This is a genomic window from Variovorax sp. GW821-FHT09A10 (assembly GCF_059418385.1).
Genome location: NZ_JBWKPT010000005.1, coordinates 1 through 109527, shown reverse-complemented (window position 1 = coordinate 109527; position 109527 = coordinate 1). Strand labels below are relative to the sequence as shown.

General features: G+C 68.6%; 107 protein-coding genes and 2 riboswitches (1 of these 109 only partly in view). Of the genes, 41 read left to right on the top strand and 66 right to left on the bottom strand.

What is annotated here, in order from left to right:
• A protein-coding gene (dmeF, locus tag AC07Q9_RS20160) for a CDF family Co(II)/Ni(II) efflux transporter DmeF (RefSeq protein WP_495311560.1) crosses the window boundary here: on the bottom strand, positions 1 to 67 show its start. The gene continues 893 nt to the left of window position 1, outside the view; only the first 67 of its 960 coding nucleotides appear in the window; the start codon lies at positions 65 to 67; its stop codon lies beyond the left edge, outside the window.
• A gap of 10 nt (positions 68 to 77) precedes the next feature.
• Positions 78 to 1142: a Holliday junction branch migration DNA helicase RuvB gene (ruvB, locus tag AC07Q9_RS20155; RefSeq protein ID WP_062482092.1), complete on the bottom strand. Its 1065-nt coding sequence runs from the start codon at positions 1140 to 1142 to the stop codon at positions 78 to 80.
• A gap of 86 nt (positions 1143 to 1228) precedes the next feature.
• Here ruvB and AC07Q9_RS20150 point away from each other — a divergent pair, with 86 nt between their 5' ends.
• The 7 genes from AC07Q9_RS20150 (at position 1229) to AC07Q9_RS20120 (ending at position 7713) form a co-directional block, all read left to right on the top strand.
• Positions 1229 to 1843 carry a CDP-alcohol phosphatidyltransferase family protein gene (locus AC07Q9_RS20150; RefSeq protein ID WP_495311559.1) on the top strand — a complete coding sequence of 205 codons (615 nt, stop codon included), beginning with the start codon at positions 1229 to 1231 and terminating at the stop codon, positions 1841 to 1843.
• A gap of 38 nt (positions 1844 to 1881) precedes the next feature.
• Positions 1882 to 3648 carry a bifunctional alpha/beta hydrolase/class I SAM-dependent methyltransferase gene (locus tag AC07Q9_RS20145; protein WP_495311557.1) on the top strand — a complete coding sequence of 589 codons (1767 nt, stop codon included), beginning with the start codon at positions 1882 to 1884 and terminating at the stop codon, positions 3646 to 3648.
• On the top strand, positions 3645 to 4985 hold the full coding sequence (locus tag AC07Q9_RS20140; protein WP_495311556.1) for a phosphatase PAP2/dual specificity phosphatase family protein: 1341 nt from the start codon (positions 3645 to 3647) through the stop codon (positions 4983 to 4985). Before AC07Q9_RS20145 ends, AC07Q9_RS20140 begins: the two co-directional genes overlap by 4 nt.
• Complete coding sequence (locus AC07Q9_RS20135) at positions 4978 to 5418, top strand: hypothetical protein (protein ID WP_070062860.1); 441 nt, start codon at positions 4978 to 4980, stop codon at positions 5416 to 5418. The genes AC07Q9_RS20140 and AC07Q9_RS20135 overlap by 8 nt, the downstream gene beginning before the upstream one ends.
• A gap of 65 nt (positions 5419 to 5483) precedes the next feature.
• Positions 5484 to 6149, top strand: a complete 666-nt coding sequence (locus AC07Q9_RS20130; protein ID WP_495311748.1) for a lysophospholipid acyltransferase family protein — start codon at positions 5484 to 5486, stop codon at positions 6147 to 6149.
• Between the two features lie 5 nt (positions 6150 to 6154).
• A complete protein-coding gene (locus AC07Q9_RS20125; RefSeq protein WP_495311747.1) occupies positions 6155 to 7102 on the top strand; it encodes a phosphatidate cytidylyltransferase in 948 nt (315 codons plus the stop codon).
• Positions 7090 to 7713 (top strand): YdeI/OmpD-associated family protein, encoded by a 624-nt coding sequence (locus tag AC07Q9_RS20120; RefSeq protein ID WP_495311555.1) that lies wholly within the window; start codon positions 7090 to 7092, stop codon positions 7711 to 7713. The genes AC07Q9_RS20125 and AC07Q9_RS20120 overlap by 13 nt, the downstream gene beginning before the upstream one ends.
• Positions 7714 to 7738: 25 nt before the next feature.
• Here the strand turns inward: AC07Q9_RS20120 and AC07Q9_RS20115 are convergent, their stop codons facing one another.
• Positions 7739 to 8362: a Crp/Fnr family transcriptional regulator gene (locus tag AC07Q9_RS20115; protein ID WP_223301435.1), complete on the bottom strand. Its 624-nt coding sequence runs from the start codon at positions 8360 to 8362 to the stop codon at positions 7739 to 7741.
• A gap of 262 nt (positions 8363 to 8624) precedes the next feature.
• On the opposite strand from AC07Q9_RS20115, the gene AC07Q9_RS20110 reads away from it, so the two are divergent.
• The 10 genes from AC07Q9_RS20110 to AC07Q9_RS20065 all read left to right on the top strand — a co-directional run bounded on the left by AC07Q9_RS20110 (position 8625) and on the right by AC07Q9_RS20065 (position 22530).
• Complete coding sequence (locus AC07Q9_RS20110) at positions 8625 to 9686, top strand: porin (protein WP_495311554.1); 1062 nt, start codon at positions 8625 to 8627, stop codon at positions 9684 to 9686.
• Positions 9687 to 9709: 23 nt separating this feature from the next.
• Positions 9710 to 11821, top strand: coding sequence for an acetate--CoA ligase family protein (locus tag AC07Q9_RS20105; protein ID WP_495311746.1), 2112 nt, complete (start codon positions 9710 to 9712; stop codon positions 11819 to 11821).
• A 26-nt stretch (positions 11822 to 11847) separates the two neighbouring features.
• A complete protein-coding gene (locus AC07Q9_RS20100; RefSeq protein ID WP_495311552.1) occupies positions 11848 to 12843 on the top strand; it encodes a Bug family tripartite tricarboxylate transporter substrate binding protein in 996 nt (331 codons plus the stop codon).
• Between the two features lie 47 nt (positions 12844 to 12890).
• Complete coding sequence (locus AC07Q9_RS20095) at positions 12891 to 14282, top strand: DUF1254 domain-containing protein (protein WP_495311550.1); 1392 nt, start codon at positions 12891 to 12893, stop codon at positions 14280 to 14282.
• 5 nt (positions 14283 to 14287) lie between these two features.
• Complete coding sequence (locus tag AC07Q9_RS20090; protein WP_495311548.1) at positions 14288 to 15622, top strand: DUF1254 domain-containing protein; 1335 nt, start codon at positions 14288 to 14290, stop codon at positions 15620 to 15622.
• A complete protein-coding gene (locus tag AC07Q9_RS20085; RefSeq protein ID WP_495311547.1) occupies positions 15619 to 16893 on the top strand; it encodes an alkyl sulfatase dimerization domain-containing protein in 1275 nt (424 codons plus the stop codon). Before AC07Q9_RS20090 ends, AC07Q9_RS20085 begins: the two co-directional genes overlap by 4 nt.
• A gap of 25 nt (positions 16894 to 16918) precedes the next feature.
• The gene (locus AC07Q9_RS20080) at positions 16919 to 17914 is read left to right on the top strand and encodes a Bug family tripartite tricarboxylate transporter substrate binding protein (RefSeq protein ID WP_492679928.1); all 996 of its coding nucleotides are present in this window, start codon (positions 16919 to 16921) and stop codon (positions 17912 to 17914) included.
• Between the two features lie 126 nt (positions 17915 to 18040).
• Entirely contained in the window at positions 18041 to 19003 is a 963-nt protein-coding gene (locus AC07Q9_RS20075) for a helix-turn-helix domain-containing protein (protein ID WP_495311545.1), read from the top strand.
• Between the two features lie 69 nt (positions 19004 to 19072).
• Positions 19073 to 21382, top strand: a complete 2310-nt coding sequence (gene tynA, locus AC07Q9_RS20070; RefSeq protein WP_495311543.1) for a primary-amine oxidase — start codon at positions 19073 to 19075, stop codon at positions 21380 to 21382.
• Entirely contained in the window at positions 21379 to 22530 is a 1152-nt protein-coding gene (locus AC07Q9_RS20065) for a serine hydrolase domain-containing protein (RefSeq protein ID WP_495311541.1), read from the top strand. The genes tynA and AC07Q9_RS20065 overlap by 4 nt, the downstream gene beginning before the upstream one ends.
• Positions 22531 to 22564: 34 nt before the next feature.
• Here the strand turns inward: AC07Q9_RS20065 and AC07Q9_RS20060 are convergent, their stop codons facing one another.
• From AC07Q9_RS20060 to ruvA, 4 genes are all read right to left on the bottom strand, one after another.
• Positions 22565 to 23971 (bottom strand): aldehyde dehydrogenase family protein, encoded by a 1407-nt coding sequence (locus AC07Q9_RS20060; protein WP_495311539.1) that lies wholly within the window; start codon positions 23969 to 23971, stop codon positions 22565 to 22567.
• Positions 23972 to 24095: 124 nt separating this feature from the next.
• Entirely contained in the window at positions 24096 to 25091 is a 996-nt protein-coding gene (locus AC07Q9_RS20055; protein ID WP_495311537.1) for a helix-turn-helix domain-containing protein, read from the bottom strand.
• On the bottom strand, positions 25088 to 25708 hold the full coding sequence (locus AC07Q9_RS20050) for a hypothetical protein (protein ID WP_495311534.1): 621 nt from the start codon (positions 25706 to 25708) through the stop codon (positions 25088 to 25090). The genes AC07Q9_RS20055 and AC07Q9_RS20050 overlap by 4 nt, the downstream gene beginning before the upstream one ends.
• Positions 25709 to 25735: 27 nt before the next feature.
• Positions 25736 to 26308 carry a Holliday junction branch migration protein RuvA gene (gene ruvA / locus AC07Q9_RS20045; protein ID WP_056577514.1) on the bottom strand — a complete coding sequence of 191 codons (573 nt, stop codon included), beginning with the start codon at positions 26306 to 26308 and terminating at the stop codon, positions 25736 to 25738.
• Between the two features lie 168 nt (positions 26309 to 26476).
• On the opposite strand from ruvA, the gene AC07Q9_RS20040 reads away from it, so the two are divergent.
• From AC07Q9_RS20040 to AC07Q9_RS20030, 3 genes are read left to right on the top strand one after another with little or no spacing between them, the layout of a single operon-like run.
• Positions 26477 to 27418 (top strand): PhoH family protein, encoded by a 942-nt coding sequence (locus AC07Q9_RS20040; RefSeq protein ID WP_062479248.1) that lies wholly within the window; start codon positions 26477 to 26479, stop codon positions 27416 to 27418.
• 1 nt (position 27419) lies between these two features.
• Entirely contained in the window at positions 27420 to 27887 is a 468-nt protein-coding gene (gene ybeY / locus AC07Q9_RS20035) for an rRNA maturation RNase YbeY (RefSeq protein WP_495311530.1), read from the top strand.
• A gap of 12 nt (positions 27888 to 27899) precedes the next feature.
• Positions 27900 to 28526, top strand: coding sequence for a class I SAM-dependent methyltransferase (locus AC07Q9_RS20030; RefSeq protein WP_495311529.1), 627 nt, complete (start codon positions 27900 to 27902; stop codon positions 28524 to 28526).
• Here the strand turns inward: AC07Q9_RS20030 and dtd are convergent.
• The gene (dtd, locus tag AC07Q9_RS20025) at positions 28498 to 28941 is read right to left on the bottom strand and encodes a D-aminoacyl-tRNA deacylase (protein WP_495311526.1); all 444 of its coding nucleotides are present in this window, start codon (positions 28939 to 28941) and stop codon (positions 28498 to 28500) included. The genes AC07Q9_RS20030 and dtd overlap by 29 nt on opposite strands.
• Positions 28938 to 29852, bottom strand: a complete 915-nt coding sequence (locus AC07Q9_RS20020; RefSeq protein WP_492679914.1) for a cation diffusion facilitator family transporter — start codon at positions 29850 to 29852, stop codon at positions 28938 to 28940. The genes dtd and AC07Q9_RS20020 overlap by 4 nt, the downstream gene beginning before the upstream one ends.
• Before the next feature lie 148 nt (positions 29853 to 30000).
• Between AC07Q9_RS20020 and AC07Q9_RS20015 the strand changes: the two genes are divergently transcribed.
• Positions 30001 to 30486 (top strand): FecR family protein, encoded by a 486-nt coding sequence (locus AC07Q9_RS20015; protein ID WP_370870093.1) that lies wholly within the window; start codon positions 30001 to 30003, stop codon positions 30484 to 30486.
• Positions 30487 to 30490: 4 nt separating this feature from the next.
• Positions 30491 to 31105, top strand: coding sequence for an OmpA family protein (locus AC07Q9_RS20010; RefSeq protein ID WP_489062538.1), 615 nt, complete (start codon positions 30491 to 30493; stop codon positions 31103 to 31105).
• A gap of 52 nt (positions 31106 to 31157) precedes the next feature.
• Here the strand turns inward: AC07Q9_RS20010 and tyrS are convergent, their stop codons facing one another.
• Complete coding sequence (gene tyrS / locus AC07Q9_RS20005; protein WP_495311522.1) at positions 31158 to 32390, bottom strand: tyrosine--tRNA ligase; 1233 nt, start codon at positions 32388 to 32390, stop codon at positions 31158 to 31160.
• Between the two features lie 160 nt (positions 32391 to 32550).
• On the opposite strand from tyrS, the gene AC07Q9_RS20000 reads away from it, so the two are divergent.
• Positions 32551 to 33897 (top strand): M23 family metallopeptidase, encoded by a 1347-nt coding sequence (locus tag AC07Q9_RS20000; RefSeq protein WP_495302402.1) that lies wholly within the window; start codon positions 32551 to 32553, stop codon positions 33895 to 33897.
• A gap of 17 nt (positions 33898 to 33914) precedes the next feature.
• Entirely contained in the window at positions 33915 to 35063 is a 1149-nt protein-coding gene (locus AC07Q9_RS19995) for an anhydro-N-acetylmuramic acid kinase (RefSeq protein ID WP_495311521.1), read from the top strand.
• A gap of 6 nt (positions 35064 to 35069) precedes the next feature.
• Here the strand turns inward: AC07Q9_RS19995 and mdtD are convergent, their stop codons facing one another.
• The 6 genes from mdtD to AC07Q9_RS19965 all read right to left on the bottom strand — a co-directional run bounded on the left by mdtD (position 35070) and on the right by AC07Q9_RS19965 (position 40061).
• Positions 35070 to 36503, bottom strand: coding sequence for a multidrug transporter subunit MdtD (gene mdtD / locus AC07Q9_RS19990; protein ID WP_495311519.1), 1434 nt, complete (start codon positions 36501 to 36503; stop codon positions 35070 to 35072).
• Between the two features lie 94 nt (positions 36504 to 36597).
• Positions 36598 to 36963, bottom strand: a complete 366-nt coding sequence (gene erpA / locus AC07Q9_RS19985) for an iron-sulfur cluster insertion protein ErpA (protein ID WP_056577477.1) — start codon at positions 36961 to 36963, stop codon at positions 36598 to 36600.
• A 196-nt stretch (positions 36964 to 37159) separates the two neighbouring features.
• On the bottom strand, positions 37160 to 37552 hold the full coding sequence (gene rpsI, locus AC07Q9_RS19980) for a 30S ribosomal protein S9 (protein WP_062479216.1): 393 nt from the start codon (positions 37550 to 37552) through the stop codon (positions 37160 to 37162).
• A 12-nt stretch (positions 37553 to 37564) separates the two neighbouring features.
• Positions 37565 to 37996, bottom strand: a complete 432-nt coding sequence (rplM, locus tag AC07Q9_RS19975; protein ID WP_056577471.1) for a 50S ribosomal protein L13 — start codon at positions 37994 to 37996, stop codon at positions 37565 to 37567.
• Between the two features lie 206 nt (positions 37997 to 38202).
• Entirely contained in the window at positions 38203 to 39480 is a 1278-nt protein-coding gene (locus tag AC07Q9_RS19970; RefSeq protein ID WP_495311517.1) for a S1C family serine protease, read from the bottom strand.
• Positions 39477 to 40061 (bottom strand): hypothetical protein, encoded by a 585-nt coding sequence (locus AC07Q9_RS19965; protein ID WP_495311515.1) that lies wholly within the window; start codon positions 40059 to 40061, stop codon positions 39477 to 39479. The genes AC07Q9_RS19970 and AC07Q9_RS19965 overlap by 4 nt, the downstream gene beginning before the upstream one ends.
• 186 nt (positions 40062 to 40247) lie before the next feature.
• Between AC07Q9_RS19965 and AC07Q9_RS19960 the strand changes: the two genes are divergently transcribed.
• Entirely contained in the window at positions 40248 to 41207 is a 960-nt protein-coding gene (locus AC07Q9_RS19960; RefSeq protein WP_489062528.1) for a 23S rRNA (adenine(2030)-N(6))-methyltransferase RlmJ, read from the top strand.
• Positions 41208 to 41213: 6 nt separating this feature from the next.
• On the opposite strand, the gene AC07Q9_RS19955 is transcribed toward AC07Q9_RS19960, so the two are convergent.
• The 4 genes from AC07Q9_RS19955 to ahcY are packed head-to-tail and all read right to left on the bottom strand — an operon-like array spanning position 41214 to position 45010.
• Positions 41214 to 41846 (bottom strand): septal ring lytic transglycosylase RlpA family protein, encoded by a 633-nt coding sequence (locus AC07Q9_RS19955; RefSeq protein WP_495311513.1) that lies wholly within the window; start codon positions 41844 to 41846, stop codon positions 41214 to 41216.
• Positions 41847 to 41899: 53 nt separating this feature from the next.
• Positions 41900 to 42724, bottom strand: coding sequence for a methylenetetrahydrofolate reductase [NAD(P)H] (gene metF, locus AC07Q9_RS19950; protein ID WP_495311511.1), 825 nt, complete (start codon positions 42722 to 42724; stop codon positions 41900 to 41902).
• A gap of 10 nt (positions 42725 to 42734) precedes the next feature.
• Complete coding sequence (locus AC07Q9_RS19945) at positions 42735 to 43565, bottom strand: TlyA family RNA methyltransferase (RefSeq protein ID WP_495311509.1); 831 nt, start codon at positions 43563 to 43565, stop codon at positions 42735 to 42737.
• A gap of 5 nt (positions 43566 to 43570) precedes the next feature.
• Positions 43571 to 45010 carry an adenosylhomocysteinase gene (gene ahcY, locus AC07Q9_RS19940; protein ID WP_095746892.1) on the bottom strand — a complete coding sequence of 480 codons (1440 nt, stop codon included), beginning with the start codon at positions 45008 to 45010 and terminating at the stop codon, positions 43571 to 43573.
• Between the two features lie 65 nt (positions 45011 to 45075).
• Positions 45076 to 45144: riboswitch (S-adenosyl-L-homocysteine riboswitch) on the bottom strand.
• 251 nt (positions 45145 to 45395) lie between these two features.
• On the opposite strand from ahcY, the gene phaP reads away from it, so the two are divergent.
• The 6 genes from phaP to AC07Q9_RS19910 all read left to right on the top strand — a co-directional run bounded on the left by phaP (position 45396) and on the right by AC07Q9_RS19910 (position 50729).
• Positions 45396 to 45893, top strand: a complete 498-nt coding sequence (gene phaP, locus AC07Q9_RS19935) for a TIGR01841 family phasin (RefSeq protein WP_139706033.1) — start codon at positions 45396 to 45398, stop codon at positions 45891 to 45893.
• Positions 45894 to 45915: 22 nt separating this feature from the next.
• Positions 45916 to 46845 (top strand): alpha/beta fold hydrolase, encoded by a 930-nt coding sequence (locus AC07Q9_RS19930; RefSeq protein ID WP_095947938.1) that lies wholly within the window; start codon positions 45916 to 45918, stop codon positions 46843 to 46845.
• Between the two features lie 42 nt (positions 46846 to 46887).
• Entirely contained in the window at positions 46888 to 47334 is a 447-nt protein-coding gene (locus AC07Q9_RS19925; protein ID WP_495311505.1) for a hypothetical protein, read from the top strand.
• Entirely contained in the window at positions 47331 to 48404 is a 1074-nt protein-coding gene (locus tag AC07Q9_RS19920) for an alpha/beta fold hydrolase (protein WP_307584315.1), read from the top strand. The genes AC07Q9_RS19925 and AC07Q9_RS19920 overlap by 4 nt, the downstream gene beginning before the upstream one ends.
• A gap of 26 nt (positions 48405 to 48430) precedes the next feature.
• Entirely contained in the window at positions 48431 to 49024 is a 594-nt protein-coding gene (locus AC07Q9_RS19915) for a GNAT family N-acetyltransferase (protein ID WP_495311503.1), read from the top strand.
• Positions 49025 to 49100: 76 nt separating this feature from the next.
• Entirely contained in the window at positions 49101 to 50729 is a 1629-nt protein-coding gene (locus AC07Q9_RS19910; RefSeq protein WP_495311502.1) for a peptide chain release factor 3, read from the top strand.
• Here the strand turns inward: AC07Q9_RS19910 and AC07Q9_RS19905 are convergent, their stop codons facing one another.
• Genes AC07Q9_RS19905 through AC07Q9_RS19895 form a run of 3 tightly spaced genes read right to left on the bottom strand, consistent with a single transcriptional unit; the run spans position 50730 to position 53387 of the window.
• A complete protein-coding gene (locus tag AC07Q9_RS19905) occupies positions 50730 to 51533 on the bottom strand; it encodes an ABC transporter permease (RefSeq protein WP_495311501.1) in 804 nt (267 codons plus the stop codon).
• Positions 51534 to 51540: 7 nt separating this feature from the next.
• Positions 51541 to 52383 (bottom strand): ABC transporter permease, encoded by an 843-nt coding sequence (locus AC07Q9_RS19900; protein WP_495311499.1) that lies wholly within the window; start codon positions 52381 to 52383, stop codon positions 51541 to 51543.
• An 8-nt stretch (positions 52384 to 52391) separates the two neighbouring features.
• A complete protein-coding gene (locus AC07Q9_RS19895; protein WP_159272795.1) occupies positions 52392 to 53387 on the bottom strand; it encodes an ABC transporter ATP-binding protein in 996 nt (331 codons plus the stop codon).
• Positions 53388 to 53483: 96 nt separating this feature from the next.
• Here AC07Q9_RS19895 and AC07Q9_RS19890 point away from each other — a divergent pair, with 96 nt between their 5' ends.
• Complete coding sequence (locus tag AC07Q9_RS19890; RefSeq protein ID WP_495311497.1) at positions 53484 to 54308, top strand: HAD-IIB family hydrolase; 825 nt, start codon at positions 53484 to 53486, stop codon at positions 54306 to 54308.
• Positions 54309 to 54438: 130 nt separating this feature from the next.
• On the opposite strand, the gene AC07Q9_RS19885 is transcribed toward AC07Q9_RS19890, so the two are convergent.
• The 5 genes from AC07Q9_RS19885 to uvrA form a co-directional block, all read right to left on the bottom strand.
• Entirely contained in the window at positions 54439 to 55635 is a 1197-nt protein-coding gene (locus tag AC07Q9_RS19885) for a porin (RefSeq protein ID WP_492679886.1), read from the bottom strand.
• A gap of 225 nt (positions 55636 to 55860) precedes the next feature.
• Positions 55861 to 56829 (bottom strand): Bug family tripartite tricarboxylate transporter substrate binding protein, encoded by a 969-nt coding sequence (locus AC07Q9_RS19880; RefSeq protein ID WP_495311496.1) that lies wholly within the window; start codon positions 56827 to 56829, stop codon positions 55861 to 55863.
• Positions 56830 to 56934: 105 nt separating this feature from the next.
• Complete coding sequence (locus AC07Q9_RS19875) at positions 56935 to 57981, bottom strand: histone deacetylase family protein (protein WP_495311494.1); 1047 nt, start codon at positions 57979 to 57981, stop codon at positions 56935 to 56937.
• 34 nt (positions 57982 to 58015) lie between these two features.
• Positions 58016 to 59065: an ornithine cyclodeaminase gene (gene ocd / locus AC07Q9_RS19870; protein ID WP_062477364.1), complete on the bottom strand. Its 1050-nt coding sequence runs from the start codon at positions 59063 to 59065 to the stop codon at positions 58016 to 58018.
• 117 nt (positions 59066 to 59182) lie between these two features.
• On the bottom strand, positions 59183 to 64933 hold the full coding sequence (gene uvrA / locus AC07Q9_RS19865) for an excinuclease ABC subunit UvrA (RefSeq protein ID WP_495311493.1): 5751 nt from the start codon (positions 64931 to 64933) through the stop codon (positions 59183 to 59185).
• Positions 64934 to 65118: 185 nt separating this feature from the next.
• Here uvrA and AC07Q9_RS19860 point away from each other — a divergent pair, with 185 nt between their 5' ends.
• Positions 65119 to 66249, top strand: a complete 1131-nt coding sequence (locus tag AC07Q9_RS19860) for an ABC transporter substrate-binding protein (RefSeq protein WP_489062512.1) — start codon at positions 65119 to 65121, stop codon at positions 66247 to 66249.
• A gap of 16 nt (positions 66250 to 66265) precedes the next feature.
• Here AC07Q9_RS19860 and AC07Q9_RS19855 read toward each other — a convergent pair whose 3' ends face one another.
• The 14 genes from AC07Q9_RS19855 to AC07Q9_RS19790 all read right to left on the bottom strand — a co-directional run bounded on the left by AC07Q9_RS19855 (position 66266) and on the right by AC07Q9_RS19790 (position 77557).
• On the bottom strand, positions 66266 to 66454 hold the full coding sequence (locus AC07Q9_RS19855; RefSeq protein ID WP_056577413.1) for a hypothetical protein: 189 nt from the start codon (positions 66452 to 66454) through the stop codon (positions 66266 to 66268).
• Positions 66455 to 66585: 131 nt separating this feature from the next.
• A complete protein-coding gene (locus tag AC07Q9_RS19850) occupies positions 66586 to 68280 on the bottom strand; it encodes an MFS transporter (RefSeq protein WP_495311492.1) in 1695 nt (564 codons plus the stop codon).
• A gap of 213 nt (positions 68281 to 68493) precedes the next feature.
• Entirely contained in the window at positions 68494 to 69138 is a 645-nt protein-coding gene (locus tag AC07Q9_RS19845; RefSeq protein WP_495311491.1) for a 2-hydroxychromene-2-carboxylate isomerase, read from the bottom strand.
• The gene (locus tag AC07Q9_RS19840) at positions 69135 to 69404 is read right to left on the bottom strand and encodes a DUF1289 domain-containing protein (protein ID WP_492679872.1); all 270 of its coding nucleotides are present in this window, start codon (positions 69402 to 69404) and stop codon (positions 69135 to 69137) included. The genes AC07Q9_RS19845 and AC07Q9_RS19840 overlap by 4 nt, the downstream gene beginning before the upstream one ends.
• A complete protein-coding gene (locus AC07Q9_RS19835) occupies positions 69401 to 69889 on the bottom strand; it encodes a YbaK/EbsC family protein (protein ID WP_489062508.1) in 489 nt (162 codons plus the stop codon). Before AC07Q9_RS19835 ends, AC07Q9_RS19840 begins: the two co-directional genes overlap by 4 nt.
• A gap of 36 nt (positions 69890 to 69925) precedes the next feature.
• A complete protein-coding gene (locus AC07Q9_RS19830; protein WP_495311489.1) occupies positions 69926 to 70564 on the bottom strand; it encodes a LysE family transporter in 639 nt (212 codons plus the stop codon).
• Between the two features lie 25 nt (positions 70565 to 70589).
• Positions 70590 to 71510: a hydroxymethylglutaryl-CoA lyase gene (locus AC07Q9_RS19825; RefSeq protein ID WP_495311487.1), complete on the bottom strand. Its 921-nt coding sequence runs from the start codon at positions 71508 to 71510 to the stop codon at positions 70590 to 70592.
• Positions 71511 to 71671: 161 nt separating this feature from the next.
• Positions 71672 to 71968 carry an acylphosphatase gene (locus AC07Q9_RS19820; RefSeq protein ID WP_495311485.1) on the bottom strand — a complete coding sequence of 99 codons (297 nt, stop codon included), beginning with the start codon at positions 71966 to 71968 and terminating at the stop codon, positions 71672 to 71674.
• Between the two features lie 9 nt (positions 71969 to 71977).
• Positions 71978 to 73147 carry an acyl-CoA dehydrogenase family protein gene (locus AC07Q9_RS19815; RefSeq protein ID WP_495311482.1) on the bottom strand — a complete coding sequence of 390 codons (1170 nt, stop codon included), beginning with the start codon at positions 73145 to 73147 and terminating at the stop codon, positions 71978 to 71980.
• Positions 73144 to 74373: a CaiB/BaiF CoA transferase family protein gene (locus AC07Q9_RS19810; protein WP_495311480.1), complete on the bottom strand. Its 1230-nt coding sequence runs from the start codon at positions 74371 to 74373 to the stop codon at positions 73144 to 73146. The genes AC07Q9_RS19815 and AC07Q9_RS19810 overlap by 4 nt, the downstream gene beginning before the upstream one ends.
• On the bottom strand, positions 74370 to 75383 hold the full coding sequence (locus AC07Q9_RS19805) for a Bug family tripartite tricarboxylate transporter substrate binding protein (RefSeq protein WP_495311478.1): 1014 nt from the start codon (positions 75381 to 75383) through the stop codon (positions 74370 to 74372). Before AC07Q9_RS19805 ends, AC07Q9_RS19810 begins: the two co-directional genes overlap by 4 nt.
• A 24-nt stretch (positions 75384 to 75407) precedes the next feature.
• The gene (locus AC07Q9_RS19800; protein WP_095746917.1) at positions 75408 to 75797 is read right to left on the bottom strand and encodes a cupin domain-containing protein; all 390 of its coding nucleotides are present in this window, start codon (positions 75795 to 75797) and stop codon (positions 75408 to 75410) included.
• Complete coding sequence (locus tag AC07Q9_RS19795) at positions 75794 to 76543, bottom strand: IclR family transcriptional regulator (protein ID WP_495311475.1); 750 nt, start codon at positions 76541 to 76543, stop codon at positions 75794 to 75796. Before AC07Q9_RS19795 ends, AC07Q9_RS19800 begins: the two co-directional genes overlap by 4 nt.
• A gap of 93 nt (positions 76544 to 76636) precedes the next feature.
• Positions 76637 to 77557: a 2-hydroxyacid dehydrogenase gene (locus AC07Q9_RS19790; RefSeq protein WP_101491266.1), complete on the bottom strand. Its 921-nt coding sequence runs from the start codon at positions 77555 to 77557 to the stop codon at positions 76637 to 76639.
• A gap of 87 nt (positions 77558 to 77644) precedes the next feature.
• On the opposite strand from AC07Q9_RS19790, the gene AC07Q9_RS19785 reads away from it, so the two are divergent.
• A complete protein-coding gene (locus AC07Q9_RS19785; protein ID WP_492679854.1) occupies positions 77645 to 77959 on the top strand; it encodes an EthD family reductase in 315 nt (104 codons plus the stop codon).
• A 6-nt stretch (positions 77960 to 77965) separates the two neighbouring features.
• Here the strand turns inward: AC07Q9_RS19785 and AC07Q9_RS19780 are convergent, their stop codons facing one another.
• From AC07Q9_RS19780 to AC07Q9_RS19740, 9 genes are all read right to left on the bottom strand, one after another.
• Positions 77966 to 78580, bottom strand: coding sequence for a hypothetical protein (locus AC07Q9_RS19780; RefSeq protein WP_495311473.1), 615 nt, complete (start codon positions 78578 to 78580; stop codon positions 77966 to 77968).
• Position 78581: 1 nt separating this feature from the next.
• The gene (gene yfcF, locus AC07Q9_RS19775) at positions 78582 to 79211 is read right to left on the bottom strand and encodes a glutathione transferase (protein WP_495311471.1); all 630 of its coding nucleotides are present in this window, start codon (positions 79209 to 79211) and stop codon (positions 78582 to 78584) included.
• Between the two features lie 43 nt (positions 79212 to 79254).
• The gene (locus tag AC07Q9_RS19770; protein WP_495311469.1) at positions 79255 to 80211 is read right to left on the bottom strand and encodes a DUF4349 domain-containing protein; all 957 of its coding nucleotides are present in this window, start codon (positions 80209 to 80211) and stop codon (positions 79255 to 79257) included.
• 80 nt (positions 80212 to 80291) lie between these two features.
• A complete protein-coding gene (locus AC07Q9_RS19765; RefSeq protein WP_495311466.1) occupies positions 80292 to 82292 on the bottom strand; it encodes an acetyl/propionyl/methylcrotonyl-CoA carboxylase subunit alpha in 2001 nt (666 codons plus the stop codon).
• Positions 82285 to 82956 carry a DUF4126 domain-containing protein gene (locus AC07Q9_RS19760; protein WP_062478695.1) on the bottom strand — a complete coding sequence of 224 codons (672 nt, stop codon included), beginning with the start codon at positions 82954 to 82956 and terminating at the stop codon, positions 82285 to 82287. Before AC07Q9_RS19760 ends, AC07Q9_RS19765 begins: the two co-directional genes overlap by 8 nt.
• Before the next feature lie 19 nt (positions 82957 to 82975).
• Positions 82976 to 83770, bottom strand: coding sequence for an enoyl-CoA hydratase/isomerase family protein (locus AC07Q9_RS19755; RefSeq protein ID WP_159279449.1), 795 nt, complete (start codon positions 83768 to 83770; stop codon positions 82976 to 82978).
• 13 nt (positions 83771 to 83783) lie between these two features.
• On the bottom strand, positions 83784 to 85406 hold the full coding sequence (locus AC07Q9_RS19750; RefSeq protein ID WP_495311463.1) for a carboxyl transferase domain-containing protein: 1623 nt from the start codon (positions 85404 to 85406) through the stop codon (positions 83784 to 83786).
• On the bottom strand, positions 85403 to 87070 hold the full coding sequence (locus AC07Q9_RS19745; RefSeq protein WP_495311462.1) for an AMP-binding protein: 1668 nt from the start codon (positions 87068 to 87070) through the stop codon (positions 85403 to 85405). Before AC07Q9_RS19745 ends, AC07Q9_RS19750 begins: the two co-directional genes overlap by 4 nt.
• Positions 87071 to 87151: 81 nt before the next feature.
• The gene (locus AC07Q9_RS19740; protein ID WP_062478706.1) at positions 87152 to 88324 is read right to left on the bottom strand and encodes an isovaleryl-CoA dehydrogenase; all 1173 of its coding nucleotides are present in this window, start codon (positions 88322 to 88324) and stop codon (positions 87152 to 87154) included.
• A gap of 127 nt (positions 88325 to 88451) precedes the next feature.
• Here AC07Q9_RS19740 and AC07Q9_RS19735 point away from each other — a divergent pair, with 127 nt between their 5' ends.
• Positions 88452 to 89492, top strand: coding sequence for an AraC family transcriptional regulator (locus AC07Q9_RS19735; protein ID WP_056577362.1), 1041 nt, complete (start codon positions 88452 to 88454; stop codon positions 89490 to 89492).
• A 161-nt stretch (positions 89493 to 89653) separates the two neighbouring features.
• Here the strand turns inward: AC07Q9_RS19735 and AC07Q9_RS19730 are convergent, their stop codons facing one another.
• The 6 genes from AC07Q9_RS19730 to AC07Q9_RS19705 all read right to left on the bottom strand — a co-directional run bounded on the left by AC07Q9_RS19730 (position 89654) and on the right by AC07Q9_RS19705 (position 95126).
• Positions 89654 to 90619: a hypothetical protein gene (locus tag AC07Q9_RS19730; protein WP_495311458.1), complete on the bottom strand. Its 966-nt coding sequence runs from the start codon at positions 90617 to 90619 to the stop codon at positions 89654 to 89656.
• A gap of 266 nt (positions 90620 to 90885) precedes the next feature.
• Positions 90886 to 91359, bottom strand: a complete 474-nt coding sequence (locus AC07Q9_RS19725) for a hypothetical protein (protein WP_495311457.1) — start codon at positions 91357 to 91359, stop codon at positions 90886 to 90888.
• A gap of 38 nt (positions 91360 to 91397) precedes the next feature.
• Positions 91398 to 91724 (bottom strand): thioredoxin family protein, encoded by a 327-nt coding sequence (locus AC07Q9_RS19720; RefSeq protein ID WP_495311456.1) that lies wholly within the window; start codon positions 91722 to 91724, stop codon positions 91398 to 91400.
• A gap of 86 nt (positions 91725 to 91810) precedes the next feature.
• Positions 91811 to 92503, bottom strand: coding sequence for an HAD family hydrolase (locus tag AC07Q9_RS19715; RefSeq protein WP_492698837.1), 693 nt, complete (start codon positions 92501 to 92503; stop codon positions 91811 to 91813).
• A gap of 82 nt (positions 92504 to 92585) precedes the next feature.
• The gene (gene thiC / locus AC07Q9_RS19710; protein WP_099793213.1) at positions 92586 to 94469 is read right to left on the bottom strand and encodes a phosphomethylpyrimidine synthase ThiC; all 1884 of its coding nucleotides are present in this window, start codon (positions 94467 to 94469) and stop codon (positions 92586 to 92588) included.
• A gap of 92 nt (positions 94470 to 94561) precedes the next feature.
• Positions 94562 to 94667, bottom strand: a riboswitch (TPP riboswitch).
• 27 nt (positions 94668 to 94694) lie between these two features.
• The gene (locus tag AC07Q9_RS19705) at positions 94695 to 95126 is read right to left on the bottom strand and encodes a YchJ family protein (RefSeq protein WP_095746929.1); all 432 of its coding nucleotides are present in this window, start codon (positions 95124 to 95126) and stop codon (positions 94695 to 94697) included.
• 178 nt (positions 95127 to 95304) lie between these two features.
• Between AC07Q9_RS19705 and AC07Q9_RS19700 the strand changes: the two genes are divergently transcribed.
• Entirely contained in the window at positions 95305 to 95715 is a 411-nt protein-coding gene (locus AC07Q9_RS19700) for a hypothetical protein (protein WP_495311453.1), read from the top strand.
• A gap of 11 nt (positions 95716 to 95726) precedes the next feature.
• Here the strand turns inward: AC07Q9_RS19700 and AC07Q9_RS19695 are convergent, their stop codons facing one another.
• On the bottom strand, positions 95727 to 96149 hold the full coding sequence (locus AC07Q9_RS19695) for a GNAT family N-acetyltransferase (protein ID WP_495311450.1): 423 nt from the start codon (positions 96147 to 96149) through the stop codon (positions 95727 to 95729).
• On the bottom strand, positions 96146 to 96895 hold the full coding sequence (locus tag AC07Q9_RS19690) for a uracil-DNA glycosylase family protein (protein WP_495311448.1): 750 nt from the start codon (positions 96893 to 96895) through the stop codon (positions 96146 to 96148). Before AC07Q9_RS19690 ends, AC07Q9_RS19695 begins: the two co-directional genes overlap by 4 nt.
• Before the next feature lie 176 nt (positions 96896 to 97071).
• On the opposite strand from AC07Q9_RS19690, the gene AC07Q9_RS19685 reads away from it, so the two are divergent.
• Complete coding sequence (locus AC07Q9_RS19685) at positions 97072 to 97269, top strand: hypothetical protein (RefSeq protein ID WP_495311445.1); 198 nt, start codon at positions 97072 to 97074, stop codon at positions 97267 to 97269.
• A gap of 239 nt (positions 97270 to 97508) precedes the next feature.
• Here AC07Q9_RS19685 and AC07Q9_RS19680 read toward each other — a convergent pair whose 3' ends face one another.
• From AC07Q9_RS19680 to AC07Q9_RS19650, 7 genes are all read right to left on the bottom strand, one after another.
• The gene (locus tag AC07Q9_RS19680; RefSeq protein WP_495311443.1) at positions 97509 to 98345 is read right to left on the bottom strand and encodes a metallophosphoesterase; all 837 of its coding nucleotides are present in this window, start codon (positions 98343 to 98345) and stop codon (positions 97509 to 97511) included.
• 8 nt (positions 98346 to 98353) lie between these two features.
• Positions 98354 to 99484 (bottom strand): acyl-CoA dehydrogenase family protein, encoded by a 1131-nt coding sequence (locus AC07Q9_RS19675; RefSeq protein ID WP_495311441.1) that lies wholly within the window; start codon positions 99482 to 99484, stop codon positions 98354 to 98356.
• A gap of 40 nt (positions 99485 to 99524) precedes the next feature.
• A complete protein-coding gene (locus AC07Q9_RS19670; protein ID WP_139701346.1) occupies positions 99525 to 100772 on the bottom strand; it encodes a glutamate carboxypeptidase in 1248 nt (415 codons plus the stop codon).
• Positions 100773 to 100862: 90 nt separating this feature from the next.
• Positions 100863 to 102047, bottom strand: coding sequence for an acetyl-CoA C-acyltransferase (locus AC07Q9_RS19665; RefSeq protein WP_095746933.1), 1185 nt, complete (start codon positions 102045 to 102047; stop codon positions 100863 to 100865).
• Between the two features lie 69 nt (positions 102048 to 102116).
• On the bottom strand, positions 102117 to 103937 hold the full coding sequence (gene aceK / locus AC07Q9_RS19660; RefSeq protein ID WP_495302437.1) for a bifunctional isocitrate dehydrogenase kinase/phosphatase: 1821 nt from the start codon (positions 103935 to 103937) through the stop codon (positions 102117 to 102119).
• A gap of 35 nt (positions 103938 to 103972) precedes the next feature.
• Positions 103973 to 104707 carry a carbonate dehydratase gene (gene can, locus AC07Q9_RS19655; RefSeq protein WP_495311439.1) on the bottom strand — a complete coding sequence of 245 codons (735 nt, stop codon included), beginning with the start codon at positions 104705 to 104707 and terminating at the stop codon, positions 103973 to 103975.
• Between the two features lie 6 nt (positions 104708 to 104713).
• Entirely contained in the window at positions 104714 to 105154 is a 441-nt protein-coding gene (locus tag AC07Q9_RS19650; protein WP_489062936.1) for a MerR family transcriptional regulator, read from the bottom strand.
• Positions 105155 to 105248: 94 nt separating this feature from the next.
• On the opposite strand from AC07Q9_RS19650, the gene AC07Q9_RS19645 reads away from it, so the two are divergent.
• The 4 genes from AC07Q9_RS19645 (at position 105249) to AC07Q9_RS19630 (ending at position 109438) form a co-directional block, all read left to right on the top strand.
• The gene (locus tag AC07Q9_RS19645) at positions 105249 to 106307 is read left to right on the top strand and encodes an MBL fold metallo-hydrolase (protein WP_095746936.1); all 1059 of its coding nucleotides are present in this window, start codon (positions 105249 to 105251) and stop codon (positions 106305 to 106307) included.
• A 23-nt stretch (positions 106308 to 106330) separates the two neighbouring features.
• On the top strand, positions 106331 to 107653 hold the full coding sequence (locus AC07Q9_RS19640; protein WP_495311436.1) for a leucine-rich repeat-containing protein kinase family protein: 1323 nt from the start codon (positions 106331 to 106333) through the stop codon (positions 107651 to 107653).
• Positions 107650 to 108579: a pseudouridine synthase gene (locus tag AC07Q9_RS19635; protein ID WP_495311434.1), complete on the top strand. Its 930-nt coding sequence runs from the start codon at positions 107650 to 107652 to the stop codon at positions 108577 to 108579. The genes AC07Q9_RS19640 and AC07Q9_RS19635 overlap by 4 nt, the downstream gene beginning before the upstream one ends.
• Before the next feature lie 88 nt (positions 108580 to 108667).
• On the top strand, positions 108668 to 109438 hold the full coding sequence (locus AC07Q9_RS19630) for an SDR family oxidoreductase (protein WP_495311432.1): 771 nt from the start codon (positions 108668 to 108670) through the stop codon (positions 109436 to 109438).
• The last annotated feature ends 89 nt before the right edge of the window (positions 109439 to 109527 follow it).

Sequence of the window (109527 nt, the reverse complement as noted above, 5' to 3'; positions counted from 1 at the left end):
CGGCGGCGGCATTACCGGCGCCGAAATGGTGGTCGTGCTGCCAGGCGCTCAGGTCATGGGTGTGCATGGTTTTCTCTTCAGGCGCCGAACAGGTCCGGGCCGTCGGCGCGGCCCGAGGGCGGCACCACGCCCAGGTGGCGGTAGGCCGCGAGCGTGGCGATGCGACCGCGCGGCGTGCGTTGCAGGTAGCCCTGCTGGATGAGGTAGGGCTCGATCACATCCTCGATGGTGTCGCGCTCTTCGCCGATGCTGGCGGCCACGTTGTCCAGGCCGACCGGGCCGCCGTCGAAGCGGTGGATGACGGCCTCGAGCAGCTTGCGGTCCATGAGGTCGAAACCCTGCGGGTCGACGTCGAGCATGGCCAGCGCCTTGTGTGCGATGTCCTCGGTGATGCGGCCGTTGCCCTTGACCTCGGCGTAGTCGCGCACGCGGCGCAGCAGGCGGTTGGCGATGCGGGGCGTGCCGCGCGAACGGCGCGCGATCTCGAAGCCACCGGCGGCGTCGGTCTCGACCTTGAGCAGGCCCGCGCTGCGGCGCACGATGAGCGCCAGTTCTTCGGGCGTGTAGAACTCCAGCCGCGCCACGATGCCGAAGCGGTCGCGCAGCGGGTTGGTCAGCATGCCGGCGCGGGTGGTGGCGCCCACCAGCGTGAAGGGCTGCAGGTCGAGCTTGATGCTGCGCGCCGCGGGGCCCTCGCCGATCATGATGTCGATCTGGTAGTCCTCCAGCGCGGGGTACAGGATTTCCTCGACGACCGGGCTCAGGCGGTGAATCTCGTCGATGAAGAGCACGTCGTTCGGCTCGAGGTTGGTCAGCAGCGCCGCCAGGTCCTTGGGCTTTTCGAGCACGGGGCCCGAGGTCTGGCGCAGGTTGACGCCCAGTTCGGCCGCAATGATGTGCGACAGCGTGGTCTTGCCCAGGCCCGGCGGGCCGAACAGCAGCACGTGGTCGAGCGCCTCTTTGCGCTTGCGCGCCGCGCCGATGAAGATCTCGAGCTGCTCGCGCACCTTGGCCTGGCCGACGTACTCGTCGAGCAGCTTGGGCCGCAGCGCCCGCTCGATCGCCTCCTCGTTGGGCGAGGCGGGGGCGGCGGACACCACGCGTTGCGGGGCGGGGGCGAAATCGTCGGTCTGGATGGTCATTGGAGGTGGGTCTTCGGCGATGAGTTTAGTCCCTGGCCACACTGGCAGAATGCTTGTAGAACATAACAAGAGAGGGAAGTCAGAACGTGTCCATCTACGAACTGAAACCGCGTTTCCAGGCCTTGCTGCGACCGCTCGTGGTCCGGCTGCATGCGATGGGCGTGACCGCCAACCAGGTGACGCTGGCGGCCTGCGCGGTGTCGGTCGTGCTCGGGCTCTGGCTGTTCTTCGCCGCGCCCTCGCTGGCGGCCTTCGGACTGATCCCCGCCTGGATGTTCCTGCGCATGGCCTTCAACGCCATCGACGGCATGCTGGCGCGCGAGCACCACCAGCAGAGCAAGCTGGGCGCCTTCCTCAACGAACTCACCGACGTGGTCTCCGACGCTGCGCTCTACCTGCCCTTCGTGCTGGTGGCGCCGTTCGCGCCGTTCTGGGTCGGCACGGTCATCGTGCTGGCCGGGCTGAGCGAATTCGCCGGCGCGCTGGGCCCCACGGTGGGCGCCTCGCGCCGCTACGACGGGCCGATGGGCAAGAGCGACCGGGCCTTCGTGTTCGGCGCGCTCGGGTTGTATGTCGCCCTCGGCGGGCCGCTGCCGGGCTGGACCGCCCTGCTGATGCCGCTTGTGGCCGCACTGGTGGCCTGGACGGTCGTCAACCGCATCCGCCGCGCCCTGGCCGAGGCTGAAGCGCCCGCCGCCTGAAACACCCCCATACAAATAAGTAAAGAAGACCCTTCTTCATGACCCTTTCCACACCCCGCGTCGCCGCCGAACACCACTTCCGCACGCACGACGGCGAATCGCTGTTCTACCGCCACTGGCCGGCCACGGGCGCCGCGCGGCGCGGTGCCGTGCTGCTGTTCCACCGCGGCCACGAGCACGGCGCGCGCATGGCGCACCTGGTGGACGAGCTGGACCTGCCCGACTTCGACTTCTTCGCCTGGGACGCGCGCGGCCACGGCCTGTCGCCGGGCCAGCGCGGCTACAGCCCCAGCTTCGGCACCTCGGTGCGCGACGTGCAGACCTTCGTGCAGCACATCGCCGCCGCCCACGGCGTGCCCGAGCACGACATCCACGTGGTGGCGCAGAGCGTGGGCGCGGTGCTGATCGCCACCTGGGCGCACGACTACGCCCCCAAGGTGCGCGGCCTCACGCTGGCCTCGCCGGCCTTCAAGGTCAAGCTCTACGTGCCGTTCGCGCGGCCGGGGCTGGCGCTGATGCACAAGCTGCGCGGGCTGTTCTTCGTGAACAGCTACGTGAAGCCGAAGTTCCTCACGCACGACCCCGCGCGCATCGAGAGCTACAAGAACGACCCGCTGATCTCGCGCCCGATCGCCGTCAACATCCTGCTGGGCCTGTACGAGGCGGCCGACCGCGTGGTGGCCGACGCCAACGCGATCACGCTGCCGGTGCAGCTGCTCATCTCGGGCGCCGACTGGGTGGTGCACCACAAGCCGCAGCACCAGTTCTTCGAGCGGCTGGGCAGCGCCGTGAAGACGAAGACGGTGCTGCCGGGCTTCTTCCACGACACGCTGGGCGAAAAAGACCGGGCGCCCGCGGTGGCGTCGATCCGCGAATTCATCCTGCAGCGCTTCGACGAGCCGGCCGTGCCGGTCGACCTGCGCGAGGCGCACCTGCGCGGCAACACCGCCGACGAGTCGCGCGCGTTGGCCGAACCGCTGTCACCGCTGTCGCCGCGCGGCGCCTACTGGGCGATCACGCGCGGCGGGCTGCGCGTGGGCGGCGCGCTGTCCAGCGGCATCGCGCTGGGCCACGCCACGGGCTTCGACTCGGGCAGCACGCTCGACTACGTCTACCGCAACCAGCCGCAGGGCAAGGGCGCACTGGGCCGCTCGGTCGACCGCACCTACCTGGACTCCATCGGCTGGCGCGGCATCCGCCAGCGCAAGATTCATGTGGAAGAGCTGCTGCGCATCGCGATGGAGCGGCTGGTCGAGATGCACCGCGAGGTGCGGCTCATGGACATCGCGGCCGGCCACGGCCGCTACGTGCTCGACGCGGTGCTGGCCAGCCCGGTGAAGGCCAGCTCGGTCCTGCTGCGCGACTACAGCGACATCAACGTGCGCGACGGCACGGCCCTCATCGCCGAGAAGGGCCTGGAAGACGTCGCCCAGTTCGTGCAGGCCGACGCCTTCGACCGCATCAGCCTGGCGAGCGTGACGCCGCGGCCCACGCTGGCCGTGGTCTCGGGCCTGTACGAGCTGTTCCCCGACAACGAGATGGTGCGCCGCTCGCTCGCGGGCGTGGGCGACGCGGTGGAAGACCGGGGCTACCTGGTCTACACCGGCCAGCCCTGGCACCCGCAGCTCGAAATGATCGCCCGCGCGCTCACCAGCCACCGCCAGGGCGAAGCCTGGGTGATGCGCCGGCGCACGCAGGCCGAGATGGACCAGCTGGTCGAAGAGGCGGGCTTCCGCAAGATCGACCAGCGCGTCGACGAGTGGGGGATCTTCACGGTGTCGCTGGCGGTGCGCGTCGCGCAATGACCGCCCGGCGCGCGCCCCGGCCGTGGAAACGCGCCGCCGCGTGGCTGGTGTTTCTGGGGCCGCTGTTCTACGCGACTTATGGCTTCGCCAACTGGTGGGCCACCACGCGCGCCAGCGTGCCCTCGATGGCCTTCGACTGGGAGCGGCAGGTGCCTTTCTGGGCCTGGACGATCTTTCCGTACTGGACCATCAACGTCTTCTACGCGCTGTCGCTGTTCCTGGCGCGCGACCGCCACACGCTCGACCGGCATGCGCTGCGGCTGGTGAGCGCCACGCTCATCGCCTGCACCTGCTTCATCCTCTGGCCGCTGCACTTCAGCTTCGGCCAGCCGCCGGTGGAAGGCGCGCCGGCCTTCCTGTTCAACGCGCTGCGCGGCTTCGACCAGCCCTACAACCAGGCGCCCTCGCTGCACATCGCGCTGGCCGTGATCCTGTGGGACTGGTACCGGCGCTTCATCCGGCCGCTGTGGGCGCGGCTCGTGCTGCACGTGTGGGCCTTCGCGATCTGCGCCTCGGTGCTCACGACCTGGCAGCACCACTTCATCGACATCCCGACCGGCGCGCTGCTGGGCATCTTCTGCGTGTGGCTGTGGCCGATGGCGCGCCGGGTGTCGATGCTGCGCGCCTGGCGCCTGGCACGCGATCCGCAGCGGATGAAGCTCGCGGGCTGCTACACCGTGGGCGCCGCGCTGTGCCTGTTCGCGGCGCTGGCGACCGGCGGCGTGGCGCTGTGGCTGGCCTGGCCGGCGGCGGCGCTCGCGCTGGTGGCGCTCAATTACCTCGGCTTCGGCGCGCGCGGCTTCCAGATGGACGGCCACGGCCGCATGGGCTGGGCGGCGCGCTGGCTGTTCGCGCCCTACCGCCTGGGCGCGGCCCTGAACGCCTGGCTCTGGACGCGCAAGCTGCCCGCCTCGGTCGAGGTGGTGCCCGGCCTGCGCCTGGGCCGTCGCCCCACGCAGGCCGAATGGCTCGCCGCCGGCCAGCCCCGGCTCGTGAGCCTGTGCGCCGAGCTGCAGCTGCCGGCCGGCGTGCCGCCCGCCCGTGCGCGCTGCGTGCCGCTGCTCGACCTCGTGGTGCCGCCGCCCGTGCGCCTGCGCCGCGCCGCGGCCGTCATCGAAGGCCAGCGCCGTGCCGCGGCGGCCGACGGTTCGGCCGTGTGGGTCTGCTGCGCGCTGGGCTTCTCGCGCAGCGCCGCCGCCGTGATCGCCTGGCTGGGCCGCGACCATGGCCTGGCGCAGGCCGAAGACGCCGTGCGCCGCGCCCGCCCGCAGATCGTGCTGCGCGCCGCCTGGCGTGCCGCGCTCGAACCCCTTGGAACACCTTCGCGCCATGACTGACAACGAACGCGCCACCTGCACCACCCTGGCCGGCCTGCTGCGCGCGGCGGCCGTGCTCGCCTTCCTGGGCCTCGCGCTCACCTGCATCTCTGCACTGGTGCTGGCGCTCACGCTGCGCGGGCTCTCGAACACCGCCATCCTGGCCTTTGCCGCGGTGATGGTGCTGGGCGTGCTCGAACGCTACTTCGCCTTCCGGCTGCGGCTGGACCAGGCGCTGTTCGAAGGCCTGGCCAACGGCCAGATCGCTTCGCTGGGCGCGATGGACAACGCCCTGTCGGTGCTCGGGCTGCGCGACCCGCCGCCGCAGCCCAACGCCCGCGCGCTCGCCGACCGCGTGCAGGGAACCCGCCAACTGATGCAGCGCCACGCCATCGTGATCGCCTGCCAGAACGCGCTCTTCCTGCTCGCCCTCATGACACAGGAACTCGCTTGAACAACGACAACGGCAACAACAAGAACGACAGCAGCAGCAGCGACGACAGCGCCCGGCCAAGCGCCATCGTGCGCCGCGGGCTCGCGGTGGTGGCGGGCCAGCTCATCATCGGCGCGGCCGGCCTCTTGACCGGCGTGCGCGCCATCTGGGCGGGCACCACGCCCAAGGCCGAGCAGACGCTGTACTTCGCCAACCACACGAGCCACGGCGACTTCGTGCTGCTGTGGGCCACGCTGCCCTCCGACCTGCGCGCGCTCACGCGGCCCGTGGCCGGCCAGGACTACTGGGAGGCCTCGAAGCTGCGCAACTTCATCGGCAAGGACGTGTTCAACGCGCTCATGATCCGCCGCGACGGCTCGGGCCAGGGCGGCAACCCGGTCGACCAGATGAAGGAGGCGCTGGAAGGCGGCGACTCGCTCATCATGTTCCCCGAGGGCACGCGCAACACGGGCGACGACATCCTGCTGCCGCTGAAAAGCGGCCTCTTCCACCTGGCGCGCGCCTGCCCCACCGTGCGGCTGGTGCCGGTGTGGATCGAGAACTTGAAGCGCGTGCTGCCCAAGGGCACGCTGGTGCCGATCCCGCTGGCCTGCACGGTGCGCTTCGGCGCGCCGATCCGGCTCGAGGAAGGCGAAGACAAGGTCGCCTTCCTTGCCCGCGCACGCACGGCCATGCTCGATCTGCGCCCGGAGTACGACCGCATCGAACAAAACGGAGGGACCGCCTCGTGATCGAAATGTCCCCCTTCGCCTGGACCACCTTCAAGCTCTTCGGCGGCGTCTTCGGCGTGCTCGTGCTGGCCTCGACCATCGGCGCGCTGCTCAAGTGGCGCGTGGCGAACGGCCAGCCGCACTCGGTGATCGACAACCTCAACTCGCGCGTCAACGCGTGGTGGGTGATGGTGGCGGTGATCGGCCTGGCCTTTGCCTTCGGCAAGGGCGGCGTGATCGTTCTGTTCTACCTGATCTCGTTCTATGCGCTGCGCGAGTTCATCAGCCTGGCCTACACGCGGCGCGGCGACCACGGCGCGATCGCGCTGGCCTTCTTCGTGGCGCTGCCGGGCCAGTACTTCCTGATCTGGATCGACTGGTACGGGCTGTATTCGATCTACATCCCGGTCTACGCCTTCCTGCTGCTGCCCATCCTGGCGGCCGTGGGCGGCGACACGCAGCGCTTCCTGGAGCGCACCTCGAAGATCCAGTGGGGCCTGATGGTGTGCGTGTTCTGCATCAGCCACGTGCCGGCGCTGCTCACGTTGCAGATCCCGGGCTTCGAGGGCCGCAACCTGCTGCTGATCGCCTTCCTGGTCATCGTGGTGCAGGGCAGCGACGTGCTGCAGTACGTGTGGGGCAAGCTCTTCGGCAAACGCAAGGTGGCGCCCGAGCTCTCGCCGTCGAAGACCTGGGAAGGCCTGATCGGCGGCGTGGCCAGCGCCACCGCGATGGGCGCGGCACTGTACTGGGCCACGCCCTTCAACCCGTGGCAGGCGGCGCTCATGGCCTTCATGATCTGCCTCCTGGGCTTCTTCGGCGGGCTGGTGATGTCGGCCATCAAGCGCGACCGCGGCGTGAAGGACTGGGGCTCCATGATCGAAGGCCACGGCGGCATGCTCGACCGGCTCGACTCGGTGATCTTCGCGGCGCCGATCTACTTCCACGCATTGCGCTACTGGTGGGTGCCGTGAGCCCGGCGGCGAAGAAGACCGCGGTCAAAGTTGACCGCATCGTCGACGACACGCCGCTGGAATGCGCCGACGCCGCCGCGCTGCTGCGTTGGTACAAGAAACACCACGCCACACACGCCGGCGTCTGGCTGCGCATCGCGAAGAAGGCCAGCGGCATCGCCTCGGTCGACCACCCCGAGGCGCTGGAGATCGCGCTGTGCTTCGGCTGGATCGACGGCCAGCGCAAGAGCCAGGACGCGCAGTTCTTCCTGCAGCGCTTCACGCCGCGCACCGCGCGCAGCATCTGGTCGAAGATCAACCGCGACAAGGCCCTGAAGCTCATCGACGAGGGCCGCATGCAGCCCGGTGGCCTGGCCGAGGTGGAGCGTGCCCGCGCCGACGGCCGCTGGGAGGCGGCCTACGACGCCCCGAGCGTGGCCACCGTGCCGCCCGACCTGCAGGCCGCGCTCGACGCCAACCGCACCGCCAAGGCCTTCTTCGCCACGCTCGATGCGCGCAACCGCTTCGCCGTGCTGTTCCGCACGCAGGGCGCGAAGAAGCCCGAGACGCGCGCCCGGCGCATCGCGCAGTTCGTCGAGATGCTCGCCAAGGGCGAGAAGATCCACCCCTGAGCCTGCGCGCAGGGGTGCCCGCCGCTCACTGCGGCCCGGTGCCCGTCGCGATGACCGCGAGCTGGTCGGGGTCCACGATGCGGATGCGCTTGTAGCTCATGTCGATCACGCCTTCCGCGACCAGCCGCCCCAGCTCCTTGTTGATGGTCTGGCGCGACAGCCCCAGCATCGCTGCGAGGTCGTTCTGCGACAGCCGCACCGGCAGGCTCGCGGCGGCCTCCACCTGCATGCCGTAGAAGTGGATCACGCTCATCAGCGTGGCGGCCACGCGCCCGCGCACCGAGTTCAGCATCTGGTTCTGCAGCAGCACCACGCTCAGCCGCTGGCGCTTCAGGCCCAGCCGGGCCACGCCGCGCCACAGCGCGGGCTCGGCGTCGAGCACCGCGATCACGGCGTCGCTGGGCAGGTGGACGATCACCGAGTCTTCGTGCGCGTGGTAGTCGTAGGGCAGCGGCACGTCCTCGAGCAGGCGCACCAGCGGCGCCACCTGGCCGGGGCCGAGCAGCGCGTTGACGTACTTGCGCCCCTGCGGGCTCATGCTGCTGATCTCCAGGCAGCCTGACACCACCGCCAGCAGCTCGCGCTTGTGGCGGTCGCGCGCCAGCACCTGCGTGCGGCGGCGGTAGCGCACCAGCCGCGCCGACTTCATGAGCTCGGCACGGCGCGCGTCGGGCCATTGGGAAAACAGCTCGTTCCAGCGCAGCGCGCGGTCGAGCAGCTCGGCGCTGTCTTCGGCGTCGGGAGGGGGGGTTGCAGGTGGTCGGGTCAGCGGGTTCTCCCTGCCCTGGTGTTCACGAATCTGTCAAAGCGTTGACAGATTCGGGGGCCCTTCATTTCTATCGTAAGCCCCGGACATCGACAAGCACACAGGCGGCACCGCCTAGCGGCTCGCCACACCGGAGACAACCCAAATGAAGAAGACAGCCACCGCGGCCCTCGCGCTCGCGGCCTGCGCCCTTGCGTCCGCGCAAAGCACCGTGAGCGTCTACGGCACGCTCGACCTGTACGTGGCGCACGCCAGGTCGGGCCCCGCCTCCTCCATGCGGCTGGAGGACGGCGGCCAGACCGCCTCGCGCATCGGCTTTCGCGGCACCGAGGACCTGGGCGGCGGCCTGGGCGCGCACTTCACGCTGGAGAGCGGCTTTGCGCCCGACACCGGCAACGGCACGCTGCCCGGCCCCGCGATGTCGTTCAGCCGGCAGTCCTTCGTCGGGTTCTCGGCGCCGTGGGGGCAGATCGACGCAGGCCGCATGTACACGCCGATGTTCTACGCGCTGTTCAAGGCCGACCCCTACGGCCTGAACTCGGTGTTCTCGCCCATCAACCTGGTGGCCGCCACCGACGCGCAACCGGGCCTCACGCCCTTCGCGGCCCGCGCCAGCAACATGGTGCGCTACCGCACGCCGGCCAGCATGGAGTTCTTCGCCGACCTGGCCTACGCGCCCGGCGAATCGAGCGCGCCGAGCCACCAGAGCGGCAACGTCTACGGCGGCAACATCGGCTGGGCGCGCAAGCCGTACTACATCGCCTATGCCTTCCAGCGCGCGCGCTCGGGCACCGGTGCGGCGCCGGTGGCCTCGCCCAGCACCACGACCTACCAGGCGCTGACCGGCTCCTACGAGCTGCCCTCGATCGGCCTGCAGCTGTACGCCAGCTACGTGCGCAACGCCTCGAGCCTGCCCCACGTGCCGACCGCGAAGCTCGTGAACCTGGGCGCCACCTACAACGTGACGCCGGCCTCGAACCTGATCTTCGGCGCCACGCAGCGCAAGGTGGCCGAGAGCGAACGCTCGCAGCTGGCCTGGACGCTGGGCTACGACTACTACCTGAGCAAGCGCACCGTGGTCTACGCGCGCTGGCTGCGCCTGCTGAACCGGCACGGCGCCTCGGCCTCGCTCGCGACCATCCCGGTGGTGGCCAACAGCGGCAACGACGTGCGCGTGCTGGCCACCGGCATCCGCCACAACTTCTGACTTCCGAACCCTTCGCCATGCCCATGGACTTCTTCTCTTCGCAAGCCGAATCCCTCTCGGCGCTGTTCGCGCCGCGTGCCATCGCGGTGGTCGGCGCCTCGTCCAACGCGCAGAAGATCGGCGGCATTCCCGTCGACTACCAGCGCCGCTTCGGCTTCGAGGGCGCGCTGTACCCGGTCAACCCGAACGCCGACCGCATCCAGGACCTGCCGGCCTACCCGAGCCTGCGCGCCATCGGCCAGCCGGTGGACCTGGCCATCCTCGCGGTGCCCTCGGCGCTGGTCGACGGCGCGCTCGACGACGCCATTGCGGCGGGTGTGAAGGGCGTGGTGCTGTTCTCCTCGGGCTTCGCCGAAGTGGGCGCCGAGGGCGCGGCGGCGCAGGCGCGGCTGGGCGACAAGGCGCGTGCCGCGGGCGTGCGGCTGGTCGGCCCCAACTGCCTGGGCTTCATGAACATCGCGCGCCACGTGTACGCCACCTTCTCGCCGGCGCCCGGCGTGGGCCGCGTGATGCCGGGGCGCATCGGGCTGGTGAGCCAGTCGGGCGCGTTCGGCGCCTATGCCTACGCGATGGCGCGGGCGCGCGGCGTCGGCCTGTCGCTGTGGGCCACCACCGGCAACGAGGCCGACGTGCAGGTCGCCGACTGCCTGGCCTGGCTCGCGCAGGACCCCGACACCGACGTGATCATGGCCTACATGGAAGGCTGCCGCGACGGCCCCCGCCTGCGCGCCGCGCTGGCCCTGGCGCAGGCCAACGGCAAGCCCGTGGTGATGGTCAAGGTCGGGCGCACCGCGCTGGGCGCCGAGGCCGCGGCCTCGCACACCGCCGCGCTGGCGGGCGACGACGCGGTGTACGACGCCGTGTTCCGCCAGTACGGCGTGCTGCGCGCGCGCAACCTCACGGAGTTCTTCGACTTGGCCCACAGCGCGGCCGTGGCGGGCCGCCCGCGCGACCGCTCGATCGGACTGTTCACGCTCTCGGGCGGCGTCGGCGCGCTGATGGCCGACGAGGCCTCGGCCCAGGGCCTGGACGCCCGGCCGCTGAGCGAGGCCGCGCAGGACACGCTGCGCCGCTGGGTGCCCTTCGCGGCGCCGCGCAACCCGGTCGACATCACGGGCCAGGTCACCAACGACATGACGCTGATCGATCGCACGGCGCGCGTGATGCTGGACGACCAGGGCTTCGCCTCGTGGATGGGCTTCCTGGCCGCCGCGGGCGCGTCGGACGCGTTCTGGCCGGTGCTGCGCTCCTTGGTGAGCTCGCTGCGCGAGGCCTATCCCGACACGCTGCTGGCGGTGAGCACGCTGCTGTCGCCCGAACGTCGCGCCGAGCTCGAAGCGATGCGCTGCCTGGTGTTCGCCGACCCGTCGGATGGCATCCGCACGATCGCCGCGCTGGCAGGGCTGAAGCCTGCGGCGGCAGCGGTTGCGGCGCCCGCGTCGATCCAGGCGCCGTTGACGCTCGCGCCCGGCACGATGTCCGAGCCCGACGCGCTCGCACTGCTGGCCGACGCCGGCGTGCCGGTGGTCGCGCACCGCGTGGTGCGCAGCGCCGACGAAGCCGCAGCCGCCGCCGAGGCGCTCGGCGAGGCGGTGGTGGTGAAGATCGTCAGCGCCGACATCCCGCACAAGTCGGACGTCGGCGGCGTGGCGCTCGGGCTGCGCGGTGCGGCGCAGGCGCGCGCGGCCTTCGAGCGCACGCGCGACCTCGCGCGCACCGCACGGCCCGAGGCGCGGCTCGACGGCGCCTTGGTGGCGCGCATGCTGAGCGGCGGCGTCGAATGCATCGCGGGCGTGCACCGCGACCCGGTGTTCGGGCCGGTGCTGATGTTCGGACTGGGCGGCATCCACGTCGAGACGCTGCGCGACGTGTCGCTGCGCGCGCTGCCGATCGCGCGCGACGACGCGCTGGCCATGGTGCGCGAACTGCGCGCCTTCGCGATCCTGAACGGCGCACGCGGCCGCCTGCCGGTCGACCTCGGTTCGATCGCCGACGCGCTGTGCGCGCTGGCCGACTTCGCGCAGCGCGCAGGCGACTCGCTCGACAGCGCCGAGATCAACCCGCTGATCGCACGCCCGCGGGCCGAGGGCGGCTGCGTGGCGGTCGACGCGCTGGTCGTCGGCCGCGCGCCCTGAAGCACAACAACCACCGGAGACATCGCATGACGACATCGAAGAACGGACTCGGGCGCGCACTCGGCGCGGGCGCGGCACTGGTGCTCGCCGCAAGCGCGGCGGCAGCCACGGAGGCGCCCTTCCCCTCCAAGCCCGTGCGCATCATCGTGCAGTACCAGGCGGGCGGCTCGACCGACATCCTCGCGCGGCTCGTGGCCGAGGGCCTGTCCAAACGGCTGGGCCAGCCGGTGGTGGTCGAGAACCGCAGCGGCGCGGGCGGCATCATCGGCACCGACTACGTCGCCAAGAGCCCGCCCGACGGCCACACGCTGCTGCTCACGGTGCCGGGCCCCGTCACGGCGAACCTGGTGCTCTACAGCAAGCTGCCCTACGACCCGCGCACCGACCTGCGCATGGTGTCGGACATCGCCACCACGCGCACCGTGCTGGCGGTGCATCCTTCGGTGCCGGCGACCGACTTCAAGAGCCTGATCGCCGCCGCCAAGGCCGCGCCCGGCAAGTACTCGATGGGATCGTGGGGCCCGGGCACGCAGCCGCACCAGGTGCAGGTCTACATGGACAAGGCCTACGGCCTGCAGACGATGCACGTGCCCTACAAGGGCGAGAGCCCGATGGCGATCGACCTGATCGGCGGCGTGATCCAGATGACCGTGGGCTCGGTCACCACGCTGCAGCCGTACATCAAGGCCGGCAAGCTGCGCCCGCTGGCCGTGGCCGGCCCGCGGCGCGCCCGCGCGCTGCCCGACGTGCCCACCTTCGCCGAGCAGGGCTACGCCGACGAGGTCTACGCCATGACCGGCCCGACCTCGCTGATGGCGCCGGCCAAGACGCCCGACGCCATCGTCGAGCGCCTGGGCCGCGAGGTCAGCGCGGTGGTGCGCCAGCCCGAGGTGAGCCGGCGCATCGAGGAGCTCGGCGCCGAGCCCGTGGGCAACCTGCCGCCCGAGGCCGCCGCGGCCTACAAGGCCTTCCTGCCCGTGACGCTGAAGCTCACGCAGGCCACGGGCGTGAAGCTCGACTGAACCGCCTTCCCCCTCTCCCCTTTTTTTCGAACCCCGAGGTCCTTCCCATGAACGCTCCCGCTCCCGTGCCCGACATCGCCGCCGCCCGCAAGGCACTCGCCCGTTCCATCGGCCTGGCCGCCTTCGTCTACGGCTATCCGCTCACCGAGACTTACCGCACCTGCGCCATGCAGACCGCGCCGCGCGCCGAACGCCGCAGCGGTGCCTCGGCCGGCTCCGACGTGCGCGCGCCGCTGAACACGCTGCACCACGCGCCGCGCCCGTCCACCCACGAAGACCGCGACGTGGTCACGCCCGCCAACGACCTGCTCTACACCATGGCCTGGCTGCACCTGGCGCACGGGCCGATGCTGCTCACGGTGCCCGCGTCGGCGCGGCATCCGGGGCGCTACTTCGTGCTGCCGCTGTACGACGCCTACACCGAGAACTTCGAGAACCTGGGCCCGCGCAACTGCAACCCCGAGGGCGAGACCGTGGTGCTCGTGGGCCCCGGCGGCACGGTGCCGGAATCGCTCGCAGCCGCCCACCGCGTGGTGCGCTGCCCGACCGACCTGGTCTGGCTCATCGGCCGCATCCTGGTGGGCGACGAGAGCGACTGGCCGGCCGCGCGCGCGCTGCAGTCGGAGATCCAGCTGAAGCCCGCGCCCGGCACCGTGCTGCAAGGCCGCCCGGCCGCCATCGAACAGTGGGCCGGCCCGCACGAAGACGCCATGGCCGCCGCCTTCGAGCACGGCGAGCCCGCTGCAGACGTGGCGCCGCGCTTCTTCACCAACGTGTGCCATGCGCTGGCCGAAGCGCCGGGCCGCGTGGAAGACCGCGCGCTCGTCGCGTGGTTCGGCCAGGGCGGGCTGCTGGCGAACGCCGCGTTCTCGTGGGACGCGCTCGAAGCACCGCTGCGCGAAGGCCTCATCGAAGGCTTCGCCGAGGGCGTGCAGCTGGTCGGCGCCGTGGGCCGCAACCGCCGGCCCAAGCCCTGGTCGATGACGCCGGCCACCGGCCGCTACGGCAACGAGTTCCTCGGCCGCGCGCGCACCGCCTACCTGGGCCTGGGCGCGCTGGCCACTAGCGAGGCGGTGTACGCCGCCGCGCACCACGACGCCACGCAGGAACCGCTGGACGGCCAACGCCGCTACACGATGCGCTTCGAGGCCGGCGACCTGCCGCCCGCGGACGCCTTCTGGTCGGTCACGCTGTACGACAGCGACCGTTTTCTCTACCCCAACGACATCCGCCGCCACGCCATCGGCGACCGCACGCCCGGGCTGAAGCGCAACGCCGACGGCAGCCTCGAACTGGTGGTGGGCCACGCGCGCCCCGCCGACGCCGCCAACTGGCTGCCCGCGCCGGCCGGGCGCTTCTACCTGATCCTGCGCATGTACTACCCGCGCGAGGGCGTGCAGACCTGGCGCATCCCGGCGCTGCAGGCACAACAGGGCTGAGCACGATGCAACCGCACACCGACTCCCTTCACGCCCTGGCCGAAGAGGCCGTGGTCTACGCCTACCCGCTGTACGAGATGTGCCGCATGCGCGCAGCCACCTCGCCGCAGCGCACCGACGCCGCCGGCGAGGCGCCCAAGCCGCTGCGCTGGTGCAACGTGTTCACGCACGCGCGCCAGCTGCTGGGCGCGGGCAAGAGCCGCGTCGTCACGCCGAACAACGACACGCTCTACACCAACGCCTGGCTCGACCTGGGCGAGGGCCCGCTCGTGATCGACGTGCCCGACACGGCCGGGCGCTACTACGTGCTGGGCCTGCTCGACTTCTTCACCAACCCCTTCGCCCACCTGGGCCAGCGCCTCACGGGCACGGCGGCGCGCGCCTTCGTGGTCACGCCGCCGGGATGGCGCGGCACGCTGCCCGCGGCCTTCGATGCGCCGGGCGCGCGCATCGAGGCGCCCACGCGCTGGCTGTGGATCATCGGGCGCCTGCTGGTCGACGGCCCGCAGGACGTGCCCGCCGTCAACGCGCTGCAGGACGGCTTTCTCGTGCGCACGCTGGCCGACTGGGAGGCTGGCCGCGCCTCGGCGCCGCGCGCCTTCGACCCGACCTGCGACCCGAAGGCGCCGCTCACGGCCGCGCACTTCGCTGCGCAGGTGAATGCGGCGCTGCGCGACAACGCACCGCCCGCTGGCGATGCTGCGCAGCTCGCGCGCTATGCGGCGCTCGGTATCGGGCCCGGCACGGGTGCACTCGACGACAGTCAGCGTGCCGCGCTGCAGGCCGCGCTCGACACCGTGCTGCCCCGGCTGCGCGAGGCGCAGTCGGGCCGCACCACGGCCTCGGGCTGGGTGCAGATGCCGCTCGTGGAAGGCTCCTTCGGCGACGACCACCTGGCACGCGCGCTGATCGCGCTCAAGTACATCGGCATGCTCGAAAGCCGCGAGGCCACCTACCCGATGGCCTGGCACGACGCCGCAGGCGAGGCCCTCACCGGCCAGCGCCGCTACACGCTGCGCTTCGCGCCCGACGCGCTGCCGCCGGTCGACGCCTTCTGGTCGCTCACGATGTACGACACGCGCGACTACATGCTGGTGGACAACCCGATCGACCGCTACGCCGTCGGCGACCGCACGCCGGGACTGCGGCGCGATGCGGACGGCGGGCTCACGCTGCACATCCAGCACACGCGCCCCGACGGCGAGGCCGCATTCGCCAACTGGCTGCCGGCGCCCGAAGGCAGCTTCTACCTGTGCCTGCGCGCCTACGTGCCGCGCGCCGAACTGCTCGACGGCCGCTACCAGCTGCCGCCCCTCACCGTCACCAAGGATTCCGCATGAGCGCCACCGCTGAAAAACCCCAGGCCGCAGAAGAAGAAAAGCCCTTCCTCATCGTCGGCACCGGCACCGAGACCGTCGCGCCGGGCCTGCACATCCTGCGCGGGCAGGGCCAATCGTTCGTGGCCGAGACCAACGTGGGCCTGGTCGTGATCGACGCCGGCCCGGGCGGCTCGGTGACGCAGGGCATGATCGACGCGCTGCGCCAGCTCAGCGACGCGCCGGTGCATGCGCTGTGCTTCAGCCACGGCCACATCGGCTACAACGCCGGCGTGCCGATGTGGCTGGCCCATGCCGCCGCGCGCGGCGATGCGCCGCCGCGCATCATTGCGCACCGCAACGTGCCGCGCCGCCAGGCGCGCTACCGCGAGACGCTGGCCCTGCAGCACCGCATGGCCGAGATCCAGTTCAACCGCCCCGCCGGCTTCTTCGACCACCGGCTGGTGACGCACCCGCCCACCGAGACCTTCGACGACGTGCTGCAGATCGGCAGCGGCGAGCGCCGCATCGAGCTGCGCTGGGCGCCCTCGGAAACCGACGACGCGATCGCGCTGTGGAGCCCGGCGCAGCGCGTGCTGTACGGCGGCGCGGCGCTGATCGACTCCATTCCCAACATCGGCACACCCTTTCGCACGATGCGCGACACGGTGCGCTGGGCCGACACGCTGGAGGCGCTGGCGGCATTGAAGCCGCGCAAGGCGGTGCGCGAATTCGGCGCCACGCTCGAGGGCGAAGACCAGGTGCAGCACGTGCTCGTGCACACGGCCCGCGCGCTGCGCTGGGTGCGCGCCGAGGTGGTGCGGCTCATGAACGAAGGGCTCAACGAGCGCGACATCCTGGCGCGCATCCGCTTCCCCGACGAGCTGTTCGCGGTCGAGTGGATGAAGCCCACCTACGGCGACCCCGGCTACATCGTGCGCGACATCTACCGCTCGGAGAACGGCTGGTGGGACCGCAACCCGACCTCGCTGCACCCGGCCGCGCCCGAGGCCATCGGCCGCGCGGTGGCCGACGCCATCACCGACAAGCGCGGCGTGATCGACCAGGCACGTGCGCTGGCTGCGGCCACGCAGTGGCAGCTCGCGCTGCATGTGATCGACCTGCTGGCCACCGCCGAGGGCGAGGCGCTCGAGATCGCCGAGGCGCGCTCGCTCAAGGCCGAATGGCTGCGCGAGCGGGCGCGCGAAGTGCCCAGTTACGTCTCGCGCAACCTGTATCGCGTGGGCGCGGACATGATCGAACAAGGCACGCAGGCGCGCTTCGGCATCCGCTGAGGCCTTTCCATCGGAGACACGGACCATGACAACCACAACACCATTCCGCTTCGGCCTGCGCATGCTGGTCGCCTGTTCCCTGGCCACGCTGGCCGTTGCCAGCCACGCGCAGGGCGACAGCAGCTACCCCGACAAGCCCGTGACGCTGGTCGTGCCCACCGCACCGGCCGGCGGCACCGACACCATGGCGCGGATCATCGGCGACGGCCTCGGCAAGATCCTGAAGCAGCCCTTCGTGGTCGACAACCGCCCGGGCGCCAACGGCATCCTCGGCAGCGAGGTGGTGGCGCGTTCCACGCCCGACGGCTACCGGCTGCTGTTCACCTACGCCGCGACGATGGTGGTGAACCCCAGCCTCTACAAGAAGCTGCCCTACGACCCGCTGAAGGACTTCATGCCCGTCGCCCAGGTCGGGCGTGGCGGCAACCTGCTGCTGGTGCGCAAGGACTTGCCGGTGAAGACGATCCAGGAGTTCGTCGCCTACGCCAAGGCGCGCCCCGACAAGCTCAGCTACTGCTCGTGGGGCAACGGCTCGGGCGGCCACCTGGCGATGGAAAGCCTGAAGAAGCAGGCCGGCCTCGTCATGACGCACGTGCCCTACAAGGGCAGCGGCCCCTGCGTGCAGGACCTCGTGGGCGGCCAGGTCGATGCGGCCTTCGCCGACATCTCCTCGACCGTGGAGATCGTGCGCGCCGGCCGCATCCGGGCGCTGGCCAACAGCGGCCCCTCGCGCATCCCGATGCTGCCCGACGTGCCGACCATGACCGAGAGCGGCTACCCCTTCACCACCTACGCCTGGTACGGCCTGATGGCGCCGGCCAAGACGCCGCCGGCGATCGTGAAGAAGCTCAACGAGGCCGTGAACCAGGTGCTGCGCGACCCCGCGGTGGTGCGCCGCATGTACGAGCTGAACTTCAACGACCTGCCGCAGAACACGCCCGAGCAGTTCACCGCCACCATCCGCAGCGACCTGCGCGACTGGGGCGCGCTGGTGAAGGACATCGGCCTGACGCTCGAATGAGCGCCTGAGCGGCCCTGACCAAGGGTAAGCAACATGGTCGGCCGGCGGCGCTTCCCACACACTGCGCCGTGACAGGCACGGTTTCTGCTCATCGGAGGGGCGATGGCAACTGCGCCAGCGCGCACCATGACCGAGCTTCTTCACTTCAGCCGACAACTCACCGCCGAAGCCCAGGCCCAAGCCTCGGGCGTGGGCACCTGGAAGCAGCACTACGAGCAGCTGTCGAACGGCCGCTTCGAGGGGCTGTCCGAAGACCTGCACCTGGATTTCGTGCAGGTGTTCCACGAACACGCCAACCAGACGGTGCTGCAGCACGGCCACGGCCGCCCGGGCGCCCTGTGCCTGGCCGTGATCGACGTGACGGCCCCCGGCAGCTGGTACTGCGGCCACGACCTCGACGGGCGGCGGCTGATCGCGCTGTCGCCGCAGCGCGAGTTCGAGCTGCTGGCCGGCGCCGGCATGGACCTGATGGCCGTGTGCGTCGACACCGACCCGCTGGCGAAGCTGGCCACCACCCTGTTCGGCCCCGACTTCGCGCTGCGCATGCCGGCGCCCGCGCCGGTGCAGCACCCCGGTTTCGACGAAACCGCCTTCACCCGCCTGCTGGGCGCCGCCCTGTCGCTGGCGCGCGACAACCTTGCGCAGCTGGAGCAGCCGGCCGCGCGCCACATGCTGTCGCTGTCGCTGGCCGACGCGGTGCTGCAGTGCATGGGCTCCGAGGCCTTCGAGGCCCGGCTGCCCGCCAGTTCGGCGGCGCGCCGCCACATCGTGGCCAAGGCGCGCGAGTACATGCAGGCGCACGCCGACGAACCCATCAGCGTGCCCGACCTGTGCGCGGCCACCGGCGTGTCGCGCCGCTCGCTGCAGTACGCCTTCGAGGACGTGCTGCACCTGAGCCCCGTCACCTACCTGCGCGTGATGCGCCTGAACCGCGTGCGTTGCGAGATGCAGGCCTGCCGCGACGACACCATCGGCGACATCGCCGCGCGCTGGGGCTTCTGGCACCTGTCGCGCTTTGCCATCGACTACGCGCGCCTGTTCGGCGAGCTGCCGTCCGCCACGCGCGCACGGTGGTTTGCCAAATCTTGATAACGCCCGCGCCGGCGGCGCTCTTACCTTCGCGGTTGTTTCACACAACATGCGAAGAAGGATGCAGCCATGCGCAGCAGCTACCACCGAACGCCCGGCCGCGGCGCCGCACGGCGCCTCCTGGGCACCGCCCTGGCCTCTGCCCTGGCGCTCGCCCTCGGCTCCCTGAGCACTGAGCCGGCCCGGGCCCACGGCGGCGCGGCCCACATGGTGCCGCTGAAGAAGACGGTGGAAGACTTCGGCGGCACGCTGCGCTGGGACAGCTTTGCCAACGTGTTCACCGTGGCGCGCAACGGCACGCTGGTGCGCCTGAAGCCCGGCTCGAAGACGGCGCTGGTCAACGGCCAGCCGATGCAGCTGGACGTGCCCGTGGTCATGCGCAAGGGCGCGGCCTACGTGCCGCACGATTTCGTGAACCAGGTGTTCCAGTCCAGCCTGGACAAGACCTTCGTGGTCGAGCGCGTGCCCAACCCGCTGAACCCGCTCACCGAGGCCGAGATCCAGGCCACGCTCGAGGTGCTGAAGGCCTCGGGGCGCCACAAGGCCGGCCTGCGCTTCACCGAGATCAGCCTGAAGCGCCCGCCCAAGGACGAGGTCTGGAACTTCGCGCTCACCGGCCAGCCCGTGCGCGCGCCGCGCCAGGCGGCCTTCGTGGCGCTGGACGGCAAGAAGGTCATCGAGGGCACGGTCGACCTCGCGGCGCGCACGCTCACCGCATGGAAGCCCATCGAGGGCGCGCACGGCATGGTGCTGCTGGACGACTTCGCCAGCGTGCAGAGCGCCATCGAGGCCAGCCCCGACTACGCCAAGGCGCTCGCCACGCGCGGCATCGCCGACGTGAAGAAGGTGGTGGCCACGCCGCTCACCGTGGGCTACTTCGACGGCAAGGATTCGCTGCGCCAGGAAGACCGCCTGCTGAAGGTGGTGAGCTACCTGGACGTGGGCGACGGCAACTACTGGGCGCACCCCATCGAGGGCCTGGTGGCGGTGGTCGACCTGGAGCAGAAGAAGGTCATCAAGATCGAGGACGGCGGCCTGGTGCCCGTGCCGCTCAAGCCCACGCCCTACGACGGGCGCGACCGCGCGGCCACGCCCGCGCCCAAGCCGCTGGAGATCACCGAGCCCGAGGGCAAGAACTACACGATCACCGGCCACACGATGCACTGGCGCAACTGGGACTTCCACGTGCGGCTCGACTCGCGCGTGGGCCTGGTGCTCTCCACCGTCACGTACAACGACAAGGGCACCAAGCGCAAGGTGATGTACGAAGGCTCGCTGGGCGGCATGATCGTGCCCTACGGCGACCCCGACACCGGCTGGTACTTCAAGGCGTATCTCGACTCGGGCGAGTACGGCATGGGCACGCTCACCTCGCCCATCGAGCCGAACAAGGACGCGCCGCAGAACGCGGTGCTGCTGGACGCGACGCTGGCCGACTACACCGGCGCGCCCACCAAGGTGCCGCGCGCCATCGCCGTCTTCGAGCGCTATGCCGACCCCGAGTTCAAGCACCAGGAAATGGGCAAGCCGAACATCAGCACCGAGCGGCGCGAGCTGGTGGTGCGCTGGATCAGCACGGTGGGCAACTACGACTACCTGTTCGACTGGGTCTTCGCCGAGAACGGCACCATCGGCATCCACGCCGGCGCCACCGGCATCGAGGCCGTGAAGGGTGTGAAGTCGCGCACCATGCAGGACCCCACGGCCGCCGAGGACACGCGCTACGGCACGCTGCTGGACCACCACATCGTCGGCACCACGCACCAGCACATCTACAACTTCCGCCTCGACCTCGATGTGGACGGCGAGCAGAACACGCTCACCGAGGTCGACCCCGTGGTGCTGCCCAACACGCGCGGCGGCCCGCGCACCAGCACCATGCAGACGGTGCAGCGCACGGTGCGCACCGAGCAGCAGGCGGCGCAGAAGTTCGACCCCTCGACCATCCGCCTGCTGAGCAACCCGGCGAAGAACAACAAGGTCGGCAACCCGGTGTCCTACCAGCTCATTCCGTACGCGGGCGGCACGCACCCGATTGCCAAGGGCGCCAACTTCGCAAAGGACGAGTGGATCAACCACCGCCTGAGCTTCATGGACCGCCAGCTCTGGGTGACGCGCTACGACCCCGAGGAGCTGTTCCCCGAAGGCAAGTACCCGAACCGCTCCAACAAGGACACAGGCCTGGGCCAGTTCACGGCCGACAACCAGGAGATCGTGAACACCGACAACGTGGTGTGGCTCACCACCGGCACCACGCACGTCGCGCGCGCCGAAGAGTGGCCGATCATGCCCACCGAGTGGGTGCATGCGCTGCTCAAGCCCTGGAACTTCTTCGACGAAACGCCGACGCTGGGGCTGAACCGGCCTGCTGCGAAATGAGTGCGTCCGACGAGGCCATCGGCCGCTACGAAGACCTGATGACGCTGGCGCCCGCGCTGCAGGCGCCGACCTACCGCCAGATGAACCGGCTCTATGCGACGCGCGCGATCCGGCGCGGCACGCAGGTGCATCCGCTGCCCGAGGGCACGCCGGTCGATGCGCAGCGCTTCGGCATCAGCGAGTTCATGGCACGCAACCACACGGCCGGGCTGCTGGTGATCAAGGACGGCCACGTCGTGCTCGAGCGCTACGCCATGGGCAACGACGCGGCGACGAAGTGGCTGTCGTTCTCGGTCGCGAAGTCGCTGACCTCCACGCTGGTCGGCGCAGCCGTGAAAGATGGCCACATCGCCAGCCTCGACGACCCGGTGGTGCGCTACCTGCCCGCGCTGAGTGGCTCTGCGTATGACGACGTGACGGTGAAGCAGGTGCTGCAGATGAGCTCGGGCGTGGCCTGGAACGAGGACTACCTCGACGCCGACTCCGACCGGCGCCAGCTGATGCGCGTGCAGCTCACGCGCGAAAAGGGCGCGGTGCTGAAGTTCATGGCGCAGCGCCCGCGCGTGGCACCGGCGGGCACGCGCTTCAGCTACAGCACCGGCGAGACCTGCCTGGTCGGCGAGATCCTGGCCAGCGCGATCCGCCGGCCGATCAGCGACTACCTCTCGGAAAAAATCTGGGCACCCTTCGGCATGGAGGCCGATGCGTACTGGCAGCTCGATGCGGTCGATGGCCAGGAGTTCACCGGCAGCGGCGTGAATGCCACGCTGCGCGACTTCGGGCGCTTCGGCCTGTTCGTGCTCGGCGGCGGCATGGCCGGCGGCCACAAGGTGCTGCCCGACGGCTGGGTGGCCGATGCCACACGCGTCGATGCATCGAGCCACCTCGCGCCCGGCACGCTCGCGGGCTTCGAGCCGATGGGGTACGGCTACCAGTGGTGGACCTTCCCGACCGGCGCGAAGGCGCTGCCCGAACTCGACGGCGGCCTGTTCGCCGCGCTCGGCATCTTCGGCCAGCAGGTCTACATCCACCCGAAGGAACGGCTCGTGGTCGCGATCCACAGCACGTGGCCGGCGCCGATCCATCCGCCGAGCCTGGTCGAGACCGATGCGCTGCTCGGCGCATTGACCACCGCGCTGCGCACCTGAACAGAGCGTGGCGCACGCCACGCTCTGCAACGCGTCAGGAGAAGATCACCTGCGCGTCGGTGTACTCCTTCAGCCCTTCTTCCGCGAACTCCACGCCGAGCCCCGAGGCCTTCACGCCGCCGAAGGGCGCGTTGGGCTGGATGGCGCCGTGCTTGTTGATCCACACCGAGCCGCACTCCAGGCGCGACGCGACGCGCTTCGCGTGCTCGATGTCCTTCGACCACACGGAACCGCCGAGGCCGTTCTCGCTGTCGTTGGCTGCGCGGATGGCCTCTTCGACATCGGTGTAGCGGATGACGGGCAGCGCGGGCCCGAACTGTTCTTCGTCGACCAGCGCGTCGCCGTTCTTCAGGCCCGCGACGATGGTCGCGGGGAAGAACAGGCCCTCGCCCGGCTCGCCGCCCGTGAGCACCTGGCCCTTCTTTTTCGCGTCGGCCACGAGCCGCGCGACCTTGTCGAACTGCATGCGGTTCTGCACCGGGCCGAGCACGTTCTTCTCGTCCATGCCGTCGCCCATCGGCACCTGCTTGGCAAAGGCCGCGAGGTGCTCGCACACCTCGTCGTGGATGCTGGCGTGCACGTACAGCCGCTTCATGGCCGCGCAGGTCTGGCCGTTGTTGAGGAACGCGCCCCAGAACAGGCCTTCGGCAATGGCCTTGGGGTCGGCGTCGGGCAGCACGATGCCGGCGTCGTTGCCGCCGAGCTCGAGCGTGAGGCGCTTCATGGTGCTGGCGGCCGACTGCATCACCTTCTTGCCGGTGGCGCAGGAGCCGGTGAACACGATCTTGCGGATGACGGGGTCGCTCGCCATGTCGGCGCCGAGGTTGGAGGTGCGGTCGTCGCAGCTCACGCTGTTGACCACGCCTTCGGGCAGCACCTCGTTGAGCAACTCCACGAAGCGCAGCGTGGCCAGCGGCGTGTAGGGCGAGGGCTTGATGACGACCGTGTTGCCCGTGCGCAGCGCCGGCAGCACGTGCCACACGGCGATCAGCACGGGGAAGTTCCACGGCGTGATCGAGCCGACCACGCCCACGGGCTTGCGGAAGATCTCGACATGGCCCTGCGCGTTGTCCTGCAGCACGCGCGGCGGCAGCGACAGCGCCGCGGTGGCGCCGGCCCAGGCCGCCGCGCCGCCCAGCTCCCAGCGCGAACCCAGGCCGTTGAGCGGCTTGCCCTGCTCCAGCGTGAGCAGGCGCGCCAGCTCTTCGGCGTGCGCGCCGATCTTCTCGGTCACGGCGCGGCAGGCCGCGGCCAGTTCGTCGTCGGACTTTCGCGACCAGCTCGTGAAGGCCTTTTGCGCGGCGGCCACGGCGGCGGCGAGGTCGTCGCGCGAACCGTTCGGCGCGGTGCCGATCACCTGGCCGTTGGCGGGGTTGCGCACTTCGAAGGAGGCCGTGCCTGGCACCGCGCGACCGCCGATCGTCATTCTTGTCTCTTGCATTGCTTTGTCCTGGTTGGGTTGACGCTGGCGCGCGCCGCCGCAGGGCGGGCGCGCCAGGTCACTGTAGGAAAAGCAGGGGCCGGCGTCTTGGAGCCAGGCGTCAGCGAATGGACTCAGGCGTCAGTCAGTGCGTCAGGGGTCCAAGTGCCAGGCGCCCCGGTGGCACGCCGTAGCGCTTGCGGAACTCGCGGTAGAAGAACGACAGGTCGTTGAAGCCGCAGTCATAGGCGACGACCGCGATGGCCGGCGCGGGGCCGCCCTGCCGGGCCGCCGCATCGAGCGCGGCGCGCGCCGCCGCCAGCCGCGTGTCGAGGATGTGGCGGCTCGGCGAAACGCCCAGTGCCTCGAAGGCCCGCTGCAGCAGCCGCGGTGACACGCCCAGGTGCCGCGCCAGTTCGCCCGCGTGGAAGGCCGGGTCGTGGAACTGCAGCGCCACGTGGTCCATCGCGCGACGCAGCACGCCCTCGCCGGCGTTGCGCGACAGCAGCGCCGGCGCCTGCCGCGCACGCTCGACCAGCACCGAGCCGAACACGCCGAGAAAGGCCTCGACCAGGTGCGCGTCGTCGGACTGTCCGCTGTCGAGCAGGCGCGCGAGGATGGCGCGCATCGCGAAGCCCAGCGCGTCGCCGCGCCGCACGCACACGCCGCCCTGCAGCGCGGGGCCGAAGCGCGCGAGCATGTCGGCGCGCGGCAGGTGCACCGACACCTGCTGCGAGCTGGCGCCGTCGTAGACGAACTCCGAGGGCCGCGCCGAATCGATCAGCACGATGTCGCCAGCCTGCACCGCGATCTGCTGCGCGCCCTGGCACATGAGCGCGCCGCCATGGTCCTGGAACACGAGGAAGAAATGTTCGCGGTCGTCGCGCCGGATGGCCTGCGCGTCGCGGTGCACGCGCTGCAGGTTCTGGCCGATGAGCGCCACGTCGACCCCGCCAGCACGCCGCACCTCGATGCCGCCCGAGACGGTCTGCTGGCGCGGCATGGGCACGGGCGTGAAGTTGCCGCACACGGCCTGCAGGCGCGGGCCGACGAGCTCGAACGGCATCTCGGCGCGCATCCGCGGCGTCAATGGGCCACCGGTCATGCTTGCAGACAGGGGGGCGAAAGAGGAAGCGCTCACGAGGTGTCTCCTTGCAACGCATGTTCGCCGGGCTTCCAGGGGCCCAGGGCCACCCCGGACTTCCACAGCTTGAGCGCGCCCGGCAGTATGGCGCGGCTGCCGGCCTTTGCCACGCCCTGCTTGCGGATCTCGCGGTTCAGGCGCGACGAGAAGGCGGTGATCTTGCCGAAGTCCCAGGCGCCGACGTCGCCCATCTCGCTCACCGTGCCCGACCAGGCCTGGGCACGCTTGAGCGTGTTGTGGTTGGTGTGGGAATCCTCGAGCCGCGCGTCGCCCTCGGACAGCGCGCTCAGGTACAGCTGCACCAGGCCCCAGCCGTCGGCGCTGTAGCGGAAGGTGGCGCCATCGCAGGCCTTCGGGTCGAGCGCCACGCGACGAGGCACGAAGGGCGGCCCGGCCCCCAGCACGTAGAGCTGCAAGTGCACAGCGCGCCACTTCCTGCCATTGGGGTAGCGCCGCTCGAACTGCGCCAGCACTTCGGCGGCCGTATGGAAGCGTTTCAGGGGCTGGCCGAAGTCGGAGCCCAGTTCATGGACCTCGCAGCTGCCTTCGGCCAGCAGCCACGTGAGCAGGCCCTCATGGTCTTCGGGCGTGGCGTAGAAGTCGCAGTTCGGCATGTCGTGCCTGCCTTCGGTGGCCTGCGGTTACTTCGCCAGGGCTTTCAGTGCCATCTTGATGCCGTCGCTCACGCTCGCGTCCTTCGGCAGCGCCTTCAGCGCCAGCGCGGCTTCCTTGTCGCTGTAGCCCAGCGCCACCAGCGCCTGCAGGATGTCGGCCTGCGCGTCGGACGCGGCATGCGCCGGCAGGCCGATGTCGGCGCCCAGCTTGCCCTTGAGCTCCAGCAGCAGCCGCTCGGCCGTCTTCTTGCCGATGCCCGGGATCTTCACGAGCCGGCCCAGCTCCTGCGTGGTGATGGCCTGCGCCAGCTCGCCCACGCTCATGCCCGAGAGCAGGCCCAGCGCGGTGCGCGGGCCCACGCCGGTGATCTTGATGAGCTGGCGGAAGGCCGCGCGCTCCTCGGCGGTGCCGAAGCCGTAGAGAATCTGCGCGTCCTCGCGCACGACGAAGTGCGTGAGCAGCGACACCTTCGCGCCGACGTTGGGCAGGTTGTAGAACGTGCTCATCGGCACGTCGACCTCGTAGCCGACGCCGTTGCAGTCCACCACCACCTGCGGGGGGTTGCGCTCTGCGAGCGTGCCGGTCAGTTTGCCTATCATTGGCTCCCCCCCGTTGCTTGCTCACTTCGTGTAGCCGCTTCCCCCCTCAAGGGGGCAACACCGGCGGCCCGGCAAAGCCGGTTCCGCGGTGTTACCCGCCTTGGATTGCGTTTTTTCGAGCGTGGCTGGTCTTGCATGGGCTGCCAATTAGATGGAAATGGATACCGCGTGATTCTGCGACACACCTTTACCCCCCTGAACAATTCGCGCCTCGGCCACCTGTGCGGCCCGCTGGATGCGCACCTGCGCCGCATCGAGGACGCCCTGGGCGTGAAGATCGCGCACCGCCACGAGCAGTTCAAGGTCGACGGCCCCAAGGCCCCGGCGCAGCGCGCCATGGAGGTGCTGCAGGCGCTGTACGAGATCGCCCAGCGCGCCATCGACCCGGCCGTGGTGCAGCTCACGCTGGCCGGCGACGGCTCGATGAGCGACGAGGACGCGGCCATGCTCGTCACGCGCCGCGCCGACCTGCGCGCGCGCACGCCCACGCAGGCGCTGTACCTGGACAACATCGCCAAGCACGACATCACCTTCGGCATCGGCCCGGCCGGCACCGGCAAGACCTACCTGGCGGTGGCCTGCGCGGTCGATGCACTGGAGCGCGCGGCGGTGCAGCGCATCGTGCTCACGCGCCCGGCCGTCGAGGCCGGCGAGCGCCTGGGCTTCCTGCCGGGCGACCTGACGCAGAAGGTCGACCCCTACCTGCGCCCGCTGTACGACGCGCTGTACGACCTCATGGGCTACGAGAAGGTGCAGAAGGCCTTCGAGCGCAACGTGCTCGAGATTGCGCCGCTGGCCTTCATGCGCGGACGCACGCTGAACAACGCCTTCGTGATCCTCGACGAGGCGCAGAACACCTCGGTGGAGCAGATGAAGATGTTCCTCACGCGCATCGGCTTCGGCGCCAAGGCGGTGGTGACGGGCGACGTGAGCCAGATCGACCTGCCCAAGCAGCAGCTCAGCGGCCTGATCGACGCCGAGCGCGTGCTCAAGCGCGTGGCCGGCATCGCGACCACGCACTTCACGAGCGCCGACGTGGTGCGCCACCCGCTGGTGGCGAAGATCGTCGATGCCTACGACGGCCAGCGCAAGCGCTCGGGAGGCCACTGAGATGGCGGCCTCGTTGCTTCCGGCCCTGTCGCTGTCGCTGCAGTTCGGGCGCTTCAAGGGCGTGGAGCGCCACCGCGCCGCACTGCCGCGCCACAGCGTGACGCGCTGGATTCGCCATGCACTGGACATCGACGGCGAGATCACCGTGCGCATCGTCGATGCCGACGAGGGCCAGCGCCTGAACCGCGAGTTCCGCGGCAAGGACTACGCGACCAACGTGCTCACCTTCGACTATGCGCAGGGCCCGGTCGTGATGGCCGACCTGGTGCTGTGCGCGCCCGTGGTGGCGCGCGAGGCGAAGGAAAACCGCAAGACCCTCGCCGCGCACTACGCGCACCTGCTGGTGCACGGCACGCTGCACGCGCAGGGCTGGGACCACGAGACCAGCGACGCCGACGCGGACGAGATGGAAGCGTACGAAATCGAGATCCTCGCGGGCCTGGGCATCCGCAGCCCGTACGGGCGCTGAGCGCAGGCCGCGATGGCGTCGGACACCGATCCCTGGCTGCCGCGCTGGCTGCCGCTGCTGCGCGCATGTGCCGGCGACGGGCCGGTGCTCGAACTGGGCTGCGCGGCCGGTCGCGACACCGCCACGCTGGTCGACGCCGGGCTGCGGGTGGTGGCGGTCGAGCTGTCGTCCGACGCCCTGGCGCAGGCGCGGCAACGCGTGCCCGCAGGCGCCGAGTTTCACTGCGGCGATTTCCGCGACGCGTGGCCGCTGGCGCAGGGCGCCACGGTCGGCGCCGTGCTCGCGAGCCTGTCGCTGCACTACTTCGCGTGGGACGAAACGCTGGCGCTGGTGCGGCGCATCCACCACGTGCTGCGGCCGGGTGGCGTGCTGCTGTGCCGCCTCAATTCGGTCAACGACCTGCACCACGGCGCGCGCGGCCCGTCGGCCAGCGGGCGGGACGAGGATTTTTTCTACACGGTGGACGGCTTCCCCAAGCGCTTCTTCGACCGCGCCGCGGTCGAGCGGCTGTTTGCCGACGGCTGGCAGCTGCAGCACCTCGAAGAAGTGCGCGTGCTGCGCTACGACGAACCGAAGGTGGCGTGGGAGGCGGTGCTTCGGCCTGTGCCGTTCACGCAGTCATCTGCAGCGGGATCGTGACCGGCCCGTCGTTCAGCAGGTGCACCTGCATGTCGGCACCGAACTCGCCGGTCGCCACCACCGGATGCGCGCCGCGCGCCTGCGCCACGAAGTACTCGTAGAGCCGGCGGCCTTCGTCGGGCGGCGCCGCGAGCGTGAAGCTGGGGCGGTTGCCGCCGCTCACATCGGCGGCCAGCGTGAACTGGCTCACGACCAGCAGGCCGCCGCCGATGTCCTGCACGCTGCGGTTCATCTTGCCGGCGTCGTCCGAGAAGATGCGCAGCTTGAGGATCTTGGCAAGCAGGCGGTCGGCCACGCTGTCGGCGTCGCCGCGTTCGGCGCACAGCAGCACCAGCAGGCCGGCCTCGATGGCGCCGACGGTCTGGCCTGCGATGTCGACGCGGGCGTGGGCGACGCGCTGGAGCACGGCTTTCATGAATGGTGGTCCTCGAGTCGGGTGGCGCGCGCTTCCATGGTGAGCGGCAGCAGTTGAATGGTCACGCGCAGGCCGGGCACGGCGTCCATCAGGGCCTGCTCCAGTTCGTCGCGCAGGTGGGCGGCGCGCTGCAGGGTCCAGTCGCCGGGCACGTGCATGTGCAGGTCGGCAAAGCGGCGCTGGCCGGCGCCGCGCGTCACCATGTCGTCGAAGCGCAGCCGGTCGCCTTCGGCATGGTTGGCGGCGAAGGCGTCGAGCGTGGCGCGCACGGTGGCGAGCGTCTCGGCGTCGAGCGCCTCGTCCATCAGGCCCTGCGAGGAGCGCCACACGAGCTTGAAGCCTTCGCGCACGATGTTGAGCGCCACGCCGATGGCGATCAGCGGGTCGAGCCAGAGCCAGCCGCTGAAATGCACGGCCACGATGCCGACCAGCACGCCGACCGAGGTCCACACGTCGGTCATCAGGTGGCGCCCGTCGGCCTCCAGCGCAATGGAGCGGTGCGCGCGCGCCGCCCGGAACAGCACGAACGCCAGCGCCGCGTTGAAGCCCGAGCTGATCACCGACAGCGCCAGGCCCCAGCCCAGTTGCTCGAGCGGCTGCGGCGCCATCAGCCGCAGCACCGACACCCACAGGATGGCGATGGCGGCGGCCACGATCAGCAGGCCCTCGAAGCCGGACGAGAAGTACTCGGCCTTGTGATGGCCGTAGGGGTGGTCCTCGTCGGCCGGGCGCTCGGCGATGGTGACCATCGCCAGCGCGAACATGGCGCTCGCGAGGTTGACGCACGACTCCATCGCGTCCGAAATCAGGCCCATCGAGTTCGTCAGGTAGCCGGCCCATCCCTTCAGGAGGATGGTGAGCAGGGCCACCGCGACGGAGACGCGAAGCAGCGTTTTAGGGGTCAACGTCATGCAGAAAGAACAAGATCAGGTAAAAAGGGCCTCTGCGCGCGGGCATTACGTCGCAGGAATCGACTGAATTATCAGCCGCGTGACCATATGTAACGCCTTCGGCTTAATATTTGCGCTCATTGCGAAGCAATCAGTCACAGAGAGGCAAATGATGAAGAAATTTTTGACCGCCGCCCTCGGGCTCGCCATCGTCGGCGCCGCCACCCTGGCCCAAGCCCAGGCACCCGCTGCGGCAGCCCCGGCAACGCCCCCGCAGGCCGGGTTCGTGAAGTCGGTGCGCGGCAGCGTCCAGCTGCTCGACGCCGCCGGCGCCACGCGCAACGCGGCCCCCGGCGACGCGCTGGGGGCGGTCGATCGCATCGTGACCGGTCCCGACTCTTCCGCCGCCGTCGTGCTGCGCGACAACACCACGCTGATGGTCGGCCCGTCCTCGCGCATGGACCTCAAGGAATTCCACTTCGACGGCACCACCCGCGACGGCGGCATGCTGGTGTCGCTGCTGCGCGGCTCGATGCGCATGATCACCGGCCTCATCGGCAAGACCAACCCCGACGCCGTGCGCGTCGAAACCCAGACCGCCACCATCGGCATTCGGGGCACGGACTTCATCGTGCAGACCGACGGCCAACCCTGAAAAGATGCAGACACTGTTACGCCGCTCCTCCCTTCTTCTCGCGACCACGGTCGCCCTGCTCCTGGCCGCCTGCTCCTCGCCGGGCACGCGCGTGGTGCTGCTGCCCCAGGCTGACGGCACGCCCTCCGCCGTGGTCGTGCGCGCCAAGGACGGTGAAGAAGTTCTTTCCAAGCCCTACCAGCGCGCCACGGCCGCCGTAGGCGCGAGCGGCGCACCGGTGATCGACCAGGCCGACGCGGCCAAGGTCCAGGCCGAGAACAAGCCCCTGTTCGACATGCGCCCGCCGCTTCCGCAGCGCTACACGGTGTTCTTCGAAGTGGGCACCACCACGCTGACGGCGGCGTCGCAGCAGATCATGACCGAGGCATTGACCGCAGCGCTGGCCCGCAGCGGCGGCGACATCGTGGTGACCGGCCACACCGACACCAAGGGTGCCGGCGAGCAGAACGACCAGCTGTCGCGCCGCCGCGCACAGGAAGTGGCCCAGCTCTTCGTGGAGCGCCAGTTCCCGGCCGCCCGCATCGAGGCCGTGGGCCGCGGCGAACGCGACCTGGCCGTACCGACCGCCGACGAGGTGGACGAGCCGCGCAACCGGCGCGTGACCATCGAGGTCCGCTGATCCCCCGCGCCGACGCCCATTGAAAAAGGCCCCGAGGGGCCTTTTTCGTCGATCAGCTCAGGGTCACCCGCGCAAACTTGCGCTTGCCGACCTGCACCACGTAGCTGCCCGCGGGCAGCTTCAGGCCCTTGTCGGACACCACGACCGAATCGATGCGCACGCCGCCGCCGTCGATCAGGCGGTTGCCCTCCCCGGACGACGACGCCAGGTTGGCCTGCTTGAGCAGCTGGCCGATGCCCAGCGGGGCACCGCTGAGCGCCACCTCGGGAATCTCGTCGGGCACGCCGCCCTTGCTGCGGTTGATGAAATCCTGCTCCGCCGCATCGGCCGCCGCCGCGCTGTGGAAGCGCGCGGTGATTTCCTTGGCCAGCGCGACCTTGGCGTCCTTCGGGTTGCGGCCACCGGCGATCTCGGCCTTCAGCGCCTCGATCTGCGCCACCGACTGGAAGCTCAGCAGCGTGTACCAGCGCCACATCAGCGTGTCGGAGATCGACAGCACCTTGGCGAACATGCTGTTGGCGTCCTCGCTGATGCCGATGTAGTTGCCCTTGCTCTTGGACATCTTCTCGACGCCGTCGAGCCCTTCGAGCAGCGGCATAGTAAGTATGCACTGCGGCTCCTGGCCGTATTCCTGCTGGAGGTGACGGCCGACGAGCAGGTTGAATTTCTGGTCCGTGCCGCCCAGTTCCAGGTCGCTTTCGAGCGCCACCGAGTCGTAGCCCTGCATCAGCGGGTACAGGAACTCGTGCACCGAGATCGACTGGCCGGCCTTGAAGCGCTTGTTGAAGTCGTCGCGCTCCATCATGCGCGCCACCGTGTACTTGGCCGCCAGCTGGATCATGCCGCGCGCGCCCAGCGGGTCGCTCCACTCGGAGTTGTAGCGGATCTCGGTCTTCGACTCGTCCAGCACCAGCTTGGCCTGGGCGAAGTAGGTCTCGGCGTTGGCGCGGATCTGTTCGGCCGTGAGCGGCGGGCGGGTGCTGTTGCGGCCCGAGGGGTCGCCGATCAGGGAGGTGAAGTCGCCGATCAGGAAGATCACGCGGTGCCCCAGGTCCTGGAGCTGGCGCATCTTGTTGAGCACCACCGTGTGTCCGATATGAATATCCGGTGCGGTCGGGTCCAGGCCCAGCTTGATGCGCAGCGGTTTGCCGCTGGCTTCCGCCTTCTGGAGCTTCTTGACCCACTCGTCCTGCGGCAGCAGCTCGTCAGCGCCGCGGAGGGAGATTTCGAGGGCTTGTCTTACACCATCGGAGAGGCTGGTGGATGTAACAGATTCGGCGTTCATGGGCTTTTTTGGCGGTTTTTCCGGTGGCCGAAGCTATACTCAGCCCGACTTTTCAAGCGCCGGATTCTAAGCGGCGCTTTTTTCCGCACCGTCTCCTGCCGCCCTGAACGCACTGGGCCTTGCAGCACGGACCTGCAGAACCTGAGTTGGAATCCACAGTTTGATCAACGGCATTCTCGCCGCCGAGGAGCTTCTCGCTTCCCGCGTGGCCTACACATTCCGGACGTACCCCAAGCAGATCACCGCAGCGATCGCTGCGATGCTGCTCAGCGCCGGCACCCTCGCGGTCGCCTCGCTCGGTCCCGACGCGTCCGACCTCCCCATCCAGCAAGTGCTCGAAGCCACCGCACCGGTGTCTTTCGCCGACCAGTCGGCGTCGCTCGAGAACTTCAGCTTCACGCTGTTCCGCACCGACGTCTCGCGTTCGAGCGACACGGCCGACACGCTGATGAAGCGCCTGGGCATTTCCGACCCCGCCGCCACCGCCTTCGTGCGCGGCAACGCCGAAGCGCGCATGGCGCTGTTCGCGCGCGTGGGCCGCACCGTGACGGCCGAAGCCACGCAGGAAAACCAGCTGCAAAAACTGAGCGCCCGCTGGATTCCCGACGCCGACGGCGGCTTCAAGCGTTTCGTCGTCGAGCGCACGCCCACCGGCTTCGTGGCTCGCACCGAGCGCGACATGCTGACGCCGGGCACGCGCCTGGCCAGCGGCACCATCCGCAGCTCGCTGTTCGCCGCCACCGACGACTCGCGCATTCCGGACGCCGTGGCCAGCCAGCTGGCCGACATCTTCGCGGGCGACGTCGACGTGCGCTCGCTGCGCAAGGGCGACCGCTTCGCCGTGGTCTACGAGACCTTCGAAGCCGACGGCCAGGCGCTGCGCAGCGGCCGCGTGCTCTCGGCCGAGTTCGAGAACAACGGCAAGGTCCACCAGGCGGTCTGGTTCCAGCCCCCGGGCGCGGGCCAGAAGGGCAGCTACTACCGCCCGAACGGCGACAGCCTGCGCAAGGCCTACCTGGCCACGCCGGTCGAGTTCTCGCGCGTGTCCAGCGGCTTCGCGATGCGCATGCACCCGATCCTGAACAGCTGGCGCCAGCACAACGGCATCGACTACGCGGCGCCCACGGGCACCGCGGTGCGCACGGTCGGTGATGGCACGGTCGATTTCGCCGGTACGCAAAGCGGCTACGGCAACATCGTCATCATCAACCACCGCAACAACCAGCAGACGGCCTACGCCCACCTGAGCCGCATCAACGTGAAGGCCGGCGAGAGCGTGAGCCAGGGTCAGACCATCGGCGCCGTCGGCTCGACCGGCTGGGCCACCGGCCCGCACCTGCATTTCGAATACCGCGTCGCCGGGGCCTACCAGGACCCGACCACGATCGCGCAAGAAGGTGGCGCACCGATCACCGCCGCCCTGCGTCCGGCCTTCGAACGCATCGCCGTGGGCGCCCGCACCGAGCTGGCTGCCGCCTTCTCGGTGATCCAGGCCAGCGCCGACTGAGCCTCGCGCCCCAAGGCATGGCCGCCGCACCGCAGCCGCCGCAGCAACGCTTCATCGGCCTGATGTCGGGCACCTCGCTCGACGGGGTCGACGGCGTCATTGCCGATTTCTCCGACGACGGCCACCTCGCGGTGATCGGCCACGCCAGCGCCGACTTTCCCGCCCCGCTGCGCGCCGAGCTGATGGCGCTCAACACCCCCGGCGACAACGAACTGCACCGCGCGGCCCTGGCCGGCAACGGCCTGGCGCGGGCGTATGCCGACGTGGTCGCGCAGCTGCTGGTCAGCACCGGCACCGCCCCGCACGCCGTCACCGCCATCGGCGCCCACGGCCAGACCGTGCGCCACCGGCCGCTCGAATTCGACGGCACGGGCTACACGCTGCAGGTCAACAACCCCTCGCTGCTGGCCGAACTGAGCGGCATCGACGTGGTCGCCGACTTCCGCAGCCGCGACCTCGCGGCCGGCGGCCAGGGCGCCCCGTTGGTGCCGGCCTTCCACCAGGCCCTGTTCGCCCGGCCTGATGCCCCCGTCGCGGTGCTGAACCTCGGCGGCATCTCCAACCTGAGCCTGCTGCCCGCCACGAGCGCGCCGGCGGGCACCGCGCCCCTGCTGGGCTTCGATTGCGGCCCCGCCAATGCGCTGATGGACCACTGGTGCCAGCGCCACCTCGGCCAGCCCTTCGACCAAGGCGGCCAGTGGGCCGCCAGCGGGCGCGTGCTGCCCGAACTGCTGGCCCGGCTGCAGGCCGAACCGTATTTCGCCAAGGCGCCGCCGAAGAGCACGGGGCGCGATTTATTCCATCCGGACTGGCTGGCCGGCCACCTGGGCGCGGCCGCCTGGGCGCCTGCCGATGTGCAGGCCACGCTGGCCGAACTGACCGCCAGCACCTGCGCGACAGCACTGCAAAGCTATCAAAAAGAGAGCGCCTTGCTGATCGTCTGCGGCGGCGGTGCGCTCAACGACCACCTCATAGCGCGCCTGCGCGCCCTGCTGCCCGGCGTGCAGGTGCAGGCGTCGTCGGAACACGGCCTGCCGCCCCAGCAGGTCGAGGCGGCCGCCTTCGCATGGCTGGCTCGGCGGACCGTGCGGCGCGAACCCGGCAACCTCGCGAGCGTGACCGGCGCGCGCGGGGCGCGGGTGCTCGGGGCGATCTACCCCGCCTGAATTGCGTCAGCCCTGGCCGGAAACCTCCGGCTGCGCAGGCTGCGCCGCCCGCACTTCTGCGGGCAAATGCCAGAAGATCAATGCAGAAGCCACCGTGATGAGTCCCATGGTCGCGAACGTGGCCTGGAACGCATCGAGCGTCTGCACCGCCGTCGTGGTACCGAACACGCCGTTGTAGCCCGCCAGCACCGCGCCGGCCGCGGCCACGCCCAGGCTCATCGCCAGCATCTGCACCATCGACAGCAGGCTGTTGCCGCTGCTGGCCATGCCGCCGTCGAGGTCCTTCAGGGTGATCGTGTTCATCGCCGTGAACTGCAGCGAATTGACCGCGCCGAACACCAGCAGCTGCAGCAGGTGCAGCGCCACCGGCTGCCCCGGCGCCGTGAGGCCGAAGCTGGCCATGGTGCAGCCCACCAGCACCGTGTTGGCGACCAGCACGCGGCGGTAGCCGTGGCGCGTGATCAGCGGCGTGGCAAAGCGCTTCATCGCCATGCCGGCCAGCGCCACCGGCAGCATCATCAGCCCGGCACGCACCGGCGAATAGCCCATCGACACCTGCAGCAGCAGCGGCACCAGGAAGGGCATGCAGCTGCTGCCCAGGCGCGAGAACAGGTTGCCCAGCAGGCCGATGCTCAGCGTCGGAATGCCGAACAGCGCGGGCGAGAACAGCGGCTCCGGCGTGCGTGCTGCGCGCAGCCAGTAGGCGACCACGGCGGCGAAGCCGAAGATCAGCACCGCCATCACCCCGCCCTGGCGCAGCCCGAGCCCCGACACGCCGTCGACCGCCAGCGAGATCGCCACCATGCCGAAGGCCAGCAGCGCGTAGCCCACGCTGTCGAAACGCTTCTGGATCGCACCGCGCAGGTCGGGCATGTAGCGCAGCGTTGCGATGCAGCCCGCCAGCCCCACCGGCACGTTGATCAGGAAGATCCAGTGCCAGGAGGCGTACTGCACCAGCCAGCCGCCCAGCGTGGGCCCCAGCAGCGGCCCGATGAGCCCCGGAATGGCCACGAAGCTCATCGCCTGCAGGAACTCGCCGCGCGGCACCGTGCGCAGCAGCGCCAGGCGCCCCACAGGCAGCAGCAGCGCCCCGCCCAGGCCCTGCACCACCCGCGCCGCCACGAGCTGCCCCAGCCCCTGCGAGAGCGCGCACAGCACCGAGCCGGCGGCAAACAGCACGATGGCGCAGAAGAAGATGCGCCGCGTGCCGAAGCGGTCGGCGATCCAGCCCGAGGCCGGGATCAGCATCGCCATCGTGAGCGCATAGGCCACCACCACCGACTGCATGCGCAGCGGGCTCTCGCCCAGGCTGGCAGCCATCGCGGGCAGCGCCGTGTTGATGATGGTGGCGTCCAGCGTCTGCATGAAGAAGCCCACGGCCACGAGCCACAACAGGCTCTTGCGGGAGGGATCGACGGGGGCGGCGGTTTCGGGGCTCATCGGGAAGGCGCGGATTCAGAAGGAAAAACGACAGGCAGCAAAAAGCCGCCCGGAGGCGGCTTTTTCGAGGGGGCTGGTCAGCAGCATCCAGGCATCAGGCCGAGAAGCTGGAACCGCAGCCGCAGGTGCTGGTGGCGTTCGGGTTCTTGATCACGAACTGGGCGCCCTGCAGGTCTTCCTTGTAGTCGATCTCGGCGCCGAGCAGGTACTGGTAGCTCATGGCGTCGATCAGCAGCGACACACCGTTCTTGGTCATGGTGGTGTCGTCTTCGTTGGTGATCTCGTCGAAGGTGAAACCGTACTGGAAGCCCGAGCACCCGCCGCCCTGCACGAACACGCGCAGCTTCAGGTCGGGATTGCCCTCTTCGGCGATCAGGTCGGCGACCTTGGCGGCCGCGCTGTCGGTGAAGACGATCGGCTCGGGCATCTGGGTCTGGATGTTTTCGGCAACAGCGCTCATGGGGTGAAACTCCTTGGGGGGCCGCTTGGGCGGCCAATGGGACGGATGCTACTGCAATGCCGCAATCTCGGCAGGCCGACTGTGGCGAGCACCCATCGCAAGTGGGGTCGGGCGCCGCATCCGCCAAGAGCACCTGGGGACGCGGCCACGAAAAAGCCGCCCGAGGGCGGCTTCTTGTCTCGCAACGCGCAGGGGATCAGCGCTTGCTGAACTGCTTGCGGCGACGGGCGGAGTGCAGACCGACCTTCTTACGTTCGACTTCACGTGCGTCACGCGTCACGAAGCCGGCTTGGCTCAGGACGGGCTTCAGCGAAGCGTCGTAGTCGATCAGGGCACGGGTGATGCCGTGGCGCGTAGCGCCGGCTTGACCCGATTCGCCGCCGCCGTTCACGTTGACCATCACGTCGAAAGCTTCGAGGTTGTTGGTCAGCGCCAGGGGCTGCTTGGCGATCATGATCGAGGTTTCACGGCCGAAGAACGCTTGGATGTCCTTGCCGTTGACCGTGATCTTGCCGGTGCCTTTTTTCAGAAACACACGGGCGACGCTGGATTTGCGACGGCCGGTGCCATTGTTCCATTCACCAATCATTCTCAAGGCTCCTTACAGTTCCAGCACTTTGGGCTGTTGGGCGGTATGCGGGTGCTCAGCACCACCGTACACCTTGAGTTTCTTGATCATCGCGTAACCAAGCGGGCCCTTGGGCAGCATGCCCTTGACAGCCTTTTCCAGGGCACGGCCCGGGAACTTGTTCTGCATGTCGCGGAAGTTCGTCGCCGTGATACCGCCCGGGTAGCCCGAGTGACGGTAGTACACCTTGTCGATCGACTTGGCGCCGGTGACGCGCAGTTGCGCGGCGTTGATGATGACGATGTAGTCACCGGTATCGACGTGAGGCGTGTAAATGGCCTTGTGTTTGCCGCGCAAACGGAGAGCAACTTCGCTGGCTACTCGTCCGAGGACCTTGTCGGTCGCGTCAATCACAAACCACTCGTGCGTCACGTCAGCGGGCTTGGCGCTGAACGTTTTGGTCATGAGTTTTTCTCTTGAAAGAGGGTTTGGCGAGCCCTTTTCCACGGTCGGCGTTCCTCTGCTGGGAATCTCTTAGGTGGGTTTTCACGCCTGCCTGCCCAGTGATGAGCAGGTGAACATGCCTTCGCCGCGGGGCTACAAAAACGCTGCGAAGCCCGCGATTATATGAAGAAATGGCCAAACGGCCAATTTCCGGGCTTCCGGGGGCCTCAGCGCTGGATGCGGACCAGCTCCAGGCTCTCGTTGGCCCCCGAGGAGACCCCGCGCTGGTATTCGCCCTCGAAACGGACGACCCGGCCCAGTTCGGGGCTGTACCAGGCGGCGCCCCGAAAGCGCGTGCTGGCGCCGGTCAGCGGCAAGCTGGTGGTGCTGGAGGCGAAGATCCAGCCCTCGTAGCCGATGCGCATCACGTTCAACTCCACCCCGTCCACACGCATCGTCTGCTCGCCGCCCACCGAGGCGGTGAGTTCATGCCGCAGCCGGTCGCCGGTGGTCGTCACGTAGTCGAGCTGCCAGCGCATGCCGGGCTGGATGTCGTCCTTTCGCAATGCCCAGCCGCCCGGCGGCGACGCGGTGTCGAACAGGCCGCCGGCTGGCGACGTGATGGAGACCACCTGCCCGTTGGTCTTCTCGATCCGGCTGCCGGCATTGAACGACACCTCGTCGCCGCTGACCCGGTCCACCCGGTAGATCACCGGCGCCCGGTTTCCCGTCAGCCGGTCCGTGCGCACGTACTCGAGCGCGTCGCCGGCGCGCAGCGGCTCGGTCAGCGGGATGCCCGCCCCACCGGCGTCGGCCACCCGGCGGGCGGCAGCGCCCGCAGGCTCCCGGGTCCGCGCCGCCAGCTGCACCTGGGCGCGGGCCGGCAGTTCCGCCAGGAACTCGGCCGGCATGGCGAAGTTCAGGTTGCCGCCGTCGCGGGCGGCGAAGGTGGTGATGCCCAGCAGGCGGCCGTCGCTGTCGAACAGCCCGCCGCCGCTCGACCCGGGGGCGATGGCGGCCGTGGTCTGCAGCAGCCGCGCCTCGCCGTCGCCGCCGCGCAGGCCCGACAACAGGCCTTCGCTGAGCGTGTTTTCCAGCCCGCGCGGGTTGCCGATGGCGTACACACGCTGGCCCACGCGCGCACCGCCGGCGGGCGCCAGGGTCACCGGGGTTGCCGTGAAGTTGGCGACCTTGATCTGGCACAGGTCGCGCCCCGGGTCCGGGTATTCGAGCGTGGCGCCGTAGGTGACGTTGTCGCGCTTGACCACGAAATTGCTGGCCTTGGCGAGCACGTGGCAGTTGGTGACGAGGCGGCCGGGAGCGATCACCACGGCGCTGCCGGCGCGCAGCGGGCGCTCCTGCGCGTCGAAGGTGCGCACGGCCCAGACGCTGCCCGTCAGCTTGGCGAACAGGGCATCGGGCTCCAGCGCGGCGGCGGGGCCGGCGGCCAGCAAGGCGCCTGCGGCACACAGCCACGGCGCGGGGTTCGTCCAGACCGGCTTCACGGCTTGGCAGGCAGCAGGCCGCGCAGGTCGTCCATCGAGACCCGGGCGTCAGGCGCGGCGGGCGGCGCTGCTGGTGCGGGGCGCACTGGAGCGGCCGGTGCGACCGCCACGGGAGGAGAAGGAGGAGGCGGAGAAGCCACCACGGCCGGCGCGGGCGCAGGCACAGGCGCCGCGGTGGTCTTCGGCGCCGGCGCGGCCGCCATCTCGGTCGTGCCGATCTTCATGCCGACGGTCGCCTCGTCGCCGGTCTGCGCGCTGCGGTCGAAGCTGCGCACCTCGCCGAAGATCAGCCGGATCCAGCTCGGGTAGTTGAAGCCCGCCCCGGTGCCGGTGTCGATCGCCACGCCGACCAGCCCGCCGAGCATCACGTTGCCGACCAGGCCCGCGTTGACGCGCGAGATCGCCTGGCCGCGGGCCGGCGGCTGGCCGGCCTGGGTGCATTCGATGCTCAGGTTCTCGCCCGAGCGCCGCACCGGCAGGGTCAGGCCGGAGCGCACCACCGCGTCATTGCGATCGTTCGAAACCCGGCAGCGGGCGCCGTCGACCACCTTGCCCTCGGGCGACAGGGTCTCGATCTTCACGTTCTGGGTCGTCCCGTGGGTGACCGAGGCGCAGCCCGTCAAAATAGACAAAACACCCGCGCCGACGCACAGGCCCCAAAATCGCCATCCGGCTCCTCGCATTGCTGCCCCTCGTTGTGTTTTGTAAATCAATGTAGCGCCGCGCGAGTCTAGCGCTCCCTTTTTCACTTTTTCAGGCTTCATTCCATGTTCAGTTACCGCCACGCGTTCCATGCCGGCAACCACGCCGACGTGCTCAAGCACACGGTCCTGATTGCCACCCTCGACCACCTGCTTGAAAAAGACGCCGCGCTGACCGTCGTCGACACCCACGCCGGCGCCGGCCTGTACCGGCTCGACGGCGACTACGCCGGCACCAGCGGCGAAGCGGCCGACGGCGTGCTGCGCTTCTTCCCCGCGCCGACAAAAGCGGCCGAAACGCCCGCGCCGGCCGCGAAAACGGCTGGCAAGAAAGCGGCAGCCCCCGCCGAAGACAAGCCGGTCGCAGAAGCCATCGCCCGCTACCTCAGCGTGATCCACGACTTCAACCCCAAGGGCGGCGCCCGCGTCTACCCCGGCTCGCCGTTCATCGTGCAGCACCTGCTGCGCGACCACGACAAGCTCAAGCTGTTCGAGCTGCACCCGACCGATTCGCGCACGCTCGGCGCCAACATCGCGCAGCTCGAAGCCGGCCGGCAGATCGCCGTGTTGACCGAAGACGGCTTCGGCAGCGCCACCAAGTTCCTGCCGCCGCCCTCGCGCCGCGCGCTGGTGCTGATGGACCCGAGCTACGAAATGAAGACCGACTACGGCCGCGTGCTCGACTTCGCGGCCGAGGCGCTCAAGCGCTTCGCCACCGGCACCTACGCCGTCTGGTACCCGATCATTCCGCGCCCCGAGGCGCACGACCTGCCGCGCCGCCTGAAGACGATGGCGACCAAGGCCGGCAAGTCGTGGCTGCACGCCACGCTGACCGTCAAGTCGAGCAAGATCACGAAGGATGCCGCCTCGGGCGAAACGCAGCGCCCGGGCCTGCCGGCCAGCGGGATGTTCCTGATCAACCCGCCCTACACGCTGAAGGCGCAACTGGCCGAGGCACTGCCCCAGCTGGCCGAGCGCCTGGCACAAGACCGCAACGCCGCCTACTCGCTCGAGAGCGGCGGCTGAGGCCGTTCAGCGGCGCTTGCGCGGCGGCACGATCACCCGCTTGCGCGCAGGGGCCGGCGCACGCACGCGCGACGTCGGCGCTTCCGGCGCAGCCTGCAGGTCGCCCGCGGCCACGGCCTCACCGCCGCAGCGCATGCCTTCGCGGTCGATGACCGACAGCGCCACCTGCTTGATGCCCAGCCCCGTGAGGCCGATGCGGTCGGCCGCGGCGCGGCTCAGGTCGATGATGCGGCCCGGCGTGAAGGGCCCGCGGTCGTTGACGCGCACCAGCACCTCGCTGCCATTGACCAGGCTGCGCACGCACACGCGCGTGTTGAAGGGCAGCGTCTTGTGGGCCGCCGTCATGGCGCCCATGTCGAAGCGCTCGCCGTTGGCGGTCTTGCGCTGATGGAACTGGATGCCGTACCACGAGGCCCCGCCGCGCTCGAAGATCTCGCGCGGCTCATCGCCAGGCACGCCGTCGTCGAGCGCCTCGCCGGTGCCGGACACCGCGAGGTCGTAGCGCACCGACGGCACGGCCGAGCGCGGGGCGGCGCCGGGCGGCACGGCCAGGCCGCGTCCCAGCGGCTGCAGCCGCTTGCCGGACGCTGCCGGCGTGGCGGCGGTGTCCGCGTCTTTCTCCTGCGTGGCAGGCGGCATGGTGCACCCTGCGAGCACGCAGGAGACCGCGACGGCGACCGCGCGCAGCCCTCTCAATCCAGGCGCTCCAGGATGGCCAGCGTGGCCGCCGACTGGTTCATCGTGTAGAAGTGGATCGCGGGTGCGCCGCCCTTTTGCAGGCGCTCGCACAGGTCGGTCACCACGTCCAGGCCGAAGGCCTTGATCGAGGCTGTGTCGTCGCCGAAGCCTTGAAGGCGCAGGCGGATCCAGCGCGGAATCTCGGCGCCGCAGGCGTCCGAGAAGCGCATGAGCTGCGTCGAGCTCGTGATGGGCATGATGCCCGGCACGATCGGCGTGTCGAGCCCCAGCTTGCGCGCGTCGTCGACGAAGCGGAAGTAGGCCTCGGGGCTGAAGAAATACTGCGTGATGGCCGAGTCGGCCCCGGCCTTCACCTTGGTCGCGAAGGCCTGCAGGTCGGCTTCGGGCGAGCGCGCCTGCGGATGCACTTCGGGGTAGCAGGCCACCTCGATGTGGAAGTCGCGGCCGGTCTCCTCGCGGATGAAGGCGACCAGGTCGCTCGCGTACTGGAACTCGCCGCCGATGCCGTAGCCGCTGGGCAGGTCGCCGCGCAGCGCGACGAGGCGCTTGACGCCCATGGCCTTCAGCTCGGCCAGCTGCTCGCGCACAGTGGCGCGCGTGGCGCCGATGCACGAGAAGTGGCTGGCGGCGTCCACGCCCTCGGCCAGGATCTCCTGCACCGCACCGAAGGTGCCCTGGTGCGTGGAGCCGCCCGCGCCGTAGGTGACGGAGCAGAACTGCGGCTTGCGCACATACAGCTGCTGGCGCACGGCGCGCAGCTTGACCGCGCCTTCGGGCGTCTTGGTCGGGAAGAATTCGAAACTCAGCGGAAGGCGCACCTGCGTCTCCTTAGGAACCGTCGCCGGCCTTGGCAGCACGAACGGCGTGAATGAAAAACTCGCGGTTGCCGTCGCCCCCGGCGATCGGGCTGTCGAACCAGCGCAGCACCTTCAGCTCGAGCGCCGCGCAGGCGTCGTGCAGGCGCTTCTCGACCACAGGGTACATCGCCTCGTCGCGCACGATGCCGCCCTTGCCGACCTGGCCGGGCTGCAGCTCGAACTGCGGCTTGACCAGCATCAGCAACTGGCCGTCGTCGGCCAGGAACTGCACCACGGCCGGCAGCACCAGCGTGAGCGAGATGAACGACAGGTCGCCGACGATGAGGTCGAAGCGCGGTTCAGGCGGGGCTTCGACAACTTCGACCGCCTCGCCAGTTTCTGCGCCTTCCTCATCGTCCACCTGCAAATCGGCCGGCGACAACGCCCGCGCATTGACGCCTTCGATGGCGACCACGCGTGCGTCCTCGCGCATGCGCGGATGCAGCTGCCCGTGGCCCACATCGATGCCCACCACCTTGGCGGCACCGTGCTGCAACAGGCAGTCGGTGAAGCCGCCGGTCGACTGGCCGACGTCCAGGCAGAGCTTGCCCGTCGGGTCCACGCCGCTGACCGCCAGCGCACCTTCGAGCTTGAGGCCGCCGCGCGACACGTAGCGTGCCTCGGCGGCATCGGCGAGCTCGAGCTCGGCCGACTCGGGCACTTCGTCCTTGTTCTTGACGACATTGCGCCACGCGTCGCTCGTGCCCGCGTCACGCCAACGCATGCCGCCGGCGATGAGCCGGACAGCTTGCGAACGCGAGGCGGCCATGCCGCGCTCTACCAACAGTTGATCGGCGCGCACGCGGATCAGTAGCGGTAGGTGTCCGGCTTGTAAGGGCCGTTCTTGCTCACGCCGATGTAGGCGGCCTGGGCGTCGGTCAGCTCGGTGAGCATGGCGCCGACCTTCTTCAGGTGCAGGCGCGCGACCTTCTCGTCCAGGTGCTTGGGCAGCACGTAGACCTTGCCGGCTTGATACGCATCGGGCTTGGTGAACAGCTCGATCTGGGCAATGGTCTGGTTGGCGAACGACGACGACATCACGAAGCTCGGGTGGCCCGTGCCGCAGCCCAGGTTCACGAGGCGGCCCTTGGCCAGCAGGATGATCTTCTTGCCGTCCGGGAAGGTGATGTGGTCCACCTGCGGCTTGATCTCTTCCCACTCGTACTTCTCGATCGACGCGACGTCGATCTCGTTGTCGAAGTGGCCGATGTTGCAGACGATGGCCTGGTCCTTCATCTTGACCATGGTGTCGTGCGTGATGACGTCCTTGTTGCCGGTGGTGGTCACGAAGATGTCGGCCTTGTCGGCGGCGTACTCCATGGTCACGACCTTGTAGCCTTCCATGGCCGCCTGCAGGGCGTTGATCGGGTCGATTTCAGTCACCCACACCTGGGCGCTCAGGGCACGCAGCGCCTGGGCCGAGCCCTTGCCCACGTCGCCGTACCCGGCCACGCAGGCCACCTTGCCGGCGATCATCACGTCGGTCGCGCGCTTGATGCCGTCGACCAGCGATTCGCGGCAGCCGTACAGGTTGTCGAACTTGCTCTTGGTGACCGAGTCGTTCACGTTGATGGCGCGGAACAGCAGCGTGCCCTTGGCGCTCATCTCGTTCAGGCGGTGCACGCCGGTGGTCGTCTCTTCGGTCACGCCGATGATCTCGGCCGACTTGCGGGTGTACCAGGTGTCGTCGACAGCCAGCTTGGCCTTGATGGCGGCGTAAAGAATGCGTTCTTCTTCGCTGGTCGGGTTGGCGAGCACGCCCAGGTCCTTTTCGGCGCGCTGGCCCAGGTGCATGAGCAGCGTGGCGTCGCCGCCGTCGTCCAGGATCATGTTCGGGCCTTCGCCCTTCGAGCCCTTGGGACCGAAATCGAAGATGGCGTGGGTGTAGTCCCAGTAGTCCTTCAGCGACTCGCCCTTGATGGCGAACACCGGCGTGCCGGCGGCGGCGATGGCGGCGGCGGCGTGGTCCTGCGTCGAGAAGATGTTGCACGAGGCCCAGCGCACTTCGGCGCCCAGGGCTTGCAGCGTCTCGATGAGCACGGCCGTCTGGATGGTCATGTGCAGCGAGCCCGTGATGCGCGCGCCCTTCAGGGCCTGGCCCTTCGAGAACTCTTCACGGATGGCCATGAGGCCGGGCATCTCGGTTTCGGCGATGCGGATTTCCTTGCGGCCCCAGGCGGCAAGGGACAGGTCGGCAATCGCCTGGTCGGCGGTCGAGACGGGGGTGGGCTTGAGTACAGCGCTCATGAGAACTCCAAAACTGGTTTGAAAGATGCCACTGCGTACGGGGAAGAAAAACTCACCGCGAGAACAGCGGGTGAGCGTGGTTGCGATGTGGTCCGAGCCTCACGCCTGACGGCGCTGCAACGCTCCTCGGAGCGCCGGATTGTAGTCGCGCCCGCCCGGCCCGCCAATCGACCGGGGCATCCCACATCACGGAAAGCGCCGGCGCCCGCCAGGCCGGGCCGGACGGCGCGGGCCACCCCGGGAAACTCCGCAGGCAAATCCGCGCTTGGAGCGCCCTGAGCCGCGCCGGCCCGGCGTATCGTGGCGGCGGGCCCCGGCCGCCCGGCCGCTGCCTGCATCCACCCGTTCGATTGTTTTCATCACCCGACACAGGAGATTCCGCACCATGGCCACTGCCAAGAAAGCCGCCGCGAAAAAAACCACCGCCAGCAGCGCCGGCGCGAAGCAGGCGGCGCCGTCCGCCGCGGACATGCTCGATCCGATGAAGAACCTCAAGGGCATGGCCGAGCGCCTGCAGAACCTGAACCTGACCGGCGGCGCCGGCAAGCTGCTCGACAGCGGCCGCAAGGACCTGCAGGCGCTGATGCAGGCCAACGAGAAGTCCTACCAGGGCCTGCAGACCGTGGTGCAGCGACAGACCGAGATGATCAAGACGGCCATCGCCGAATGGCAGACCGCCGCCAAGGCGATGCCGGGCAAGGACCCGAAGGAAAACCTGGCCAAGCTCGACGAGCTGGGCCGCCAGTCGTTCCAGCGCGCCGTCGACGACATCAAGGAACTGGCCACCCTGGCCGCCAAATCGCAGGCCGACGCCTTCGACGTGGTGCGCCAGCGCATCCAGTCCAACGTGGACGAAGTCACGAAGCTGCTGCAGCGCAAGTAACAAGAAGCAAAGAAAGGCCCGCATGACCGCCGTCGCGCCCCGCACCGAACGGCGCACCCGCGCCAACGGCATCGAACTGGCCTGGGACAGCTTCGGCGACCCCGAGGCGCCGCCGCTGTTGCTGGTCATGGGCCTCGGCGCCCAGATGGTCGCCTGGGACGACGCGTTCTGCGCCGCCCTGGCGCAGGCCGGCGGGCACCACGTGATCCGCTTCGACAACCGTGACATCGGCCACTCCACCCACCTGCCGCACGCCGGCGTGCCTGACATCCAGGCGCTGATGCTGCAGGCCATGGCCGGGCGCCCGCTGCAGGTGCCCTACACGCTGCGCGACATGGCCGACGACTGCGCCGGCCTGCTCGACGCGCTTGGCATCGCGCGCGCCCACGTCGTGGGCGCGTCGATGGGCGGCGCCATCGGGCAGGAGATGGCCATCCATCACCCGGGGCGGATGCGCTCGCTCACCAGCATCATGTCGAGCACCGGCGACCCGGCCCTGCCGCCGCCCACGCCCGAGGCGCTGGCGGTGCTGTTCGCGCCCGCACCGACCAGCTTCGAGGCCTACCTGCCGCACCACGCCAAGCTGTGGCGCGTGCTGCGCGGGCCCGACGCCTTTCCGCTCGACGAGGCGCGCGACGCCGAGCGCGCGCAACTGGCCTTCCTGCGCGGCCTCAACCCGGGCGGCGTGGCGCGGCAGCTGGCGGCCGTGTTCGCGTCGGGCAACCGCAAGCCGGCGCTGCGCGCGGTGCAGGTGCCCACGCTGGTGATCCACGGCGATGTCGATCCGCTGGTGCCCGTGGCCTGCGGCATCGACGTGGCCGAGGCCATTCCGGGCGCGACGCTGCTGCGCATTCCGCGCATGGGCCATGCGCTGCCGATCGCGATGTGGCCGCAGATCATCGAGGCCATCGCCGCGCACACCGCACGGGCGGCGCGGCGCGACGATCACTGAAGAAATAAAGACACAACAACGAACCCAGACGGAGGTGTTTTGATGAACCAGTTTCCGTCCCTCGATCCCATGGCCCTGTGGCGCGAGCTCACGGCCCAGTGGGAAAAAAGCACCAACGAATTCGCCAACGAAACCATGGCCTCGGACCCGTTCCGCCAGGGCATGCACGGCGGCATGAACGCCTCGCTCACCGCGCAGAAGGCGGTGGGCGACCTGATGGCGCGCTACCTCACGCTGCTGAACCTGCCCACACGCGGCGACCTGCAGGCGCTGGGCGAGCAGCTGCACCGCATCGACGACCACCTGGCGGGCATCCGCCGCGCGCTGGAAGGCGGGGCCAGGCCTGCCGCGCGGACCGCCGACGCGGCCACCGCCCCGCCTCGGCCGCGTCGCACCAAGCAACCGCCCACGGCGGCGGCAGCGCCTGCACCGGCAGCCAAGGCCGTCACCGCCGCGAAGAAACGCCCCGCCGGAAAGCGCCGCCCATGAGTGCGCCGCCCGACACCTTCCAGCTGCCCGACATCCGCGGCGAGATCGAGCGCACGATCCAGCGCAACATCAAGGGGCTGGACTTCCTGACCTCGACCGCGCCCGCCGTCGGCCTCACGCCCAAGGACGAGATCCACCGGCGCGGCACGCTGAGCCTGTACCACTACCGCCCGATGGTCGACGAGATCTACCGCGTGCCGGTGCTCATGGTGATGGCCACCACCAACCGCGCCTACATCTTCGACCTCGCGCCGGGCCAGAGCATGGTCGAGTACCTGCTGCTCAAGGGCTACGACGTCTACGTGATGGACTGGAACGCACCGCGCCCCGACGAGAAGCGCCTGCGCATCGAGGACTACGTGCTCGACTTCATCCCCGATTCGATCCGCCGCGTGCAGGAAGACTCGGGCGAAGAAGACGTGACCATCGCCGGCTACTGCATGGGCGGCGTGCTCTCCACGCTGTATGCGGCGCTGCACCCCGGCGGGCCGATGAAGAACCTCGCGCTCTTCACCACGCCGATCGACTTCAGCCGCATGAAGCTGTTCCACGCGTGGTCCGACCGGCGCTACTTCGACGTCGACCGCCTCATCGACACCGTGGGCAACGTGCCGCCCGAGATGCTGTTCGCCTCCTTCGACATGCTGCGCCCCGCCGGGCGCGGCGCCGGGCTGGTGCAGCTGTGGGACAACATGGCCAACGACGAGTTCGTCAAGTCGTACCGCATGTTCGACCGCTGGGGCGCCGAGATGCTGCCGCTGGCCGGCGAGTACTTCCGCCAGACCGTGAAGGAGCTCATGTGGGACAACAAGCTGCACAAGGGCGAGCTGGTGCTCGGCGGGCGCCCCGTGCTGCTGAAGAACATCACCGTGCCGGTGCTGCACGCGCTGGCGCAGCACGACCACATCGTGCCCTACGAGGCGGGGCAGCCGCTGATCGCCGGCATCGGCTCCACCGACAAGGAAGAGGTGGTGCTCAAGGGCGGCCACGTGAGCCTGGCGGCCGGCACCAACGCCGTGCGGCGGCTGTGGCCCAAGCTCGACGAGTGGCTGGGCGTGCGCTCCACCTGACGAAGACAACCATCGAACACCTTCCCATGACCGCATCTTCTTCCCGCACCTACCCGCGCACCGTCGCCCACGCGGACGGCGAGATCGCCCTGCGCCTGATGACCGGTGCCGACGCCCCCGCCGTGCTGGCCTTCGCGCAGGCGCTGCCGGCGCACGACCTGCTCTTCCTGCCGCGCGACATCACCGAGCCCAAGGTGATGGCTGCCTGGGTCCGCGCCATCGAGCGCGGCGACATCGACAGCGTGCTCGCCGTGCGCGACGGCACCGTGCTGGGCTGCGCCGCCGTCATCCGCGACCCGCACTCATGGTCGGGCCACGTGGCCGAGCTGCGCGTGCTGGTGTCGCCCGCGCTGCGCGGCGGCGGCCTGGGCCAGCAGCTGGCGCAGGAGGGCTGCGCGCTGGCCTTCGCGCACGGGCAGGAAAAGATCGTCGCCCAGATGACCGTCGACCAGCGCGGCGCCATCGCCGTCTTCCAGGCCCTGGGCTTCCGGCCCGAGGCCCTGCTCACGCGCCACGTGAAGGACCGCGAGGGCAAGGCGCACGACCTCGTGGTGCTGAGCCAGGACGCGGCGCAGGTCGAGGCGCAGATGCGGGCGTACGGGGTGACGGAGGCGTTTTAGGCCCATCGGCGGGGGATTGAGGGGGTTGCCGGCACGGCCTCCTAAAATCGGGGGATTCCCCTGCAGATTGCCCACCTTGTCTTTTCTCGCCGAAACCCGCCGCCGTCGCACCTTCGCGATCATTTCCCACCCTGACGCCGGCAAGACCACGCTGACCGAAAAACTGCTGCTGTTCTCGGGCGCGATCCAGATCGCCGGCTCGGTGAAGGCCCGCAAGGCCTCGCGCCACGCCACCTCCGACTGGATGGAAATCGAGAAGCAGCGCGGCATCTCGGTGGCCTCGTCGGTGATGCAGATGGTGTACCGCGAGCACGTGATCAACCTGCTCGACACGCCCGGCCACAAGGACTTCTCGGAAGACACCTACCGCGTGCTCACCGCCGTCGACTCGGCGCTGATGGTGATCGACGCCGCCAACGGCGTGGAAGCGCAGACGCGCCGGCTGATCGAGGTCTGCCGCCAGCGCGACACGCCCATCATCACCTTCGTCAACAAGATGGACCGTGAAGTGCGCGAGCCGCTGGACATCCTGGACGAGGTGGAGCGCGAGCTCGGCATGCCCTGCGTGCCCATGACCTGGCCCGTGGGCCAGGGCAAGAGCTTCCGCGGCATCATGAACCTGCGCACGCAGGCGATGACGGTGTTCGAGTCGGGCAGCGAGCGGCTGCCGCACGACTTCGAGACCATTCCGCTGAGCGAACGCGACGCGCTCGTCAAGCGTTTCGGCGCCGACTTCGAGCACGCCATGGAAAGCATGGAACTGGCCACCGGCGCCTCGCCCACCTGGGACCGCGAGGCCTTCCTGGCCGGCAAGCAGACGCCCGTGTTCTTCGGCTCCGGCGTGAACAACTTCGGCGTGATGGAAGTGCTCGACGCGCTGGTCGACCTGGCCCCCTCGCCGCAGTCGCGCACCAGCACCACGCTGGTCAACCGCCAGCCGGTGGTGAAGGAAATTCAACCCGAGGACAAGGACTTCGCGGGCGTGGTCTTCAAGGTGCAGGCCAACATGGACGCCAACCACCGCGACCGCATCGCCTTCGTGCGCATGGCCTCGGGCAAGTACACGCCGGGCATGAAGCTGAAGGTGCAGCGCACCGCGAAGGAGCTGCGCCCCACCAGCGTCGTGACCTTCATGAGCCAGCGCCGCGAGGCGGTGGAAGAGGCCTATGCCGGCGACATCGTGGGCTTCACCACGCACGGCGGCGTGCAGCTGGGTGACACCATCACCGACGGCGCGAACCTGCAGTTCACCGGGCTGCCCTTCTTCGCGCCCGAGCTGTTCATGACGGTGATTTTGAAGAACCCGCTGCGCACCAAGCAGCTGCAGCAGGGCCTGGCCCAGCTGGGCGAGGAAGGCGCGATCCAGGTCTTCCGCCCCGAGGTCGGCGGCCCGATGCTCCTGGGCGCGGTCGGCCAGCTGCAGTTCGAAGTGGTGCAGCACCGCCTGAAGGCCGAGTACGACGCCGACGTGCGGCTCGAAGGCTGCCAGTACACGGGCGCGCGCTGGATCACGGCCGACACCCCGGCCGAGCTGCGCGAGTTCGTTCACGCCTACCCGGTGCGCATGGCCAAGGACGCGGCCGACACGCTGGCCTTTTTGTGCACCTCGCCGTACGACGTGCGGCTGGCGCAGGAGCGTTTTCCGAAGATCCACTTCCATCCGCTGCGCGAGCACGCGGGCCTGGCGCTGCAGAGCGCCGGCTGATCAGCTGCCCGACGAGGTGTAGTGGCGCAGCCCGAGGCGCCACGCACCGAACGCCGCCGCGAGGAACACGAAGCCCGCGAGCGGCGACACCCACCCCACCCAGGCCGGCGCGCCCAGCGGATCGGGCTTGCCCAGGATCGCCAGCACCGGGTAATACGCCACGCAGGCCAGCGGCACGATGAAGGTCAGCACGCGGCGGAACCACTGCGCATAGAGCGCCAGCGGGTACTGCGCCGCCTGCACGCCGCCGTAGGTGAGCACGTTGGCGATCTCCAGGCTTTCGACGGTCCAGAACGACAGCGTGCCCTGCAGCACGAGGATGCCGAGGAACAGCGCGATGCCGCCGGCCATGGCGAACATGGCGATGGCCACGGCGCTGGGGGTCCATGCGATGTCGGCCTGCACGGTCGCGAAGGCCAGCACGAGCAGGCCCTGCAGCAGGCGGCCCAGGCGGCTGACGCGCACGTCGTGGCCCATGAGCTGCAACGCGAGCGGACGTGGGCGCAGCAGCAGCCGGTCGAAGGTGCCGGTGCGCAGGAACTCGGTGCCCAGCACGTCGAAGCCGCGGCCCAGTGCATCGGCGAGAGCAAACATGCAGTTCACGAGGCCGTAGAACAGCGCGACCTCGCCGATGCCCCAGCCCTGCACCTCGCCGAAGCGATGGAACAGCGCCCAGACGGCGACCACCTCGATGCCAGTGCCCAGGAACTGGCCCAGGGTCAGCAGCAGCGCGGATGCGGGGTACCTGGCCTGGCCGCTCACCGAAGCAGCCATGAGGCGGAAGAAAAGAGAGAGCGACCCCATGCGCGCCCTAGCCCCCCTGCACCTGCAGGCTGCGCATCGTCCGCCCCATCGCCACCCGCCCGAACGCAACCAGCGCGACGATCCAGAAGCACTGCAGCCCCAACGCGCCCAGCGCATGCGCGCCGCTCAGCTGTCCGAAGTACAGCCGCGCCGGAATGTCGAACAGCCCCGCCAGCGGCTGCACCAGCAGCGCGGTCTGCCAGGCGTCGGGCAGCAGCGCCAGCGGCAGCAGGTTGCCCGAGAACACGATGACCACGGGCGTCGCCACCGCCTGGATGCCGCGCTCGTTGAGCGCCGCCGTGGTCGCCACGTTGAGCAGCATCACCATCGCGGTCGAAAGCAACAGGCCCAGCACCACCGACAGCAGGAACGCCGCGCCAGCCATCGCGCTCGCAGGCAGTTGCCAGGCCCAGTCGCCCAGCCCCACCAGCGGCAATGCGACCGCCGCGAAGGCCGCCATCAGCGCCACGCGCGGCAGCAGGCGCGCCGCGATCCAGCCGGCCGTGCGTGCGAACCACAGCGCGTAGGCGTCCACCGGGCGCAGCCGGTCGTAGGCGACGGCGCCGGTGCGCGCGGCCTGCGCCACTTCGGGGTCGCCGAGCCAGGGCATGAGCACCAGCAAACCTTGGGCGAGCCAGGTGTAGGTGATGGCCTGGGCCAGCGACATCGACAAGGCCGCGCCCGCGATGGCGCTGCCGCTGTAGAACGCGGCGAACACCATCACCTTGATGCCGCCCCACCAGCACTGCGTGGCAAAGCCCGCGAGCGCCGCCGTGCGGTACTGCAGCATCTGCAGGAAGCGCGAGACGAACGCCGCGACATACGGCCGGGCGAGGTCGCGCGGGCCCATGGCCGGCCTCACGCCTCGGCCGCTCCGTGCATGGCGTAGAAGCGCGCGATCACGGCTTCGATCGCGAGGCCTTCGAGGCGGATGTCTTCCACGGCGTGCGCGCCGGCGATGCGCGCGATGAGCGCGGGCGCGGGGGTCTGCTTGGGGTCGAAGTCGAGCACCAGCGTCTGGCCGTCGCGCGAATGCACGGTGGCGCCGTCGACCTGCGCAGGCAGCGTGGCGTCCTGTGCAAAGTCGACCACCAGCCGGCGCTCGGCCATCACCTGCGCGCGCAGCGCCTCGACGGGGCTGTCGGCCAGCACGCGGCCATGGCCGATCACGATCACGCGCTGGGCCAGGGCCTCGATGTCGTGCATGTCGTGCGTGGTCAGCAGCACGGTGGTGCCGCGCTCGCGGTTGGCGCGGCGCACGAAGTCGCGCACGGCGAGCTTCGAAGGCGCATCGAGGCCGATGGTCGGCTCGTCGAGGAACAGGATGTCGGGCTCGTGCAGCAGCGCCGCCGCGATCTCCGCGCGCATGCGCTGGCCCAGCGAGAGCTGGCGCACCGGCTGGTCGAGCACGCGCTCCAGGTGCAGCAGCGCGACCAGCTCGTCGCGCGTGCGGCGGTAGCGTTGCGGGTCGACGCGGTAGATGTCGCGCAGCAGGTCGAAGCCGTCGCCCACGGGCAGGTCCCACCACAGCTGCGTGCGCTGGCCGAAGACCACGCCGATGCGCGCCACGTGCCGCTCGCGGTCGGCAAAGGGGTCGCGGCCGTCGACTTCCACGCGCCCGCCGTCGGGCCGCAGGATGCCCGAGAGGATCTTGATGGTGGTCGACTTGCCCGCGCCGTTGGGCCCGATGAAACCCAGCAGCTCGCCGCGCTCCAGCGCGAACGACACGCCCGACAGCGCCTCCACCGTGCGGTGGCGGCGCTGCAGCAGGCCGCGCAACGCGCCGCGCAGGCCGGGGTCGCGCTCGGACACACGGTAGGTCTTGCGCAGGTTGTCGACGAGGATGTGAGGCATGGTGGAAGGGGCCGCGCCGGCCTGAAAGCCCGGCGGGGGCGGGATGCTACACGAAAGCAGCCGGTACGATCACGGGCCCTTTCGAGAATCCTGTCCATGTCTTCGCCTCCCCTGCCCGCCTCGCCCCACCACCTGTTGCCGCTCACGCGCTGGCCCGCCGACGCGCGCGCGGCGCTGACCGGCGTGTTCACCGACATCGACGACACGCTCACCACCGACGGCGCGATCACGCCAGATGCTTTGAAGGCGCTGGCCGACCTGAAGGCCGCGGGCCTGGCGGTGGTCGCCATCACCGGCCGGCCCGTGGGCTGGAGCCTGCCTTTCGTGAACAGCTGGCCGGTCGATGCCATCGTGGCCGAGAACGGCGCGGTGGCGCTGCGCCCTGCGGCCGATGGCGGCGTCGAGAAGCGCTACCAGCAGGACGCCGCCACGCGCGCCGCCAACTTCGCGCGCATGCAGGCCGTGCTGGCGCGCATCGAGCGCGAGATTCCGGGCGCCGGCCGCGCCACCGACTCGCCGGGGCGCGAGACCGACATCGCCATCGACCACAGCGAGTTCGTGACGCTCGACGACGACACCATCGCGCGCGTCGTCGCGCTGATGCGCGGCGAGGGCATGCACGCCACCGTGAGCAGCATCCACATCAACGGCTGGTACGGCGACAACGACAAGCTCGAGGGCGCGCGCTGGATCGTGCGCGAGCTGTGGGGCCGCACGCTCGACGACGAGATGGACCGCTGGGCCTATGTGGGCGACTCCACCAACGACCAGCTGATGTTCCGCAGCTTCGCGCACAGCATCGGCGTGGCGAACGTCGCGCGCTTCGTGCCGCAGCTGGAGCACCTGCCGCGCTACGTGACGCAGGGCGAGCGCGGCGCGGGGTTCGCGCAGGCCGCGCAGGCGGTGCTGTTGGCGCGCTGACCCAAGCGCACCGCGCGGGCGTCGCGCACGAAAAAAAGGCCCGCGCAGGGCGGGCCGAATGGACCGGTTGAACGACCCTTGGAGAAACTTGCAGGGGTGAGGGTCGCGCAATGCGCGACCCTTCAGGACATCAGAACGTGTGGCGGATGCCGAACTCGTAGCCCATCGAGCTCTTGGCCTGCAGCGCGGTGCGGTTGAACGTGGTGGCGTACGACGGGCCTGCACCCACCGTGAGCCCTGCGCCGTTCTTGTTGCTGACGCGCGCGACCGTGCCGTACAGCGCGGTGCGCTTGGACAGGTTGTGCACGTAGCCCAGCGCGAGCTTGTTGGCCTTCGGATCGGCGTTGTTCACGCCGAACACGGGCACGCGGTTGAAGTCGTACTTGACCTGCGAATACGACGCGCGGATCACGCCCGGGCCGACCGGCACGGTCACGCCCAGCAGGTAGCCGGTGAGGTCCACGTCCTGGCCGGGCGTGAAGATGTTCAGCGCGTTGCGCTCGTCCTTCGAACGCGAGATTTCGCCGAACAGCTTGGCCACGCCGAAGTCGTAGGTCGCGCCGAGGTTGAAGGTCTTGACCTTGCCCGGGCGCGCCACGGCGGCGGCGCCGCTGCCGGTCGTGAAGCTGGTGTCGTTCTGCGCGTAGCTGGCGGCGATGTCGAACGGGCCCGTCGTGTAGCCCAGGCGACCGCCGATGTGACGGCCGGTGTTGGTGCTGGCGGCGGTGTCGGGCGACAGGCGCGTCTGCTCGGCCAGGCCGTAGGCCACGTTGCCGTAGAAGCCGCCCAGGCGCGGCAGGAAGTACTGCACCATGTTGCTGGCGCGCTTGTAGGTGCCGTTGCTGCCGTAGCCGCTGCCCGGCACGCTGGCTTCGTTGGCGTCGATGATCAGCGAGCCGCCGATGCCGGTGTCGCCGAACGGATCGAACTGTTCTTCGTTCATCACCGTGGCGGTCTTGTCGCGGCCCAGGCGCAGTTCGCCGAAGCTGCCTGCCAGGCTCACGGTCGAGCGGCGGGTGAAGTTCGACACGCCGGTGGCGCCGTCGTCATTCGTGATCGGGGCTTCGAGCCAGAAGCTGGCCGACAGGCCGCCGCCCAGGTCTTCCACGCCGCGAAAGCCGAGGCGGCTCGAGCTCAGGCCCGAATTCGCCAGCTCGGTGCGGCTGGCCTTCACGCTGTAGGCGGGACCGAAGGGGGTGGTCGAAACGCTCTTGTTCGCTACGTTGCGGTAGGCGGCATCGACCACGCCGAACAGGGTCACGGTCGATTGCGCCGACGCGGCGCCGCAGGCTGCGATGGCAGCCAGAACAAGCAGGGATTTTTTCATTTATGTCACTCCAGGAGGGGGATGTCGCTGCGCCGAAACCGGGCGCGACTTTGGGACGTCCGGGCCTTGTTGCCGCGAGACTGGGTCCGAGTTTTCCTGCGCTGGAAGACAAAGGGATTACATAGGGTTAACACCTAAATTACGAAGGGGCTTAGGGGGTGAGTTCAGGACATCGATCGCGGATCGGGGTAGCCCCGCTCGCACCCCCTCCTCTGGCCGGCGCTCTTACTTCTCCTTGGCCAACCCCAGCTTGTCGATGATCACCTTCTCACGCACCACCGTGTCCTGCGCGAACTTGGTGTACGTGGCCGAGCTCATGTAGTTGGGCAGCATGTCGTAGCGGCCGAGCGAGGCCACGTAGCTCGGTTCTTCCATCGCCTGCTTGAAGGCGTCGTGCAGCTTCTTCACGACCTCGGGCGAGGTGCCCTTGGGCGCGCCGATGCCGAAGGGCGAGTTCTGCACCACGTCGTAGCCCAGCTCTTTCAGCGTGGGCGCGTCGGGGAACTTGGCCAGGCGCTTCTCGCCCCAGGTGTTGAGCACGCGCAGCTTGCCGGCCTCGACCTGCGGCGCGAAGCCGGTGCTGTCGGCCGCCGCCATGAGCTGGCCGCTGACCACGGCCAGCATCAGGTCGGCGCTGCCCTTGTAGGGCACGTGCTGCAGCTGGATGCCGGCCTTCTGCGCCACGATCTCGGTCGTGAGGTGCGGGCTGGTCAGGTTGCCGGTCGAGCCGTAGGTGAGCTTGCCGGGGTTGGCCTTGGCGTAGGCGACGAAGTCGGCCCAGGTCTTGAAGGGGCTGTCGGCCGGCACGACGATGCCGAAGGCATAGCCGGTGACGTTCAGCACGTAGCTGATGTCCTTGAGCGGGTCCCAGTTGATCTTGGTGGTGTAGCCCAGGCGGAACACGCCCAGCGGAATCTGCGCGACGGTGTAGCCGTCGGGCTGCGCGGTCTGCAGCGCCTGCGCGGGGAGCGTGCCGCCGGCGCCGGGCTTGTTGTCGATGATCACGGGCTGGCCCAGGATCTTGCTGGCGTTGTCGGCCAGCTGGCGCATGGTGATGTCGGTCGGGCCGCCCGCGGGAAAGGCGATCACGAGCTTGATGGGCTTCGCGGGAAAGGCCTGTGCAAGCACCGCCAGCGGCGCGGCGAGGCCGCAGGCGGCCAGCGTGGCGGCACGGAGAAGGGAACGGCGAAACATGACGGAAGGCTCCTGAAGCGTGGATCGAGCCGCGCATTGGGCCTTGCCCCGTCCGGTGCAGCAATCGGGGCTCACCCGACTGCTGTCGCCGGGGCTACTCGCCCCTCAGCCCGCGGCCTGCGCGAAGCCTTCGAGAACGTTGACCGCGTTCACACCCACCTCGGCGACCGCATAGCCGCCCTCGAACACGAACACGGTGGGCAGGCCCGCGCGCGCAAGGTCTGCACCCATGCGCAGGTAGTCGTCGCTCTTCAGCTTGAAGCCCGAGATCGGGTCGCCCTCGAAGGTGTCGACACCGAGCGAGACCACGAGCGCGCCGGCCTTGACCTTCGCGATGCCGTCGAGCGCCGTCTTGAGCGCCGCGCGCCAGGCCGTGAAGTCGGTGCCGCGCGGCAGCGGCAGGTTGTGGTTGAAGCCCTCGCCTTTGCCCGCGCCGCGCTCGTCGGCATGGCCCAGGTAATACGGGTAGTCGGTCAGCGGGTCGCCGTGCAGGCTGGCGAAGTGCACGTCGCTGCGTTCGTAGAAGATGGCCTGTGTGCCGTTGCCGTGGTGGTAGTCGACATCGAGCACGGCCACGCGTTCGACGCCCGCATCGCGCAGCGCCTGCGCGGCGACGGCGGCGTTGTTGACGAAGCAGTAGCCGCCGAAGAAGTCGGCGCCCGCATGGTGGCCCGGCGGGCGCGTGAGCGCGAAGGCGCTGCGCTGGCCGGCGACGACGCGCTGCGTCGCGGTCCACGCGCAGGCGGCGCCGTGGCGCGCGGCGGCCCAGCTGCCGGCCATCAGCGGCGTGCCGGCGTCGAACGCAAAGAGGCCCAGGCGCGCGGGAAAGCTCTTCGGCAACACATCGGTGCGCATGCCGCGCGTGGGCCAGTACGAAGGCAGCGCGTCGCGCGCGGCGTTGGCGTCGTCGAGCGCCACCCACTCGTCCCAGGCATGGGCGATGAAGTCGAGGTAACGCGGTGCGTGCACCTTCGCCAGCAGCGCGTCATCGAACGCATCGGGCGCCTGCAGCGGGCCGAGGCTGCGGCGCTCGAGTTCGTGCCTCACATGGTCGACGCGGGCGGGCACCTCGAAGCAGGGCACCAGCTCGCCCCGGAACATTTCGACTTTGCCTTGGTGCAGTGCGTGCTGGTCGTTGTAGATGGTGAGCATGAAGCGGCGAAGGGCGTGACGACAGGGCCTGCCATCATGCCGCACGCCGCAGCACCGCCCGGCGCCGCCCCGAGGCGGTGAGGCCGAACAGGTCCTTCGGGTCGTCGAGCTCGGGCACCAGCGCGATCTGCCGGCCCACGCCGCGCTCCAGCGCCAGCTGCTGGATGCAGCGCAGCGCCGTGTAGTCCTCCAGCGCGAAGCCGACCGAGTCGAACACCGTCACCTGCTCCGGCCGCTCGCGGCCCGGCACTTCGCCCAGCAGCACGCGCCACAGCTCGTGCACCGGGAAATCGGGCGCCAGCTGCTGGATCTCGCCCTCGATGCGGGTCTGCGGCTCGTACTCGACGAACACGCGCGCGCCGCGCAGCACGTCGGGATGCAGCTCGGTCTTGCCGGGCGAATCGCCGCCCACGGCGTTGATGTGCATGCCGGGCTCGATCATGTCGGGCGTGAGCACGGTCGCGTGGCCCTGGTAGGCGGTGATGGTGGTCACGATGTCGGCGCCGCGCACCGCCTCGGCGGTGGAGTCGGCGCGCACGATCTCCATCGGCGTGCAGGCCGCGAGGTGGCGTACCAGCTTGTCGGTCGCGCGCGGGTCGATGTCGAACACGCGCACCTGCTCGATGCCCAGCAGCGCATGGAAGGCCAGCGCCTGGAATTCGCTCTGCGAGCCGTTGCCGATGAGCGCCAGGCTGCGCGCGTCGGGCCGCGCCAGCGCCTTGGCGGCCATGGCCGAGGTGGCGGCCGTGCGCAGCGCGGTGGTGAGCGTGAGCTCGGACAGCAGCACGGGGTAGCCCGTGTCGACCTCGGCCAGCACGCCGAAGGCCATGACCGTGGGCAGGCCGACCTGCGTGTTGTGCGGGTGGCCGTTGACGTACTTGAAGGCATAGGCGCCGTCGTCGGCCACGGGCATGAGCTCGATCACGCCCAGGTGCGAATGGCTGGCCACGCGCGCCTTCTTGTCGAACTCGCGCCAGCGCAGGAAGTCGTCGCGCAGCGCGTCGGCCAGCGTGACGAGAAATTCCGGGACGCCGGTCTCATCCACCAGGCGAACCAGGCTGTGCACATCGATGAAGCGGGTCATGGCGCGGCTCCTTGCGTAGCCCCCGGCACGGCGCTTCATCCGTTCACACGGTCTCCACCATGGCTGATTCAGGATGCGCCTGCGCCAAGGGTTCAAGCCATTGTGCGCCTGTGCGCGTCAACGTGCCAACACGGCCTTTAGAGCTACGCCAGTGTGCGTACCCAATCGCACCACCTCCTCCGGCGGCGCCGCCGCCACGATGCGTCCGCCGGCGTTGCCGCCCTCGGGTCCGAGGTCGAGAATCCAGTCGGCTTCGGCGATCAGGTCGAGGTCGTGCTCGATCACCACCACGCTGTGGCCGCCGTTCACCAGCCGGTGCAGCACGTGGATCAGCTTCTCGACGTCGGCCATGTGCAGGCCCACGGTCGGCTCGTCGAGCACGTACAGCGTGTGCGGCGCCTTCTGGCCGCGGCGGGTGATGTCGTCGCGCACCTTGCTCAGTTCGGTCACCAGCTTGATGCGCTGCGCCTCGCCGCCCGACAGCGTGGGCGACGGCTGCCCCAGCGTGAGGTAGCCCAGGCCCACGTCCTTCAGCAGCTGCAGCGGGTGCGCGATGTTGGGCATGCTGGCGAAGAACTCGACCGCCTCGTCGACCTCCATCTTCAGCACGTCGCCGATGCTCTTGCCGCGCCAGCTCACGGCCAGCGTCTCGGGGTTGAAGCGCGCGCCGTGGCAGACCTCGCAGGGCACCTTCACGTCGGGCAGGAAGCTCATCTCGATGGTGCGCACGCCCGCGCCGTCGCAGCCCGGGCAGCGGCCTTCGCCGGTGTTGAAGCTGAAGCGCGCCGGGCCGTAGCCGCGCGCCTTGGCTTCGAGCGTGTCGGCAAAGAGCTTGCGGATGGTGTCCCAGAAACCGATGTAGGTGGCGGGGCAGCTGCGCGGCGTCTTGCCGATGGGGGTCTGGTCGACCTCGAGCACGCGGTCGATGACCTCGTAGCCGTCGACGCCGCGGCAGCCGACCCAGGCCGGGCGCTTGCCCGCGGCATCGGCGTCGCGGCCGGCCTTGGTCATGCGCTGCACCACGATGCCCTGCACGCTGGCCAGCAGCACGTCGCGCGCGAGCGTCGACTTGCCCGAGCCGCTGACCCCGGTGACCACCACGAGGCGGTGCAGCGGCAGCGTGGCGGTCACGTCCTGCAGGTTGTGCAGGTCGGCGCCATGCACGGTGAGCCAGTTGCCGCTGTCTTCCGCCTTCGGATCGGGCGAGGGAATGAGGCGGCGCGCCTGCAGCGGGTGCTTGATGGCGTCGCGCAGGTAGCGGCCGGTCTGCGAATCGCCGGCCTTCTGGATGTCGGCCACCGTGCCCTCGGCCACGAGGCGGCCGCCGCGCTTGCCGGCGCTGGGGCCGATGTCGATGATGTGGTCGGCGCGGCGGATGGTGTCTTCGTCGTGCTCCACCACCACCAGCGTGTTGCCCTTCTCGCCGAGCTTGTGCAGCGCGTTCAGCAGGATCTGGTTGTCGCGCGCATGCAGGCCGATGGTCGGCTCGTCGAGCACGTAGCACACGCCCTGCAGGTTGCTGCCCAGCTGCGCCGCCAGGCGGATGCGCTGCGCCTCGCCGCCCGAGAGCGTGGGCGCGCCACGGTCGAGCGTGAGGTAGCCCAGGCCCACTTCTTCGAGGAATTCGAGGCGGCTCTTGATCTCGGGCACGAGGTCGCGTGCGATCTCGGCTTCGCGGCCGTTGAGCACCAGCCCTTCGAACCACTGGCGCACCTCGGTCACGCTCATGCGCGCGAGCTGCGTGATGCCGATGCCGCCCGAGCCGTCGGCCGCGGTGCCGAAGCCCACGGCGCGCGCGGTGGCGTTCAGGCGCGTGCCTTCGCAGGTCGGGCACGCCACGTCGGCGAGGTCTTCCACCTCGGGCTCGGCGAAGGTCTGTTCGCGGCCCTTGCTGTCGTCGTCGCGGATCGAATCGTCGAAGACCTTGCGCTGGTCCTTGCTGAGCTTCACGCCCGTGCCCACGCAGTCGGGGCACCAGCCGTGCTTGCTGTTGTAGCTGAACAGGCGCGGATCGAGCTCGGCGTAGCTGGTGCTGCACACCGGGCAGGCGCGCAGCGTGGAGAACACCTGCACGCGGCCGATGCCCACGGCGGACACGCCGGCCATCATGGCGGCGCGCAGGCCGTCGAGTTCGCTCAGCACATGGACCACGCCCTTGCCGTGCTCGAGTGCCTTGGTGAGCGCCGCGCGCAGCTCGTTCTCCTGCGAGGGCAGCACGTCGAGGCTGGCCACGGGCAGTTCGATGCTGTGTTCCTTGAAGCGGTCGATGCGCGGAAAGCCCGTGGTCGGCAAAAAGTCGCCGTCCACGCGCAGGTGCGTGAAGCCGCGCGGACGCGCCCAGTCGGCCAGCTCGGTGTACACGCCCTTGCGGTTGCTCACCAGCGGCGCGAGCAGGCCGATGTGCTGGCCCTTGAAGTTGCGCATGAGCTGCGCGGCGATGCTGTCGGGCGTCTGGGGCTGCACGGCCGCGCCGTCGTGCACGCAGTGCTGGATGCCCAGCTTCACGTACAGCAGGCGCAGGAAGTGCCACACCTCGGTGGTGGTGCCCACCGTGCTCTTGCGGCCACCGCGCGACAGGCGCTGCTCGATGGCCACCGTGGGCGGAATGCCGTACACCGCGTCCACCTCGGGCCGGCCCGCGGGCTGCACGATGCTGCGCGCATAGGCGTTGAGCGATTCGAGGTAGCGGCGCTGGCCTTCGTTGAACAGGATGTCGAACGCCAGCGTCGACTTGCCCGAGCCGCTCACGCCCGTCACCACGCTGAACTTGCCGCGCGGAATGTCCACGCTGAGGTTCTTCAGGTTGTGCTCGCGCGCGTTGACGATCTCGATGGCGTTGCTGCCCGGCGCCGTCTTCGCGTTGGCGATGTAGCGGCGCGCGGCGCGCTCGGCCACCTTGTAGGCACCGGGACCGATGGCGAGTTCGTAGTCGGCCAGCGCCGCGCCCGTGAGCGAGGCGCGGTTCTCGCGCAGTTGCTCGGGCGTGCCTTCGGCCACCACCTGGCCGCCGCCCTCGCCGCCTTCGGGGCCGAGGTCGATCAGCCAGTCGCTGGCGCGGATCACGTCCAGGTTGTGCTCGATGATGATCAGCGAATGGCCGGCATCGAGCAGCTTGCGCAGCGCGCGCATGAGCCGCGCGATGTCGTCGAAGTGCAGGCCGGTGGTCGGCTCATCGAACAGGAACAGCGTGCCCTTGCGCGCCACCATCTGGCGGCTCGCGGTCGCGCTCTTGACGGCCTCGGCCAGGAAGCCCGCGAGCTTCAGGCGCTGCGCCTCGCCGCCCGAGAGCGTGGGCACGGGCTGGCCGAGCTTCACGTAGTCCAGGCCCACGTCGACGATGGGTTGCAGCACGCGCAGCACGTCGCGGTCGGTGTCGAACAGCGCCGCGGCCTCGGCCACGGTGAGCTCCAGGATGTCGGCCACGTTGTAGCCGCGGCCCTTGCGCTCGATCTTCACTTCGAGGATCTCGGGGCGGTAGCGCTTGCCGTCGCAGTCGGGGCAGCGCAGGTACACGTCCGACAGGAACTGCATCTCGACGTGCTCGAAGCCCGAGCCGCCGCAGGTGGGGCAGCGCCCGTCGCCGGAGTTGAAGCTGAACTTGCTCGCGGTGTAGCCGCGCTGGCGCGACAGTGCCGCGGTGGCAAAGATTTCGCGGATGGCGTCCCACGCGCCCACGTAGCTCGCGGGGTTGGAACGCGCGGTCTTGCCGATGGGCGACTGGTCGACGAAGACCACGTCGCCCAGGTGATCGGCACCGAGCATGCGGTCGTGCGCGCCCGGCGTCTCGGTGGCCTTGCCGAAGTGGCGCATGAGCGCGGGCGCCAGCACGTCCTGGATGAGCGTGGACTTGCCCGAGCCGCTCACGCCGGTCACGCACACGAGGCGCGCGAGCGGAAAGTCGACCGTGATGTTCTTCAGGTTGTGCTCGCGCACGCCTTCGAGGATGAGCCGGTGCGTGTTCTCGCTCACGAGCCGCTTGAAGCCCATGCCGATCTTCTTGCGCCCGCCCAGGTACTGGCCGGTGAGCGTGTCGGCGTCGCGCAGCTGGTCGGTGCCGCCGTCGAACACGATCTGCCCGCCGCGCACGCCGGGGCCGGGGCCCATGTCGATCACGCGGTCGGCTGCGAGCATCACGGCCGGGTCGTGCTCCACCACCACCAGCGTGTTGCCGGCATCGCGCAGGCGCAGCATGGCCTCGGTGATGCGGTTCATGTCGCGCGGGTGCAGGCCGATGCTGGGCTCGTCGAGCACGAACAGCGTGTTCACCAGCGAAGTGCCCAGCGCCGTCGTGAGGTTGATGCGCTGCACCTCGCCGCCGCTGAGCGTGCGGCTCTGGCGGTCGAGCGTGAGGTAGCCGATGCCCACGTCGTGCAGGTAGCGCAGGCGCGTGGTGATCTCCTCGAACAGCAGCTTCAGCGCCTGCGCCTCGCCTTCGCTGGCGGGGCTGCCGTTGCCGTGGTGCTCCACGCGGTCGAAGAACCTGCGCAGCCGCTCGATGGGCAGCAGCATCAGGTCGTGCAGGCACAGGCCGGGCAGCGCCTCGAGCTGCGCGCGGCTCCACTTCGCGCCGGTGGGCAGGAAGCGCTTTTCAGGCGGCAGCACCGCGTCGGCGTCGTCCTTGCTGCCGATGCGCCACAGCAGCGGGTCGAGCTTCAGGCGCGCGCCGCTGCACACAGGGCATGGCGTGTAGCTGCGGTACTTCGACAAGAGCACGCGGATGTGCATCTTGTAGGCCTTGCTCTCCAGGTAGCCGAAGAAGCGGCGCACGCCGTACCACTGCTTGTTCCAGTTGCCTTCCTTGTAGTTGGGCGTGCCCTCGATCACCCAGTGCTTCTGCTCCTCGGTGAGCTTGTTCCACGGCGTGTCGCGCGGAATGCCGGCGGCCTCGGCGTGGCGCATGAGGTCGTCCTGCGCCTCTTTCCACGCGGGCGTCTGGATGGTCTTGATGGCGCCGGCGCGCAGCGTGAGCTTGTCGTTCGGGATCACGAGCCCCAGGTCGACGCCGATCACGCGGCCGAAGCCGCGGCAGGTGTCGCAGGCGCCCACCGCCGAGTTGAACGAGAACATCGACGGGATGGGGTCGGTGTAGCGGATGTCGCTCTCGGGGCAATGCAGGCCGGTCGAGAACTTCCACACGTCGGTCGGTGCGTTTTCCTCGGCGCCGGTCGCATGCACGGTGACGCGCCCGCTGCCGCGCTTGAGCGCCACCTCGATCGCCTCGACCACGCGCGCGCGCTCGGCGCTCGAGATGCGGAAGCGGTCGGCCACCACGTCGAGCACCTTGCGCGGGCCGGTGGGCGTGGCCACCTCGCGCTCGGCCTGCACGCGCGTGAAGCCGCTGGCGGACAGCCACTGCGTCACTTCGTCCGCCGTGGTGCCGGCCGGCAGCTCGACCGGGAAGGTGATGACGATGCGCGGATCGCCCGCGGCGGCCGCCCGCTCGGCGATCTGTGCGTAGATGCTGTCGGGCGAGTCGTGGCGCACCGGCAGCGCGGTCTCGCGGTCGAACAGCTGGGCCGCGCGCGCGTAGAGCAGCTTCAGGTGGTCGTTCAGCTCGGTCATCGTGCCGACCGTGGAACGCGAGGAGCGCACCGGGTTGGTCTGGTCGATGGCGATGGCGGGCGGCACGCCCTCCACCTTGTCGACGGCCGGCTTGTCCATGCGGTCCAGGAACTGGCGCGCGTAGGCGGAAAAGGTCTCCACGTAGCGGCGCTGGCCTTCGGCGTAGAGGGTGTCGAACACGAGGCTCGACTTGCCCGAGCCGCTGGGCCCGGTGACCACGGTCATCTCGCCGGTGCGGATGTCGAGGTCGAGGTTCTGGAGGTTGTGCTGGCGCGCGCCGCGAATCCGGATGGAGCCCTGTGTCATGGATGCCTTGAGGGGTGGGGCAAACATTCTAGGGAGAGCTTCGTGACGCTCCGGCCCGCCCCGACGCATGGGCGGCGCCCGCGCAGGGGTTTGTCTGGATGCATTCAAAGACACTTTATGAAACAAATGCGACATTTGTTTTCACAATTATTCAGCGAGTCTCCCGAAGGCTCCGAAAGGCTTTCATGACGAAGAAGAAAGTGGCAGGTTCACGGCACGCGCTCGGCGTGGCCGCCCTGCTGGCGCTGTGCGCGATGGGCGCCTCCGCCCAAATCGTGATCGGCCAGACCGCCGGCATGACCGGCTCGGTGGCCGCCAGCGTGAACGAGACCATCGGCGGCGCGCAGCTGGTGATCGACGCGGCCAATGCCCAGGGCGGCATCCACGGCGAGAAGATCGAGGTGATCCGCATGGACGACGCCTTCGACGTCAAGCGCGCCGGCGATAACGCGCGCGCGCTGATCGAAGACAAGAAAGTGCTCGCGCTCTTCATGAGCCGCGGCACGCCGCACTCGCAGGCCATCATCCCGTACCTGGACAAGAACGAGGTGGCGCTGATCGGCCCCTCGACCGGCGCGATGGTGCTGCACAAGCCGCTGCAAAAGCACGTGTTCAACGTGCGCGCCACCTACCAGCGCGAGGCCGAGAAGGCGGTGCAGCACCTGCTGACCATCGGCCTCACGCGCATCGCCGTGGTCCACGTGACCGATTCGTTCGGCGCCGACGCGCTGCAGGGCGCGATGAACGGCTTCACCAAGGGCAAGGCCCAGCCGATCGCCACCGTGCCGGCCGACCGCGAGAAGCCCGACTACAAGACCATCGTGCCCGCCATCATGAAGGCCGACGCGCAGGCGGTGGTGTGGATCGGCTCGGGCGTGGCGGTGGTCGACGGCATCAAGGCGCTGCGCGCCGCGGGCTCGGCGGCGCAGGTGGTCACGCTGTCGAACAACGCCTCGTCGGGCTTCATCAAGCAGCTGGGCGACGCCAGCCGCGGCGTGATCGTGACGCAGGTGTTCCCCAGCGAGCGCTCGATGGGCCAGCCGATGGTGAAGGAGGCGCTGACGCTGGCCCGCGCCAAGGGCCAGGCCGAGCTGTCACCGGCTGCGCTCGAAGGCTTCGCCTCGGCCAAGGTGCTGGTGGAGGCCTTGCGCCGCGCGGGCCCCAAGCCCACGCGCGCCAAGGTGCTCGCGGCGCTCGAAAGCCTCAAGGGCTACGACCTGGGCGGCGGGCTCGAGGTGAGCTACTCGCCGCAGGACCACAGCGGCATCGACTTCGCGGACCTCGCGATCATCAGCGAAGGCCGCTTCAAGCGCTGACGCGCGCCCCGTTGCGTTACTTCGCGGCGGAGGCCGCGGCGGCCGGTGCCGACGCGCCAGGCGCCGGCGTGGCCGCCGGTGCGGGGGCGTGCGTCGTGTCGCCGCCGTGCTTCTCGCCGGACATGTCGATCTTGTCGCCGCCCATCGAAATCACATACAGGGCAATGGCGGCGAAGATGACGAAGCCGACAACGATTTTCCACATGGGGACTGTCTCCTGAAAAGGTGAGGAAGAGGCAAGGAAGGGTTCAAGAAAAAGGCCTCATGCCGCGGGGCATGAAGCCTCTTTGTTGAACGGAGGGCAGCCGCCGCGCGGCCCCCTCCAGATGCCGCCGATCAGTCGTTGGCGTAGATGTCCACGTCCTTGGTCTCGCGGATGAACAGCGTGCCGATCACCAGCGTGACGCCCGCGATGATGATCGGGTACCACAGGCCGTTGTACATGTTGCCGGTCGAGGCCACGATGGCGAAGGCGGTGGTCGGCAGCAGGCCGCCGAACCAGCCGTTGCCGATGTGGTACGGCAGGCTCATCGAGGTGTAGCGGATGCGCGTGGGGAACATCTCGACCAGCATCGCGGCGATCGGGCCATAAACCATGGTCACCAGCAGCACCAGCCAGAACAGCAGCACGATGGTCAGCACCTTGTTGATCTTGGCGGGGTCGGCCTTGGCCGGGTAGCCCGCGATCTTCAGGTCTTCGGCCACGCCCTTCTTGAAGGCGGCAATGGCCTTGACGCTGGCTTCGTCGAACTTGGAGTTCGCAACCACGCCGGTGGGCGCTTCCACGGTCTTGTCGCCGATCTTCACGACGGCGGCAGAGCCCGGCGCGCCGGCCACGTTCTCATAGCTCACCGAGTTCTGCACGAGGTAGCGCTTGGCGATGTCGCACGAGCTCTTGAAGTCGATCTCGCGGGCCACCGGGTTGCCCTGGAACGAGCAGGTCTTCGGGTCGGCCGTCACGGTGACGCCGGCCGTGGCTTGTGCACGGGCCAGGTCGGGGTTGGCGGCTTCGGTCAGCATCTTGAAGACCGGGAAGTAGGTGACCACGGCCAGCAGGCAGCCGGCCATGATGATCGGCTTGCGGCCGATCTTGTCGGACAGCGTCCCGAAGATCACGAAGAAGGGTGTACCGAGCAGCAGCGCGGCGGCGATCATCAGGTTGGCCGCGGTCGCATCGACCTTGAGCTGCTGCGTCAGGAAGAACAGTGCATAGAACTGGCCCGAGTACCAGACCACGGCCTGGCCGGCCGTGAGGCCGATCAGCGCCAGGATCACGATCTTCAGGTTCTTCCACTGGCCGAACGACTCGGCCAGCGGCGCCTTCGAGGTCTTGCCCTCGGCCTTCATCTTCTGGAAGGCCGGCGACTCCGACAGCGTCAGGCGGATCCACACCGAGATGCCCAGCAGCAGGATGGAGACCAGGAACGGAATGCGCCAGCCCCACTCGCCGAACGCCTGCTCACCGAGCCAGGTGCGCACGCCCAGGATCACGATCAGGCTCAGGAACAGGCCGAGCGTGGCCGTGGTCTGGATCCACGAGGTGTACGCACCGCGCTTGCCGTGCGGCGAGTGCTCGGCCACGTAGGTGGCGGCACCGCCGTACTCGCCGCCGAGCGCCAGGCCCTGCAGCATGCGCAGCGCGATCAGGATCACCGGCGCCGCGACGCCGATGGTCGCGTAGCTGGGCAGCAGGCCGACGATGAAGGTCGACAGGCCCATGATCAGGATGGTCACCAGGAAGGTGTACTTGCGACCGATCATGTCGCCCAGGCGGCCGAACACGATGGCGCCGAACGGACGCACCAGGAAGCCGGCGGCAAACGCCAGCAGCGCGAAGATGAAGGCCGCGCCCGCATCCAGGCCGCTGAAGAACTGCTTCGCGATGATCGCGGCGAGCGAACCGTACAGATAGAAGTCGTACCACTCGAACACGGTGCCTAGCGAGGAGGCGAAGATGACCTTCTTCTCCTCCGCGGACATGGGCCGGGGGGCCGGATGCGGCACTCCCCTTGAATCTAGCGTGGCTGCCATCGTCGTCTCCTGGTGTGTATGTATGCGTCCATCGGTGCCCGGCATTCGGGACCGTGGAGGCATTCTTGGAGGCGCGACTGACCCGAGGCTTTCGCGAAACTGAACGGGCGCTTACGGTTTAAGGTGAAACCCGCGCCGCACGTTTCAGCTTGTAAGAAACAAGGACCCTGTGCGGGTTTGTCCTCGGTCCTTGCTGCAAGGCAGCAAAAGACCTCAGCTCTTGCTGCTGCGCAGCAAGGAGGGGCGCTGGTCGGCACCGGTCCATTGCGGACCGTCGAACCAGGCATCGCCCTGCAGGTAGGCGCGCAGCATCGCGAGGCCGTCGAAGCCCCAGAACAGGCGCCCGTCGACCACGTAGCACGGCACGCCGAACACGCCCTGCGCCACGGCCTCGTCGGTGTTGCGCTTGAGCAGGGCCTTGTTCTCGTCGCCGTTCACGTCGCGCTTCGGTGGCAGCTGCGCCGTGAGCGCGGCCAGCCGCGTGGCGTCGCCCGCTTCTTCGCCGCCGCGCCACACGTGGCGAAAGAGGGTTTCGGCCGCGAGGCGATTGATGCTGCCGTCGTCGCCCGTGGCCACGGCCAGGCGCAGGTGCGGCAGCGGGTTGTAGGGGTGCGAGGCCGGCATCTCGATGGGGATGCCGTGCGCCTGGCCCAGCCACAGCACGTGGCGGTAGGTCCAGCTGCGCTTGGAAGGAATCTCGGCCGGGCCGAGCTGGCCGTGGTGCTTGAGCAGCGCGCCCAGCAGCACCGGCTTGTAGGCCACGCTCACGCTCAGGCCTTCGAGCGCCTCGGGCAGGTGCTCGAACGCGAGGTGCGCGTAGGGCGAAATGAAGTCGAGATAAAAGTCGATGTGCTTCATGCGTCGTGGTCTCCGGTGGTGGCTTCGGGCACGCGCCAGATACCGGCCTGGGCGCGCAGTTCGATCGCGCGCCACACCTGGCGGCGGCTGTCGTCTTCCATCTTGCTCCAGCCCGCGATCTCGGGGATGGTGCGCAGGCAGCCTTCGCAGAAGCCGCTCAGGCGGTCCATGCGGCACACCGACGAGCACGGCGAAGGCACCTCGCCGTCCGTGCGCTGCACGGCGGTGGCACGCTCGGCGAGCGCCTGCGCTTCGTCGAAGTTCACACCACGTCGGCCACCGGCGCGCCGGTGAGCTTTTCGAGATCGCTCGGGTGCAGCTGGAACACGGCGTGCGGGTGGCCCGCGGCGGCCCAGATCTCCTCGAAGCGGAACAGCTCGCGGTCGATCAGCACCACGGGCTTGGTCACATGGCCCACCGGCGACACGCCGCCGATGGTGAAGCCGGTGCGCGCCTTCACGAAGTCGGCGTCGGCGCGGCCAGTCTTGCCGACGATGGCATCGACCTTCTTCTCGTCGACGCGCTTGTCGCCCGAGGTGATGACCAGCACCGCCGCCTCGTCGCTCTTGCGCCGGAAGATGATGCTCTTGGCGATCTGGCCGACCGAGATGCCGAGCGCGTCGGCGGCCTGCTGCGCGGTGCGACAGGCGTCGTCGAGCATGCGGGGTGCATGGGGATGGCCGGCGTCCTGGAGCACGCGGGAGACGCGCTGGACACCTTCAGGGAGGGAATGGAGTTCGGAACCGCACATGCGTTCGAATCTATCAGGCCGCGGGCCGCGCGCCCGTCAGGCGTTGCGCTTGAACATGAACAGGAACGCGCCCATCGCCATCAGCACGCCGCCGAAGACGCGGTTCTGCGCGCGACGCGCACGCACGCTGCGCAGCACGCCCTGCAGCCGCGCGGCCAGCCAGGCGTAGCCGTGCATCACGGTCACGTCGACCGCCACCGTCGTGGCCAGCAGCACCAGCAGCTGCAGCCACAGCGGGCGCGTCGGCTGGATGAACTGCGGCAGCACGGCGGCCATGAAGACGATGCCCTTGGGGTTGGTCACGTTGGTGAGGAAGCCACGCAGCACGCGCTGCGACGCCGTGAGGTCGGGTTCGCCGGCGGATGCCGATGGGTCGCCCTCGACCCTGGCAACCGGCGCGCGCCACTGGCGCCAGCCCAGCCACAGCAGGTAGCACGCGCCCACCACCTTGATCGCCGTGAACGCGGTGGCCGAGGCGGTGAGCACCGCGCCCACGCCCAGGCCCGCCACCAGCAGGATCACGGCCAGCCCCAGCTGTAGGCCGACGATGGTCGCCGTGGTGCGCCGCACGCCATAGCTGAGGCCGTGGCTCATGCTGAGCACCGCGCCCGAACCGGGCGACACCGCGATGACGCAACTGGCCACCAGAAACGCGAGCCAGAGATGCAGGTCCATGAAAACGCCTGTGTGGGTGTGTGTTTCAGCCGGCCCGCTTGGTGCGGATGGCCTTCGAGGCGCGCGAGTTCGGTTCGCGGCCCAATGCTTCGCTGATGTACACGCCCGCGTCGATCAGCTTGTCCAGGTCGATGCCGGTTTCGATGCCCATGCCGTGCAGCATGTAGACAACGTCCTCGGTCGCGACGTTGCCCGTCGCGCCCTTGGCGTAGGGGCAGCCGCCCAGGCCGGCCGAGGACGACTGGAAGTTCCACACGCCCAGCTCGAGCGCCGCCAGCGTGTTGACCAGCGCCTGCCCGTAGGTGTCGTGGAAGTGGCCGGAGATGGCGTCGACACCGAAGTGCGCCAGCGTGGCCTCCATGGCCGCCTGCACCTTGCGCGGCGTGCCCACGCCGATGGTGTCGGCCACGTCCACGCGCTGCACGCCGATGCCCTTCATCAGTTGCGCGAGGTAGCCGACCTTGGCCGGCGCGATCTCGCCTTCATAGGGGCAGCCCACGGTGCACGACATGGCGCCGCGCACGGCGATGCCCTTGGCGCGCGCCGCCTCGACCACGGGCGCGAAGCGCTCGATGCTCTCGGCGATCGAGCAGTTGATGTTCTTCTGGCTGAAGGCCTCGCTCGCGGCGCCGAACACCACGATCTCGTCGGGCCACTCTTCGCGCGGCGCGGCAATGGCGGCCTCGAAGCCCTTCATGTTGGGCGTGAGCACCGAGTAGAGAACGCCCGGCTTGCGCACGATGCCGTGCATCACTTCGGCGTTGTCGGCCATCTGCGGCACCCACTTGGGCGAAACGAAGCTGGTGACCTCGATCTCCTTCAGGCCGGCGTCCTGCAGGCGGTGCACGAGGCCGATCTTGACCTCGGCGGAGACAGGTTGCTTTTCGTTCTGGAGGCCGTCGCGCGGACCGACGTCGACGAGCTTGACCTGGGTGGGGAGTTTCATGGGGTGTCTCTTGTGTCGCTGTCGCGGAAGGATGAAAAACCGGCTTCGATTGTCCGACACATGGCAATGCCCTGCTGGGTACACAAGTCGCGGAAGGTAGCAATGCGCGCCTGCGGGGTTGCAAATGGTGCCAACCGGTCGGCCCTGCAGGAAAACAGCCGCTAGACGGTCTCGCGCTGCGCGAAGCCGTCGGGCAGATCGCTCGGGGCTTCGGCCTCGTTCACATCGACCGCCGCCACGCGCGCACCGGCCGGCCCCTGGCGCGCCCAGTGCACCAGCGCCTCGACCGCATCGGCCTCGCCGGCCACGAGCGCTTCGACCTTGCCGTCGCGCCGGTTGCGCACCCAGCCGCGCACGCCGAGCCGCTGCGCGGCCTGCACCATCGACCAGCGATAGCCCACGCCCTGCACGAGGCCGTGGACGACGAGATGGCGGGTGATGGTGGCGTGTGGGTTCATGGGCAGTGGTCAGTACGACTTCGGCAGCCCCAATGCTTTTTCGGCGATGAAGTTCAGGATCATCTGCGGGCTCACCGGCGCGATGCGCGGGATGTAGCTCTCGCGCAGCAGGCGCTCGACATGGTATTCCTTCGCGTAACCCATGCCACCCAGTGTGAGCACGGCGTTCTGGCAGGCGTCGTGCGCCGCCTCGGCCGCGAGGTACTTGGCGGCGTTGGCCTCGATGCCGCAGGGCTCGCCCGCGTCGTACAGCGTCGCGGCCTTGAGCATCATCAGGTCGGCCGCCTCCAGGTTGGCCCAGGCGCGCGCGAGCGGATGCGCCACGCCCTGGTTCTGGCCGATGGGGCGACCGAAGACCACGCGCTCCTGCGCGTACTGCGAGGCGATGCGCAGCGCCGCGCGGCCGATGCCGATGGCTTCCGCCGCGATCAATATGCGCTCGGGATTCAGGCCGTGCAGGATGTATTCGAAGCCCCGGCCCTCCTCGCCGATGCGGTCTTCTTCGGGCACTTCGAGCCCGTCGATGAAGAGCATGTTGGAGTCGACCGCCGCACGGCCCAGCTTGTGGATCTCGCGCACCTCGACCTTGCTGCGGTCCAGCGCCGTGTAGAACAGCGTGAGGCCCTGCGTGGGCTTCTTCACCTGGTCCAGCGGCGTGGTGCGTGTGAGGATCAGCATGCGGTCGGCCACCTGCGCGGTCGAGATCCAGATCTTGCGGCCGTGCAGTACATAACTGCCGTTCGGCTGGCGCACCGCCTGCGTCTTGAGGCTCGTGGTGTCGAGCCCCGCATCGGGCTCGGTCACGGCGAAGCAGGCTTTCTCGGTGCCCGCGATCAGCGGCGGCAAGAAGCGCTGGCGCTGCGCCTCGGTGCCGAACACCACCACCGGGTTGAGGCCGAAGATGTTCATGTGCACCGACGACGCACCCGACATGCCCGCGCCCGACGCGCTGATGGCACGCATCATCAGCGCCGCCTCGGTGATGCCCAGCCCCGCGCCGCCCTGCGCCTCGGGCATCGCGATGCCGAGCCAGCCGCTCTCGGCGACGGCGCGGTGGAATTCGTGCGGGAACACGGCACGGTCGTCGTGGTCGCGCCAGTAGTCGACGGGGAAGTCTTCGCACAGGCGCTCGATGGCGGCGACGAGCGAGCGCTGGTCTTCGTTCAGAGAGAAATTCATTTGCTGCTGTCTTTCATGGGTTCCGGCTGCAGCGTGACGCCGCGCGCGAGCAGGCGGTCGATGGCGTCGTCCGCGTAACCCGCTTCGCGCAGCAGCTCGACGCTCTGCTCGCCGATGCGCGGCGCGGGCCGGCGGATGGCCGCGGGCGTGGCGCTGTAGCGGCCGACGGGCGCGAGCGTGCGGATGCGGCCTTCGCTCGGGTGGTCGAACTCGGGGAAGAAATCGACGGCGCGCAGGTGCGGGTCGTCGAGCAGGCTCTCGGTGGTGTGCAGGCGCGCGACGGGGATGTCGGCGGCTTCCAGCAGCGCCATCCATTCGTCGCTGCCGCGCGTGGCCATCACCTCGGCCACGAACGCGTAGACCGCGCCGATGTTCGCGGCGCGCGCCGTGTGCGTGCCGAACATCGGCGAGCTGCGCAACTCCGGCCGGCCGATCACGTCGAAGAAGGCCTGCCAGTGCTTGTCGTTGTAGATGAGCACGCCGAGATAACCGTCGGCCGTGGCGTAGGGCTTGCGGTGCTCCGCGAGCAGGCGCGCGTAGCCGGTGGGCCCGAGCGGCGGCTCGAAGCTGTGGCCGCCGAGGTGGTCGCCCATGACGAACTGCGAGAGCGCCTCGAACATCGGCACTTCCACCGCCTGGCCTTTGCCGGTGCGCTGCGCACTGAGCACGGCGGCGAGCAGCGCGATGGCGGCCTGCAGCCCCACGGCGCGGTCGGCCAGCGTGACGGGCGCGTAGCGCGGCGCACCGCCGCTTTGCTGCGCGAAGAGCGAGGCGACGCCGGCCGCGCCCTGGATCAGGTCGTCGTACGCAGGCTTGCCGGCGTACGGGCCTTCTTCGCCGTAGCCGAAGGCACCGAGGTAGACGATCTTCGGATTGACCGCGGCCACGGCCTCGTAGCCGAGCCCCAGCCGCGCCATCGCCTGCGGGCGCGTGTTGTAGATGAGCGCATCGCAGCCCGCCGCAAGCCGCAGGCAGGCCTCGCGGCCTTCGGGCTGCTTGAGGTCGAGCACGATGGAGCGCTTGTTGCGGTTCAGGTGCATCGCCATCGCGCCCATGCCCGCATGGCGCATCGGGCCGACGGCGCGCAGGTTGTCGCCCGACGGCGGCTCGACCTTGATGACGTCGGCGCCGAGGTCGCCGAGCGTCTGCGTGGCGTAGGGGCCCATCACCACGGCCGTGAGGTCGAGGATGCGGATGCCTTCGAGGGGGCCGGTCGCGTCGCTCATTCCGGTTGAATGCCCGCGGCCTGGATCAGCTTCTTCCACTTCGCCAGCTCGGACATGGTGAACGCCCCGAGTTCTTCCGGCGTGCTGCCGAACGCGTCGAAGCCCAGCCGGCTCACGCGCTCGCGAAACACCGCACCATTCGCCATCTCCGCGAGCGCCTTGTTGAGTTTCAGCACGACATCGCGCGGCGTGCCGGCCGGCGCGAACACGCCGTTCCACGAGGTGATGTCGAAGCCCTTGAGTTCGGGCGTGTCGGCCAGCGGCGGCAGTTCGGGAAAGAGCTTGGTGCGCTCCTGCGTGGTGACGGCAATCGCGCGCATCTTGCCGGCCTTGACCGTGGCGAGCCCCGCGGCGAGGTCGACCACCATCATCGACACCTGTCCGCCGATGAGGTCAGCGATGGCCGGCGGCGTGCTCTTGTAGGGCACGTGCAGCATCGGGATGCCGCTCATGCGCGACAGCGTGGCGCCGCTCACGATGCCGGTGCTGTTGCCGCTGGCGTAGGTCAGCTTGCCCGGATGTGCGCGGCCCCAGGCCAGCAGCTCGGCCACGCTCTTCACGGGCAGGTCGTTGTTCACCACCAGCATGAACGGCAGGTTGCCCATTCGGCTGACGGGCGCGAAGTCTTTCACCGGGTCGTAGGGCAGCGACTTCATCAGGCTCGGGTTGGCCGAATGCGTGGTGTTGGTCGTCATGAAGAGCGTGTAGCCGTCGGGCGGCGCCTTGGCCACCAGCTCGGCCGCGATCACGCCGCTGGCGCCGGCCCGGTTGTCGACGATCACCGAGGCCTTGAGCGCCTCGCCCAGCATCTGCGCGGTGATGCGCGCCACCGCGTCGGTGCCGCTGCCGGCGGCGAAGGGCACGACGAGCTTGATCGGCTGCTTCGGGTAGCCGCCGTCCTGCGCGAAGGCCCAGGGCGCGGCGCCCACGAGGCCCGCCGCAGCGCCGATGGAAATGAAACGGCGGCGGCTTTCCACCGCGACTGTTTCTGTCGCGTTCTTCGTCTGCATGGTTGTGTCTCCGGGGGTTGTCGTTCAGGGCCGGATCACGCGCTCCGGCGATTCCTCGTACGGCGGGCTGTAGATCACCAGCACGCGCACCGGCTCGTCGCTCACCACCGTGAAGGTGTGCATCGCGTCGGCCGGAAAAAAGCAGCTGTCGCCAGGATGCAGCTCCTGCCGCTGGCCACCCACCTCGGCGACCGCGCGGCCTTCGAGCATGTAGCAAACTTGTTCGATGCCCGGGTGCGCATGCGGCAGCGCGCCCTTGCCCTTCTGGATGTGGCCCACCAGCACCTCGAGCTGCTTCGCACCCACCGTCTCGGGACCGATCAGCCGCTTGTTCAGCGTGCCGGTGTGGTTGGCGGGGTGGTAGCCGGTGATCTCGTCCTCGCGGACGAAGTAGCGCGCAGCGGTGGCAGTCATCGGGGGCTTTCTGTCTTGGGTTCGATCGCGAGGCACGCCGAGCGCAGCATCGCCGCGATCTCCTCGATGCGCGGCTCCATGCGGTAGCGCGGGCCGGCCACCGAGATCGCGTAGGCCTCGCCGCCGATGCGCAGCGGCCAGGCCAGGCCGATCAGGTCGGGAATGCTTTCGCCGAGGTTGCCGTACCAGCCGCGCGCGACGCCGCGCTGCAGCTCGGCCTCGATGGCATCGGCGGTGGTGAGCGTCGCGTCGGTCAGCGGCGCGAGCGTCATGCCCTCGAGCAGCTTGCGGCGCGCTTCGGGCGCCAGCGTGGACAGCAGCGCGCGGCCCAGCGAGTTGGCGTACGCGGGGCGCGTTTCGCCCGACTCGGCCGTGTAGCGGATGCGCTGCGGCGCGCTCAGCACGTCGAGGTAGACGACGTGCTCCGCGTCGCGGAACTTGCCGAACACCACCGTTTCGCAGGCGGCATCGCGCAGTTCCTCGAGCGTGGCCTTCACCCGGTCGAGCACCGGGTCGTGCGCGGCGATGACCTGCGCCATGGCCAGCAGCCGGCCCGTGGGGTAGTAGCCCTGGCGGCGGCCGGTCTCGTACATGTAGCCCTGCTCTTCGAGCGTGCGGATCAGGCCCAGGCAGCTGGACACCGGCATGTCGAGCAGCCGCGCCATCTCGGACAGGGCCAGCGGCTGCTTCTCCCGGGCAAAGAGCTCGACGATCTCGATCACGCGGAACGCTGTTTTCACAACCATGAAGAAATTTTCTCGTATGTGAAAAACAAAAGCGTCGGGGTTTTCCCCCGCCGGCCGCGTGTCGGCCGGACCGTCGTCGTCGGCGCAGGGGCGTCAGTAGCCGCGGACGGGATCGACGATGCCGGCGATCGGCAGCCCCTGCTCCATCGCGCGGATCTTCCCGGCGATCTGGGCGATGGACTCCTCGCGCAGCGTGCGCGCCGAGCCGTGCGGCGTCACGGTGATCTTCGGGTGCCGCCAGAAGGCGTGGTCGGCCGGCAGCGGCTCGACCTGGAACACGTCGAGCGTGGCGCCCGCGAGCTGGCCGGCGTCGAGCATCGGGATCAGGTCGTCTTCGACCAGGTGGCCGCCGCGCGCGATGCTGATGAGGTAGCCCTCGGGCTTGAGCTTGCCCAGCGTGGTGCGGTTCAGGATGCCGCGCGTGGACTCGGTCAGCGGCAGCAGGTTGACCAGCACGCGCGTGGAGGCCAGGAACTCGTCGAACTGCGCCTCGCCGCTGAACACCTGCACGCCGTCGAGCGCCTTGGGCGAACGGCTCCAGCCGAGCACCGGAAATTCGAACTGCGCCACCGCCTTGGCCACGCGCTCGCCGAGCACGCCCAGGCCCATGATGCCGACCGGGAAGTCGCGCCGCAGCTTCGGCTTGCGGTAGCTCCACTTGCCCTCGCGCGCATCGGCCTCGTACACGTCGAATTCGCGGAAGTGGCGGATGAGCGTGTGGCACACGTACTCGGCCATCTGCACCGACATGCCCGCGTCGTCCAGGCGCACGATGCGCGTGTGCGCCGGCACCTTGAGCTTGAGCAGCGCATCGACGCCCGCGCCGATGTTGAACAGGCCGCGCAGGTCGGGCTGCTCGTCGAGGAACTGCTGGGGCGGTGCCCACACCACGCCATGGTCGGCCTGCGGCGCGCCGGGCGTCCAGGCTTCGATGGTGGCTTCGGGGAGTTCGGCCTTCAGGCCATCGATCCAGGGATCGGGACGGTTGTCGGTGAGGTAGACGGAGATTCGCATGGGCGCCATCTTAGAAGGCACCGGCTTGTTGCGTCGCGCGCCATCTCCTATGCTCGACCGCATTCAGCCACCCAGGAGACACCTTCCATGATCAAAGTCAGCGTGATGTACCCCCACACCCCCGGCGCGCGGTTCGACCACGACTACTACCGCGACCAGCACATGCCGATGCTCAAGGCCCGCATGGGCGACGCCTGCCTCTCGTACACCATCGACAAGGGCCTGGGCGGCGGCGCACCGGGCTCGCCGCCCACGTATGTCGGCATGTGCCACGTGTTCGCCGAATCGGTCGAGTCCTTCCAGAAGGCCTTCGGCCCGCACATGAAGGAGATCATGGGCGACGTGAAGAACTACACCGACATCGCGCCGGTGATGCAGATCAGTGAAGTGGTGGTGGGCTGACGGACGTCAGCTGACCCAGGCTTGCGCAGTGGCGAGAACACGCCATATGCCCAGAGGCCGGTGCAACAACATGAAGTGGCCCGAGCCTCGCAAGCCGCCCTGTCGGAGCGACATGTAGAAAAGTGCCTGGCTCGTCTGCTCGTCGATGCCCACGCGGGAGATGCGCACAAGGCCAATGGCATCTGGATAGGCTTTGTAGAAACACTCCCAGGCTGCGCCGAGCTTGTCTGCGTCGAACAGGCGATCAACGTCGCTCGCGCGGACCATTTGCAATCGAAGGTTCGGGCGTACGAGTTGGCTGGGTATCCACAACGGCGAAGGCTTGGCCAGCACCCGCAGGAAATCGTCGAGTCCCCTCCTCGAGGCCTGAGGCAAATCCTTCGCGAGCTGGTCACGGCCATTAGCAAGGCCGATAGTCCCGAACGCCTCGTCGGTGATCGCAGTGGTCTGCTCGATCACCAGCTTCTTCGCAGACGGCTTGTCCGGCTCAAGGCTGTTCAGGTAGGCCGCGATGACCTCTCGCTCGACAGCCCGCATCGGCTCGCTGCCGAGTGCCGGCACGGACACCAGCGAGCCGGCCATCGCAGCTATGGCAACGCGCCGGTTTGGCGTATGCAGCATGTCAGAGCGCCGGCCGCATCAGCTTCACCCAGCGCTCGACCGAAGGCCGCTGCCACTGCTGGCCCGCATAGGCCACCAGCCGCGGCGGCACCGCATCCCCGTTCAGCACCAGCCGGTTCAGCATCAGCGCCAGGTCCACATCGGCGATCGAGCAAGCCCCGAACAGGTATTCCGCCCCCACGGGCAGCAGTGCCTCGACCGCATCGAACAGCGACCGCGCCGACGCCTGCGCCGCCGCGGACAACGGCGCGTGTGTGGACCCGTAGAACACCACCTCGGTCGAGCGCTCCTGCCGGATCGGCATCAAGTCGCTGCGCAGCCAGGCCTGCACCTGGCGGGCCCGGGCCTTGCTGCGCGCATCCCTGGGATACAGCGGCGTTCCCGGAAACACCTCGTCGAGGTACTCGGTGATCGCGGACGACTCCGACAGCGCGAAGTCGCCGTGCACCAGCGTCGGCACGCGCTGCGTGAGCGACAGCTGCGAGAAGCCGGCGGCCCGGTTCTCCCGGGCGGCGAGGTCGAGCGGTGTCATCTCGAAGTCCAGCTGCTTTTCATGCAGCGCCACGAACACGGACATGGCGTAGGGGCTGGCGAACTGGGCGTCGACGTACAGGCGTATCGGGTCTTGCATCGCGGAAGGCTCCTGGGGATGGCGGCGGACCCGGTTGCGGCCCTTACGCGATCTTAGGGCGGCGACGACGCCACAGCACCCGCACCAGCCACCCCACGGGCAGCACCACCAGCAGCAGCCACGGCAGCGCCGCGGCCACGAAGGTGATGAGCGCGCCCACGCTTTCGGCCAGCACGTCGCCGGCGTTGCGCAGCGCGTGCGCCATCGGGCTGTAGCCGTCGCTGCCGCTGACCAGCGCGCGCTTGGGCGTGAACTGGATCTGGATGTGCTGCTTGCTGGTCTGCTGCGCCAGCACCTTGCGCTGGGTGGCGATGGCGTCGAGCTCGGCCTGGGTGTCCGACAGCGTGCGCTGGATCGCCAGCAGGTCGGCCATGGTGCGCTTGGTGACGGTGTCGCGCAGCATGACGCGCAGGCTGTCGCGGAACTCGGTGCGGTTCTTGATGCGGGCCTCGACGTCGATCACCTCGGAGGTCTTGTCCTCGCTGGTGGTGGTGTGCGAGACCACGTTCGCCACGCCGGCCAGGCCGCCGAGCAGCTTGTCGACGTCGGCGGGTTCCACACGCATCTCGAGCAGGGCGTTGCCCGGCTGCTGCGGCGTCTCGCGCAGCAGCGAAGAGGACAGCAGTTCGCACTTCAGCGTGCCGCACAGGTCGCGCACCTTGCCCCAGGCGTCGGCCAGCTGTTCGGCCGGCACTTCGACGTTCAGGTCCTGGCGCACGGCCAGGAAGCGCTGCAGCGCGGTCTCGCCGCTGCCCTGCCGCGCCTCGTCGGACTGCGAAGCGGCGATCTCGGCCTGCGGCGCGCGTGCCCGCTGCTGCTCCTTCATGGCCATACCGCCGCCATAGCCCATCGGCGGCGCCTGCATGGGCGCAGGCGCGGAGGCCGGCGCGACCGACTCGGCGCCGCGCTCGCGGCCGCAGCCGGCCAGCGACAGGGCAGCCGCCAGGGCCAGCAGGACAGCGCCCGCGCGGTGGCGCACGGCGGCGCGGGGTGTCGACATGGAAAGGGTGCGGCGGATCATCAGGACTCCTTGAAAAGAATGACTACCACCGCTGATACGGGCGAGCGCCCGGATCGGGGTTAAGCGGCAGCCGCCATTCGCAACAATTCGTCGCCCTCCGCCACCTGCTCGCCCGGCGAGAACATCAGTTCCTCCACCGTGCCGTCCGCCGGCGCGGCGATGGTGTGCTCCATCTTCATGGCTTCCATCACGGCCAGCGGCTGGCCGCGGCTGACCTTGTCGCCGGCCTTGACCGCGAAGGACACGACCTTGCCGGGCATCGGCGCCGTGAGGCGGCCGCCTTCGGCGTGGGTGTCGCCCGCGTGGGCGAGGCGGTCGATGGCCGTGAGGCGCGTGGCGCCCTTCGCCGCGAACACGTGGGCGGTGGCGCCGTCCAGGTGCACGTCGAGGGTCTGGCGCGTGCCGGCGAACTCGAGCTCGAACTCGCCCGTGGGAAAGCGCCCGATGGTGAGCGGGCCTTCGACACCGCCCACTTCGAGGTTCAGGCCGCCATCGCGGCGGTAGGTCAGCAGCGCGCTGTGCTCGGTGCCGCGGAACTCGAAGTCGAAGCGGCGCTTGTACTCGCCGTGCGCGCGCCAACCGTCGCGGCGCTCGAAGGGGTCGGGCACGCCGACCGGTGCTTCGGTGACCAGCGTGCGCGTGATGGCGGCGGCCGCGGCCAGCGGCAGGCCCAGCGGCTCGCGGTCGAACAGCACGGCGCGCTCTCGCTCGATGAGCGCGGTGTCGAGGTTGGCTTTCGAGAACGACTCGGTCGCCAGGATGCCGCGCAGGAACTGCACGTTGGTCGACACGCCCACGATCTGCACCTGGGCCAGCGCGGCGTCGAGCCGGGCCAGCGCCTCGGCGCGCGTGCTGCCGTGCACGATGAGCTTGGCGATCATCGAGTCGTAGAAGGGCGAGATCTCGCCGCCCTCGCGCACGCCGTCGTCGATGCGCACGCGGCTGCGCTGGAAGGCGGTGGCCTGCGGCTTGCGGTAGACGCGCAAGGTGCCGGTGGCGGGCAGGAAGTTGTTGTCGGGGTTCTCGGCGCAGATGCGCGCCTCGATGGCGTGGCCGTGGATCTGCAGTTCCGATTGCTTGGCGGGCAGCGGCTCGCCCGAGGCCACGCGCAGTTGCCACTCGACCAGGTCGAGGCCGGTGATGGCTTCCGTCACGGGGTGTTCGACCTGCAGGCGCGTGTTCATCTCCATGAAGAAGAAGTTCATCTCGCCGCCTTCGCGCTGCTCGACGATGAACTCCACCGTGCCCGCGCCCACGTAGTTCACGGCACGCGCGGCAGCCACGGCCGCATCGCCCATCTGCTTGCGCATCGCCTCGGTCATGCCGGGCGCGGGCGCTTCCTCGAGCACCTTCTGGTGGCGCCGCTGCACCGAGCAGTCGCGCTCGAACAGGTAGACGTAGTTGCCCTGGGTGTCGCCGAACACCTGGATCTCGATGTGCCGCGGACGCTGCACGTACTTCTCGATCAGCACCGCGTCGTCGCCGAAGCTGTTGATGGCTTCGCGCTTGCACGAGGCCAGCGCGGCCTCGAAGTCGGCGGCCTTGTCGACCGCGCGCATGCCCTTGCCGCCGCCGCCGGCGCTGGCCTTGATGAGCACCGGATAGCCGATGCGGTCGGCCTCGCGCTGCAGCAGCGCCGGGTCCTGGTCGGCACCGTGGTAGCCGGGCACCAGCGGCACGCCGGCCTTTTCCATCAGCTGCTTCGACTCGGCCTTCAGGCCCATGGCCTTGATCGCCGAGGGCGGCGGGCCGATGAAGGCCAGGCCGGCGTCGGCGCAGGCCTGCGCGAACTCTTCGTTCTCGCTGAGGAAGCCGTAGCCCGGGTGCACGGCTTCGGCGCCCGTGGCCTTGGCGGCCTCGAGGATCTTTTCCCAGCGCAGGTAGCTGTCCTTCGGGGCGCTGCCGCCGAGGTACACCGACTCGTCGCAGGCGCGCACATGGTTGGCGTGCGCGTCGGCATCGGAGTACACGGCGACGGTGCGAACCGCCATGCGGCGTGCAGTGGCCGCGACACGGCAAGCAATTTCACCGCGATTGGCGATCAGGATCTTCTTAAACATTCGGAGTGTCTCCCGGAGGATTCTTTTTCAGTTGAAAGGCGGACGTGACGCCCGGATCGGGCCGGCCACTGAAGATGCGTGCCACGCGGCTGAACAGCGCGCGCAGAAAACGCCAGCTCTTGCGGATGAGCCACACGCTGAGCACGAGCACGAAGACGAACAGCACCAGAAAGACCAGCGGATGCGCCACCGCGAGCCACAGCCCGGCCGGCACCATCGAGTCTTCGACCAGCGACGCACCGACGTTCGAAAACGGCTCAGGCGAGGTGTTGATGGCCGCGCGCGTGGTGGCCTTGGCCGCATGCGCCGTGGCCGCGAAGCCGCCGCCCAGCAGCGCCGCAACGACGGCCATGGCGCCGTGGTCCGCGCCGAACACGCTGGCCGCGAGCGCCGCGCCGGCGGGGATGCGGATGGCGGTGTGCACCACGTCCCACAGCGAATCGAGGCCCGGGATCTTGTCGGCGAAGAACTCGACGAACACCATGAACCCGCTGACCGCGAGCACGATCGGATGCGCGAGCATCTGCAGCCCCGAAGGCAGCGGCACCCAGCCGAAGTAGCCGACCAGGCCGGTCAGCAGCACGACGAGGTACAGGCGCACGCCGCTGGCCCAGCCGATGGCGGCGGCCAGTGCGAGCAGTTGGGGCATGTCGAGTGCGTTCATGGCGGTCCCTGGTTGGCTGTCAGCCGGCGAGCCAGGACGGCTTGCGCTTCTGCAGGAAGGCCTGCACGCCCTCGCGGCCTTCGTCGCTCGCGCGGATGTCGGCGATGCCTTCAACCGTCTTGGCGATGAGCGCGCTGTCGATCTCGCGGCCGGCCACGTCGGCGATCAGCTGCTTGCAGGCGCGTACGGCGGCGGGGCTGGCGCCGGTGAGGGCCTTCAGCAGCTCGTCGACCTTGGCGTCGAGCGCGTCGGCGGCCACCACTTCATGCACGAAGCCGATGCGGTGCGCCTCGGCGGCAGTGAAGCGCTCGGCCGTGAGGAAGTAGCGCTGCGACGCGCGCGGGCCCATGGCACGCAGCACGTACGGACTGATGGTCGCGGGCACGAGGCCGATCTTCACTTCGCTCAGGCAGTACCACGCGGTGTCCACGCTCACGGCCATATCACACGCGGCCACGAGCCCCATGCCGCCCGCGTACACGTCGCCCTGCACGCGCGCGATGGTGGGCTTGGGGCACTCGGCGATGGTGCGCAGCATGTCGGCCAGCTTGCCCGCGTCGGCGAGGTTCTCGCCCCGCGTGTAGTCGGCCATGCGGCGCATCCAGTTCAGGTTCGCGCCCGCGCAGAAGGCCGGGCCGTTCGCGCCGAGCACGACGGCCTTGACCTGCGGCGCGGCGCCGGCTTCGAGAAAGGCCTGCGTCAGCTCGGCGATCACGACGTCGTCGAAGGCGTTGCGCGCGTCGGGCTGGTCGAGCCAGATGCGCGCGACCGCGCCGTCGATGGCGAGGTTCAGCTTGGTGAAGGTGCTGCTCATGCGGTGCCCCTGGTCACATGCGGAAGATGCCGAACTTGGGTTCGGGGATCGGCGCGTTGCGCGATGCGGCCAGGCCCAGTGCGAGCACGCGGCGCGTGTCGGCCGGATCGATGATGCCGTCGTCCCACAGGCGCGCGGTGGCGTAGTAGGGGTGGCCCTGGTCTTCGTACTGCTGGCGGATCGGGGCCTTGAAGGCTTCTTCTTCGTCGGCGCTCCAGCTGCCGCCCTTGCCCTCGATGCCGTCGCGCTTCACCGTGGCCAGCACGCTCGCGGCCTGCTCGCCGCCCATCACGCTGATGCGTGCGTTGGGCCACATCCAGAGGAAGCGCGGGCTGTACGCGCGGCCGCACATGCCGTAGTTGCCGGCGCCGAAGCTGCCGCCGATGATGATCGTGAACTTGGGCACGTTGGCGGTGGCCACGGCCGTCACCATCTTGGCGCCGTGGCGCGCGATGCCTTCGTTCTCGTACTTGCGGCCCACCATGAAGCCGGTGATGTTCTGCAGGAACACCAGCGGGATCTTGCGCTGGCAGCACAGCTCGATGAAGTGCGCGCCCTTCTGCGCCGACTCGCTGAACAGGATGCCGTTGTTGGCGATGATGCCGACCGGCATGCCCTCGATCTCGGCAAAGCCGCAGACCAGCGTGGCGCCGAAGCGGGCCTTGAACTCGTGGAACTCGCTGCCGTCGACGATGCGCGCAATGATCTCGCGCACGTCGAAGGGCTTGCGGGTGTCGGTGGGGATCACGCCGTACAGCTCTTCGCGCGGGAAGTCGGGCGCGCGCACCGCGGCGCCGTCCGGCTTTTCTGCCGCCTTGGCATTCAGGTTGGCCACCGCCGAGCGCGCCAGCGCCAGCGCGTGCAGGTCGTTCTGTGCCAGGTGGTCGACCACGCCCGACAGGCGCGTGTGCACGTCGCCGCCGCCCAGGTCTTCGGCCGACACGACCTCGCCGGTGGCGGCCTTCACGAGCGGCGGGCCGCCCAGGAAGATGGTGCCCTGGTTCTTCACGATGATCGATTCGTCGCTCATCGCCGGCACGTACGCGCCGCCGGCCGTGCACGAGCCCATGACCACCGCGATCTGCGGGATGCCCTGGGCGCTCATGTTGGCCTGGTTGTAGAAGATGCGACCGAAGTGGTCGCGGTCGGGAAACACCTCGTCCTGGTTCGGCAGGTTGGCGCCGCCCGAGTCCACGAGGTAGATGCAGGGCAGGCGGTTCTGTTCGGCGATCTCTTGCGCGCGCAGGTGCTTCTTGACGGTCAGCGGGTAGTAGGTGCCGCCCTTCACGGTCGCGTCGTTGCACACGATCATGCAGTCGACACCGTTCACGCGGCCGATGCCGGTGATGATGCCGGCGCCCGGTGCCGACTCGGCCCCCTTGCCGTCGAGGTACATCGCATGCGCGGCCAGCGGCGCGATTTCGAGGAAGGGCGTGCCCGGGTCGAGCAGCTCGGCCACGCGGTCGCGCGGCAGCAGCTTGCCGCGTGCCGTGTGCTTGGCGCGCGCGGCCTCGCCGCCGCCCTGCTCCACTTTCGCGAACTGCTGCTGCAGGTCGTCGACCAGCGCGCGCATCGCGGCCGCATTGGCCTGGAAGTCGGCCGACCGTGCGTTGAGTTTGGTTTCGAGTTTGCTCATGCTGTCTTTTCTTGGCTGAGACCGAGCTGCTCGGTCATGGCGTCACGGATCTTGAATTTCTGGATCTTGCCGGTCACCGTCATCGGGAACTCGGAGACGAACTGGATGTACTTGGGCACCTTGTAGTGCGCGATCTGGCCCTTGCAGAAGTCGCGAATCTCGGCGTCGGTGGCGCTCTGGCCGGGCTTGACGATGATCCAGGCGCACAGCTCTTCGCCGTACTTCTTGTCGGGCAGGCCGACCACCTGCACGTCCTGCACCTTCGGGTGGCGGTACAGGAACTCTTCGATCTCGCGCGGGTAGATGTTCTCGCCGCCGCGGATCACGAGGTCCTTGATGCGCCCGACGATGTTCACGTAGCCCTCGGCGTCCATGGTGGCGAGGTCGCCGGTGTGCATCCAGCGCTCGGCGTCGATGGCTTCGCGGGTCTTGGGCTCGTCTTCCCAGTAACCGTGCATCACCGAGTAGCCGCGCGTGCACAGCTCGCCCGACTGGCCCGGCGGCATGATGGCGCCGGTCTCAGGGTCGATGATCTTCACCTCGAGGTGTGGCTGCACCGTGCCCACGGTGGACACGCGTCGGTCCAGCGGCGTGTCGGTGCTGCTCTGGCAGCTCACGGGGCTGGTCTCGGTCATGCCGTAGGCGATGGTGATCTCGCCCAGGTGCATCTCGTTGACCACGCGCTTCATCACCTCGATGGGGCACGGCGAGCCGGCCATGATGCCGGTGCGCAGCGTGGACAGATCGAACTCCTTGAAGCGCGGATGGTCCAGCTCGGCGATGAACATCGTGGGCACGCCGTGCAGGCCCGTGCACTTCTCGGCTTGCACGGTCTCGAGCACGGTGAGCGGATCGAAACCGTCGTTCGGATACACGATGGCCGAGCCGTGCGTGAGGCAGGCCAGGTTGCCCAGCACCATGCCGAAGCAGTGGTACAGCGGCACCGGAATGCACAGGCGGTCGGCCGGCGTGAGCTTCATGCATTCGCCGATGAAGAAGCCGTTGTTCAGGATGTTGCGGTGCGTGAGCGTCGCGCCCTTGGGAAAGCCCGTGGTGCCGCTGGTGAACTGGATGTTGATCGGGTCGGTGGCCTTCAGCGTCTTCTGCGTGGCGGCCACGCGCGCATCGGCCGCATCGCCGCCGGCCAGCAGCTCGCTGAAGCGGCGCATGCCGGGCTGCTCGTCGCCCTGGCCGGGCTTGTCGATCCAGAAGGTGTGCTGCAGCAGCGGCAGCTTGGCCGGGCCCAGCTCGCGCAGCATGCCCAGGTAGTCGCTGGTCTTGAACTGCGCCATCGTCACCAGCGCCTTGCAGCCGACCTTGTTGAGCGCGTACTCGAGCTCGGAGGTGCGGTAGGCGGGGTTGATGTTCACGAGGATCAGGCCGACCTTGGCGGTCGCGATCTGCATCAGCACCCAGGGCACGTTGTTGTGCGACCAGATGCCCACGCGGTCGCCGGGCACGAGCCCCAGGTTCAGCAGCGCGCTCGCCAGCTTGTTCGACGCGGTCTGCAGTTCGCGGTAGGTGAAGCGCTGGCCTTCGTGGCGGCTGACAAGGGCTTCGCGGTCGGGCTGCCTGGCAACCATGTCGTCGAAGAAGTCGCCGATGGCTTGCTCGATGAGGGGGACGTCCGTGGCGCCTTGGGCCAGGCTCTGCGTCAGTGGCATCGTCTTGTCTCCTTGTCTGGCGCCCTCTCCCTGCGGGGAGAGGGTGGGGGTGAGGGTGAGCAGCGCTGGATGAAGCGCGGCTTATGCCGTTTCGCTGAACAGCTCGCGACCGATCAGCATGCGGCGCACTTCGCTCGTGCCCGCACCGATCTCGTACAGCTTGGCGTCGCGCCACAGCCGCTCGACCGGGAAGTCCTTGGTGTAGCCCACGCCGCCCAGCGTCTGGATCGCCTCGCCGGCCATCCAGGTCGCCTTCTCGGCCGAGTACAGGATGGCGCCGGCCGCGTCCTTGCGGAAGGTGCGCGCATGGTCGTTGCGGTCGCAGGCCTTGCCCACGGCGTACACGTAGGCGCGGGTGGCCTGCCAGGTCGAGTACATGTCGGCGATCTTGCCCTGCATCAGCTGGAACTCGCCGATGCTCTGGCCGAACTGCTGGCGCTCGTGGATGTAGGGGATCACGGCGTCCATGCAGGCGGCCATGATGCCCAGCGGGCCGCCCGAGAGCACGGCGCGCTCGTAGTCCAGGCCGCTCATCAGCACCTTGGCGCCCATGCCTTCGCCGCCGAGCACGTTCTCTTCGGGCACTTCGCAGTTGTCGAAAAACAGCGGGAAGGTGTTGGAGCCGCGCATGCCGAGCTTGTCCAGCTTGGTGCCGGCGGAAAAGCCCTTGAAGTTCTTCTCGACGATGAAGGCGGTCATGCCGCGCGCGCCCATTTCGGGTTCGGTCTTGGCGTAGATGACCAGCGTGTCGGCGTCGCCGCCGTTGGTGATCCACATCTTGCCGCCGTTGAGCACGTAGTAGCCGTCCTTCTTGTCGGCCTTGAGCTTCATGCTCACCACGTCGGAGCCGGCGTTGGGCTCGCTCATGGCCAGCGCGCCCACGTGCTCGCCGCTCACCAGCTTGGGCAGGTATTTCTTCTTCTGCGCTTCGCTGCCGTTGCGGTGGATCTGGTTCACGCACAGGTTGGAGTGCGCGCCGTACGACAGGCCCACCGAGGCCGAGGCGCGCGAGACTTCTTCCATGGCCACGATGTGGGCCAGGTAGCCCAGCTCGGTGCCGCCGAATTCTTCCTTCACCGTCATGCCGTGCAGGCCCAGTTCGCCGAGCTTTTGCCACAGGTCGTGCGGGAACAGGTTGTCGCGGTCGATCTCGGCGGCGCGGGGCGCGATTTCGTTGGCGGCGAAGTCCTGGATCGCGCTGCGCAGCGCGTCGATGTCGTCGCCCAGGTCGAAGTTGAGGCCGAAATCGTGCATGAGTCTTGTCTCCTCTGAAGGGGTCGGCGCGCAGGGCTGCCCGCGCGGATGGCGCTTGAAAAAACGCAGCTTACGCCTCGTGGCGCCGCAATTGGCGCCACAATGGTTGCAAATTGCGCCACGACCGATGCCCTCCACCACGTCGTCCCCCGCCTTCCTGCGACCCGCCCGCGCCGTCACGCCGATGGCCTTCGTGCGAGCCATCGTGCAAGGGTATGCCCGCTACGGCAAGGACCCGGCGCAGGCCCTGCAGGCGGCACAGATCGCGCCGCGCGAGCTGGCCCGCCCCGGCGCGCGGGTGACGGCTGCGCAGTTCGAGGCGCTGTCGGGCCACGCGATGCAGGAACTGGACGACGAGGCGCTGGGCTGGTTCTCGCGCCGCCTGCCCTGGGGCAGCTACGGCATGCTGTGCCGCGCCTCGCTCACCTCGCCCGACCTGGGCGTGGCCATCAAGCGCTGGTGCCGCCACCACCGCCTGCTGACCGAGGACATCACGCTCGCGCTGGACGTGGCGGGCGGCGTGGCCACGCTGCGCATCACCGAGAACCGCCCGCTCGACCCCGCGTTCCGCGAGTTCTGCCTGGTGACCAGCCTGCGCTTCATGCACGGGTATGTGTGCTGGGCGATCGACTCGCGCATCTCGCTGCGCCAGGCCACCTTTCCGTTCGCGGCGCCGCCGCACCGCGACGCCTACCCGCTGATGTTCACGCCCGACGTGCACTTCGACGCACCGCAGGCCAGCATCAGCTTCGACGAGCGCTACCTCGCGCTGCCGCTGCTGCGCGACGAACGCGCGCTGCGCACCATGCTCAAGCGCGCCCTGCCGCTCACGGTGCTGCAGTACCGCCGCGACCGCCTGCTGGGCCAGCGCGTGCGCGAACTGCTGCGCGCGCGCGCCGGCGAGGCCACCACGGCGGAGGCGCTGGCGGGGCTGCTGAATGTGTCGGGGCGCACGCTGCACCGGCAGCTGCATGAGGAAGGCACCTCGCTGCAGGTGCTGAAGAACGAGGTGCGGCACGAGCTGGCGGTGGAGCAACTGCGCCGGACCACGCGGCCGATCAAGCAGGTGGCGCTGGCGGTGGGGTTCCGCAACGAGAAGAGTTTTTCGCGTGCGTTCCTGCAGTGGACGGGGCACGCGCCCCGGGACTTTCGGCAGCTGGGGTTGTAGGGCGCACCCTGGACCTCGGCCGCGCCTACGGCCTGCGCCATCAGCAGGCGAAACTGGATCAGCGCCGAATTCATCGCCAGCGGCGACATCAGCCTCGGGGCCGAGCTCCTGCGCGGCGAGCAAAGGAAGATTGCTCCGACCTCCCACTTGAGCAAGTTCGGCTACCCGCGCAGCATTTCGTTGAGGATGTGATGCAAAGAAGCGGTCGCTACGCTTGCGAGTTCGAAAAAGGAATAGCGCTTGAGATCCTTTTCCTGTGTCACTCGACCGCTATGCACATATTGAGATCGCAGCGCGTAAAGTGCCGACACCTTTTTCTTGCAGTCGCCCTCGTCGGCGAAAAACTGATGCATTGGATTCTTCGCCTTGCCCGGAGCGCACCAGTTGACGACCAAGTCCCTTACAGCGGCGCCGATGGATTGTTCTTTTGCGCCTTTAATCGCATTCTTCAACCAGTCGACTTGAACCGATGGCGTCTGCGCGTACTTCGCATCGATCTCTTCCCGCAGGAGTTCAATGGCCTGCTTGGTTTTGTCTCCCGCTTGCTGTCGATCCGCAAGCATCTCCAGTCCAGTGACTGCGATCAGAAATCTCCACACGTGCAATGTCGATCGACTTCCATGTGCAAGAAACGACGCGGCGATCAAAACCTCCCGACCTACCGGTCTTTCTTGCTGCGGTAGCTGTGTGGAAGCATCCGTCAGCTCTTTCGTAATTTGCACGATGTCGGTAAGAAAGGTGGGAACGATGCGAAAGCTCTTTGCCAGAGCAACATACTCATGCTCCGGATAAATCCATGCCCCCTCGTTGTAAATAACAAGGGGATTGGGTAGCTGCGTTGCTGGCCACCCGTGCTCTACGACGTCCTCTTGTCCTTCCCAAAAACCAAAGTCAGACACTTTGGTCTCAGAAATCTCTAGGGGCATGTTGACAGCCAACCGCCCATTCACCCCCGCTAACGCAACCGCTCGTTGGAGCACTGGGAAAAAACTCCTTGCGGCATCCGCCGCCGGAAAACCTCTCGCGATCAATACCAAAGCGCCGTTGCCATCGATCGAAACATCTACAAACCTCCCCGCTGCGGTAAACCCGAGTGTCTCTCCACTGGGTTGAATGGAGAGTTGCATCGCTGGGGAACAGTAAACACGGAGCGTGAATTCCTCAGGCGGCGTTCCCCTAGATAGAGGCAGGAATGAGCGTTCCATGATGTGCTTACTTTTTGAGAGATCTTGCCGCGTCGTCGAAAGGAGATCATCGTTCGCCTGCAACACGACTGCGCATGTCCATGCATTCGACTTGCAGAGTCAAGTTGACCGCACCGGCGGGCTTGCACGCGCAGGCCGCGGAAATTCTGCGCCCGCGCGGGCGCTACATGGCCTGCCGAGGCTCGGGATCAACCCGCTGGCGCGACCAGCCCCGCCCCATCGTCGCGCAGCGCGCGGAACGCCGAGACCTGCCACGCGAACTCTTCCGCGAAGGCCTCGGGATCGGTGACCGCATAACCGCCGTAGGCGTAGACCGTGGCGTAGGCCGCGTACGCCGCCGCCTGCAGCGCACGGCCGGCCACCGCCTGGGACACCGCATAGGTCGCGGACACCGCCGCATGGGCCGCCCCGTCCAGGGAGCGCGATCCCGGGTGGCTGCCGGCTACCACGGCCATCTGCTGCACGGCCTGCGCCAGTGCATCCGTGCCGGCCCGGCCGTCCAGAAAGGCCTCGAGCGTGTCGAGGCCTTCGATGGCTTCCGGCGACTCCAGTAGATGCCGCACGCGCCGGGCGCAGGCCAGGCCGAAGCGCAGACGCAAGGAGGCCTGGGCCTGCGCCTCCAGGTCAGCCTCCTGGGCAAGCCGGTGCAGTTCGGTGTTCATGGTTCGCTGCGCCTGTGCGACAGGGCGGGTGCGCGGCCTCAGGCCGGCTTGTCGATCAACGCCAGCGCATCGGCGATCGACTGGCTGTCTTCCGGCCGCACCAGCTTCGCGACCTGTTGCCCTTCACGCAGGAACACCAGCGTGGGCCACAGCCGCACGTTGAACGAGCGGCCCAGCGGGCGGCCGCTGCCGTCTTCCACCTTGATGCGGCGCACGTTCGGGTACTGGGCAAAGGCCTCTGCAATGTTCGGTTGCGCGGCCTTGCAGATGCCGCACCAGTTGGTGCCGAACTCCACCACGGCCGGGCCCTGGAGCGCGTCGATCTCGCTGCGGTCGGGTTGCTCGGTCTGGTACTCGGAGGTCATGGGCGGGGTCCTTGCGAATTCGAGGGAAGGAGCGCGTGAAGGCGACGGGCGCGCCACACGCTGACGGGCGTCATTGCACCAGAAACTCAGGCCGCCTGCAGGCCGTAGCCGGCCAGCAACGCGGGCAGTCCGGTCATGTCGCTGAACACGGCCACGGCGCCCGCGGCGCGCAGCGCGCCCGGGCCGCTGTGGCCCGACTCACCCGTGCTGTAGCCGAACACCGTGGCGCCCGCGGCCACGCCGGCCATCGCGCCGGTGACCGTGTCTTCGACCACCGCGCAGCGCCTCGGATCGACACCGAGCGCTTCCGCCGCGGCCAGGTACACGTCGGGATGCGGCTTGGAGCGCGGCATCTCGTGGCCGCTGAAGATGCGACCCTCGAAACAGTCGAGCAGGCCGACCTTGGCCAGCTGCAGCTCGACCTTGTGGCGGTCGGCGCCCGACGCGCAGGCGATGCGGCCCTTGAGGCGCGCATGGATCTCGCGGATGGCGGCGGGCGCATGGGGAATGGCGACGAGGTCGCGGTCCAGCGCCTCGTTGCGGCGGGCGCGGAAGCCGCGCAGCCAGTCGTCGGTGATCTTGAAGCCCGTCTTGGCCTCGATGAGCGCCGTCTCGTCCTTCACGGCCTTGCCGGTGAAGATGTTCATCGATTCCTCGGCCGTGAGCTGCCAGCCGAGCTCGCCGAGCATGTCGGCAAGCACGCGGTTGGTGATGGGTTCGGAATCGACGAGCACGCCGTCGCAATCGAAGAGAACGGCGGAAAAGGGGAAAGGGGTCATTGCGAGGCTGGAGTTCAGGGGTCTGGCCCCATGGTAGCAACGCACCCTTTCCGCACGGGCAGACTCAGGCTATCGGGTCATCTCAAACGACTGGGCGGATCGGAATGTAGATCTCGCCGCCGCCGGCCATGAATTCTTTCGACTTCTCTTCCATGCCCTCGGCCATGGCAGCCGCCTCGGCCACGCCCTTCTTGGCCGCGTACTCGCGCACTTCCTGCGTGATCTTCATCGAGCAGAACTTGGGGCCGCACATCGAGCAGAAGTGCGCCACCTTGCTCGAGTCTTTCGGCAGCGTCTCGTCGTGGAATTCGCGCGCCGTGTCGGGGTCCAGGCCCAGGTTGAACTGGTCTTGCCAGCGGAACTCGAAGCGCGCCTTGCTCAGGGCGTCGTCGCGCGAGCGCGCACCCGGGTGACCCTTGGCCACGTCGGCCGCGTGCGCGGCGATCTTGTAGGCAATGATCCCCTGCTTCACGTCGTCGCGGTCGGGCAGGCCCAGGTGCTCCTTGGGCGTCACGTAGCAGAGCATCGCCGTGCCGGCCCAACCGATCATGGCGGCGCCGATGGCGCTGGAGATGTGGTCGTAGCCCGGCGCGATGTCGATGGTCAGCGGGCCGAGCGTGTAGAACGGCGCTTCGTGGCAGTGCTTGATCTGCTCGTCCATGTTGGCTTGGATCATGTGCATCGGCACGTGGCCCGGGCCTTCGATCATGGTCTGCACGTCGTGCTTCCAGGCGATCTGCGTGAGCTCGCCCAGCGTGCGCAGCTCGGCGAACTGGGCCTCGTCGTTCGCATCGGCGCCCGAACCGGGGCGCAGGCCGTCGCCGAGCGAGAAGCTCACGTCGTAGGCCTTCATGATGTCGCAGATGTCCTCGAAGTGCGTGTAGAGGAAGCTCTCCTTGTGGTGTGCGATGCACCACTTGGCCATGATCGAGCCGCCGCGCGACACGATGCCCGTCATGCGGTCCGCCGTGAGGTGGATGAACGGCAGGCGCAGGCCCGCGTGGATGGTGAAGTAGTCGACACCCTGCTCCGCCTGCTCGATGAGCGTGTCGCGGTAGATCTCCCAGGTCAGGTCTTCGGCCACGCCGCCCACCTTTTCGAGCGCCTGGTAGATCGGCACCGTGCCGATGGGCACCGGCGAGTTGCGCACGATCCAGTCACGCGTGGTGTGGATGTTCTTGCCGGTCGACAGGTCCATGACGTTGTCGGCGCCCCAGCGGATCGCCCACACGAGCTTCTCGACCTCTTCCTCGATGCTCGAGGTGACGGCCGAGTTGCCGATGTTGGCGTTGATCTTCACCTTGAAGTTGCGCCCGATGGCCATCGGCTCAACCTCGGGGTGGTTGATGTTCGCGGGAATGATCGCGCGGCCACGGGCCACTTCGTCGCGCACGAACTCGGGCGTGATGATGCGCGGAATGCTCGCGCCCATCGGGTTGCCCGCCACGCGCTTGGCGCGCTCCTCGTTGGCCAGGTACTCGGCCATCCACTCGCGCTTGCCGTTCTCGCGCAGCGCCACGTATTCCATTTCGGGCGTGACGATGCCGCGGCGCGCGTAGTGCATCTGCGTGACGTTGGCGCCCGACTTGGCGCGGCGCGGCGTGCGCTGCAGTGCCGAGGCACCGGCGCGCAGCTCGGCCAGGCGCTGCGCGTCGCGGTCTTCGTTCTTGGCGCCGTCGTCCAGCGCGTGGTGCGTGCGGCCTTCGTAGCTCTCGGTGTCGCCGCGCTCGATGACCCAGGCGCTGCGCACGTCGGGCAGGCCGCGGCGCACGTCGATCTCGACCTTCGGGTCGGTGTAGGGGCCCGAGGTGTCGTACAGGGAGACGGTTTCGCCGTTGGTCAGCGCCACGTCGCGCACGGGCACGAACAGGTCGGGCCGGCTGCCCGGAATGACGCACTTGTGCGAGGCGGGAAAGGGTTCGCGCGTCAGCGACAGCAGCGAGGTGAACTTGTCGGGGGCATTCATCGGAGGCACTCCTTGTTGAGGGAAAGGGTGCTCCGCAATCGCTCAGTGGACCTCGGGAGGCCCGCCACCAGAAAAGGGAGTGACGGACCGAAGTCAGGGAGTGCAGCTCTTCTTACGCCGGTATGACCCGGATCAAGTTCGCGGGTCGGCAGCTTTGCCATCTCAGCACGCCACATGCGTGCACCCCGGAGCGGGGCCGATTGTGCGGGCCGAAGCCCGCCGCCGTCAACCCGGGGGCTGGTGCAGGTCGCCGTCGACGTAGAACCAGCGCTCGTCCTCGCGCACGAAGCGGCTGCGCTCGTGCAGGCGGAACGCCACGCCCGTCGCGCCGCGCTGGCGGGCGACGAACTCGACCTCGGCGTGGTCGGCGTCGAGCACCGAGCGCGAGCGGATGTCCAGCCCCAGCCATTTGACGCCCGGCTCGAACTCGACCGAGGCCGGCCGCTTCGACGCATGCCAAGTGGCGAGCAGGTAGTCGGCGCGAGCCAGCACGAAGGCCGAGTAGCGCGAACGCATCAGCGATTCGGCGTCGGGCGCCGGCGTGTTCTCGAAATCGTCGAGGTAGCGCCCACAGCACAGGGCGTAGCCAATGGGCTTGTCGCGACGGTCGGTGCGGCCGCAGGGGCAGGGGCCGGGAGTGGGGTCGGTGGCGCTCATGAAGGGCTCTATTGGAACACTTGGCGCGGCGGGGGCTGAAGGTGGGGTGTGGGAGGCTTCGGGGCATGCCCGCTTTGCGAGGACCTGCCGGGGCCAAAGGCGCCGGGGCCTCTTGCGCCAATGGCTTGTGCCGCTAAAGTCGTCCGGCGTTTCGTTCCTTCAAGCTGAACACCAAAGCATGCTTTTGCGATTCCTCAAGCTGTTCTTCCTGCTCGCTGCGACCCTCTCCTTGGGCGCCTTCGCCTTTCTGCACGGATTCAACGCATGGCGCGCCGGACAAATCGTTGTCACGCGAAGGGGACGCGAACCCTTTGTCGCAGCCGTCGATGGTGCATTTCCCATCACGTTCAATCTGGAAGTGTGGGGATTGATGATCATCGGGGGCGCTGTTGCCCTTTGCGGCATTGCAGGCGTCGTCAAGTTCCTCATCAACACGCCGGACCAGCGACGCACGATGCTGACCCGTATGGATGGCGTCTCGCGTCGCGAGCGCAGTGACATGGACATTCCGTGGTCGATTGGGCTTGCCATCGTCGGGGCGGTTGTGGCGTTTTTTCTCTACTTGGGATTTAGAGTTCAAACGCAGTAGGTTTTCTGGCCTCAGTCAGCGCCTGTCGCGGATAGGTTTGCGAGCATCTTCCGCATTCCATCGGAAGGACTGACCTCTCGAACAAACCCTTTGCGGCCATACCAAGACACCAGACCTTCATCGTTGATGAACTCTTGGTCGAGAGAGCGCGCAAAGAGACGAAGTGTCTGGTGCGCAGAATCAATCGCTACGGCCTCTGCGTGTAAAAGAAGCTGATTGCCAACGCCCTTTGCTCGGAACTCCGGCAACACGTAAATCTCGTGCACGAAACCCGTAGAAGTGCTGGGGAAATGCTCGAAGATGAGAAGCCCCACCTCCACGCCATCGATCAAGGCGAGGAACCCCCTGGTTCCAGGACGTTTCCATTTTTCCTCTCGCTCGCGAAGAAACGGATGGTTTATTGCGCGTGCTTCTTCGATATGCAGGGAATTCATACTTGAACTCTACGGCTTGGGTTTGCACTTGGTGGGTCTACCTCTCTGATTTTTTCGCCCAGGGACGTGAAAAGATTTCGAGGGATCTTGTGCGCTGCGGGATGAGGGGCGAGCCAAACCTGGGATCCGGAGAATTGGCAGCGCCCGATCCAACCGTCAACGGTTGCCCACGGCGTGTTCCTCACCAGCATCTCCCAAGCTTTCCGATATGACTTTCCGTAGAGCACGACATGACGCGGCTTGTATTGGGCAATCAAACACTGGAGGTGAGCAATGCGCGCACCCAGGACGTGCTTGCGATATGCAGCGCGCTTGCCAAAAAAAGGATACACCTCGTTTGCTAAATGCTCGTATCCGAATTCGCTCACCCTTCGCGAGGGCAGAGGAAGAAGCTCCAGCAGGCAAGTTTCACCGTCAGGAGTGCCGAGATACTGGGCTTGGTATCTGGCAATTTTCTCGTCTGTGGCGACCTCTCCCTCAACAGCCAGAATCGTTTCGATAAGACGCCTCCAAGTAAACTGAATCTTGACCGGCTTGCCGTTGGTCGCCTCCCAATGCTTCCGAATACCAATGTCAAAGTGGAAGCCACGCAGATCTTCTGTTTGCCGTCGTCCTCGAGCTTGCCAGCGTTCGAAGCGGGGTCTGGCATCCAAATTCCAGTCAGGCCCGCAACCCTCCTCCATCCCGACGAACCAGTACGAGCCGTTGAGGTTTCCATAGCCGTAAAAATTCTTCATGAAGTCCACGATTAGAGGCTGCATGTTTTCCTCGGTTTAACGAATGATTGCCGACGATTCGGGATTGTCTACATGGGTCCAAATTTTGCCGTACCTGCTGGTGATCGCCTCGACGGAAAGGGCCACAGAAGCCCTGACGTCGCGCTCTACCCAGTTAACGCCTCACACTGCGCCTCAATCCGCGCATGCAGAAGCCCCAGCGAAACAGCAAGAAACCGCTGCAGCGAACTGCGCTGGCCTGCATCGAAAAGCGGAGCTGCATCTGCATCAAGAGAAGCGGCGTCGCGCCGATCCTCATCCCACTCGAGCAACTGAACCAGCGTCTGCGCACCCTGCACCACATCGCGCGCCTCGTTGAGAAACGCCGCGTGGCTTTGCAGTGAAGGCGGGAGCCGTTCGCCTTGCACCCATTCGAAGGGTGTGAATTGAGCGTTGGAACGGGAAGACGCACAGGAACAACCGGCGTCGGTGACTGCGCTTGAAGCATTGGCCATAGGCCTCCAAGGATTGCTGCGCAGGATGTCAGCGGGCTGCTAAACCCGGCCTTGCACATCACAAGGCGACGGCAATGTTCGCGGCCTCCACGACGCCCGTCACGCGCCGGCGACCGGTACGCACCACCCTACCGAAACATCACCCACTCAGGCCGCATGTTGAACCGCACTGGCAAGATGCTCACCCCGAGCCCGCTGGTCACGTACATGCGCCTGTGGTCCTTGTGCGCGATCCAGCCATAGGCCCATTCACGCGGCGCGCGCCCAGGCACCACGAGTGCGCCATAGCCCGGCACGCTGATCTGCCCGCCGTGCGTGTGCCCCGCCACCACGAGCCCCTGCGTGCGCGGCATGCCGGCGAAGCTGAAGGGGTCGTGCATCATGACCAGCGTGGCGGCGCCGGGTGGCACGCCGGCCAGGGCCTTGTCGGGCTGTGCGTGGCCGGTGGAGTCGTCGCCGATGCCGACCACCCAGATCTCGTGTCCGGGCAGGCGCACCGAGGCGTTCTCCAGCACGCGGATGCCCTGCGCGGACAGGGCCTTGGCGGTGCGTTCGCCGTCGTGCCACCAGTCGTGGTTGCCGAGCACCGCGTACACGCCCTGCGGTGCCTTCAGGCGGCCGAGCACGGCGGCCATGGCTTCGATGGACAAGTCTTCGTCGTCGCCGGAGCCCGCAAGAAAGTCGCCGGGCAGCAGGATCACGTCGGGCTGCGCCGCGTTGATCTGGTCGACGATGGCCGCGGCGCGGCCGGCGCTGGTCACGCGCCACAGCGAGCGCGTGCTGAGGTGCCAGTCGCTGGCCACGGCGACCTTGAGGCCGGCCGGCGGCTGCCACTGCGCCGAGCCCAGGGGCTCGACACGCGCGGCCACCCAGCGCGGCTCGATGACGACGCTCCAGGCGGCCAGCGCCGCGAGCACGAGTGCCGCGGCGATCGAGCCCCAGGGTCGGCCGCGGTGCCGGCTCACGTGATCGATCAGGCGAGCGCGCGTTGAATCAACAGCTTCTGGATGTCCGACGTGCCTTCATAGATCTGGCACACGCGCACGTCGCGGTAGATGCGCTCCAGCGGAAAGTCGTTCACGTAGCCATAGCCGCCCAGGGTCTGGATGGCGGCGCTGCACACGCGCTCGGCCATCTCGCTGGCGAAGAGCTTGGCCATGGCGGCTTCTTTCAGGCAGGGCCGACCGGCGTCGCGCAGGCTGGCGGCGTGCCAGATGAGCTGGCGCGCGGCTTCGATCTGCGTGGCGCATTCGGCGAGGCGAAAGCCGACGGCCTGCTGGTCGAAGATGGCGCCGCCGAAGGCCTGGCGTTCCTTGGCGTAGGCCACGGCCACGTCGAAGGCGCTGCGGGCCATGCCCACGCTCTGCGCGGCGATGCCGATGCGCCCACCCTCGAGTGCGCCGAGCGCGATCTTGTAGCCCTCGCCTTCGGCGCCGATGAGGTTCTCGGCCGGGATGCGGCAGCTGTCGAAGTTGATCTGCGCGGTGTCGCTGCTGTGCTGGCCGAGCTTGTCTTCCAAGCGCGCGACGTTGTAGCCGGGCGCGTCGGTGGGCACGATGAACGCGCTCATGCCGCGCTTGCCGGCGCCCTTGTCGGTCACCGCGATGACGATGGCGACCTGGCCGTTCTTGCCGCTGGTGATGAACTGCTTGACGCCGTCGATCACGTAGCCGTCGCCGTCCTTGCGCGCGGTGGTGCGCAGGCTCGAGGCGTCGCTGCCGGCCTGCGGCTCGGTGAGGCAGAAGGCGCCGAGCATCTGGCCCTGGGCCAGCGGCTCGAGCCATTTCTTTTTCTGTTGCGCGTTGCCGTAGCGCATGAGGATGGCGTTGACGGGGCAGTTGGTCACGCTGATGGCGGTGCTGGTGCCGCCGTCGCCGGCCGCAATCTCTTCGAGCACGAGCGCGAGCGTGAGGTAGTCGAGGCCTGCGCCGCCATGCTCCTCGGGCACGCAGATGCCGTAGGCGCCCAGTGCGGCGAGGCCCTGGTGCACTTCCTTCGGAAAGCTGTGCTCACGGTCCCACTGGGGGGCGTTGGGCCACAACTCGGCTTGCGAAAAATCGCGCACGGCGTCGCGGATGGCTTCCTGGTCTGCGCTGAGCAGCATGGCGTTGTCTCCAGTTCTTTCTTGTCGGTGGGTGCGCGGCTTACTTGCCGGCGCCCAGGTCCATGATGAGACGCGCGGCCATGTACAGGCGGCGCGGAATGGCGCTGATGTCGACGTACTCGGCCTTGTCACTGTGGTAGCCGAAGCCGGGCAGGCCCAGGCTTTCGATCACGGGCTTGCCCGAGAGCGCTGCGTAGGCCGCGTCGGTGCCGCCGCCAGTGCGCTCTTCAACGCCCACGCTGCCGCCGGCTTCCTTGTAGAAGACCACGGCCTTGTCGACCAGCTTCTTGCCGCCCTCGCCCGCGTTGAAGGCCGGACGGCCGCGCGTGACGAGCACCTTGACGTCGGCCTCGGGCAGTTTTTTCTGCTGCGCCTTTTCTTCGAGGGTCTTCATGGCGGCGTCGAAGTCTTCGTTGCGTGCGTAGCGCACGTCGGCGTTCAGCGTGGCGCTGGCCGGGATGATGTTCGACACGTTGCCGGCTTTGGCGATGGTCCAGTTGAAGCGCAGGTTCTTCGACTTGTCGTCGATGCTCATGGTGCGCAGCACGAGGTCAGAGGCCTCGACCAATGCATTCACGCCCAACTCGGGCGCGGCGCCCGCGTGCGAGGCCTTGCCGGTGATGTTGACCTGCACGTAGGCGATGCCCGAGGTGCCGAGCGACATCTTTTCGTCGCCAGCGCTGGTGGGCTCGAACGAGAGCACGTAGTCGGCCAGCTTGGCTTCTTCCTGGATCAGGTCGCGCGAGCCGAAGGAGCCTTTTTCTTCGTCGGTGTTGAACAGCACGGTGATGGTGCCGTAGTCGCGCACGCCATAGTCTTTCAGCAGCTTGAGCGTGTGCAGGATGACGGCATTGCCGCCCTTGTCGTCGGCGATCCCGGGGCCGTAGGCCTTGTCGCCTTCGATGCGGAACGGCGCCTTGGCGAGCGTGCCCTTGGTGTACACGGTGTCCATGTGCGACATGAGCAGCAGGTTCTTGCCGCCGCGGCCCTTGAGCTTGCCGACGATGTTGTCGCCGACCACGAGGCCAGCCGACTTGCTGCGCGTGACGGTGAAGCCGAGGTTCTTCAGTTCGCCTTCGAGGTACGCGCCGGCGGCGGCCATGCCTTCGGCGTCACCGGTGCCGGTCTCGATGTTGACGAGCTTCTCGAGCGTCTTGATCACCGCCGGCTGCTCGTCGGTGGCGGCCTGGAACAGCACGTTGTCGCGCTTCTGGGCCCAGGCGCCACCTGCCACGAAGGCGGTAGCGAGCACGGCGGCAACGGCGGTACGGTGAAGGGATGGGCGCATGAAATCTCCTGCTCTACGCATGGTTTTGTTTGAACTGTCCGGGGTGGAAACCGGCCGGCGCCCTCTCCCGGGCGCCGGCGGCTCCTGGCGTTATAGCAATTCGAGCGCGACGGCGGTGCCTTCGCCGCCGCCGATGCACAGCGTGGCGACGCCGCGCTTCTTGCCGCGCGCCTTCAGCGCGTGCAGCAGCGTGACCATGATGCGCGCGCCGCTGGCGCCGATGGGGTGGCCCAGCGCGCAGGCGCCGCCGTTCACGTTGACGATGTCGTGCGACACGTCGAGCTCGTGCATGAGGGCCATGGGCACGACGGCGAAGGCCTCGTTCACTTCCCACAGGTCGACGTCCTTCACGCTCCAGCCGGTCTTGGCGAAGAGCTTCTGCACGGCGCCGACCGGGGCGGTGGAGAACCACTCGGGCTGCTGCGCGTGCGTGGCGTGGCCGACGATGCGCGCCAGCGGCTTGGCGCCGATCTTCTTCGCATGCGACTCGGTCATCATGACCAGCGCGGCGGCGCCGTCGTTGATCGACGAGCTCGAGGCGGCGGTGATGGTGCCGTTTTCTTTCTTGAACGCGGGCTTGAGCGTGGGGATCTTGTCGAGCTTGACCTTGCCCGGGCCTTCGTCGATGGAGATGACGGTGTCGCCGCCGCGGCCCTTGACGGTGACGGGCGTGATCTCGTCCTTGAAGGCGCCCGATTCGGTGGCGGCCTTGGCGCGCTGCACGCTGGCGATGGCAAAGGCGTCCTGCTGCTCGCGCGTGAAGTTGTACTTGGCGGCGCAGTCTTCGCCGAAGGTGCCCATGGAGCGGCCCGGCTGGTAGGCGTCTTCGAGGCCGTCGAGCATCATGTGGTCATAGATCTTGTCGTGGCCCATGCGGTAGCCGCCGCGGCCCTTGAGCATGAGGTAGGGCGCGTTGGTCATGCTTTCCATGCCGCCCGCCACGATGACGTCGTGCGTGCCGGCCAGCAGCAGGTCGTGCGCGAGCATCGCGGCCTTCATGGCCGAGCCGCACATCTTGCTGAGCGTGACGGCGCCCGCGCTGTCGGGCAGGCCGCCCTTGTAGGCCGCCTGGCGCGCCGGGGCCTGGCCCTGGCCGGCCATGAGGCAGTTGCCGAACAGCACTTCACCCACGCTCTCGGGCGCGATGCCGGCGCGCTCGACGGCCGCCTTGATGGCCGCGCCGCCCAGGTCGTGCGCGGAGAGGGACGAAAAATCGCCCTGGAAGCCACCCATGGGGGTGCGGGCGGCGCCGACGATGACGATGGATTCGGACATGGAGGTCTCCTTCAGGAATGTGAAAGTGAAATCAAAGACAAAACGAAAATGGAATCGGGAAACGGGCGGTCAGAAATGCGTCGCGTGGCCTTCGTGCTGGAAGCGTTGCGATTCTTCGTACGGGAACACATCGAGCATCTGGCCGGCCTGGATGCGTTCCTTGTGGTGCTGCCAGAAGGCGGCGTCGAGCAGGTCGGCGTGGTGCGCCATGAAGGCGGCGCGCACGTCCTTGTTGCCCAGCAGAAAGGGCTCGAAGGTCTCGGGGAACACGTCCTTCGGGCCGACCGAATACCAGACCTCGCCGCTCATCTCGTCTTCTTCGTTGCGCGGCGTGGGCACCTTGCGGAACTTGCAGTCGGTGACGTATTCGATTTCGTCGTAATCGTAGAACACGACCTTGCCGCCGCGCGTGACGCCGAAGTTCTTCCACAGCATGTCGCCGGGAAAGATGTTGGCGGCCACCATGTCCTTGATGGCGTTGCCGTACTCGATGACCGCGTGCTCCAGCTGGTCCTTGGCGCGCCGGGCCTGGGCCGGGCTCTCGGGATGGGCCAGCGTGTCGAAGGCTTCCTGCAGGTAGATGTTCAGCGGGATCATGCGGCGCTCGATGTAGACGTGCTTGAGCACGACCTCCATCTCCCCGTTGCCGTCGCGGTCGCCGATCTCGAGCTGGCTGGGCGCGAACTTGCGGATCTCCTCGATGAGCTCGGGCTCGAAGCGGTCGAGCGGAAAGCCCACGTTGCTGTACTCGAGCGTGTCGGCCATGCGGCCCACGCGGTCGTGCTGCTTCACGAGCATGTACTTGCCCTTGATCTGCTCGCGCGTGGTGTCCTTCTGCGGCGGATAAAAGTCCTTGATGACCTTGAACACGAAGGGGAACGAGGGCAGGTCGAACACCAGCATGACCATGCCCTTGATGCCGGGCGCGATGCGAAAGCGGTCGCTCGAGTAGTTCAGGTGCGACAAAAAGTCGCGGTAGAACAGCGTCTTGCCCTGCTTGGCCAGGCCGAGCGCGTTGTAGATTTCGGCGCGCGGCTTGCGCGGCATGAGCGAGCGCAAAAACTGCACCCAGGCCGAAGGCACTTCCATGTCGACCATGAAGTAGGCGCGCGCAAAGCTGAACAGCATCTGCAGGTCGTCCTCGCCGAACAGCGCCGCGTCGATGTAGAACTTGCCGTGGGTGTCGTGCAGGAGGGGCAGCGAGAACGGGATCTCGGTGAAGCCGTTCATGATCTTGCCGACCACGTAGGCGCCCTTGTTCCGGTAGAACAGGCCCGACAGCACCTGCAGCTGGAAGTTGGCGCGCAGCTTGACCTGGTGAAAGCGGTTCAGGATGACGTGCGCCACGCGCTCGGCGTCGCGCCGCTTGTTGGCGTAGCTGCCCTGCAGCGCGAAGTCGTCGAGCATCTGCTCGATGATGTCGGGCAGCGTGGCCTGCGACGGGTAGTACGGCCGGTAGGTGGGTGCGCCGCGCGGCTCGATGTACTCGGTGCTGATGGCCGGGCGCACGAAGATGAAGTCGTTCTGGAAGTAGGCCCGGTGCAGGATCTTCGTGGTGACCGAGTTGAAGAAGCTCTCGGCCAGCTCGGGCTGGTGGTGGTTCACCAGCAGGCCGATGAAGTGCAGCTTGACCTGGTGCCAGACCTCCATGGGCTGGTCGCCGGCCTTGAACTCCTTTTCGAGCCGGGCCACGGCCTCGTTCACGCGCAGGTCGTAGAACTCGATGCGCTCGCGCTGCGCCCGCTGCTGGCCGTGCCAGTCGGCGGTCTCGAAGCGGTGCTTGGCGCGCGCCGATTCGGCCCGGAACAGCCGGTAGTGCCGGTTGAACCCGTCGATCATCGCCTTCGCGATGTCGTAGGCCAGCGGGGAATCGAGGCGCTGCGGGAACATGGCGACAGTACCGGCGATGGCAGCGACGGGTTCGCTCAGGCGGCTGGCGGGATCTCGGTGCCTTCGGTGCCGTCGGCACCTGCCTGCGCCGACGGCGAAACGCCGGCCGGCTTGCTCCACTTGTAGCGGATGCGCTGCACAGCGGCCTTGTAGATGGCGTCCAGCGGCTTGTCGCCGTCGGCGCTCAGGCCGAGGTCTTGCAGCAGGCCGTCGTGCACGCCGAAGGTCCAGCCGTGGATGCGCACCTTCTGGCCGCGCGCCCAGGCGTCGACCATGACGGTGCTGACAGCCACGTTGACCACCTGCTCGGCCACGTTGAGTTCGCACAGCGCGTCGACGCGCACGTCTTCGGGCAGACTGTCGAGCATCACGCTGTGGCGGTCGCGCACGTCCTGGATGTGGCGGATCCAGTTGTCGGCCAGGCCGATGCGCTTGCCGCTGAGCGCGGCCTTCACGCCGGCGCAGCCGTAGTGGCCGACCACCATGATGTGCTCGACCTTCAGGTGCTCGACCGCGAACTGGATCGCCGAGAGCGCGTTGAGGTCGGAGTGCACCACGATGTTGGCGACGTTGCGGTGCACGAACACTTCACCCGGCTCCAGGCCGGTGATCTGGTTGGCGGGCACGCGGCTGTCGGAACAGCCGATCCACATGTAGCGCGGCGTCTGCTGCTTGACAAGTCCGGTGAAGAAGCCGGGCCGGTCACGCTCCATCTGGGCGGACCAGGCACGGTTGTGGGCAAAGAGGTCGTCGAGGTTGTCTGAGGACATGGTGATCTATTGTCGGTGAGTGGTTGCGGGCTCGGTACCCAGGGCGCTCGGCCCTCCCTTGGCGGCCTTCTGCGCCCTGACCAGGGTGGCGCGGCCTTTCTTCTCGTGTTCTCGCACTTCGGCCAGGTTGGCCTGCAGCTCGGCCAGCTGCGCCTCGAGCTGCGCGCGGTGGGTACCGAGCACGCCCAGGAATTTTTCCAGCTGCGGCACGGTGTCGCGCGGGCTGTCGTACATGTCGAGGATGTCTTTCGCCTCGACCAGCGTCAGGCCCAGGCGCTTGGCGCGCAACGTGAGCGTGAGCCGCGCCCGGTCGCGCGCGCTGTACACGCGCTGCAGGCCGGCCCGCTCCGGCGACAGCAGGCCCATGTCTTCATAGAAGCGGATGGCGCGCGTCGTGAGGTCGAACTCCTTGGCGAGCTGGCTGATGGTGAAGGTCTGCGCGGGCATGGGCGGCAAGGGTTGCGGGGGCGACAGCAGGTTGGCGGCGCATTCTCTACAATGTTGCCTCAACCCATGACGTTTACGTAAACGTCAATCATACATGAACCTCCTCGAACGCGAACTCCACTACCCCCTGGGCGACACCCTGCCCGCCGCCGGCGAAGCACTGGAAGTCGCGCCCGGCGTGCGCTGGATCCGCATGCGGCTGCCCTTTGCGCTGGACCACATCAACCTCTGGCTGCTGCGCGACACGATCGACGGCGTCGAGGGCTGGACGGTGGTCGACTGCTGCATCGCGCACGACGAGGCCCGCGCGCAGTGGGAGCAGATCTTCGAGACCCAGCTGCAGGGCCTGCCGATCCTGCGCGTGATCGTCACCCACATGCACCCCGACCACATCGGCCTGGCCGACTGGCTGTGCCAGCGCTGGAACGCGCCGCTGTGGATCAGCGCCACCGACTACCACGTGGCGCGCGTGCTGTGCAGCGCCGGCGACACGCTCGCGGGCGGCGACGCGGCGGCCGACTTCTTCGCCTCGCACGGCCTCACCAACCCCGAGTCGATCGCCAAGATCCGCGCGCGCACCAGCTACTACACGAACATGGTGCCCAGCGTGCCCGCCCGCTACGTGCGCATGATGGACGGCGACATCGTCCGCATCGGCGGACGCGACTGGCGCTGCATCAGCGGCTACGGCCACGCGCCCGAACACATCGCGCTGTACTGCGCCGAGCCGAAGCTTCTGCTGGGCGGCGACATGATGCTGCCGCGCATCTCGACCAATGTGAGCGTGCACGCGGGCGAGCCCGAGGCGAACTCGCTGCGCCTGTTCCTGGACAGCATCGACAAGTTCAAGGCCCTGCCGGCCGACACGCTGGGCCTGCCCTCGCACGGCAAGCCCTTCACCGGCATCCACCGCCGCGTCGACCAGCTGCAGGAGCACCACCGCGACCGCCTGGCCGAGCTGCTCGAGGCCTGCCTCGCGCGCCCGATCACGGCGTCGGAGGGCCTGCCGATCCTGTTCAAGCGCGAGCTCGACCTGCACCAGATCACCTTCGCCATGGGCGAGACCGTGGCCCACCTGCACCTGCTGTGGTTCTCGGGACAGGTGAAGCGCACGCTCGATGCCGACGGCATCTATCGCTTTGGCGCCAGGTAGCGTCGGCTGGGTAGACTTCCCGCATGGACACGCTGGCTGAGCTGCGCGCCGGCCGGCTGGCTGGCGCACGACGACTGGACCTCTCGTGCGGACTCACCGAGTTCCCGCGCGAGATCTTTGCGCTCGCCGACACCCTCGAAACGCTGAACCTCACGGGCAATGCGCTCAGCGCGCTGCCCGACGACCTCGGCCGGCTGCACCGGCTGCGTGTGCTGTTCTGCTCCGACAACCGCTTCACGGAACTGCCGGCGTCCATCGGCCAGTGCCGCCAGCTCGACATCGTGGGCTTCAAGGCCAACCGCATCGCCCACGTGCCCGCCGAGGCGCTGCCGCCCTCGCTGCGCTGGCTGATCCTGACCGACAACGCGATCGAAGAATTGCCCGACACCCTCGGCGACTGCACCCGCATGCAGAAGCTGATGCTGGCCGGCAACCGCCTGCGCGCCCTGCCGCCGTCGGTGGCCCGCTGCCGGCAGCTCGAACTGCTGCGCCTGTCGGCCAACCGCTTCGAGGTGCTGCCCGCGTGGCTGCACACGTTGCCGCGCCTGGCCTGGCTGGCCTGCGCGGGCAACCCGTTCGACACCCCGGCCGAAGACGCCGCCATCGATGCGCCCACCGTGCCGCACGTCGACTGGCGCGACCTGACGCTCGGCCCGAAGCTCGGCGAAGGCGCCTCGGGCGTGATCTACCGCGCCACGCTGGCCACGCCGGACAACGCCGCGCTGCCCGTGGCGGTGAAGCTGTTCAAGGGCGCCGTCACCAGCGACGGCTGGCCGCACAGCGAGATGGCGGCCTGCATCGCGGCCGGCGCGCACCCGACGCTGATCGCCGCGCAGGGCCGCATCGACGGCCACCCCGACGGCACCGAAGGCCTGGTGATGGCGCTGGTGCCGCCCTCGTTCCGCACCCTGGCCGGCCCGCCGAGCCTGGCCTCGTGCACCCGCGACGTCTACGCCGACGACGCGCGCTGGACGACCCGCACCGCGCTGCGCATCGCGCGCGACATCGCGGCGGCCATGGTGCACCTGCATGCGCGCGGCCTGCTGCATGGCGACCTGTACGCCCACAACATCCTCTGGCACGCGCAGGACGGCGGACGGCTCGGCGACTTCGGCGCGGGCTGGATGACCGGCGCGCTCGACCCGGCACTGGCGAAGGCCCTGCAGGGCGTGGAGATGCGCGCCTTCGGTTGCCTGCTCGAAGAGCTGGCCGAGCGCTGTGACGATGCGGCTTCCGCTTCTTCGTCGCCCTTGGCCGCGCTCGCGGCGCGCTGCCTGCAGCCCGAAGTGGCGGCGCGGCCGTCGTTCGCCGAGGTGCTGTCGGTGCTGGACGCCTCCGCGCCATGACGCGCCCCCGCTTCGTCGTCCCCATGCCCACGCGCGACGGCGTGAGCCCGAGTTGCGTGGCGCTGTCGCACGGCCCCTGGTCCACCATCGCCGAGTTTCTGGTCGAGCGTTTTCCCGCCATCTCGCGCGAGGCCTGGCTCTCGCGCATTGAAGCGAACGACGTGTGCGACGAGCACGGCGTACCCATCACCGCCACGCGCCGTTATGAATCGCCGCTGCGCGTGTACTACTACCGCGCGCTCGATGCCGAGACGCCCATCCCCTTCGAAGAGTTGGTGCTGCACCAGGACGACAACCTCGTGGTGGTCGACAAGCCGCCCTTCGTGCCCGTCACGCCCACCGGTAAGTACGTGCAGCAGAGCCTGCTGGTGCGCCTGAAGCGCAAGCTCGGGCTGGACGACCTCGTGCCGCTGCACCGCATCGACCGCAACACCTCGGGGCTGGTGCTGTTCTCGGTGCGCCGCGAGACGCGCGGTGCCTACCAGGCGATGTTTCCCGAGCGGCGCATCGACAAGCACTACGAGGCCGTCGTGCCGTGGCACGAGGGCGTGTCGTCGGTGCCCGCCGTGTACCGCAGCCGGCTGGTGGACGACGACCATTTCATGCGGATGCGCGAAGCGCCTGGCGAGCCGAATTCCGAAACCCGCATCGTGCTGCGCGAGGCGCGCGACGGCCATGCGCTGCTGGAACTCTCGCCCGTCACCGGCCGCAAGCACCAGCTGCGGGTGCACTGCCAGGCGCTGGGTTTGCCGATCGTGAACGATCCGTTCTATCCCACGCTGCAGCCCGCGGGGAACGACGACTTCGACAGGCCGCTGCAGCTGCTGGCGCGGTCGCTGGCTTTTGTCGACCCGCTGAGCGGCGCCTTGCGCACCTTCGAGAGCCCGCGCCGGCTGGCGCTGCCTTCTGCTCCTGCTGCCGCCTAGGTGACGCGGCGCGGGCGCGGCGCGGACTAAGCTTTCTCCTGACGGGAATTGAACTTCCTCTCTTCCACCACTCAGGAGACAAACGCACATGGACACCACCCAACTCTTCTCGCTGAAGGGCCGCAGCGCCTTGATCACCGGCGGCTCGCGCGGCATCGGCCGCATGATTGCCGAGGGCTTCCTGGCGCAGGGCGCGCGCGTGTACATCTCGGCGCGCAAGGCTGCGGCTTGCGATCAGACGGCGAAGGAGCTGTCGGCTTTTGGGCATTGCGTGTCGCTGCCTGCTGATGTGTCTACTGTGGAAGGGGCTCAGGCGCTGGTCGATGCTTATGCGAAGCATGAAGGGTCGCTGGATATCCTGGTCAACAACGCTGGGGCTGCTTGGGGGGCGCCGTATGAGGAGTTTCCTGAGAGTGGGTGGGACAAGGTGGTCGACCTGAACTTGAAGACGCCGTTCTTTTTGACCAAGGCGTTGACGCCGATGCTCAAGAAGGCGGCTACGGATCATCTGGCGAAGGTGATCAACATTGCTTCTATTGACGGGATTTCTGTGAATCCTCAAGAGACTTACTCGTATGCGGCTAGCAAGGCTGGGTTGATTCAGTTGACGCGGCGGATGGCGCTGAGGTTGGCGCAGGATCGGATCGTGGTGAGTGCGATTGCTCCTGGGGCGTTTGCTTCGGATATGAACAAGGATGCGCGGGATCACGGGGATGAGGTGAAGGGGCGCATTCCTGCTGGGCGTATCGGTACTCCCGAGGATATGGCTGGGGCGGCTATTTTTCTGGCGTCGCGGGCTGGGGACTATGTGACGGGGTCTACGTTGGTGGTGGACGGGGGCGTTACGCACGCGCGTTGATCTTCTTGAGTTCCGAGGCCGGGTCTCGCCCCGGCAGGCGACCTACTTTTCTTTGCTTCGCCAAAGAAACGTAGGCAAAAGAAAGGCGA

What these genes read in the sequence shown, in the direction of transcription:
- ruvB (WP_062482092.1), bottom strand. Translation starts at nt 1,142, where the DNA reads ATGACCATCCAGACCGACGATTTCGCCCCCGCCCCGCAACGCGTGGTG.
- AC07Q9_RS20145 (WP_495311557.1), top strand. Translation starts at nt 1,882, where the DNA reads ATGACCCTTTCCACACCCCGCGTCGCCGCCGAACACCACTTCCGCACG.
- AC07Q9_RS20140 (WP_495311556.1), top strand. Translation starts at nt 3,645, where the DNA reads ATGACCGCCCGGCGCGCGCCCCGGCCGTGGAAACGCGCCGCCGCGTGG.
- AC07Q9_RS20135 (WP_070062860.1), top strand. Translation starts at nt 4,978, where the DNA reads ATGACTGACAACGAACGCGCCACCTGCACCACCCTGGCCGGCCTGCTG.
- AC07Q9_RS20125 (WP_495311747.1), top strand. Translation starts at nt 6,155, where the DNA reads ATGTCCCCCTTCGCCTGGACCACCTTCAAGCTCTTCGGCGGCGTCTTC.
- AC07Q9_RS20115 (WP_223301435.1), bottom strand. Translation starts at nt 8,362, where the DNA reads ATGAAGTCGGCGCGGCTGGTGCGCTACCGCCGCCGCACGCAGGTGCTG.
- AC07Q9_RS20110 (WP_495311554.1), top strand. Translation starts at nt 8,625, where the DNA reads ATGAAGAAGACAGCCACCGCGGCCCTCGCGCTCGCGGCCTGCGCCCTT.
- AC07Q9_RS20105 (WP_495311746.1), top strand. Translation starts at nt 9,710, where the DNA reads ATGGACTTCTTCTCTTCGCAAGCCGAATCCCTCTCGGCGCTGTTCGCG.
- AC07Q9_RS20100 (WP_495311552.1), top strand. Translation starts at nt 11,848, where the DNA reads ATGACGACATCGAAGAACGGACTCGGGCGCGCACTCGGCGCGGGCGCG.
- AC07Q9_RS20095 (WP_495311550.1), top strand. Translation starts at nt 12,891, where the DNA reads ATGAACGCTCCCGCTCCCGTGCCCGACATCGCCGCCGCCCGCAAGGCA.
- AC07Q9_RS20090 (WP_495311548.1), top strand. Translation starts at nt 14,288, where the DNA reads ATGCAACCGCACACCGACTCCCTTCACGCCCTGGCCGAAGAGGCCGTG.
- AC07Q9_RS20085 (WP_495311547.1), top strand. Translation starts at nt 15,619, where the DNA reads ATGAGCGCCACCGCTGAAAAACCCCAGGCCGCAGAAGAAGAAAAGCCC.
- AC07Q9_RS20080 (WP_492679928.1), top strand. Translation starts at nt 16,919, where the DNA reads ATGACAACCACAACACCATTCCGCTTCGGCCTGCGCATGCTGGTCGCC.
- AC07Q9_RS20075 (WP_495311545.1), top strand. Translation starts at nt 18,041, where the DNA reads ATGACCGAGCTTCTTCACTTCAGCCGACAACTCACCGCCGAAGCCCAG.
- tynA (WP_495311543.1), top strand. Translation starts at nt 19,073, where the DNA reads ATGCGCAGCAGCTACCACCGAACGCCCGGCCGCGGCGCCGCACGGCGC.
- AC07Q9_RS20065 (WP_495311541.1), top strand. Translation starts at nt 21,379, where the DNA reads ATGAGTGCGTCCGACGAGGCCATCGGCCGCTACGAAGACCTGATGACG.
- AC07Q9_RS20060 (WP_495311539.1), bottom strand. Translation starts at nt 23,971, where the DNA reads ATGCAAGAGACAAGAATGACGATCGGCGGTCGCGCGGTGCCAGGCACG.
- AC07Q9_RS20050 (WP_495311534.1), bottom strand. Translation starts at nt 25,708, where the DNA reads ATGCCGAACTGCGACTTCTACGCCACGCCCGAAGACCATGAGGGCCTG.
- ruvA (WP_056577514.1), bottom strand. Translation starts at nt 26,308, where the DNA reads ATGATAGGCAAACTGACCGGCACGCTCGCAGAGCGCAACCCCCCGCAG.
- ybeY (WP_495311530.1), top strand. Translation starts at nt 27,420, where the DNA reads ATGGCGGCCTCGTTGCTTCCGGCCCTGTCGCTGTCGCTGCAGTTCGGG.
- AC07Q9_RS20030 (WP_495311529.1), top strand. Translation starts at nt 27,900, where the DNA reads ATGGCGTCGGACACCGATCCCTGGCTGCCGCGCTGGCTGCCGCTGCTG.
- dtd (WP_495311526.1), bottom strand. Translation starts at nt 28,941, where the DNA reads ATGAAAGCCGTGCTCCAGCGCGTCGCCCACGCCCGCGTCGACATCGCA.
- AC07Q9_RS20020 (WP_492679914.1), bottom strand. Translation starts at nt 29,852, where the DNA reads ATGACGTTGACCCCTAAAACGCTGCTTCGCGTCTCCGTCGCGGTGGCC.
- AC07Q9_RS20015 (WP_370870093.1), top strand. Translation starts at nt 30,001, where the DNA reads ATGATGAAGAAATTTTTGACCGCCGCCCTCGGGCTCGCCATCGTCGGC.
- AC07Q9_RS20010 (WP_489062538.1), top strand. Translation starts at nt 30,491, where the DNA reads ATGCAGACACTGTTACGCCGCTCCTCCCTTCTTCTCGCGACCACGGTC.
- tyrS (WP_495311522.1), bottom strand. Translation starts at nt 32,390, where the DNA reads ATGAACGCCGAATCTGTTACATCCACCAGCCTCTCCGATGGTGTAAGA.
- AC07Q9_RS19995 (WP_495311521.1), top strand. Translation starts at nt 33,915, where the DNA reads ATGGCCGCCGCACCGCAGCCGCCGCAGCAACGCTTCATCGGCCTGATG.
- mdtD (WP_495311519.1), bottom strand. Translation starts at nt 36,503, where the DNA reads ATGAGCCCCGAAACCGCCGCCCCCGTCGATCCCTCCCGCAAGAGCCTG.
- erpA (WP_056577477.1), bottom strand. Translation starts at nt 36,963, where the DNA reads ATGAGCGCTGTTGCCGAAAACATCCAGACCCAGATGCCCGAGCCGATC.
- rpsI (WP_062479216.1), bottom strand. Translation starts at nt 37,552, where the DNA reads ATGATTGGTGAATGGAACAATGGCACCGGCCGTCGCAAATCCAGCGTC.
- rplM (WP_056577471.1), bottom strand. Translation starts at nt 37,996, where the DNA reads ATGACCAAAACGTTCAGCGCCAAGCCCGCTGACGTGACGCACGAGTGG.
- AC07Q9_RS19960 (WP_489062528.1), top strand. Translation starts at nt 40,248, where the DNA reads ATGTTCAGTTACCGCCACGCGTTCCATGCCGGCAACCACGCCGACGTG.
- AC07Q9_RS19955 (WP_495311513.1), bottom strand. Translation starts at nt 41,846, where the DNA reads ATGCCGCCTGCCACGCAGGAGAAAGACGCGGACACCGCCGCCACGCCG.
- ahcY (WP_095746892.1), bottom strand. Translation starts at nt 45,010, where the DNA reads ATGAGCGCTGTACTCAAGCCCACCCCCGTCTCGACCGCCGACCAGGCG.
- phaP (WP_139706033.1), top strand. Translation starts at nt 45,396, where the DNA reads ATGGCCACTGCCAAGAAAGCCGCCGCGAAAAAAACCACCGCCAGCAGC.
- AC07Q9_RS19930 (WP_095947938.1), top strand. Translation starts at nt 45,916, where the DNA reads ATGACCGCCGTCGCGCCCCGCACCGAACGGCGCACCCGCGCCAACGGC.
- AC07Q9_RS19925 (WP_495311505.1), top strand. Translation starts at nt 46,888, where the DNA reads ATGAACCAGTTTCCGTCCCTCGATCCCATGGCCCTGTGGCGCGAGCTC.
- AC07Q9_RS19920 (WP_307584315.1), top strand. Translation starts at nt 47,331, where the DNA reads ATGAGTGCGCCGCCCGACACCTTCCAGCTGCCCGACATCCGCGGCGAG.
- AC07Q9_RS19915 (WP_495311503.1), top strand. Translation starts at nt 48,431, where the DNA reads ATGACCGCATCTTCTTCCCGCACCTACCCGCGCACCGTCGCCCACGCG.
- AC07Q9_RS19905 (WP_495311501.1), bottom strand. Translation starts at nt 51,533, where the DNA reads ATGGGGTCGCTCTCTCTTTTCTTCCGCCTCATGGCTGCTTCGGTGAGC.
- AC07Q9_RS19900 (WP_495311499.1), bottom strand. Translation starts at nt 52,383, where the DNA reads ATGGGCCCGCGCGACCTCGCCCGGCCGTATGTCGCGGCGTTCGTCTCG.
- AC07Q9_RS19895 (WP_159272795.1), bottom strand. Translation starts at nt 53,387, where the DNA reads ATGCCTCACATCCTCGTCGACAACCTGCGCAAGACCTACCGTGTGTCC.
- AC07Q9_RS19890 (WP_495311497.1), top strand. Translation starts at nt 53,484, where the DNA reads ATGTCTTCGCCTCCCCTGCCCGCCTCGCCCCACCACCTGTTGCCGCTC.
- AC07Q9_RS19885 (WP_492679886.1), bottom strand. Translation starts at nt 55,635, where the DNA reads ATGAAAAAATCCCTGCTTGTTCTGGCTGCCATCGCAGCCTGCGGCGCC.
- AC07Q9_RS19880 (WP_495311496.1), bottom strand. Translation starts at nt 56,829, where the DNA reads ATGTTTCGCCGTTCCCTTCTCCGTGCCGCCACGCTGGCCGCCTGCGGC.
- AC07Q9_RS19875 (WP_495311494.1), bottom strand. Translation starts at nt 57,981, where the DNA reads ATGCTCACCATCTACAACGACCAGCACGCACTGCACCAAGGCAAAGTC.
- ocd (WP_062477364.1), bottom strand. Translation starts at nt 59,065, where the DNA reads ATGACCCGCTTCATCGATGTGCACAGCCTGGTTCGCCTGGTGGATGAG.
- uvrA (WP_495311493.1), bottom strand. Translation starts at nt 64,933, where the DNA reads ATGACACAGGGCTCCATCCGGATTCGCGGCGCGCGCCAGCACAACCTC.
- AC07Q9_RS19860 (WP_489062512.1), top strand. Translation starts at nt 65,119, where the DNA reads ATGACGAAGAAGAAAGTGGCAGGTTCACGGCACGCGCTCGGCGTGGCC.
- AC07Q9_RS19855 (WP_056577413.1), bottom strand. Translation starts at nt 66,454, where the DNA reads ATGTGGAAAATCGTTGTCGGCTTCGTCATCTTCGCCGCCATTGCCCTG.
- AC07Q9_RS19850 (WP_495311492.1), bottom strand. Translation starts at nt 68,280, where the DNA reads ATGGCAGCCACGCTAGATTCAAGGGGAGTGCCGCATCCGGCCCCCCGG.
- AC07Q9_RS19845 (WP_495311491.1), bottom strand. Translation starts at nt 69,138, where the DNA reads ATGAAGCACATCGACTTTTATCTCGACTTCATTTCGCCCTACGCGCAC.
- AC07Q9_RS19835 (WP_489062508.1), bottom strand. Translation starts at nt 69,889, where the DNA reads ATGTGCGGTTCCGAACTCCATTCCCTCCCTGAAGGTGTCCAGCGCGTC.
- AC07Q9_RS19830 (WP_495311489.1), bottom strand. Translation starts at nt 70,564, where the DNA reads ATGGACCTGCATCTCTGGCTCGCGTTTCTGGTGGCCAGTTGCGTCATC.
- AC07Q9_RS19825 (WP_495311487.1), bottom strand. Translation starts at nt 71,510, where the DNA reads ATGAAACTCCCCACCCAGGTCAAGCTCGTCGACGTCGGTCCGCGCGAC.
- AC07Q9_RS19820 (WP_495311485.1), bottom strand. Translation starts at nt 71,968, where the DNA reads ATGAACCCACACGCCACCATCACCCGCCATCTCGTCGTCCACGGCCTC.
- AC07Q9_RS19815 (WP_495311482.1), bottom strand. Translation starts at nt 73,147, where the DNA reads ATGAATTTCTCTCTGAACGAAGACCAGCGCTCGCTCGTCGCCGCCATC.
- AC07Q9_RS19810 (WP_495311480.1), bottom strand. Translation starts at nt 74,373, where the DNA reads ATGAGCGACGCGACCGGCCCCCTCGAAGGCATCCGCATCCTCGACCTC.
- AC07Q9_RS19805 (WP_495311478.1), bottom strand. Translation starts at nt 75,383, where the DNA reads ATGCAGACGAAGAACGCGACAGAAACAGTCGCGGTGGAAAGCCGCCGC.
- AC07Q9_RS19800 (WP_095746917.1), bottom strand. Translation starts at nt 75,797, where the DNA reads ATGACTGCCACCGCTGCGCGCTACTTCGTCCGCGAGGACGAGATCACC.
- AC07Q9_RS19795 (WP_495311475.1), bottom strand. Translation starts at nt 76,543, where the DNA reads ATGGTTGTGAAAACAGCGTTCCGCGTGATCGAGATCGTCGAGCTCTTT.
- AC07Q9_RS19790 (WP_101491266.1), bottom strand. Translation starts at nt 77,557, where the DNA reads ATGCGAATCTCCGTCTACCTCACCGACAACCGTCCCGATCCCTGGATC.
- AC07Q9_RS19785 (WP_492679854.1), top strand. Translation starts at nt 77,645, where the DNA reads ATGATCAAAGTCAGCGTGATGTACCCCCACACCCCCGGCGCGCGGTTC.
- AC07Q9_RS19780 (WP_495311473.1), bottom strand. Translation starts at nt 78,580, where the DNA reads ATGCTGCATACGCCAAACCGGCGCGTTGCCATAGCTGCGATGGCCGGC.
- yfcF (WP_495311471.1), bottom strand. Translation starts at nt 79,211, where the DNA reads ATGCAAGACCCGATACGCCTGTACGTCGACGCCCAGTTCGCCAGCCCC.
- AC07Q9_RS19770 (WP_495311469.1), bottom strand. Translation starts at nt 80,211, where the DNA reads ATGTCGACACCCCGCGCCGCCGTGCGCCACCGCGCGGGCGCTGTCCTG.
- AC07Q9_RS19765 (WP_495311466.1), bottom strand. Translation starts at nt 82,292, where the DNA reads ATGTTTAAGAAGATCCTGATCGCCAATCGCGGTGAAATTGCTTGCCGT.
- AC07Q9_RS19760 (WP_062478695.1), bottom strand. Translation starts at nt 82,956, where the DNA reads ATGAACGCACTCGACATGCCCCAACTGCTCGCACTGGCCGCCGCCATC.
- AC07Q9_RS19755 (WP_159279449.1), bottom strand. Translation starts at nt 83,770, where the DNA reads ATGAGCAGCACCTTCACCAAGCTGAACCTCGCCATCGACGGCGCGGTC.
- AC07Q9_RS19750 (WP_495311463.1), bottom strand. Translation starts at nt 85,406, where the DNA reads ATGAGCAAACTCGAAACCAAACTCAACGCACGGTCGGCCGACTTCCAG.
- AC07Q9_RS19745 (WP_495311462.1), bottom strand. Translation starts at nt 87,070, where the DNA reads ATGCCACTGACGCAGAGCCTGGCCCAAGGCGCCACGGACGTCCCCCTC.
- AC07Q9_RS19740 (WP_062478706.1), bottom strand. Translation starts at nt 88,324, where the DNA reads ATGCACGATTTCGGCCTCAACTTCGACCTGGGCGACGACATCGACGCG.
- AC07Q9_RS19735 (WP_056577362.1), top strand. Translation starts at nt 88,452, where the DNA reads ATGCCCTCCACCACGTCGTCCCCCGCCTTCCTGCGACCCGCCCGCGCC.
- AC07Q9_RS19730 (WP_495311458.1), bottom strand. Translation starts at nt 90,619, where the DNA reads ATGCAACTCTCCATTCAACCCAGTGGAGAGACACTCGGGTTTACCGCA.
- AC07Q9_RS19725 (WP_495311457.1), bottom strand. Translation starts at nt 91,359, where the DNA reads ATGAACACCGAACTGCACCGGCTTGCCCAGGAGGCTGACCTGGAGGCG.
- AC07Q9_RS19720 (WP_495311456.1), bottom strand. Translation starts at nt 91,724, where the DNA reads ATGACCTCCGAGTACCAGACCGAGCAACCCGACCGCAGCGAGATCGAC.
- AC07Q9_RS19715 (WP_492698837.1), bottom strand. Translation starts at nt 92,503, where the DNA reads ATGACCCCTTTCCCCTTTTCCGCCGTTCTCTTCGATTGCGACGGCGTG.
- thiC (WP_099793213.1), bottom strand. Translation starts at nt 94,469, where the DNA reads ATGAATGCCCCCGACAAGTTCACCTCGCTGCTGTCGCTGACGCGCGAA.
- AC07Q9_RS19705 (WP_095746929.1), bottom strand. Translation starts at nt 95,126, where the DNA reads ATGAGCGCCACCGACCCCACTCCCGGCCCCTGCCCCTGCGGCCGCACC.
- AC07Q9_RS19700 (WP_495311453.1), top strand. Translation starts at nt 95,305, where the DNA reads ATGCTTTTGCGATTCCTCAAGCTGTTCTTCCTGCTCGCTGCGACCCTC.
- AC07Q9_RS19695 (WP_495311450.1), bottom strand. Translation starts at nt 96,149, where the DNA reads ATGAATTCCCTGCATATCGAAGAAGCACGCGCAATAAACCATCCGTTT.
- AC07Q9_RS19685 (WP_495311445.1), top strand. Translation starts at nt 97,072, where the DNA reads ATGCAGAAGCCCCAGCGAAACAGCAAGAAACCGCTGCAGCGAACTGCG.
- AC07Q9_RS19675 (WP_495311441.1), bottom strand. Translation starts at nt 99,484, where the DNA reads ATGCTGCTCAGCGCAGACCAGGAAGCCATCCGCGACGCCGTGCGCGAT.
- AC07Q9_RS19670 (WP_139701346.1), bottom strand. Translation starts at nt 100,772, where the DNA reads ATGCGCCCATCCCTTCACCGTACCGCCGTTGCCGCCGTGCTCGCTACC.
- AC07Q9_RS19665 (WP_095746933.1), bottom strand. Translation starts at nt 102,047, where the DNA reads ATGTCCGAATCCATCGTCATCGTCGGCGCCGCCCGCACCCCCATGGGT.
- aceK (WP_495302437.1), bottom strand. Translation starts at nt 103,937, where the DNA reads ATGTTCCCGCAGCGCCTCGATTCCCCGCTGGCCTACGACATCGCGAAG.
- can (WP_495311439.1), bottom strand. Translation starts at nt 104,707, where the DNA reads ATGTCCTCAGACAACCTCGACGACCTCTTTGCCCACAACCGTGCCTGG.
- AC07Q9_RS19650 (WP_489062936.1), bottom strand. Translation starts at nt 105,154, where the DNA reads ATGCCCGCGCAGACCTTCACCATCAGCCAGCTCGCCAAGGAGTTCGAC.
- AC07Q9_RS19645 (WP_095746936.1), top strand. Translation starts at nt 105,249, where the DNA reads ATGAACCTCCTCGAACGCGAACTCCACTACCCCCTGGGCGACACCCTG.
- AC07Q9_RS19640 (WP_495311436.1), top strand. Translation starts at nt 106,331, where the DNA reads ATGGACACGCTGGCTGAGCTGCGCGCCGGCCGGCTGGCTGGCGCACGA.
- AC07Q9_RS19635 (WP_495311434.1), top strand. Translation starts at nt 107,650, where the DNA reads ATGACGCGCCCCCGCTTCGTCGTCCCCATGCCCACGCGCGACGGCGTG.
- AC07Q9_RS19630 (WP_495311432.1), top strand. Translation starts at nt 108,668, where the DNA reads ATGGACACCACCCAACTCTTCTCGCTGAAGGGCCGCAGCGCCTTGATC.